At 59.5% G+C, this 115343-nt stretch carries 96 protein-coding genes, 5 tRNA genes and 1 pseudogene (1 of these 102 running past the window's edge); 15 read left to right on the top strand and 87 right to left on the bottom strand.

What is annotated here, in order from left to right; translation table 11 throughout:
• The 36 genes from GT019_RS21005 to GT019_RS20830 all read right to left on the bottom strand — a co-directional run.
• Positions 1-480: the beginning of an ABC transporter ATP-binding protein gene (locus GT019_RS21005; RefSeq protein ID WP_161745158.1), read on the bottom strand. 1323 nt of this gene lie to the left of the window's left edge; 480 of the gene's 1803 nt are visible here — the first part of the coding sequence; the start codon lies at positions 478-480; its stop codon lies off the left edge, out of view.
• Positions 481-493: 13 nt separating this feature from the next.
• Positions 494-1429, bottom strand: a complete 936-nt coding sequence (locus GT019_RS21000) for a phosphoenolpyruvate carboxykinase (ATP) (protein WP_161745157.1) — start codon at positions 1427-1429, stop codon at positions 494-496.
• A gap of 103 nt (positions 1430-1532) precedes the next feature.
• A complete protein-coding gene (locus tag GT019_RS20995; protein ID WP_161745156.1) occupies positions 1533-1673 on the bottom strand; it encodes a paeninodin family lasso peptide in 141 nt (46 codons plus the stop codon).
• 27 nt (positions 1674-1700) lie between these two features.
• Positions 1701-3641 carry an asparagine synthetase B family protein gene (locus GT019_RS20990; RefSeq protein WP_161745155.1) on the bottom strand — a complete coding sequence of 647 codons (1941 nt, stop codon included), beginning with the start codon at positions 3639-3641 and terminating at the stop codon, positions 1701-1703.
• 158 nt (positions 3642-3799) lie between these two features.
• The gene (locus GT019_RS20985; protein ID WP_161745154.1) at positions 3800-4918 is read right to left on the bottom strand and encodes a nucleotidyltransferase domain-containing protein; all 1119 of its coding nucleotides are present in this window, start codon (positions 4916-4918) and stop codon (positions 3800-3802) included.
• Positions 4919-4964: 46 nt separating this feature from the next.
• Positions 4965-5387 (bottom strand): lasso peptide biosynthesis B2 protein, encoded by a 423-nt coding sequence (locus GT019_RS20980; protein ID WP_161745275.1) that lies wholly within the window; start codon positions 5385-5387, stop codon positions 4965-4967.
• 43 nt (positions 5388-5430) lie between these two features.
• Entirely contained in the window at positions 5431-5727 is a 297-nt protein-coding gene (locus GT019_RS20975) for a lasso peptide biosynthesis PqqD family chaperone (RefSeq protein ID WP_161745153.1), read from the bottom strand.
• Entirely contained in the window at positions 5724-6671 is a 948-nt protein-coding gene (locus GT019_RS20970) for an HPr kinase/phosphorylase (protein ID WP_161745152.1), read from the bottom strand. Before GT019_RS20970 ends, GT019_RS20975 begins: the two co-directional genes overlap by 4 nt.
• Positions 6672-6774: 103 nt before the next feature.
• On the bottom strand, positions 6775-6912 hold the full coding sequence (locus GT019_RS20965; RefSeq protein WP_161745151.1) for a paeninodin family lasso peptide: 138 nt from the start codon (positions 6910-6912) through the stop codon (positions 6775-6777).
• Between the two features lie 34 nt (positions 6913-6946).
• Positions 6947-8887 (bottom strand): asparagine synthase-related protein, encoded by a 1941-nt coding sequence (locus GT019_RS20960; protein WP_161745150.1) that lies wholly within the window; start codon positions 8885-8887, stop codon positions 6947-6949.
• Complete coding sequence (locus tag GT019_RS20955; protein WP_161745149.1) at positions 8884-10137, bottom strand: sulfotransferase family protein; 1254 nt, start codon at positions 10135-10137, stop codon at positions 8884-8886. The genes GT019_RS20960 and GT019_RS20955 overlap by 4 nt, the downstream gene beginning before the upstream one ends.
• Before the next feature lie 8 nt (positions 10138-10145).
• Complete coding sequence (locus GT019_RS20950; protein WP_161745148.1) at positions 10146-13082, bottom strand: chitobiase/beta-hexosaminidase C-terminal domain-containing protein; 2937 nt, start codon at positions 13080-13082, stop codon at positions 10146-10148.
• A 22-nt stretch (positions 13083-13104) separates the two neighbouring features.
• A complete protein-coding gene (locus tag GT019_RS20945; RefSeq protein WP_161745147.1) occupies positions 13105-14445 on the bottom strand; it encodes a UDP-glucose dehydrogenase family protein in 1341 nt (446 codons plus the stop codon).
• A 191-nt stretch (positions 14446-14636) separates the two neighbouring features.
• Positions 14637-16004, bottom strand: a complete 1368-nt coding sequence (locus GT019_RS20940) for a sugar phosphate nucleotidyltransferase (RefSeq protein ID WP_161745146.1) — start codon at positions 16002-16004, stop codon at positions 14637-14639.
• 14 nt (positions 16005-16018) lie between these two features.
• Positions 16019-16975, bottom strand: a complete 957-nt coding sequence (locus GT019_RS20935) for a polysaccharide pyruvyl transferase family protein (protein ID WP_161745145.1) — start codon at positions 16973-16975, stop codon at positions 16019-16021.
• Positions 16976-17029: 54 nt separating this feature from the next.
• A complete protein-coding gene (locus GT019_RS32505) occupies positions 17030-17614 on the bottom strand; it encodes an acyltransferase (protein ID WP_328804007.1) in 585 nt (194 codons plus the stop codon).
• 18 nt (positions 17615-17632) lie between these two features.
• Positions 17633-18976 (bottom strand): oligosaccharide flippase family protein, encoded by a 1344-nt coding sequence (locus GT019_RS20925; protein ID WP_161745144.1) that lies wholly within the window; start codon positions 18974-18976, stop codon positions 17633-17635.
• Positions 18977-19007: 31 nt separating this feature from the next.
• Positions 19008-19895 carry a glycosyltransferase gene (locus GT019_RS20920; protein ID WP_161745143.1) on the bottom strand — a complete coding sequence of 296 codons (888 nt, stop codon included), beginning with the start codon at positions 19893-19895 and terminating at the stop codon, positions 19008-19010.
• Entirely contained in the window at positions 19892-20935 is a 1044-nt protein-coding gene (locus GT019_RS20915; RefSeq protein WP_161745142.1) for a glycosyltransferase family 4 protein, read from the bottom strand. The genes GT019_RS20920 and GT019_RS20915 overlap by 4 nt, the downstream gene beginning before the upstream one ends.
• Before the next feature lie 2 nt (positions 20936-20937).
• On the bottom strand, positions 20938-22158 hold the full coding sequence (locus GT019_RS20910) for a glycosyltransferase family 4 protein (RefSeq protein ID WP_161745141.1): 1221 nt from the start codon (positions 22156-22158) through the stop codon (positions 20938-20940).
• A complete protein-coding gene (locus GT019_RS20905) occupies positions 22155-23465 on the bottom strand; it encodes an O-antigen ligase family protein (RefSeq protein WP_161745140.1) in 1311 nt (436 codons plus the stop codon). The genes GT019_RS20910 and GT019_RS20905 overlap by 4 nt, the downstream gene beginning before the upstream one ends.
• Positions 23466-23497: 32 nt before the next feature.
• Positions 23498-24754 carry a glycosyltransferase gene (locus GT019_RS20900; RefSeq protein WP_161745139.1) on the bottom strand — a complete coding sequence of 419 codons (1257 nt, stop codon included), beginning with the start codon at positions 24752-24754 and terminating at the stop codon, positions 23498-23500.
• A 20-nt stretch (positions 24755-24774) separates the two neighbouring features.
• The gene (locus GT019_RS20895; RefSeq protein ID WP_235948870.1) at positions 24775-25437 is read right to left on the bottom strand and encodes a sugar transferase; all 663 of its coding nucleotides are present in this window, start codon (positions 25435-25437) and stop codon (positions 24775-24777) included.
• Between the two features lie 13 nt (positions 25438-25450).
• Positions 25451-26350, bottom strand: a complete 900-nt coding sequence (gene galU, locus GT019_RS20890) for a UTP--glucose-1-phosphate uridylyltransferase GalU (protein WP_161745137.1) — start codon at positions 26348-26350, stop codon at positions 25451-25453.
• A 268-nt stretch (positions 26351-26618) separates the two neighbouring features.
• Positions 26619-27263 (bottom strand): CpsD/CapB family tyrosine-protein kinase, encoded by a 645-nt coding sequence (locus GT019_RS20885; protein WP_161745136.1) that lies wholly within the window; start codon positions 27261-27263, stop codon positions 26619-26621.
• Positions 27244-28002 (bottom strand): YveK family protein, encoded by a 759-nt coding sequence (locus GT019_RS20880; RefSeq protein ID WP_161745135.1) that lies wholly within the window; start codon positions 28000-28002, stop codon positions 27244-27246. Before GT019_RS20880 ends, GT019_RS20885 begins: the two co-directional genes overlap by 20 nt.
• A 254-nt stretch (positions 28003-28256) precedes the next feature.
• Complete coding sequence (locus GT019_RS20875; protein WP_161745134.1) at positions 28257-28925, bottom strand: response regulator; 669 nt, start codon at positions 28923-28925, stop codon at positions 28257-28259.
• 5 nt (positions 28926-28930) lie between these two features.
• Entirely contained in the window at positions 28931-29623 is a 693-nt protein-coding gene (locus GT019_RS20870; protein WP_161745133.1) for a sensor histidine kinase, read from the bottom strand.
• A gap of 682 nt (positions 29624-30305) precedes the next feature.
• Positions 30306-30854 carry an acyltransferase gene (locus GT019_RS20865; protein WP_161745132.1) on the bottom strand — a complete coding sequence of 183 codons (549 nt, stop codon included), beginning with the start codon at positions 30852-30854 and terminating at the stop codon, positions 30306-30308.
• A gap of 314 nt (positions 30855-31168) precedes the next feature.
• Positions 31169-31945 carry a phosphotransferase family protein gene (locus GT019_RS20860; protein WP_161745131.1) on the bottom strand — a complete coding sequence of 259 codons (777 nt, stop codon included), beginning with the start codon at positions 31943-31945 and terminating at the stop codon, positions 31169-31171.
• 22 nt (positions 31946-31967) lie between these two features.
• The gene (gene lplT, locus GT019_RS20855) at positions 31968-33218 is read right to left on the bottom strand and encodes a lysophospholipid transporter LplT (protein WP_161745130.1); all 1251 of its coding nucleotides are present in this window, start codon (positions 33216-33218) and stop codon (positions 31968-31970) included.
• Positions 33219-33400: 182 nt separating this feature from the next.
• Positions 33401-34138 (bottom strand): DUF4247 domain-containing protein, encoded by a 738-nt coding sequence (locus GT019_RS20850; RefSeq protein WP_161745129.1) that lies wholly within the window; start codon positions 34136-34138, stop codon positions 33401-33403.
• Between the two features lie 15 nt (positions 34139-34153).
• Positions 34154-34660 (bottom strand): DUF4178 domain-containing protein, encoded by a 507-nt coding sequence (locus GT019_RS20845; protein ID WP_161745128.1) that lies wholly within the window; start codon positions 34658-34660, stop codon positions 34154-34156.
• 25 nt (positions 34661-34685) lie between these two features.
• Positions 34686-35090 carry a DUF350 domain-containing protein gene (locus GT019_RS20840; RefSeq protein WP_161745127.1) on the bottom strand — a complete coding sequence of 135 codons (405 nt, stop codon included), beginning with the start codon at positions 35088-35090 and terminating at the stop codon, positions 34686-34688.
• A gap of 165 nt (positions 35091-35255) precedes the next feature.
• A complete protein-coding gene (locus GT019_RS20835; RefSeq protein WP_161745126.1) occupies positions 35256-35927 on the bottom strand; it encodes a PspA/IM30 family protein in 672 nt (223 codons plus the stop codon).
• Positions 35928-36255: 328 nt separating this feature from the next.
• Entirely contained in the window at positions 36256-37845 is a 1590-nt protein-coding gene (locus GT019_RS20830) for a phytoene desaturase family protein (protein ID WP_161745125.1), read from the bottom strand.
• A gap of 278 nt (positions 37846-38123) precedes the next feature.
• Here GT019_RS20830 and GT019_RS20825 point away from each other — a divergent pair, with 278 nt between their 5' ends.
• From GT019_RS20825 to GT019_RS20810, 4 genes are all read left to right on the top strand, one after another.
• The gene (locus GT019_RS20825) at positions 38124-38678 is read left to right on the top strand and encodes a hypothetical protein (protein ID WP_161745124.1); all 555 of its coding nucleotides are present in this window, start codon (positions 38124-38126) and stop codon (positions 38676-38678) included.
• A 39-nt stretch (positions 38679-38717) separates the two neighbouring features.
• Positions 38718-38793: transfer RNA gene (locus GT019_RS20820), tRNA-Thr, on the top strand.
• An 11-nt stretch (positions 38794-38804) separates the two neighbouring features.
• Positions 38805-38881: transfer RNA gene (locus tag GT019_RS20815), tRNA-Pro, on the top strand.
• Between the two features lie 193 nt (positions 38882-39074).
• Positions 39075-39989, top strand: a complete 915-nt coding sequence (locus tag GT019_RS20810; RefSeq protein ID WP_161745123.1) for a ribokinase — start codon at positions 39075-39077, stop codon at positions 39987-39989.
• Positions 39990-40314: 325 nt separating this feature from the next.
• Here GT019_RS20810 and GT019_RS20805 read toward each other — a convergent pair whose 3' ends face one another.
• Entirely contained in the window at positions 40315-41715 is a 1401-nt protein-coding gene (locus tag GT019_RS20805) for a HEAT repeat domain-containing protein (RefSeq protein ID WP_161745122.1), read from the bottom strand.
• A gap of 187 nt (positions 41716-41902) precedes the next feature.
• Between GT019_RS20805 and GT019_RS20800 the strand changes: the two genes are divergently transcribed.
• Positions 41903-42748, top strand: a complete 846-nt coding sequence (locus tag GT019_RS20800) for an AraC family transcriptional regulator (RefSeq protein WP_235948816.1) — start codon at positions 41903-41905, stop codon at positions 42746-42748.
• A gap of 387 nt (positions 42749-43135) precedes the next feature.
• Here GT019_RS20800 and GT019_RS20795 read toward each other — a convergent pair whose 3' ends face one another.
• The 4 genes and pseudogenes from GT019_RS20795 to GT019_RS20780 form a co-directional block, all read right to left on the bottom strand.
• Positions 43136-44284 (bottom strand): hypothetical protein, encoded by a 1149-nt coding sequence (locus GT019_RS20795; protein ID WP_161745121.1) that lies wholly within the window; start codon positions 44282-44284, stop codon positions 43136-43138.
• A 159-nt stretch (positions 44285-44443) separates the two neighbouring features.
• Positions 44444-45346: a cation diffusion facilitator family transporter gene (locus GT019_RS20790; RefSeq protein WP_161745120.1), complete on the bottom strand. Its 903-nt coding sequence runs from the start codon at positions 45344-45346 to the stop codon at positions 44444-44446.
• A gap of 148 nt (positions 45347-45494) precedes the next feature.
• A pseudogene (locus GT019_RS20785) lies at positions 45495-45929 on the bottom strand (phytanoyl-CoA dioxygenase family protein); the annotation flags it as partial.
• A gap of 21 nt (positions 45930-45950) precedes the next feature.
• Complete coding sequence (locus GT019_RS20780) at positions 45951-47234, bottom strand: adenylosuccinate synthase (protein WP_161745118.1); 1284 nt, start codon at positions 47232-47234, stop codon at positions 45951-45953.
• 111 nt (positions 47235-47345) lie between these two features.
• Between GT019_RS20780 and GT019_RS20775 the strand changes: the two genes are divergently transcribed.
• The gene (locus tag GT019_RS20775) at positions 47346-48248 is read left to right on the top strand and encodes a LysR family transcriptional regulator (protein ID WP_328804006.1); all 903 of its coding nucleotides are present in this window, start codon (positions 47346-47348) and stop codon (positions 48246-48248) included.
• A gap of 54 nt (positions 48249-48302) precedes the next feature.
• On the opposite strand, the gene GT019_RS20770 is transcribed toward GT019_RS20775, so the two are convergent.
• The 5 genes from GT019_RS20770 to GT019_RS20750 all read right to left on the bottom strand — a co-directional run bounded on the left by GT019_RS20770 (position 48303) and on the right by GT019_RS20750 (position 52553).
• Complete coding sequence (locus tag GT019_RS20770) at positions 48303-48737, bottom strand: DUF1284 domain-containing protein (protein WP_161745116.1); 435 nt, start codon at positions 48735-48737, stop codon at positions 48303-48305.
• Positions 48738-48773: 36 nt separating this feature from the next.
• Entirely contained in the window at positions 48774-49538 is a 765-nt protein-coding gene (locus tag GT019_RS20765; RefSeq protein WP_161745115.1) for a GNAT family N-acetyltransferase, read from the bottom strand.
• A gap of 112 nt (positions 49539-49650) precedes the next feature.
• Entirely contained in the window at positions 49651-50913 is a 1263-nt protein-coding gene (locus tag GT019_RS20760) for an alkaline phosphatase (RefSeq protein WP_161745114.1), read from the bottom strand.
• Between the two features lie 187 nt (positions 50914-51100).
• On the bottom strand, positions 51101-51901 hold the full coding sequence (locus tag GT019_RS20755) for a sugar phosphate isomerase/epimerase family protein (RefSeq protein WP_161745113.1): 801 nt from the start codon (positions 51899-51901) through the stop codon (positions 51101-51103).
• Between the two features lie 58 nt (positions 51902-51959).
• On the bottom strand, positions 51960-52553 hold the full coding sequence (locus GT019_RS20750; RefSeq protein WP_161745112.1) for a hypothetical protein: 594 nt from the start codon (positions 52551-52553) through the stop codon (positions 51960-51962).
• A 350-nt stretch (positions 52554-52903) separates the two neighbouring features.
• On the opposite strand from GT019_RS20750, the gene GT019_RS20745 reads away from it, so the two are divergent.
• From GT019_RS20745 to GT019_RS20735, 3 genes are all read left to right on the top strand, one after another.
• On the top strand, positions 52904-54745 hold the full coding sequence (locus GT019_RS20745; protein ID WP_161745111.1) for a DEAD/DEAH box helicase: 1842 nt from the start codon (positions 52904-52906) through the stop codon (positions 54743-54745).
• The gene (locus GT019_RS20740) at positions 54742-55698 is read left to right on the top strand and encodes a YqhG family protein (RefSeq protein ID WP_161745110.1); all 957 of its coding nucleotides are present in this window, start codon (positions 54742-54744) and stop codon (positions 55696-55698) included. The genes GT019_RS20745 and GT019_RS20740 overlap by 4 nt, the downstream gene beginning before the upstream one ends.
• A gap of 171 nt (positions 55699-55869) precedes the next feature.
• The gene (locus tag GT019_RS20735) at positions 55870-56763 is read left to right on the top strand and encodes a hypothetical protein (protein ID WP_161745109.1); all 894 of its coding nucleotides are present in this window, start codon (positions 55870-55872) and stop codon (positions 56761-56763) included.
• A gap of 11 nt (positions 56764-56774) precedes the next feature.
• Here GT019_RS20735 and GT019_RS20730 read toward each other — a convergent pair whose 3' ends face one another.
• Entirely contained in the window at positions 56775-56957 is a 183-nt protein-coding gene (locus GT019_RS20730) for a YqzE family protein (protein ID WP_161745108.1), read from the bottom strand.
• Positions 56958-57106: 149 nt separating this feature from the next.
• On the opposite strand from GT019_RS20730, the gene GT019_RS20725 reads away from it, so the two are divergent.
• Positions 57107-57880 carry an N-acetylmuramoyl-L-alanine amidase family protein gene (locus GT019_RS20725; RefSeq protein ID WP_161745107.1) on the top strand — a complete coding sequence of 258 codons (774 nt, stop codon included), beginning with the start codon at positions 57107-57109 and terminating at the stop codon, positions 57878-57880.
• On the opposite strand, the gene GT019_RS20720 is transcribed toward GT019_RS20725, so the two are convergent.
• From GT019_RS20720 to GT019_RS20590, 27 genes are all read right to left on the bottom strand, one after another.
• Positions 57848-58678 (bottom strand): divergent polysaccharide deacetylase family protein, encoded by an 831-nt coding sequence (locus GT019_RS20720; RefSeq protein WP_161745106.1) that lies wholly within the window; start codon positions 58676-58678, stop codon positions 57848-57850. The two genes, GT019_RS20725 and GT019_RS20720, sit on opposite strands and share 33 nt — an antisense overlap.
• Before the next feature lie 122 nt (positions 58679-58800).
• A complete protein-coding gene (locus tag GT019_RS20715; RefSeq protein WP_161745105.1) occupies positions 58801-59217 on the bottom strand; it encodes an exosporium protein C in 417 nt (138 codons plus the stop codon).
• A gap of 110 nt (positions 59218-59327) precedes the next feature.
• Positions 59328-59876, bottom strand: coding sequence for an HAD family hydrolase (locus tag GT019_RS20710; RefSeq protein WP_161745104.1), 549 nt, complete (start codon positions 59874-59876; stop codon positions 59328-59330).
• A 40-nt stretch (positions 59877-59916) separates the two neighbouring features.
• The gene (locus GT019_RS20705; protein WP_161745103.1) at positions 59917-62316 is read right to left on the bottom strand and encodes a glycoside hydrolase family 95 protein; all 2400 of its coding nucleotides are present in this window, start codon (positions 62314-62316) and stop codon (positions 59917-59919) included.
• Between the two features lie 82 nt (positions 62317-62398).
• On the bottom strand, positions 62399-64231 hold the full coding sequence (locus GT019_RS20700) for a right-handed parallel beta-helix repeat-containing protein (protein ID WP_235948813.1): 1833 nt from the start codon (positions 64229-64231) through the stop codon (positions 62399-62401).
• Positions 64232-64472: 241 nt separating this feature from the next.
• The gene (locus tag GT019_RS20695) at positions 64473-66155 is read right to left on the bottom strand and encodes an extracellular solute-binding protein (protein ID WP_161745102.1); all 1683 of its coding nucleotides are present in this window, start codon (positions 66153-66155) and stop codon (positions 64473-64475) included.
• A gap of 54 nt (positions 66156-66209) precedes the next feature.
• On the bottom strand, positions 66210-67133 hold the full coding sequence (locus GT019_RS20690; protein WP_161745101.1) for a carbohydrate ABC transporter permease: 924 nt from the start codon (positions 67131-67133) through the stop codon (positions 66210-66212).
• The gene (locus GT019_RS20685; protein WP_161745100.1) at positions 67133-68041 is read right to left on the bottom strand and encodes an ABC transporter permease; all 909 of its coding nucleotides are present in this window, start codon (positions 68039-68041) and stop codon (positions 67133-67135) included. The genes GT019_RS20690 and GT019_RS20685 overlap by 1 nt, the downstream gene beginning before the upstream one ends.
• A 190-nt stretch (positions 68042-68231) precedes the next feature.
• Positions 68232-69647: a response regulator transcription factor gene (locus GT019_RS20680; protein ID WP_161745099.1), complete on the bottom strand. Its 1416-nt coding sequence runs from the start codon at positions 69645-69647 to the stop codon at positions 68232-68234.
• Positions 69640-71442 (bottom strand): sensor histidine kinase, encoded by a 1803-nt coding sequence (locus GT019_RS20675; RefSeq protein ID WP_161745098.1) that lies wholly within the window; start codon positions 71440-71442, stop codon positions 69640-69642. Before GT019_RS20675 ends, GT019_RS20680 begins: the two co-directional genes overlap by 8 nt.
• 201 nt (positions 71443-71643) lie before the next feature.
• Positions 71644-71730 (bottom strand) — tRNA-Leu (locus GT019_RS20670).
• Positions 71731-71890: 160 nt separating this feature from the next.
• Entirely contained in the window at positions 71891-73030 is a 1140-nt protein-coding gene (locus GT019_RS20665) for an efflux RND transporter periplasmic adaptor subunit (RefSeq protein WP_161745097.1), read from the bottom strand.
• Positions 73031-73046: 16 nt separating this feature from the next.
• Complete coding sequence (locus GT019_RS20660; RefSeq protein ID WP_161745096.1) at positions 73047-73925, bottom strand: carbohydrate ABC transporter permease; 879 nt, start codon at positions 73923-73925, stop codon at positions 73047-73049.
• Between the two features lie 12 nt (positions 73926-73937).
• The gene (locus tag GT019_RS20655; protein ID WP_407945096.1) at positions 73938-74828 is read right to left on the bottom strand and encodes a carbohydrate ABC transporter permease; all 891 of its coding nucleotides are present in this window, start codon (positions 74826-74828) and stop codon (positions 73938-73940) included.
• Complete coding sequence (locus tag GT019_RS20650; RefSeq protein WP_161745095.1) at positions 74821-76293, bottom strand: ABC transporter substrate-binding protein; 1473 nt, start codon at positions 76291-76293, stop codon at positions 74821-74823. Before GT019_RS20650 ends, GT019_RS20655 begins: the two co-directional genes overlap by 8 nt.
• Before the next feature lie 206 nt (positions 76294-76499).
• On the bottom strand, positions 76500-77639 hold the full coding sequence (locus tag GT019_RS20645; RefSeq protein ID WP_161745094.1) for a hypothetical protein: 1140 nt from the start codon (positions 77637-77639) through the stop codon (positions 76500-76502).
• A complete protein-coding gene (locus GT019_RS20640) occupies positions 77636-79096 on the bottom strand; it encodes a sensor histidine kinase (RefSeq protein ID WP_161745093.1) in 1461 nt (486 codons plus the stop codon). The genes GT019_RS20645 and GT019_RS20640 overlap by 4 nt, the downstream gene beginning before the upstream one ends.
• 4 nt (positions 79097-79100) lie before the next feature.
• Positions 79101-79799, bottom strand: a complete 699-nt coding sequence (locus GT019_RS20635; RefSeq protein WP_161745092.1) for a response regulator transcription factor — start codon at positions 79797-79799, stop codon at positions 79101-79103.
• A gap of 112 nt (positions 79800-79911) precedes the next feature.
• Complete coding sequence (locus tag GT019_RS20630) at positions 79912-80670, bottom strand: N-acetylmuramoyl-L-alanine amidase family protein (protein WP_161745091.1); 759 nt, start codon at positions 80668-80670, stop codon at positions 79912-79914.
• A gap of 207 nt (positions 80671-80877) precedes the next feature.
• Positions 80878-82065, bottom strand: coding sequence for a cytochrome P450 (locus GT019_RS20625; protein WP_161745090.1), 1188 nt, complete (start codon positions 82063-82065; stop codon positions 80878-80880).
• 257 nt (positions 82066-82322) lie between these two features.
• Positions 82323-82409 (bottom strand) — tRNA-Leu (locus tag GT019_RS20620).
• 124 nt (positions 82410-82533) lie between these two features.
• The gene (locus GT019_RS20615; protein ID WP_161745089.1) at positions 82534-84567 is read right to left on the bottom strand and encodes an MGH1-like glycoside hydrolase domain-containing protein; all 2034 of its coding nucleotides are present in this window, start codon (positions 84565-84567) and stop codon (positions 82534-82536) included.
• Between the two features lie 42 nt (positions 84568-84609).
• Positions 84610-85572 carry a carbohydrate ABC transporter permease gene (locus GT019_RS20610; protein WP_161745088.1) on the bottom strand — a complete coding sequence of 321 codons (963 nt, stop codon included), beginning with the start codon at positions 85570-85572 and terminating at the stop codon, positions 84610-84612.
• A 12-nt stretch (positions 85573-85584) separates the two neighbouring features.
• The gene (locus tag GT019_RS20605; RefSeq protein WP_161745087.1) at positions 85585-86508 is read right to left on the bottom strand and encodes an ABC transporter permease; all 924 of its coding nucleotides are present in this window, start codon (positions 86506-86508) and stop codon (positions 85585-85587) included.
• 81 nt (positions 86509-86589) lie between these two features.
• On the bottom strand, positions 86590-88146 hold the full coding sequence (locus GT019_RS20600; protein WP_161745086.1) for an ABC transporter substrate-binding protein: 1557 nt from the start codon (positions 88144-88146) through the stop codon (positions 86590-86592).
• A gap of 196 nt (positions 88147-88342) precedes the next feature.
• Complete coding sequence (locus GT019_RS20595; protein ID WP_161745085.1) at positions 88343-94192, bottom strand: sugar-binding protein; 5850 nt, start codon at positions 94190-94192, stop codon at positions 88343-88345.
• A gap of 112 nt (positions 94193-94304) precedes the next feature.
• Complete coding sequence (locus GT019_RS20590) at positions 94305-95762, bottom strand: ABC transporter substrate-binding protein (RefSeq protein WP_161745084.1); 1458 nt, start codon at positions 95760-95762, stop codon at positions 94305-94307.
• Positions 95763-95827: 65 nt separating this feature from the next.
• On the opposite strand from GT019_RS20590, the gene GT019_RS20585 reads away from it, so the two are divergent.
• Positions 95828-97678 carry a cache domain-containing sensor histidine kinase gene (locus tag GT019_RS20585; RefSeq protein ID WP_161745083.1) on the top strand — a complete coding sequence of 617 codons (1851 nt, stop codon included), beginning with the start codon at positions 95828-95830 and terminating at the stop codon, positions 97676-97678.
• A complete protein-coding gene (locus GT019_RS20580) occupies positions 97653-99272 on the top strand; it encodes a response regulator (protein ID WP_161745082.1) in 1620 nt (539 codons plus the stop codon). The genes GT019_RS20585 and GT019_RS20580 overlap by 26 nt, the downstream gene beginning before the upstream one ends.
• A gap of 279 nt (positions 99273-99551) precedes the next feature.
• Here the strand turns inward: GT019_RS20580 and GT019_RS20575 are convergent, their stop codons facing one another.
• Positions 99552-100394 carry a phytanoyl-CoA dioxygenase family protein gene (locus tag GT019_RS20575; protein WP_161745081.1) on the bottom strand — a complete coding sequence of 281 codons (843 nt, stop codon included), beginning with the start codon at positions 100392-100394 and terminating at the stop codon, positions 99552-99554.
• Here GT019_RS20575 and GT019_RS20570 point away from each other — a divergent pair.
• Entirely contained in the window at positions 100393-100713 is a 321-nt protein-coding gene (locus tag GT019_RS20570) for a hypothetical protein (protein ID WP_161745080.1), read from the top strand. The genes GT019_RS20575 and GT019_RS20570 overlap by 2 nt on opposite strands.
• On the opposite strand, the gene GT019_RS20565 is transcribed toward GT019_RS20570, so the two are convergent.
• The 10 genes from GT019_RS20565 to GT019_RS20520 all read right to left on the bottom strand — a co-directional run bounded on the left by GT019_RS20565 (position 100638) and on the right by GT019_RS20520 (position 110429).
• Positions 100638-101741, bottom strand: a complete 1104-nt coding sequence (locus GT019_RS20565; RefSeq protein ID WP_161745079.1) for a Gfo/Idh/MocA family protein — start codon at positions 101739-101741, stop codon at positions 100638-100640. The two genes, GT019_RS20570 and GT019_RS20565, sit on opposite strands and share 76 nt — an antisense overlap.
• 61 nt (positions 101742-101802) lie before the next feature.
• Positions 101803-102639, bottom strand: coding sequence for a carbohydrate ABC transporter permease (locus tag GT019_RS20560; protein WP_161745078.1), 837 nt, complete (start codon positions 102637-102639; stop codon positions 101803-101805).
• 21 nt (positions 102640-102660) lie between these two features.
• Complete coding sequence (locus GT019_RS20555) at positions 102661-103542, bottom strand: carbohydrate ABC transporter permease (RefSeq protein ID WP_161745077.1); 882 nt, start codon at positions 103540-103542, stop codon at positions 102661-102663.
• Positions 103543-103576: 34 nt separating this feature from the next.
• A complete protein-coding gene (locus GT019_RS20550) occupies positions 103577-104950 on the bottom strand; it encodes an ABC transporter substrate-binding protein (RefSeq protein ID WP_235948809.1) in 1374 nt (457 codons plus the stop codon).
• 273 nt (positions 104951-105223) lie between these two features.
• Positions 105224-106807, bottom strand: a complete 1584-nt coding sequence (locus tag GT019_RS20545; protein ID WP_161745075.1) for a response regulator — start codon at positions 106805-106807, stop codon at positions 105224-105226.
• Entirely contained in the window at positions 106800-108611 is a 1812-nt protein-coding gene (locus GT019_RS20540) for a sensor histidine kinase (protein WP_161745074.1), read from the bottom strand. Before GT019_RS20540 ends, GT019_RS20545 begins: the two co-directional genes overlap by 8 nt.
• Positions 108612-108869: 258 nt before the next feature.
• Positions 108870-108953: transfer RNA gene (locus GT019_RS20535), tRNA-Leu, on the bottom strand.
• Between the two features lie 146 nt (positions 108954-109099).
• Positions 109100-109309 (bottom strand): hypothetical protein, encoded by a 210-nt coding sequence (locus GT019_RS20530; protein ID WP_161745073.1) that lies wholly within the window; start codon positions 109307-109309, stop codon positions 109100-109102.
• A gap of 148 nt (positions 109310-109457) precedes the next feature.
• Positions 109458-109778: a hypothetical protein gene (locus tag GT019_RS20525; RefSeq protein ID WP_161745072.1), complete on the bottom strand. Its 321-nt coding sequence runs from the start codon at positions 109776-109778 to the stop codon at positions 109458-109460.
• A gap of 78 nt (positions 109779-109856) precedes the next feature.
• The gene (locus tag GT019_RS20520; protein ID WP_161745071.1) at positions 109857-110429 is read right to left on the bottom strand and encodes a xanthine phosphoribosyltransferase; all 573 of its coding nucleotides are present in this window, start codon (positions 110427-110429) and stop codon (positions 109857-109859) included.
• Between the two features lie 189 nt (positions 110430-110618).
• On the opposite strand from GT019_RS20520, the gene GT019_RS20515 reads away from it, so the two are divergent.
• The gene (locus tag GT019_RS20515) at positions 110619-111338 is read left to right on the top strand and encodes a hypothetical protein (protein WP_161745070.1); all 720 of its coding nucleotides are present in this window, start codon (positions 110619-110621) and stop codon (positions 111336-111338) included.
• Here GT019_RS20515 and GT019_RS20510 read toward each other — a convergent pair.
• On the bottom strand, positions 111318-112604 hold the full coding sequence (locus tag GT019_RS20510; RefSeq protein ID WP_161745069.1) for an ArsB/NhaD family transporter: 1287 nt from the start codon (positions 112602-112604) through the stop codon (positions 111318-111320). The genes GT019_RS20515 and GT019_RS20510 overlap by 21 nt on opposite strands.
• A gap of 115 nt (positions 112605-112719) precedes the next feature.
• On the opposite strand from GT019_RS20510, the gene GT019_RS20505 reads away from it, so the two are divergent.
• On the top strand, positions 112720-113763 hold the full coding sequence (locus tag GT019_RS20505) for a YkvI family membrane protein (protein WP_161745068.1): 1044 nt from the start codon (positions 112720-112722) through the stop codon (positions 113761-113763).
• A 154-nt stretch (positions 113764-113917) separates the two neighbouring features.
• Here the strand turns inward: GT019_RS20505 and GT019_RS20500 are convergent.
• On the bottom strand, positions 113918-115343 hold a 1426-nt coding region (locus GT019_RS20500), incomplete at its 5' end, for an ATP-binding protein (protein ID WP_407945095.1).

Genomic DNA, 115343 nt, shown 5'->3' with positions numbered 1-115343 from the left:
CGTCGTAATGAGGCGCAGCGCGAGATACGTGCTCATGCTGACGCGCATCAGCTCGTTCGTCATGACATGTGTGAAATCAGATCTTCTGTTTCTCAGAAAGAATGCCCAATCGGCCTGCAGCAAGCCCTTGTAGATGTCCACGCGCAGGTATCGGATGAAGCCGTGTTGAATTTCCAGGTTCAAATTGGTTTGCTTCCGCTGCATGAGCGCCTGACCCGCAATCAGCAGAATGAAGCCGCCAAGCAGAACAGACAGTCTCGCCCGTTCCGGAACGGCCTGAAGCGGCTCCACCAAATACGAGACGAACGGAATTCCGCTCGTATCCAGGTGAAAAATTCCGATCAAGCCGAGCGCGGGGACAAGCAGGAAAATGCCGATGCCCTCCAGGAAACTAATGAGCGTCATGCCGACCAGATTGACATAAAGTTTAAAGCCGGCAAATTCGCGCAGTTTATTGATATAAATCAGCAGATGCTTCATTTCCGATCTCTCCTTATCCGTGCGACGTCTTCGCCCGTTCATCTACCGCATCCAGAATGCGGTCTACCAAATCGTCAACCGTAAATCCCGCAGTCGGCCTTTGCAATTGGTACATGCGAATGCGATCGACGATCGCTACGGAGGTAGAGAAATGCCATTGCTCCAGCCCCATCCGATGAACCAGGAAAGGGCGGTACGTATGATAGCGGACCTTAGCCAGCCGCTCCAGTCCCTGAAGATGGCGCAGCTCCGCCGCTTCCTTGTCCGACTTCACAAGCTCGAACACCCCTGCCAGAGGGACAGGCTCCGTGCAGAACATGGACGCTACGGGCACCGCGTATTTGGTCTCGTACAGCGGAAGATAGCGATCGGCACGCATCCCGAGCTTGTCTATGCTTTCCTGCCAAAGCTTCTGCTGCGGATAGGCGGGAATGACGAAGGGTGCTTTATCGCGTTTAAGCGTTACGGCAATGACATCATCCGTCAGAAGCGGGAAGCCGCGCTTCAAAAACGCGGCGGCGAGGGTCGATTTGCCCGCGCCGGATTCGCCCACGAATGCATAGGCGCACCCGTTCATGACCACGGCGCTTCCGTGAAGCGGCAGCAGCTTGCGCTGGAACAGCAGCGCGCCCATGCAGCTGCCGAGCAGGTACAGCCGGACGGCGGTTTCGCTGGCACCGGGCGCCGGAGAGAACGCAATTCGGTTTCCTCCCCGTACGCGGTAAATGCCCGTGCCTTCAATATTCAGCATGAATCCGTCGTCGTCGAAGGCATAATAATCGTCGTTGTCGCGTCGCTCTTCCCAGGCTCGAGACAAGTCTTCCTGATTGATATGCACATCCGCTTGTCCGACCGGCTGCGTTTCCCGCAGCAGCTCCGGCAAGGCGAGTTCGCTTGCTATCGTAAGCCCGAAGGCTGTATAGATGTTATGTTCGGCAGCAGGGTTCATTTTTTCACCTTTTTTCCCGTAAAATCAAAATCGGCCATGAAGAGGCCCTTATACGCATTCCTTCGCATAAGGGCCCTGTCGCTCATTCATGATTCATGGACATTTACGATTCGTGCGCATGACCGTTATTGTGGCCTTTGCCGTTTTTATCCGGGAATACCCCGTTCGGCCCGCCCATCGTCATACTGACGTCGAGCACCTCCAACGTCGGCTGCTGCCATTCTTTCGACGTTTGCTTTTCCATTGCTTTCACCTCCTTAATAAAGTAGCGTTAGGAGAATTGCCGCAGAAACCGCCATGCGATCAATGCCCGCATCAACAACCGCGCATCCGGGTCGTAAGCGTACTCGGGCTTGGGGGCATGGCCGATTTTCGCAAGCGATGTCTTGATCTGATCCACGTTCAAGTAATGGGAGGCGACGGGATCCCGGCAAAGCTTCCGCACGTCTTCGGTAAAGAAGCGCCATGACGGGATCATGCGATGTATCCAGTCCGCCCCTTGCACGCCGCGAATACGCTGGTTCAACCGTATCTCATCGGGCAAATACGTTTCGGTCGCCCTTCGGACGAGCGAGCGGTCCATTCCGTCTTGAACGTACTGCTCGATCGGCACGGACAAGCAAAAACGAACGACTCTCGGGTCCGCGGTCGGGTCCCTTTCCCATACGCCGTAACGCAACGAAAACTTGGTCACGGATGTGCCTTGATGGTTAGAAGCGGCCAAATTGCCGAATTGATAGTCTCTCGCCTCGAACTCGTCGAAGGGGAAGCTCTCCAAGCCGACGTCGTGACGGGCGAGCTTATCGAAAACATTCGTGTTTGCCGCAAAATCCGGATGGATGAGATGCGGAGCATCGTTCTTCGACCTCCGGGAATAGAAGGATCGGGTCGCATAGGGAAAGGCTTGTTTGCCAATAGCGGGCAGCAGCCTGGATCTGCCGATGTTCATTCGTCTGCCGTACTGTTTGAGCTCGCGGAATAAATGCACCCAGCGCAGCTTCTTTAACAGCCTGGCGTAGTAATCCATGGCCGGCCCCCAGGAAATGGAATAATTCCCCCTCGCCCCGGTCAAAAGCACCCCTATCCCGTCCTGCTGCGCCCGTTCAAGAATTCCTTTAATCCAGAACGAATTCTCGAAGAATTTATAAGGCGCTTCCAGCAGCCCGATCAAATCGTCGATTTCCCCATATGAATGCCGTCCCTGAAAATCAAGGCCATTGTATGCGATATTGCCTACATGCCTGATCGCGGCCTGAATGTAAGGACGTTCGTCGGCAACCATCCTTCGCGAGGTCCAATCCACGAAATCAGGCGCGGGAACGTAACTGTAGGCATGAAGGGACTTCCCTTCCTTAAGCAAGGGATTCGCGGCAAAGCCGGCGACCGCGCCGGAGTCCAGTCCTCCGCTTAAGCTTGCGCCAACCTTCCGGAATGTCCGAAGCTTCGAGGCGACGGCTTCTTGAAATACGTCGCGGAACGCTTCCACGTATTCGCCGTTTGTTTTCAGCTCCAGACGCTTTCGCGGCGCTTCCAGCGCATCGTACTGCCCCAGCGCCAGCTTACCGTCCTCGATGGCAAGCCAATGTCCCGGAGGGATTTGCCTGATACCGCGGTAGACCGTGCCGCTCACGTCGATGGAATCGAGAATAATGGGAATCGCCAGAAATTCCGCAAACCAGGACTCGTTCAGCGCCTTCTTGACGCCTGAGAGCTCGAACAACGGATTAATCGCCGTGCAAAAGGCGAACTGCCGCTCATGCCGGCTGTAATACAGCGTGCGGCTCCCCAATAAATCGCGGGCTCCGAACAGCCGGCTTTTCTTTTCGTCCCACAGGACGAAGGCGTAATCGCCGATTAAATAGCGCGGAGCATCCTTCTCCCATTTCCGGTACGCCAATACGATCAGCTCGCTGTCCGTCATCGCCTTCCGCCGCTCGGCAGCGACCTGCAGCCGGGAAAACAATTCTTCCCGGTTGTCCAAAATCGCGTCCGCGGTGATGGCCAGCCGGCTGAACCTGTCGTAATAAGGCAAACGCTCATGAACCGATTCCGGGGTAATCCACTGAGCATGGCATCCCAGAAATACAGATCCTTCTTGCCAGGTCCGAATGTCGTCGGCCGGGTATATTTGCAAAGCATGCATAAGACTCTTCGTATCCTCTATCGGCACAGACTCATCGTCGAAACATAGAATGCCTGCAATTGCGCTCATCTTATCCTCCGGTGCATCTTGTCATCAGCCGAGCGGCATCGCGCCATCATGTCCGCCGGCGAAAGTGCCGTCGACATCTTACTTATAATATTTCGAATATTAACGCAATTTTAACGGGGTCGTCCGGGAGAAACCGCGACTTTAGCGGGCGCGGCCCTCTAGGCACCCTGCTTCATCTGCCGCCATAACCACACGAACGGCCGCAAAGGAAAATACAGAAAGTGCAGCGATTTCGGAAGCGGCAGCGCCTCCGTATCCCGAAAGCTCGGGTATAGCTGGCTGATCATGTACACCGACTTTTGCCGGTTCGTCTTCAGGGCGAATAAATAACGCTTGTACGTTTTTTCCAATTCTTTGTAGCCCGGCCCGGGCGTGAACGAAACGATGTCCCGGATGAAATAGAGCGAACGTTCCGCCAGCTCACGCGCATGCCCGCCCGCGAGCATCTGCTTTGCCTCCTGAGGAACCGGGGTATTGAACAGGCTGGATACGAGCATCAGCGCTTGGCCGCCCAGATGCAGGCATTCGTAGCGGCGCATCAGCGGAATAAGCATGCCGTAGTCCAGGCTGCGGCGCATCATCCGGTCGATATCCGCCAGCCAGCGGAGCCGAAACCAGCCGTGGCGGGCGCCGTGCGACACGAGATACATGAAGAGGTCTTCGCTGCCGAGCAGATAGATCTCCTCGCGCGAAAGCGGGCTGCGCCTTCTCCGCGCCCAGAGTTCCTCGAACGGCGGTTCCTTCCCCATGTCGGAATTGAGCCGCCAATGAATTTCCACCTGGATTCTCGTCTGCGGATGCGTGAAGGAGATATGATGCGTCTTCCACTTCCAGTTGAACACGCGCGGAACGTTCGAATCGCTCTCGTAGCCGAGCGCCAGCAGCAGCTTCTCGGCATGCTCGACCTCGCCCGTCGGAATGAGAATGTCCAGGTCCTTGGACGTCCGGAGCGAGAGATCCCCGTACAGATCCTTGGCCAGCACCGGCCCTTTCAAGACCAGCGGGGGGATCCCGCTCTCCCGAAGCGACTTGCATACCCGTTCCATTTCCCCGCTCAAGCGCAGCATTTGAAACATATTTTGCATGAAATCGGATTGAAGGACTTGCAGAACATCGGCAGGAATCAATTCGCCGGCTTTCTGATCGGCATACAGCTTCGGATAGACCCGATGATGCCGGGCCAGCTTCACGAATTGATTCCAATCGATGTTCGGCAGCGATGGGTGAACCGATTGCCCCGCTGGCGTAACGGCGTCCGTCCGCATGAACGCCAACATGATGTGCAGCTCCTCCGGAAATGCGCTTAAATCAAGCGTACAATCGTTATCCATAATCAGCACCTTCCATCCTCTCCGTGCGTTTCACGGTCCCGAAAGCGGCGACCATCGTGAACATCCCCATCTCCTCGGCTCCGGTCACGTAGAACGGACCGCTCCGCAGCCAAGCGTGAGCGACCAGCTTTCCTGCCGGGTCCCTTGCCGTTCCCAAATACAGCGTGCTGCCGATCTGCCGGCGCTCCAGCATTTTTTTGGCGGCGATCGCCCTGACCAGGCACTGGCTTTCCCAGAACGTATGGCGGCTCATGATCCGGACCGCCTGGGTTACCCGACGGATCGCGTGCTCGTCGGCCGGCTCGCGCTCGAACGGCGTTTCCAGCATGCGCCTCCCCAGGGAAGGCGCGATCCGGGAGAACGGCATCGCCTTCATCATGCGCGCCACGCCTAGGTAAATAAGCGCTTCCAGCATGAGACGCTTCTTCTCCCCCGGCAGCGACAGAAACTTCGACAGCTTACCCTTCACCGTTCCGAACCTCGATCAGCGCTTCCTCCTGCAGGTTCTTCAGGAAGGCGGCGACCTGTTCCTCGCAAGCCGAGCGATCGACGTCGTATTCGGAGACCAGCTCGTCGACCAGGCTGCTTACCGGAATCGGCGAGGCGATCAGCTCCCATACTCGGCCTCCGACCGCGCCAAGGTTGAAGTATTTCCCGGAATTCACGGAGAACATGACCTTCTCCCCGTTCATGTCGCTGACGACGCTTCCTGCCGATTGAACGACCTTTTGCCCGCCGTGGATGGTTTTCGTCATTTGTTATCTACCCCTTCTCTTATGATGTGGATGATCGCGGCTGCCAAGCTATTGACCGTGAAGACTTCCGGCGGCCTGCCGAGCTGGTGCATGTCCATCCGTTCGGCAAAGCCCGCCGCCGTCTTGAAGTGCCACGTCTCCAAGCCGAGCCGATGGATGAGCCTGTTCCGGTACGTGTGGACCATCATGACGCGCAGCCGCTCGAGATTCGGCAGCCGGACGACGCTGATCTCGCCCCCGCTTGATCGGAGCAGCTCGAACGCGCCCGCGAGCGGAACCGGCTTCTCGCAAAATCGCGCGGCCACCGGAACGGCGTATTTGGTCGTTTCCCGATAAACCGGGCGATAATTCCCGTCGTTCCGGTTCATGCCGAGCCGATCGAGGCTTTCCTGCCACAGCTTCTGCTGGGGATAAGCGGGCGCAACGACCGCCGTCCCGTCGTTCGCTTGCGTAACCGCAATGACGTCGTCGCTTACGAGTCGATAGCCTCCGCTGACGAACGCGGCCGCCAAGGTCGATTTCCCCGCGCCGGAGTCGCCCAGGAACGCATATGCTTTGCCGTCGATCTCGACCGCGCTTCCATGCAGCGGCAGCACGCCCCGGATCATCAACAACGCGCCCATGCAGGTACCCAGCAAGTACACGCGCACTTTCTCCGGATCCGCTCCCGCAAGCGGGCAAACCGTGATCTTGCGGCCGTCCTCGATGCAATAGAAAGCCGTATCCGGGATCAAAAACAGAAACCGGTTCTCGATGCGCGCAAAATTGCTGCCCGCGTTCTTCAGTACTTCGAGCAAGCCGTCCGGACTGCCCGTCGCGATGGCGACGTCCGCGTCCGCGCCGTTCTCCGACGAAACGGATAAGGGCAGTTCGGGCAGCGGGATGTCGCTCGCTATCCGTAAGCCGAAGGCCTTGTAAATCGTTTGCCGTACGGCAGATATCAATTCGCTTCGCCCCTTTCGTCCGTATAAAAAAAGAAGGTGCCTTATACAATCCGGAAACGGATTGTATAAGGACACATGAATCAAAGCGAGCTTTAACGCGAACCTAGCTCGGGTTGTAGATGTCCATGTCGTCTGTCGTGATGAAGTCGATCACCGTATTGCCTTTGCCGTACATCGTTTCGCTTACGTTCAGCGCCTCCAAAGCAGGAGCCGACCATTCTTTTTTCGCTTGGTTTTCCATGTGTTTTCACCTCCCTTCAAGTGTTTCGCGCGCCTTACGCCATCCGCTTCAGGAACCGGTAAATGATCAGGCTGCGCATCAGCATCCGCATCTCCGGATGGAACGCCTGCTCCGGACGGGGTTCCCCGCCGAGCCGCGAGAGGGCTTCCTTGATCCGGCCGACGTGGAGATAATTCGACGCGACGGGATCGGCGCAAAGCCGGTGCAGCTCGTTCTCCAGCGATCGCCACGCCGGGATGATGCGGTGCACCCAATCCGCGCCCTGAATGCCCCGCACGCGCTGGTTCAGCCTGACCTCGTCGGGCAAATAATGCTTCGTCGCCCGCCGGATCAGCGCCCGGTCCAGGCCGTTGCGCACGTACTGCTCCACCGGCACCGAGAAACAGAACCGCACGACCCTGGGATCGCAGGTCGGGTCGCGCTCCCACGCGCCGTAGCGCAGGGACAGCTTCGTGGCCGACGAGCCGTTCTTGTTGCCGACCGCCAAGCTTTGCAGCTTGTCCTTCCGCAGCTCCAGCGGGTCGGTGATCGCGGAGCCGTTCGCGCCGAGCCGGCTTTCCTGCAGCTTGGCGAACACGTCGGTACGCTTGGCGAAATCGGGATGGATGAGCATGCCCGGAATCTCGCTCCCGGCGTCCGGGGCCGCATGCTTCGCCAGCATGGGGAATGCTTCCTTGCAGATGACGGAGAGCAGCCGCGAGCCGGGGATGCCTTTGTTGGCGCTGTACAGCCGGAGCTCCCGCATGAACTGCAGCCACTTCATCTTCCGGAGAAGCAGCGCGTAATAGTAGACCGCCGGTCCCCACGAGATCGTGAAATTCCCGCGCGCTCCGGTCAGCAGCACGCCCGCTCCCTGCCCGCCGGCCTGCTCGTACATTCCCTTCAGCCAGAAGGAGTTCTCGAAGAACTTATAAGGCGTCTCCAGGATGTCCAGCCAATCGTCCACTTGCGACATCGGGCTGATCCCCTCGAAGTCCAGGTAACGGTCCGTGATGTTCCCCGCGTGGCGGACCGTCGCTTGGATGTACCGGGTCTCGTCGGCGGTCGCGCTCTTCGGCGTCCAATCGGCGAAGTCGCTCGTCGGGACGTAGCTGTACGTATGCAGCGACTTCCCTTCGCCTCGCAGCGCACGGGCCGCGAAGCTGGCGACCGCGCCCGAATCCAGGCCGCCGCTGAGCGTCGCCGCCACATGGCGGTGCGTCCGGAGTCTCGACTTCACCGCTTCCTCGAATACGTCCCGGAACGCTTCCTCGTACTCGCCGTCCGACTTCAGCCGCAGCATCTCCTTCGGCTCGAGCGATCCGTAACCGGACAGCGACATCTTCCCCTCCGAGACGATGAACGTATGCGCCGGCGGCACTTGATGGATGTGCCGGTACGGCGTCGATCCGACGTCCGTGGCTTCGTACATCTCCGGGATGGCCATGAACTCCGCGAGCCATGTCTCGTACAGCTCCTTCGTCACGTCCGGCAGCGCGAACAAGGGCGCCATCGTCGTGCCGAAGGCAAATCGCCGGTCATCGCGATGGTAATACAGACTACGGTACCCGAGCAGGTCCCTGGCGCCGAACAACAGCCGCTGCTTCTCGTCCCAGATGACGAAGGCGAAATCGCCGACCAGACGCTCCGGCGCTTCTCGCCCCCATTTGCGGTAAGCGAGCAGGATCAGCTCGCTGTCGGTCATCCGCTTGCGCAGCGGCGAATGAACCTGCAGCAGCTCGAATAATTCCGCGCGGTTGTCGATGATCGCGTCCGCGGCGATCGCGAGCCCGTGCTCCGGATCGCAGTAGGGCATCCGTTCGCCGACGGACTCCGGCGTGATCCACATCGCGCGGCAGCCGAGGAAGACCGGGCCGTCCGTCCAGCTCTGCACGTCGTCCGCGGCGTATGCCTGCATCGCGTCCATCATCGCTTGACCGTCCTCGAAGCCGGCATGCTGCCCGTCGAACCGGAGCAGTCCGGCAATCGCGCTCATTTCTTGCCTCCGCCGTTGGTCAAGTAGGACGAGGCCAAGGACGAGAGCCGGCTGCCGAAGGGAATGAGCGATTTCAGCCGATTGATCTTGCGGTTCATCGTATCGAGCCGCGATTTTAACTGCCGTTGCTCCATGGCCCCCATCTCCAGCCGCTTCTCGAGCGCCCGGATGGTGATCTGCAGCTGCAGCGTGTCCGGTTGAAGCCGGCTTTCCGCGACCGGCTCGCCGCGTCCCGGCAAGAACAACCTTCTTCCCGGGGCCGGCTTGGAGGTCATCGTATAGCCCTCCTCCCATCCGCGCCCCGCCGCGTCCGTCAGCTGCTTGGCGCGAAGCGCGAGCAGCTCTTCGTCCGGCTCCATGCCGAAGCGCACGCCCGTCAGCTTCTCCGCCTCTTCCAGCTGTTCGGCATAGCCGAGGTCGTGGAAGATCCGCGCCCCGAGCACCCGGACGTACAGCTCGATCTCCCGCTTGTCGAGCACCTCTTTCCAGATGGCGACGGAATCCTGATTGGGCGCCGTATGGTTCGCCACGAACGGATCGCCAACCCCCATGCTGAAATACAGATCCGACTTGGAGGTGTTCATCGCGTTGCCATACGTCTCCATGCCCGCCTCGTAGTCGCGGCCGAGGAACCGGCACACTTCCGCCAGCTGCGTCTTGGGATCGGCCACCAATTTCTCGTAATGCAGCCGATGCGCATAGGGGCTGTCCGTCGAGAAGTAGTCGAAGTACCGGAACAACCCGACGGTGAGATCGGCGATCTTCATGTCGAAGGCCGGATTCCGCAAGCCCTCCGCCAGATCGAAGCCGTTGCCGCCCCTGTGCTTGTCCACCTTCTTGTACGAGGAGAGCACCGCGAGCGGGTTCCGGATGAGCCAGATCCGCTTGGATTCGGGAAACAGCGCGTCCAGGAATTCCAGCAGATAGTAGTACCGGGGAGACTTGTCGATGACCAGCTCCGCGCCTTCGCTGCTTTGCAGCAAGCCGTTGTACACCTGAAGCGCAAATGCCCTGCATGCGTCCTCGAAGGTTTCATGCGGCAGGACGCCATTGTAAAATTGGTTGATGATGCCCGTTCCGCCGTACGCCCTGCGCTGCGGCGCGAGCAGATCGACCAGGCTCATCAAAAACCACATTTCCTGCGTGGCGAACATTTTGCTGTGATTTTGGAGCATCACCGTTGCCAATGAGCTGCCGCTTCTCGGCGTGCAGAGCAAGAAGACCAGATTGTTGCCGTTCGAATCGACCAAAGCACCCTTCACCCTTTGCTAAAATCGTAGTAGAACTTCGCGCGCTCCCCGAGCATCACTTTGTAAATGTCGTAATTCGTGTCCATGATGCCCTGCAGATAGTCTTTGTACGGACGATCCGCCACGTTGACGAGCCCGGAGTTGTAATGCTCTCCCCATTCGCCCTGCCAATAGCGGCCGAGACCGGCTTGATCCACGTAATTGAACAGATGCGCGCCGACGATATAAGGCAGCGTCGCGACGCCCTCCACGTAGTTCCGGTAGCGCATCCCGCGCTGGAATTGATTCGACGCCGAGTTCGGAAGCAGCGGATTCAGCCCCTGCTCCCCCGTGCCGTAACCGAATTCGCTCAGCAGGATCGGCGTGCCGCCGGACGTCTCGTATACATCCTGCAGGAGGTCGGCCTCGATCTTGTACGAATAATAGTTGATGCTGATGACGTCCACGTATTTCCCTTCCGTTTTCGCCAGCGGATCCCGAAACTTCTCGTTATGGAAGGCCGTCGTGATCCAACGGTCCCCGAGCAGCAGGTGGTTGGGGTCGTACTTGCGGTACAGCCGCGAGACGGTCTCGAAAAACGTATCCAGGTAATAGGCGAAGAAATCGTCCATGTCGCGCCAGGACGCCGACGTAATGATCGGCAGCTCGGCTTCGTTCATCTCGTCGAACGAACGGAACTTCGTTTTCCACGCGGCGTTGAACGCCTCGATCGTCCGGTATTCGTCTCTCAGCCGTTCGACCAATTTCCCTTTGATGGCGGCGGAGCTCGCCTTCAGCTTCGGCACGTTGGAATAAAATTTATGGAAATCGTATTCGTTGTCGATGAAGTAGCCGATCAGCATCTTGTCGTCCTTGTGCGGCGTCAGCGCTTTGTCGAACGCACCGTCGATCTTGGCCTCGGCGTTCGGCGCGAAGATGTCGAAGATCGAGATGCCGTCGAGCTTGGCGAAGCTCATGCTGCTGAGCGGAAGCATCCGCACGTAAGGGAACTTGCCCTCTTCGCCGTACTTCTCGGTCGAATAGTTGCCGATGCCGTTAAAGCCCCAGTCTTGCAGCCGCGCGATCGCTTGCGAGTAGACGGCATGCTCGGTCGGGAACACCCCGGTCTTCCGGAATACGTTGGCCATGTAGAAGGAGAAATTGTCCTTCCCGCCGACGAAAGCGCGCTTGTAATCGCCCTCGTACGGAGGAATGAATTCGAATTTCTGCTCCCGTCCCTTGACCATCGTGTACGTCTCGTTGGCCGTGACCCCGTTTACCGCCAGGCTGAAGTAGAGATTTCCTTCCGGCGTCGTCAGGACTTTGCGGTCGCCGAGCTGCTGCACCGCGAAATAGCCCGTCTGCTTCAAGCCGTTCTTCTCCGCGCTGCCGGCGAGTCCGCCGTAGCCGTCCCGATCGGTCGGCGGCGTGAGGCTGCCGTAATAATCGGCGTCTTCCTGGGCGTCGGCGGCCAGCTCCGCGTCGCTCTTCACCTTCCCGGCGAAGTTCGCGTTCTTCATCTGGCCGTACTTGTCGACCAGGATATCGCTGCTTGCGTTCACCGTGAATTTGCCGATCGGGCTCGGCAGCAGGCCGTCCTTGACCGAATACGTTTCCAGGACGTTGTAGCCCGACAGCTCCAGCGGCGTACTGTACGGCAGGAAATCCGCCCCTTTGTTCAACCGGTAATAGATGCGCGCGCCCTGCGTGTCCGTCGACAGGGTCGCCTTGACCTTCGCGTCCTTCTCCGAGGAAACCAGCTTCACCGAAGCCGTGTTCCGGTTGAGCACGACCTTGGACACCTGCGGCGACCAGGAATTGGCCGATCCGACCAGCATGATTTTCAGATATCGCGTCTTCGCCGGCAAGGATGATCCCTCGAACGCGTACGGCTGCCAATTGCTCTCCGCATAACCGGCCGTGCTCGCTTCCGCGGATATTTCCGTGTACCGCTTGCCGTCCGTCGAGGCGAAGAAACGGTGGTTTTCGACCGGAACGCCGGTGAAGAAGCTGCTGTATACCGTGAAGGTATGGATATCGTAATCCGTATGGTACACGACATAACCCGGTCCCATCGCGGATCGCGAGATCCGGCTTCCGTCATTGTCGAAGTAGCCGGGATCGTCCTTGGCGATATACAGGTTGGAACGGCTGTCGACAAGCTTGAAATCGTCGAGCGGATCGACCATGCCGGCAGGCGCCGCATCCGTGGCGGCCGGCGCGTACTGATAAGTGGATACCATGCTCGCCGCCGACTTGCCCGAGCTCGAGTGATTCACGGCGGTCGTCTTCAGCAGCAGCTTGCCGAGCACCGGAATCGGATTGCTGTAATGCTTGCGCGTCAGCGACACCCGGGGATCGGTCCCGTCGGTCGTATAATAGACCGTCTCGCCTTCTTCTCCCCTGATCAGCATCACCATGCGGCCGTAAGGCACCGTGCCCGACGGCACGCTGGCATCGACCATCGAAGGACCGTTCAGCACGACCTTCCCGATCGACGGCGCTTGGTTGATGCCGAGGCCCGGGTACGTGATCTTCAGATACTTCGTGCCGGCCGGCAGCCCCCGCGATTCGTACACGACGGTATTCCCGCCGCTCTCATGGATATCCGGCGTGATCGTCTTGTACGTCTTGCCGTCGCCGGATATCGCGATCATCGGATGGTCGTAATTGCGGCCGGCCGCGTAGTACCCGTAGATCGAGAACGAACGCAAGTAGTTCTTGTCCGGCGTCCGGTAGACCAGATTCTCGCCGGGAACGCCGCTCGGCTTCACGCGCGACGGGTCCAGGACATCGCCGGGCAAGTTTTGCAGCTTGAGCGTGCCCGAATGCTGAAACACCTGGTTCCAATTTTCAAGGGCATCGACTTCGATTTCATAAGAGGGAGGGACGGCATCTCCCAACACCGGCGCAGGAATCAGCGCCAGCACGCCGAATGCAAGCAGGCCCGCTAATTTCTTGTTCACGTTGTGTCTCCTTTTGGACCTGCTAGCCGTTCAGGGCTGACATTTCCTCCTTGATCCCTTGGTTAAGACGAGGACGCCCGATGGAGAAATAAATGAATGCCGTATCTGCCAGGTCCTCCTCCTTGAACACGTTCCGGCCGTCGATCAAGATCGGCTTGCGCAGCAGCGATTGCAGCTGGCCGAGATCCACGCGGACGAATTCTTCCCACTCCGTCAGCAGGCAAAGCGCATCCGCGCCGGTCGCCGCCTCGAGCGCGTCGTCGCACCACATCACGCCGTTGTCGCCGTGCATGGTTTTGAAATTTTGCATGGCGATCGGATCGTACGCCTTCACGCGGGCGCCGCTCCGCACCAGATATTGAATGATCTCCACGGCCGGCGATTCCCGGACGTCGTCTGTATTCGGCTTGAACGCCAAGCCCCAGACGGCAATCGTTTTCCCCGACAGCTCCCCGTCGAAGATCGTTTCCAGCTTGCGGATGACGCTCATCCGCTGATCCTGGTTCACTTCGACGACCGCGCGGAGCAGCTTGAATTCGTAATCCACGTTCCCCGCGATCTGGATAAGCGCCCTCGTGTCCTTCGGGAAGCAGGATCCGCCGTAGCCGATGCCGGCCTTCAGGAACGCGTGCCCGATCCGTTTGTCGTAACCCATGCCTTCCGCGACGCGGGTGACGTCGGCGCCGACCTTCTCGCAGATGTTCGCGATCTCGTTGATGAACGAGATTTTCGTGGCCAGAAAAGCGTTGGACGCGTACTTCAGCATCTCCGCGCTGCGGATGTCCGTCACGACGATCTGGTCCGTCAACGGCTTGTGCAGCTCGGCCATCGTATCGGCCGCCTCTTGCGAATCGGCGCCGATCACGATCCGGTCGGGATGAAGCGTGTCCTGGACGGCCGAGCCTTCCCGGAGGAATTCCGGCAGCGAGATGCTGTCGAACCGCTCGCTCGTCCAGCTCCGGATCAGATTGGCGACCCGTTCGTTCGTGCCGACCGGGACGGTGCTTTTCACCGCGATGATCTTGTACCCGTTCATCGCTTGCGCGATTTCGACGGCCGCCTGGTCGATGTAGGAGAGATTCGCCTCTCCGTTCGGCAGGGACGGCGTGCCGACCGCGATGATGACGATATCCGCCTGTCCGACCGCCTGCCGCAGGTCGCCCGTGAAGCTCAGTCTGCCTGCGGCCGTATTTTTGGCCGACAGCTCCTGTAGGCCGGGTTCGTAGATCGGGATGCCCCCGTTGCGCAAGATCTCGACTTTGGACAAGTCCTTGTCGACGCAGACGACGTGATGGCCGAGCTCCGCATAGCAGATCCCCGACACGAGCCCGACATAACCTGTGCCGATGACTGTGATATTCATAAGTTCACTCCTAAGCGTTTTGCTTGCAAAACGCAGCATCGTAAGCATAAGCTAAGCGTTTTCGGAGAAAACGCAGCATCGTAAGCATAAGCTAAGCGTTTTCGGAGAAAACGCAGCATCGTAAGCATAAGCCAAGCGTTTTGCTTGCAAAACGCAGCATCGTAAGCCTTAACCAAGCGTTTGTTCGATTCCTACACCTTGCACAGTTGAACGATTTCGCTCCACTCGTGCTCGAGCCTGACGATATCCTCTTCGATCAGCTGCGAGCCGGTTTGGACCTCGATGATTTCGATATCCGTCTCCGCCCGGAGGCTGTGCTTGTATTCCCGCGGAATCGTGAGCACCTGGCCTTCCGATATCGTGAACCGGTGTTCGTTGAACACCATTTCCCCGGATCCCGAGATGACCGTCCACACTTCGTCGCGGAGGCTATGGTACTGATAGCTCAAATTCTTGCCGGCGGAGATGAAGATCCGCTTCGTCAGCACTTCCCTGCCGTCCGGGTACTTGATGAAGTCCAGCACGCGGTAGCGGCCCCAGCGTCTCTCCTCGTACATCGGACGCTGGTCGGAATGCTTCATGACTTCCTTGATCATCGGGCTCGACGCTTTATCCGAGACGAGAATGCCGTCCGGGCTCGCCGCCACGATGACGTCGGTGAGGCCCATCAGCGTGATCGGAATATCCAATTCGTTGATGACATGCGTATTCGTCGCGTCATCCGTGATGATGCCTTTGCCGATCAAGCGCGTCTCGATCTCTTCGGTCAGCGTGTTCCAGGTGCCGAGATCCTTCCAAGGCCCGTCGTAACGGACGGCCGCGACCCGGTTCGCCCGCTCCACCACTTCGTAGTCGAAGCTGATCTTCGGAAGCTTGGCGTACCGCTTCAGCATTTCTTCGTACTGAATCGGCAGCTCGCTCGCGATCAGGATGTTGATGATGAAGTCCAGCTTGAAGGCGAACACGCCGCAGTTCCAAAGTGCGTCCTGCCGTATCATGTCTTCCGCTTCTTCCTTGCGGGGCTTCTCGCGGAAGCTTTGCACGCCGAGGAACGGCTGATCGTCGCTTTCTTCTTTGGGAATGATGTAGCCGTACTTCTCCGACGGATACGTCGGCTTGACGCCCATGAGCGCCAGATCCGCGTCGGAGTTGTCGAGCACCTGCTCCAGCTGCTTCAGCGCATGGAAGAACGAGGTTTCCACGTAAGGATCGACCGGCATGACGACGATCGTCTCCCCCAGATTCACGCCCTCGATCGAATACAGGTACGTCGCCGCGAGCGCGATGGCCGGGAACGTGTCCCTGCGCTCCGGTTCCACGATCATGTTGATTTCGCTGCCCAATTGGCTGTAGATCATTTCGACCTGGGGCTTGCTGGTCGCCACGTACGCATGCTGCCGCAAGTCCGCATCCTCAAGCTGTCCCCATACCCGCTGAATCATCGATTCCAACCCGCCGTCGCCGTTTTTGAGGATTTTCAGAAACTGTTTCGAACGGGAGTCGTTCGACAACGGCCACAGCCTTTTTCCCGAGCCACCCGAAAGAAGTACGATTTTCATACGATTCCTCCATTCTATTTTCCCGACGGATCCGCCATTAGTGACGCTGACGTAATGCCTCCGGTCCATGTGCGGTAGTAACTGGCGTTCTTGCCGTACGAGTTATCGAGCAGGATATTCGGCTTATCCATCAGACAAGAGAGGATATGGCCGTGAAGCCTCGACGTCTGCACGGTCTTATAGTTGCTGAACCGGCTGACCGCCTTGTTCACGAGATAATCGGTGTATTTCCCCCAGAACATGCTGAGAGGCAATTTGCCGCTGCCCTTCCGGAGGATCTTGTTGAAGACGCGGATCGATTTGTGCTCGACGCCGTTGAACAGCGTCCCCCAGTCCAAATACTCGCCTTGGCCCGACGCTTCGAGCCGTTCCTGCTCCGCCGTCTTCTCGATATCGGTGCGGAGGAAACAGAGCAGCTCCTTGCCGGGCTGGTTCTTGCTGCGGATCGGCCACAGCTGATGCGCCATGTCCGGGGACAGGTAGACGTTGCAGGTCTTGAACTTGACCTTCGCCATCTCCTGCGACAGCGTGTCGCGGACGTACAGATGCAGGTCCGAGTGCCGGTTGAAGACCGCGGCCGTGCGATCGAATTCGGCATCGCTCTTGTAGAAGATCGTCTGCGGCAGCATCACCACGCGGTGCTTCGGATAGTCGGCCACGATCTTCTCGCGCAGCTTCTGATGCGCCGGATACAAGTCGCCGAAATTCCCGCCGCCGTGCAGCACGATGATATGATCCTTCGGAATGGCCAGCCCGTCCGGGAAGTCCAATACGCTGTACCGCGCCTGGACGCGGATGCCGTTATCCTTGAAGAACGCCTCGGTTCCTTTCATGATGAGCAGATCCCCGCCGTTCCCGTGCACCGGGTAATCGAGGTAATAAATGCTGGAACCGGACGGGATCACGGTCAAAATGTGCCGAAGCCGGTGCTTGAGCTCATCCATCGGATGAGCGAACTGTGCGGTTTTCATCAATCCGTCTCCTTTTCCACTAGGCATTGCTTCTCTCTTTCGGGAATCATCCCGTCATACATGCCATCTGACGTCTTCCCTGACCAGCTTCGCCGGAACGCCGGCGACGAGCGTATAAGGCGCCACGTCCTTCGACACGACCGAACCGGCCGCCACGACGGCGCCTTCGCCGATCGTAACGCCTTTGAGGATGATCGCCTTGTTGCCGATCCACACATGGTCCCCGATGACGGTCGGCTTCGTGTCCGCCGAGCCCTCGATGCGGTGAATGTCGGTGTCCATGATGGCGACGTCCCATGAAATCGCGCAATGGCTGCCGATTTTCACGTGCTTCTTGCAGATGATCTCGGATCTCCGGTTGATGAAGGTATGGTCGCCGATCTCGATGACCGCTTCGCCGGAATCCAAGTAAAAGCCGGTGTCCTTGAACAGCAGGACGTTGTCGCCGATGATGAGCCTGGCATGCTTCGCCTTCGAGACGGTCACGCCGCCGGCTACCCGCAGCAGCTTGCCGCATTGGTCGACCTTCCGTCTGAACAGCGCGCCGAGCAGGATGCGGTAGCCGTATTTCGCATAATCCCTGAAGCTTCGTTTTCTTCGGTTCACGCCAGCCTGTCTGGCTTCAAGCACATTTTTCACATCGATTCATTCCGTTCGTCAGGATTGCACGCTTCTTGCGAACCGCTTGGCCAGGAAGCGCAAATCGTTTTTGTCAAAAAGAATGGCCGCGATTTTCACCTTGAAAACCACCTTCATGGCCGCGATCGTGATCACGATCCGGATGACCGCGCCGAGCAGCAACGCAAACGCGATGCCGTTCAGCCCGTAGAGCGGCGTGAAGACGAAAAACAATCCGACCGTGATGGCGAGCGCGACCGCCTGCCGGATGACGACGAGTCCCGGACGCCCCATGGCGTTGAAGGAGGAAGCGAGAATCCACGATCCTCCGCCGAGGATGCATTCCAGCGAGAGCAGATAGAACGCGTCGCCGGCTTCCAGGAACTGTTCGCCGAACAGGAGACCCAGCAGGAAACGGCCGATGATCATCCCCGGTATGACCGCGGCGCACATGAGCAGGAACGACAAGCGGAACGCCCGGCCGACCGTGGCCAGGATTTTGTCCTTGTCCATGCCCGTCACCTTCGGGAAAATCACGTTCGAGATCGCCATCTGCACGACGTTGAACACCCGGGACAGCGTGTACACGACCGTGTACAACCCGAAATCCTTCGGCCGCAGGAGCGATAAGATGATCAGCTTGTCGCACTGCGAGTACAGCGTGCCGAGCAACTCGACGCCGAACACCCGGCCGCCGTAGCCGAACAGCGACGTGAAGACCACGCGGTCCGCGAACGGCTTGAACCAGCTGAAGGTCAACTCCCGCCGCAGCCGGTACAGCGCCCATACGATCACCATCAGGCTCGTCGCGAAGAAGGCCAGCGAGGCGAACTTCAGATTCAGTTCGCCGATCGCCCACAGCACCAGCAAGCCGACCAGATTGCTCAGCGGCACGTACAGCCGGAGGCCGTTGTACAAGCTGAACTTGTCCATGCTCTGCGTCAGCGCCGCCAGCAGATTGACGGCCAGCAGCATCGGCAGCGTCATCACCGTATACCACCTGGCGATGTCGACTACCTCGTCCGGATAATTCCCGAGCCAGATCGGAAGAAAGATCCAGGCAACGATGCCGACGACCAGGCTGACGGGGATCTGGAACAGGAAGCCGGCCCTGACGTACTCGGTCGCTTTGCCCGCGTTCGTCCTCATGTTGAAGATGAGGGACGTCGGCAGCCCGAAGCTGACGAGGCCCGCGAGCAAGGTCGGCCAGAACAGAATGGCCGAGAACTCGCCCTTGCCTTCCACGCCGAACAGCCGCGCCGTCACGATGGAGGTCAAGGTGCTTAGGATCATAATGAAAAGATTGGCGGCGCTGGTATGGAGAATCGTCTGAAAAGCTCCGCGCCCGGTCAACCTTTTTTTCACGGCTTGTAGACTGATCATAGGTTCGACATCCTTAAACCGCATATTCGCTTCATTGATACATCTTCAGCACGCCGCGGAGCTGTCCGTTGCTGTACGAGAGTTTGCTGATATTGCGGAAAATTTTTCGTTTATCGTACGCGAACAAGACGGTGAGCACCGCGAACAGCGGCAGCTTCACGAGCGACTTCAGGAGAATGCCCGCCTTCTTCTTCGACGAAACCGCGCTGCTGACGCCCTGCCAATAAATGCGCCGCAGCAGCCATTTCCGGCTGATCCGGCTGCGGGGAATCTTGTGCAGCACCGATGCGTGCGGCGTGTAGTAGACCGTATACCGGGCGCGGATGCGCTCGATCAGCTCGGCTTCCTCGCTCGACAGCAGGTTGCTGCCGACCCGGCCGAGATCCTCCCGGAAGGCTTCCATCTTGTCGAAGAGCGATTTGCGGAAAGCCACGTTCGCGCCGAACGGAATGTCCGGCCGCTGCATCTCCACGATGTCGTCCGCGTAATCCAATATCGTGTAGAGCGTCCGGTTCTCCGCCGGCAGCCACTGCGGGGCGCTTCCTTCCCAAGCGGGAATGATCTTGCCGCCGACGCAGCCGATCCGCGGATCGCCGTCGAACAAGGCGACGATGCCGCTGATCCAATCCTCGGAAGCGACGGCGTCGTCGTCGAGGAACAGCACGTACTCGCCGCTCGATCGGCGAATGGCCGAGTTCCGGGCGACGGAGAGGCCGAGCCGCTCTTCGTACACGTAATGGATCGGAATGTCCACCATATGCTGGAACTCCTGCACGACCGATTTGGTGTGATCGGTGGAACGGTTATCGACCACGATCACCTCGAAAGGGCCGGTAAAGCTTTGCTTCATCAGGCTGAGCAGCGCTTCCTTCACGTCCGCTGCCCGATTATGCGTGCAAATCGCCACTGTTGCTTTCATGCGTTCACCTCGTACCGTTTCGTACCGGTATAAATTTGAATCATTTTACCGGCTATCCGGCCCCAATCCAGTTCCCGGAGCTTCGCCGCGATATGCATCTCCGTTTCCTTCGCGTCCATCTCCATGGACAGGCGAAGCGCCTTGAGCAGGCCTTCCGGATCGTCCGGATCATACAAGATCCCGCATCCCTCGGATACGTATTCGCCGAGCGCGCCCAATCGCGGCGCGACGACAGGCTTCTTGTGGGACAACGCCAGGATCGCGCTGCCCGACGTCGTGATTTGCTTGTACGGCAGCACGATCACGTCGGCCGCTTCCAAGTAATCGGCCAGCTCGAGGTCGTCCACGAACTGCGGGTACAGATGGATCGTGCCGTCGTTGACGCGGTCGATGAAACCGAGGTCGTACCCCGCGTCGACATGCCCCGCGACGAGCAATTCGCATCCCCCCTGCCCCAGCTGCGCGTAAGCCTCCACGAGCTGATCGACCCCCTTGTAGGGATTGATTCGGCCGATGAACAGGAACAGGAAGCTGTCCGGAGCAATGCCGAACTGCTTGCGGATGTCCTTGCCCTTGCGGGCATAGGCGTTCACGTAGTGGCCGTGCGGTGTCACCACGAGCTTGCTCGCCGGCACGCCGAACGTCGCGGCGACCTCCGCCTTCACCGACTCGCTCATCACGAACGCTTCGTGACAGACGGTCAAAATATATTTGCGCATCAGCTTGTCCCAGCCCGACTTGCCGGTATGCGGCCAGACGTTATGAACCGTCCAGAACAACCGCATGCCGAAGCATCTGTAGGCCAGCAGCAGCAGGGCGAAGAACAGCGACTTCACGACCGTCAGCGGAAAGGCCGACGCCGTATACGAATTGCTCGGCCAGTGCAGGTGCACGATATCGCCCCTGCGGGGCTTGAACATCGCCTTTTGGTCGTAATGCTCGACCTGCAATCCGTTCTGCTCGATCGAATTGGTCAGCAGCTCGCTGTATTTATTGTGCGGGCTCGTCTTGGGCCACATGTACACGATCGGCTTGCGCATGCTCAGGACCTCCCGTTCGCGGCCGCCAACGCGTAGGCTTGGCTGCCGGATTCCGTGATCCGTCCGTAGAGGTCCAAATGGTTTTCCAGCAGCGAGCCCTTGGTGAACCAGCCGCAATGCTTCAGGCAGTGCTCCTGGACGATTCGCTTCTCGTCGCCGGACATGCCATGGAATGCCGCGATCTTCTCCGCGATCGCCTCCGCGCTGCCCGGCTTGAACAGGAAGTCGTCCGGATTCCAGACCGCGTCGGGAATGCCTCCGACCGCCGAAGCGTACACGGGCGTGCCGACCTGATACGATTCGATGATCACCCGTCCGAACGGCTCCTCCCAGATGGAAGGCACGAACGTGACGTCGACCTTCGCCATGTTGGCGCGGGCTTCCTTCGGCGTGACTTTGCCGGTGAACAGGAAGCGGTCGTCGCCGGCGCACAGCTCGACAAGCTTTTGCCGCATGCCGCCCTCTCCGCAGACGACGACTTGTTCCACCATCTCGCGGGGCAGCGAGCGAACGGCATCGACCAGCTCGCGCACGCCTTTCTCGGGTTCGATTCTTCCGAAGTAGCCGATGCGAAGCGGCTTGCGGTCGAACTCCTTCGGCGCGCCGGCGATCTCGCCATCCACGACGTTCGGTATGACCAGCCGGGCCGCGTTCGGGAACAGCCCCGCGCTCGTATGGCGCTTCAGGATATGCGAGGATATCCCGACGACCGCCGATACCCGCTTGCTGACGCCGAGCGAGCTCCATTGGTACATGCGCGAGAGCATCGGATTGGCGATCGGCGAGCTGACCGGCGAGAGCAGCGAATAGTCCCGCAGCGTATGCACGATCGGCACGCGCGCTTTCGCCGCCGTCCAGATCGCCGCGCCGAACCCGGACAGGTTCTGGGTGTGGATCAGATCCGGATCGATCCGGTCCAGAAGCTTGCGCACGGCCCCAATCTGCACGGGATTGTACAGATCGATGAGCCGGCGGCCCGTTTTCTTGAGCGTGCCGGCATCCTTGCCTTCGCCGATCCAATACAAGTTGTTGTACGGCAGCCGGTGCACGGTCACCCCGTTGATGATCTCGGAATCGATGCCGGCGGCGCGCTTCTGCGCCCCTACCGTTAGCACGTGGACCTCGGCCGCCGCCGTCAGCGTTTCCGCTAGGATTTGCGTCGATATTTCGGCGCCGCCGATGATATGCGGCGTGTACAAACTGTTTACGATAACGATTTTCATGCGATCCGTTTCATTCCCTTCATGCGCTGCTTCTCCATTCCAACCTCCCGCACGGCCGGCAATTCGTCGAAGAAGCCGCCGCGGATGAACCCGATCAACAACCAGAAGTTCACGAAGGAATAGGAATCGAAATTCATGACGAGCGCCACGCACAGCGCAAAAGCGAATTTCGCGTACGGATTCGCGCCTGCGCTTCGCAAGACCGAGGCCATGAATCCGATAAGCAGAATTGCGCCGACCAAACCTTCCTCGGCGAATACCTTTGCCAGCAAGTTCCGCGATGTCGCCATTTCCGGACGGTTGAACACGAGATCGGATACTTCCGAGAATACGAGTCCATCGCTGAAATGCTTGATCAGGAGATCTGCGAAATCCCTGTAATAGAACCCGCCGCCCACGCCGAATATCGGGTGCTGGGCGAATTCGAGAAAACCGATGGCCGGAAAAAAGACGCGGATGAAAAACGAATTGTCCGCCTTGACCATATGGCTGAAATTAAACTGAAAGCGATCCGTGAAATAACCGCTGACATGCAGCGCCTCGAGCAGAAACGGCACGACGAACGCGACGGCGGCGACGCAAACCGCGAGCAGCAGAATCATCTTGCCGCGGTTCTTGTTCGCGATGAGCACGTAGATGAGCAGCGCGGTCAGCAGTACGCTGTACGCGTAAGCCGAGAACGACAGCACCATGAGCACCGCGGTGCCGATCGCGAGCTGCAATTGCCAGCGGTAGCCCCGCTTGTGCAGGAACACCATCAGCAATCCGCCGCTCAGCATGTGGATGGCGGCCCAGGACGGCTCGCCCGACAGCATCTGAATCCTGCCCTTGTACACCTTCTCCGAGAACAGCCCGGTGAAAGCCCCGGAAAACCCGCTGTGAACGAACAGCGCATCCATCAGCTGGAGAAATCCGGCCGCGATCGGCAGAATGAACGCGACCAGCACGCTCTTCGCGATCCAACCGACCAAGGCGGGATCCTCCTTCGACTCCTGCGCGATATAAACCGACGTTCGGTACATCGATAGTCCGAACAGTACCGTGATGACATGCTTGAAGCTGCTCCCCACGTCATCGTAGCCGACGGAGACGACCAAGGAATGCCCGATGCTGTACGTCGCGAAGGCCAGCAAGAAGTAATCGCCCGTCTTGAACCGGTACCCCGTGAACAAGAGCAAAAACGAGGACGCGAACATCGAAAACATCGAAAGCGGACGATAGACCGAAAAGTGGAAATACGGCAAGCTATCGTACGAGAGGACGGCGATCGAGAAAAGAAACAGCCCGATGATGAGGTTGCGAACCATGGATGCTTTGGCTGGGCTTTGCTTGAACGGCGCTATGATAGAATCAGCTCCATGTTTTTGAGAGTCGCGGAGCTGCTGAAGTTGCTCGCCACGTAACGGACCGAATTGCGCGAGACCTTATCGTTCAGCTCGGCGTTGTTCAGCAGCAGCAGCACGTTCCGCACGATCTCCTCGTCCGAATCGCAGACGAACAAGTCCTCTCCATGGTTCGCGTCGATGCCTTCGATCCCGATCTGGTTGGTCACGACCGGAACGCCCCAGGACATCGCCTCGACGATCTTCGTTTTGATGCCCGTTCCGAACAGCATCGGCGCGATCATCAAGGCCGAATCGCCCACGACGCGCTTCACGTCGTCCACTTCCCCGGTCACGACCACGCCCGGATAGGTCTCTTGCAGGCGCAGCACGGCGGCCGTCGGATTTTTCCCGACGATATAGAACGTCGTGTCCGGCGCCTGCCGTTTGATGCTCGGCCATACCCGTTCGCAGAAGTAAGCGACGGCCGAGCTGTTATGCGGGATGTCCATCTTGCCGACGAACACGAGCTTGTTGCGGTCGTAGCGGCGCGGTCCTTTGCCTCTCGTTTGATCCGGTTCGAACTTCATCGGAATGCCGTAGCACGATTCGTGGCGGGTCAGCTTTTGGAAGCTCTCCGCCTCGACCGGCGAAGTGAAGACGAGATGATGGAAGAGCGAGGCCACCCGTCTCTCGTACCGGTCCAGCAGCTTGCTCTCGAAGTTGATCAGCCATTTCTGGATGAACTTCATATCCGCGAGCCGCTTCATGCCGCCGGGCAGCTTGCCCGTGAAGCCGCCGAAGATCGACGGAATGTATTGGAACCATTCGAGCTGCCGCTTGTAGCGCAGCGAGAGCAGGTCGTCATAGCTGAGCACCTTGCTGCCCTGCTCGTCCGACAAGTATTCCGCCACCCGCACCATATCGTACAGGATGAACTCCGGCTTCTCTTCCTTGATCGCGGCTTTGACTTTCCGGTGCGTCTTCCGGGAGTAATAGACGGCGACCTGAAGCGGCCATTTGCGCAGCAGCACCGAATAGACGGCGATGTTGAACAGCTTCTCGGCCAATCCCGGCAGCTCGAGGCTTACGAGCCGGTCGATCTCGCGCGGCCGGTCCTTCAAGTACTTGGCGTCGTCCACGAAGGATAAATTGACCAGCTCGCTATCGGGATAAATCTCCTTCATTTGACGGATGTACTGCAGCAGCATATTTTTCCGTCCGTCCGTGTTCGGAAATGGAAGCCGGTTCGTAATAAACATGATTTTCTTCATTGCAATCCCCGTCCCATCCGTTAAAAAGCATCCTTCGCCCCGACCAGGAGCTTGAATGTTTTGAAAATGATCTTCAGATCCCCCGCAATGCTTCTATTTTGGATATACTTCAAATCCAGCTCGACCATCTGCTCGAAGCTGAGGTTGTTGCGCCCACTTACCTGCCACAGGCCGGTGCAGCCCGACGTGACGGTCAACCGCAGCTTGTCGTACTCCGTATACTCCGCGACTTCCCGCTTGAGCGGCGGTCTCGGACCGACCAGCGACATGTCGCCGATCAACACGTTGATCAACTGAGGCAGCTCGTCGATGCTCGTTTTCCGGATGAATTTGCCCACTTTCGTGATGCGGGGGTCATCCTTCATCTTGAACATCGCGCCTTTGATTTCGTTCTGGGCGAGCAGGTCCTTCAGCTTCTCTTCGGCATTCGATACCATGGAACGGAACTTGAACATGCGGAACGGCTTCTCGTTCTTGCCGATTCTGACCTGGTAGAAGAAGACCGAGCCTTTCGGATCTTCCAGCTTGATGAGCAACGCGACGAGCATGAACAGCGGCAGAAAGAACAGGAGACCCAGCAGAGCGCCCGTAATATCGATCAACCGTTTGACCACGGTATAGGAAACCAGATCGCCGTCCTTCGCCAGCGCGCGCCGGATCGAATCGTAGTCCGAAATCTCCATCACCGCGTCCTGTTCATACCTTTGGGGCATTGTTTTCACTCACTTTCTCGCGTTCGAGTATTCCCTCGAGCTCTTCCATGAGGGTATAGCGAAGCTCGTTGTTGCGCAGCGCGAATTCGATCGTCGTCATGATGAAGCCGAGCTTCTCGCCGACGTCGTAACGGATGCCTTCGAAATCATAGGCATAGACGCCTTGATCTTCGTTCAATCTTTGAATCGCGTCGGTCAATTGGATCTCGCCGCCGGATCCGGTCTCGTGCCTGCCCAAATATTCAAAAATCTCCGGCGTCAGCACGTAGCGGCCCATAATCGCGAGATTCGAAGGCTCCTGCCCTTTGGGCGGCTTCTCCACGAAGCGGTTGACTTTGTAGAGGCGTTCGAATTTCTCGAGCGGGTCCACGATGCCGTAGCGGTCCGTCTGTTCGGGACCGACGGTCTGAACGCCGATGACCGATTTTCCCGTTTGCTCGTATTGCTCGATCAGCTGCCTGGTGCAAGGAGTGTCGGACTGCACGATGTCGTCGCCGAGGAGCACCGCGAACGGTTCGTCGCCGATAAAATTCCGCGCGCACCAAACGGCATGTCCCAGCCCTTTCGGTTCTTTCTGACGGATATAGTGGAGTTCAACGTTGGAGGACTGCTGGACCTTCTTCAGAAGTTCGAGCTTTCCTTTCTCCGCCAACGACTGCTCGAGCTCGAAGGCAATGTCGAAGTGATCCTCGATGGCCCGTTTCCCTTTGCCCGTTACGACGATGATATCCTCGATGCCGGATGCGATGGCTTCTTCGACAATGTACTGAATCGTTGGTTTATCCAGGATCGGAAGCATTTCTTTCGGCATTGCTTTGGTCGCGGGCAGAAATCTTGTACCGAGTCCAGCCGCTGGGATAATCGCTTTTCTCACTTTTGTCATTTGATCTCACCCTATCCGTTTTTATCTGTCTGTCTGTCTGTCTGTCTAATCATGATGCTAAAAATACGAGCTATGTTTTCTCCCTAACGAGTAAACATAGCTCGTACTTTTAGATAACGCATGGAGCAGCGGGCATTCAACCCATCCTCACGTCATACCCTTGACGATGAACGTCTAAGGTCGGCTGACCCACAGCATGACCGAGTGCCTCCGGTGATAGAGGAGCAGGAGACATTTCCTAATAACCGGCGGAATGGGACGTCGACGCTTAACGGTTGACGTTGTTCAACACGGCGCCGATCAGGTTCGCATTGCCGTATTCCAGCGAAGCCTTTGCTTTTAACGCGATTTCGTTTTTCACTTTTCCGGCTTTCATGACCAGCACGACGCCGTCGCTCTTGCTGGCCACGACCAGTCCGTCCGATACGGAATCGATCGATGGCGTGTCGAGAATGACGATGTCGAAGCGTTCCTTCGCCGCTGCCAGCAGCTCCGTCATGGGAATCGATTCCAGTAACTCGGAAGGATTCGCGGGAAGCGGACCGGCCGTGATGACCTGGAGGTTGCCGACGCCCGTCCGCTGAAGGACGTCGTCAAGCTCGCCGTGCTTCGTTAATACCGTGCTTAAACCATGCACGTTGGAGAGGCCGAATATTTCATGCTGGGCAGGCTTGCGCAAATTCGCGTCGATGACCACGACCCGCCTCTTCGTCTGGGCATAGGCGACCGCGATATTGGCCGCGATCGTGCTTTTCCCTTCGCCGGGCAAGGCCGACGTGAACGCGATCGTTTTGACGGCTTCCTCCCGGCTCGAGAACGCGATGTTGGTCCGCAGGCTGCGGTAAGCTTCCGATACCGCCGAAGCCGGATGCGAGTCGGCGATGAGATCCCGTTTAAGAATCGAGCGTGACATTTTTTCCTCCGCCTCCCAGACTCGTCATTTTCGGCTGCGCGCCCTTGTCGGACAAATCGCGCCGTTTCACCTTGGGAATCGCCCCCAGCACGGGAACGCCGAGCAGATCCCGAATTTCTTCTTCGTTCTTGACCGTGTTGTTCAGCTGATCGAGCACGAACGCGATTCCGACGCCGACCATCGCCGAGAGGATGAACGCGACGACGATGTTCGTCGGCGGGTGAGGCGATACTGCCTGCGGGTGCTTCGTCGTGTCGGCCAGGTTGAGCACGGACACGTTGTCCAGCTTCATCAGCGTTTTGATTTCCTGTTGGAATACCGTCGAGACCGCGTTCGCCATTTTGGCCGCCCTCACGTACGAACCGTCTACGGCGGTGATGGACATCACTTGCGTTTCGTTGACGGACTTCACGCTGATCTTGGCGATGAGCTCCTCGGGGCTCGCATGCAAGTCCGGATATCGATCCGCGACTTTCTTCATGATGCGCGGCGTACGGATGATTTCCTTGTACGTTTTGATCACCATGGTGCTTGAACTGATGGATCCGACATCGATGCTCGTGGCGGTCTTTGTCGTGTCCGTTTGCTGATTGTTGACGATCAGTTGGGCGGAGGCCTCAAATTGCGATGGCAGGTAATGGGTCGAGTAGAAGCCGACAGCCGTGCAGCTGACAACAACGAGTAGCGCAATCATCCATAGCCGTTTTCGGATAACACTCCAGTAGCGTAGCAATTCCAAGCTGTTTCCTCCGATACCGATTTCGTTCATGTAAAGATGAACAAAAATATATTTTTTCTGAATATTCTGACTTATAATGACGGTTCTATTGCCTTTTTTCGCTCTCGGCCCCGCTTTTTTCTTGCGATTGCCGGCCTTTCCATTGCCTTACCTTAATTCTATAGCGACCACGCCTTACAAGACTATTACGCGGCAGGATGATTTTATTTCTACTCCGGTCGTATATCCGAGTACTACCTTTGAGCTGCCTTTTGTTACACTTTAGTACCAGTCGGGTCTAGTTTTTCTTCGGATCGCTCCTCGGGCGGCGAATAAGCCGTCATGCCCCGCGACTGCGCGTAGAGGGCAGCCTGCGTACGATCGTTCAGGTTCAATTTCTGGAAAATGCGGCTGACGTGCTTCTTGACCGTGAACTCGCTGATCGTCAGCTTTTTCGCCATGGCGCCGTTCGACAAGCCCTCGCCGAGCGAGATCAATACTTCCCGCTCCTTCGGCGTCAGTTTCTCCAGCGGATCGTCCGCCTCTTTCCGGATCAATACTTCCATCAATCCCTGATCGAAGTATTTACGGCCGCGGTCGACCATCTTGATGGCGAGCAGCAGTTCCTCCGGCATCGAATCCTTCAGGACATACCCGTAGGCGCCGCTCTCTTCCGCACGGCGGACGTCGAACTCCGCCGCGGACGACGTGAGCATGATGAATCGGCACCCGAGGTGGCTGAAATTTTCCACCAACTCGAACCCGGAGCGGTCCCCGAGGCGAATATCGACGATCGCCATGTCCGGCTCCGTCTTCTCGATCAACTTAAGCGCATCGTCAACGGCTTCCGATACCCCGACGATTTCGATTTCTTCTTCGCTTGCAAGAACGGCGATCAATCCTTTGCGGACCAATGGATGATCGTCCACGATAACGACTTTCATGCTTATCACCCGCTTTTCGTATTTTGAGCGGATCCCTCGCCTGCGCCGGCAACGTCGGCCAGCGGCAGCCAGAGCAGAATCCGTGTTCCGCTTCCTTCCTTGCTCTCGATATCAAAGGTGCCTCCGAGCGATACGGCAAGTGCTTGCATATTGCTAAGACCAAAGCCCGCATTGGACTTGTTCATCTTGGATCTAACGTCGAAACCGAACCCGTTGTCCTCGATCGCGAGCTTGACGGCACCTTGCTTCATGGTCAAGTCGACGCTCACGCAGCTGCTCGCGCCATGGCGGATCGCATTGCCCACGCCCTCCAATATGGCTCGGTACAAAGCCTTCTGATGATCGATGGATAACAGGCTGCAGGATTTGGAGGCATGAAACACGATGCTGATGCCATTGAGCTTGGCTTGATTGGCCAAATGCGATTTGACGATCCCGATCCAGGAATCGCTGCCGCCCGTCGTGCTGAGGTTATTGATCGTGGCCCGCAGCTCGCAGGAGGCCGTCGAAGCCGCTTCCTGGATTTCCTTCATCTGCTCCAGCTTTTGCTCCTCGGTCATATCCTTCCAGCCGCATTTGATCGAGTGCATGGCGTAAATGATGCCGAACAAATGCTGGGATACGCGATCATGAAGCTCCTCGGCGATCCGGTTGCGCTCCTCAATAACAAGCCGTTTTGATTCGATCTGAATTGCCATCGCTATCATCACCTTTCTTGCCGCTCATTGAACACAATTGCCAATCGAAGTATCAGCACGCCAGTGACCTTGCCATTGCGAAACCTTCAGTCGCTCCGCGGATAGAATGAGAAAGCCTTAATGTTTTCGCCATATATCCGCAATTTTGGACAACGCTCTATATTCCCAACATACCTTGTTGAAATTGACATGGACATGCTACAGGAGTACTGAATTTATTCCTCGTCCATCCGCACTTTAACAGTGACCTTGGTCTCAATTCGTCCCGATGAATTTTGTCGATCGACCACCTTTTTTCGGAGAATCGACCCTTTCGCGAAGCTGGGGCCGAAAATTGCCGCAATGCTGGATTTGAAAGATATCTGTAAGAGTTGAAAGCGTTTCATTCGAGCGGTTTTTGGATGCAACGGAACGTGTCAGGACCGCAGGCCTCATTACCCATGCGGAACCATGAAATTTCGTAAGCTTGCGGCGGCTTCTTCAGGCATCGGGCAAAGACAATTGAATAACGATGTCACAATTTAGACACACATTTTGGGCCAGGGATCCTCTTTATACAAATATTTCTATTGAATTTTTTGGTATTTTTCCTCTAATCTCCTAAATTTTACTCAAGTAGAAGTATTCGGCATGGTGCTTTTGCGCAACTTGAAGGGGTATCGATGAGATTTCTGAGAAAGATTTACTGCCGGATCCACCCCTCCGGAATGTCGAGCTCGCGGATGATTCTCGCCGGCGTTCCGGCGACGAGCACGTTCTTGGGAACGTCCTTGTTCACGAGGCTGCCGGCGGCGACGACCGCGTTCTCCCCGATCGTGACGCCGGGCAGAATCGTGCAGCGCGTGCCGATCCATACGTTGTTTCCGATGACGATCGGTTTGCTCGCATCCGGACTGTCGTTTGCGTCGAGCTGGTGGTACATGCTGTCGAGGATGCTGGTGCGCGGGCCGATCTTCACGTCGGACCCGATCGAGATGCGCTGCCGGGCCGCGATGCCGACCCCTGCATTAATGAACGTATGATCGCCGATTTCCAGCACGCCGCCCTTTTCCACGGTAAGCTGCGTCGCCCATGGCTTGCCCACGAACCGAACCCGTTTCCCGATTCGCAGCGTCCCTGACCGATTCACGTAAAGCTTCCCTTTGATCCATGGAAGCTCTCGCAGCGAATGTCCTCCTTTCCCGAATCGAATCATCCATTTCAGCCTTCTGAGCGTGTTGACAAGCATCATGCGTTGCCCTCCGAAATTCAGTTTACGTTCCGGCAAGCATTTACCCATGTACGAGGCATATTGAAACATCCGACCCGGCGAACAAGTCGAAGATCCATACGAAAAAAGCCCTTCGCCCTGCCGCCGCGGCAGCAAAACGAAAGACTAATTTAGAATAATTTTATTTAAATTTTAGCCATTCCTTAGAAAACGACGCGCGTAACCGCCCATAATCCATGATTCCAGGTGCAAGAAAGCCGTATACGGGTCTCTCCTAAGCCTCAATATTCGTGCACCTACCGGTTCCGGCTTCACGCCTGCCGTCCTTCGCCGCGTTAGAAAAACGCATAAAGCCCTTCCTCGTAATAACGATATTCCTCGATCGTGAGCCGCAAGCCATCATAGGCTTCATAGAACAACGCCACGTCATGCGCGCGTTCAAACGCATTCGGCTTCGGCCTGATCGCCAGCGCTGCATCGTACCGCGGATCGCCGAAGGCGGCTCCGGACCAATCGATGACGCCGACGACGGCCCGATCGCGAACGAGCACGTTGTCGATCGTGAAGTCGCCGTGGATCAGCGTCGCCTCGATCGGGTCCGGCTTCGAACGTTCCAGTTCAGCCAGCAATTCCGCGCTGCCGTCCACCGCATGATGGGCCAAATTCGATCTCGCCTGCAGCAGCATGCCGTCCAGCCAATCGCCCTGGCGCTTCAATTCCGCCGGGCAAGGCGATTCATGGATTCGCTTGAGCGCGGCGCCGTATTCGTGGATGGCCTGCTCCCGTTTGGATGCGCGATGCTCTGTCGTCAGGAACTCCCGCAAACGCGTTCCTTCTATATAAGACATCACAAGCCAACTGCCGCTGGGCTCCTCGGCATAGCCGATTACGTCCGGGATGGGCAAGCCGGCGGAATGCAGCAGCCGGAGGCTCCGATGCTCCTTCCGCAACCATTCGCGGTACAGCGGATGAACGCATTTCTTCATTATATACATTCCGCTGTCGGTCGTCGCAAGCGCCACGACCGACGTATGTCCCTGGGCCGGCAGCCCGAGTTCCCTGACGTCCCCGATAAGCCGAATGACCGATTCCGGTATATCCGCCAGCTTCATCCTGTCCGCCTCCCGTTCCTGGTTAAGCGTCTTGTTTCCCGGCATGCCCGGCTTGCTCGGAAAATGGCTTGCTTTGATCTGCCCGCTTGCGACGTTCGGCTCCCAGGACATTCGGCAGCTGCGTCGCCAGGAACAAGATGAACGCGAGCAGCACGAGGCCGATGCCGATCACGGAGCCGTTGACGGAGACATCCATCTGGCTGAGCGTCAGATAGATCAACAACCCGCTGACCGTGAGAATGTTTTCGCTGAAGTTTTGAACCGCGATCGTCTTGCCGGAGCCGATCGTCGACTTCCCTTCCTCCTGCAGCATCGTATTCAGCGGAATCACGAAGATGCCGCCGAAGATGCCGATAAGGAACAACAGCACGATGGTCAACCAGAGTTCGTAGGTCATCGTGGCCACCATCACCGATGCGACCATGAACAAGCCGTAATAGAAGGCCCGGTGCAGCTTGCCGGCCGGCACCAGCTTGGGCGTCAGGAACGCGCTCACGACCACGCCGACCGCCGTGATGCCGATCATCATGGACTGCTGGTCCGTATCCGTGATGCCCAGGTTGAGCGGCAGCCAAGCGATCAGCGCGATGCGAAGCACCGCGGCCGTCAGCCAGAACGAGCCGGTGCCGATCAGCGAGAAGCGCGCGCGGGGATTGCGGAACATCGTGCCGAAGTCCCGCAGGAACTGCATCGCTTCCTTGCCGTACCGCAGCTCGGCGTTCCCCGCCCTGGCCGGAATGACGAGCGTCATCAGCAAGGAGAGCACATAGACGCCGAGACAGGTAAGCACCGCCGGAAGATCGGAGTTTTGCGCCAGGAAGCCGCCCGCGACCGTTCCCAGCAGGATGGCCAAAATCGTGGAGCCTTCCACCTTCGCGTTCGCCCGGAGCAGCTCGTCCTCGGTCCGGGTCAGCTCCGTCAGGATGCCGTACTTCCCCGGCGAATACACGACCGCGCCGATGCCGACGAATACGTAACACAGCGCCGGAGGCAGTCCGAACAGCAGCATACCGATGCCGACGGCCTTCAAGGCGTTGCCGAGCAGCAGCACGTTCGATTTCGCTTTCTTGTCGGCGTACGCCCCGACGATCGGCGCCAAGATCACGTATGCCGCCAGGAAAGCGATCTGGATGTAATTGACCGCGATGTCCGGGTTCTCCGCGCCTTGGCGCTTCACCATGCCCACGATCAGAAAAAAGTTCAAATTATCCGCGAATGCGCTCAGAAACTGCGTGAGCACGACCGTATTCAGCGGCGACAACATTCGTTTCATCCCTGTTCCCCTTCCTCTACGCACGACTAACTATCGATTGCAACCTCCCTATCATACCGCAATGCGCATGCCCGATTAAAGTCCGAATTTAGACCCCTCACGCAAAAAAAGACGGCGGACGGAACCGTCGGGTTCCGTCCGCCGTCTCTATTCTTATTGTCACGAACCGTGCGCGCTCAGGCTCATCGTCGCCTGGAAACTCTGCCGAAACCGACCCGCGTCTTCGGCTTCGACGACTTGCGCGGCGTGAGCCAGCCGCCCGATTTTTTGCCGCTGTCCGTGTCCCGGGTAATCTTGCCCTTCGACGGATTGCTCGTCACTCCCCCCGAATCGGAAGGACTGGTCGGCACGGCGTTCTTCGAGCGCTTGAACACCGAGCCCGTGCGCGTCACCGTCATCGGCGGCACGGCTTTCTTCTCTTGGTCCGTCGGCGCATGGTAGCTGCCGCCGGTCGGCTTGTACGTGCCGCGGTCGTCGTAACCGCGATACGCGCCGTGGCCGTAGCGGCCGTTATCGAACAGATTGCCGAGGAAGCTCGCGAGCAGATACCCTTCCAGAAAGCTCGAGCTGTAATTGTTGCGGACGTATTCCTGGGAATCGACTTCGATCAGCGTATCTTCCGGCTTCGCCGTATCCTGCTGCAGATGAATGATGCGGTCGGAGTACACGAGGAACATATGGTCCTTCGCTTCCGTCGATTCCTGCTGCGGTTTATCCGCATCCACGAGCGCCTTCGCGACCTCGGGCACGCTCACCCCGGCGGCGCGGTACACGTACGAGGTTGAGGCCCCGCTGCCGTTCACCGATTCGAGCGGATATTGCTCCTCGATCTTCTGATTGATGCCGCAAGCGGCCAGCAGCGGAAAGACGAGCGTGAAGACAAGAAGTAATTTAAGTAAGTACGAGCTCTTGCTTCGCATCCTTCTCATCCTCCCCTAGTTTCCGCGGAGAACGCGAACATCGGCAGCAAGCACGTCTTCCCCTTCGTACAGCATGAAGCGGCCGTCCTGCCACTCGACCCGCAGCAGCTTCTGGTCGTCCGACTGATACTGCCATACGTATTGCTCGCCGCCCTGCACGAACGGCGTTCTGCCGGCCGCGGTGACGAAGCCGGAATATTGTTCCTCCAAGTGGAACGTCCTGTCGTCCAACTCCAGCTCCGTCGGCACTTCCTCCACGGAATCCAGCCGGCCGTCGATCGGCTCGTAGAGCGCATAAACGGTCCGCTCGCGTTCTTCGATCGTCAGATAGCGAATGGCCGATCCGTCCTGCAGCGTGAGCACGACGAGATTGCGCTTGCGGTTCTGCAGTCTGCCGACTACCTGGTAGGTCACCAAGGATACTTCGCAGACGTCGCCGGGACCGATCGTCAGCAAGCTTTTCTCCACGATCGGCGGCTCGGGTTTAGCGATAATGTTTTTGATGCGCGAAAATATGCCCATGGCGATCGCTCCTTACGATTCTAGTTTACAAGCACGCCCCGATAATGAGCGCTCCCGCCAGATGCAGCGAGCCCGTAAACAGCGCCGGCGCGATCTGGTTCTGCTTCGTGCCTTCGGTGAGGTCCAGTCCCGACATCGCCCGGAGCGCGAATTCGACGAGGCTCTCGATGAGCAGCAGGATCACGAACGATATGGCCGATACGAGCAGCGCTTCCCACAGATCGTCCGATGTCGTGATGGAGCGCGAGAGAATGTAAGCCTGCGCGAGCAGCTTCATGATGAAGCGGGTCGTCACCGCCACGTTCCCTTTCTTGATTTCTTCCAAATCCTTGTACCGGGTAAACAGCGAATCGACCGCCATCAGCACGATCAGCAGCACCGCGCCCGCTCCGGTCCATACAAGAATGCCGAGCATCTCGTCAAGTGTCATTCGTCAAGAGCCTCCATCGTCTAATTTGCCGCAGCGCCGCGCTTCGCAAAGAAAAAACGTCCTTGGGCGGATGGAAGGCAGCGCGCGAAGCTTAGCGGTCCATGCCGGCGGACGTTCGTTCCGATTGCGAACAAGCGGATTGCTTAGTTGTAGTATACTACGCGCTTACTCTTTTTTCTCGTATTGCTTCATCAAAGCGGCCAGTTCGTCGTCGACGGCTTTGTTCGTGCCGAGCGCTTCGAATTCGTCGTCGAGCGACTTGCCTTTGCTGTTCATTTCGTTGCTTGCTTCGGCTTGCGCTTCCGCCTGCAGCATCTTCTCTTCCATCCGCTTCAAGCCGGACATCGCCGTGTCGGAGCTGAAACCCGCCATCGACTTGTTGATGTCGGCTTGCGCTTTGGCCGCTTTGTAACGGGCCACGAGCGTTTCGCGTTTGTTTTTCATTTCCGTCAGCTGGTCGCGCATCTCGCTCAGCTTGCCGCGAAGATTGTCCGCGGACGCTTTGTTGGAGTCGTAGCTGACCTTGTACTCGTCGCGCTTCGTCTCGGCGGCTTTCTTCTCTTCCAGCGCGCGTCTGGCGAGCTCGACGTTTTGCATGGAAGCAGCCGTGTGCGCTTGCTCGCCGCGCTTCTGCACGAGCGCTTCCTGCTCTTCGTACAGCTGCTTGAACCGTTTCTCGATCGCGATTTGCGCGGCTACCGCTTTCTCCGCGTCTTCCAAATCCTCTTGCATGTCGCGGATATATTGGTCCGTCAGTTTGATCGGATCTTCGGCTTTCTCGATCAGGGAGTAGACATTCGACAACGTGAGGTCGCGCAGGCGTTTAAATACGGACATGGTTTCATTTCCTCCTCGATAATGTGCTGTTCGTCAGCGTTTATGCTACCTAATACGACAACGGGCCGGGTTGCGTTTCAAAAAAATTCGCGCGCGTATTAGCGGATTCCGGCCCTGCGGCCTTGCCTGCCCAATTGCGGAACGCGGCGAGTCGGAGCCGCCGGCATCAAGTAGAAGCATACGGCCCTATTATTAAAATCGACATCCTTAATTTAACATACGGGACGGAAACAAGGAAAGAGCCTTTCGCGGCGTCAAACGCCGGAAGAGGCTCTCGTGCGCGCTTCACCCGAGCCGTCGATCAAGCCCGGCAGTCAGCCGAACGGCGTTATCGATCGCGCGACAGCAGCTGCTGCGCCACGATATAACCCGATCCGCCGTTAATCCCGTGTCCCGGCCAAGTGGCGGCGCCAAGCATGTACAGATTCGGAATCTCCGTGCGATGGCTCGGCTGCGAAGGCAGCGGACGGAATAAATAGCTCTGCGCGAAGTCGTGCGATCCGCCGTAAGGGTCGCCAGGACCCGAATTCGGATTGAAGCGGGCGAGGCTGTCCGGGGTAATGACGGATTTGGCGATGATGGCGCCGGGAAGATTCGGGATATGCTTGCCGGCGACGGCGATCACGCGCTCCGCAAACCGTTCGGTCAGCTCCGGCGTCCATGCGCCGTCGCCGACGTCGATCCGACCGGCGGCATCCCCCCGCGGACGGCAAGGAACCTCGAGCACCTGAAGCCGCATGATCGCTTTGCCGGCCGGCGCCCGGGTCGGATCGAAATTGGTCGGGCAATCGACCGTAAAGGTCGGCTTGGCAGGCAGGAGATCGGCCATCCCTTGCGCGATCGCTTGGGTGAAGCCGTCGAGCCCGTCGGTCAGATGGGGCTGGCCGACGCGCGCGAACCGCGCATCCGGCCACTTCGGCGCTTCGCTCAGCGCGAGATGGATCTGTACGCAGCCTCTTCCGTAACGGAATCGCTTTGCTTGGCCGCGAATCTCGGAGCTGACTTGCGTGTCGGCCAAGAGCGACAAGTACAGCTGATCCGGCCCGGTCGAGGCGACGACCGCATGCTTCGCGCGGTATTCCTCGCCTTCCGCCGTGCGCACGCCGACGGCTTTGCCGTGTTGGACGATAATCCGTTCGGCCCGCGCGCCGGTAATGATCGTGCCGCCTTGGTCCTGCACCAGCCGCGACAAAGCCTGCGCGAGCTTCTCGCTCCCGCCTTCGGGAATCGGCATGCCGCCGCCCATGAGCGCCATCGCCGTGAGCGGCACCCAGATGCCGCTGCCGACCTCGTCCGGCGTTCTGCCCAGATGCGTGACCCATGACGCCAGCATGGCGCGCGTGACAGGCGAACGGAAATCGCCCACCGCGTTGCGCGCCGTGGAATACAGGGAAGCGGCGAACGCCGAATAGCCTTTCCCTTCGGAACGATGGTCATGCAGCAGCTTTCGAATAATCTCGGAAGCCCGTTGACCCGACAAGTCCAGATTGAACAGCTCGAACACATCCCCCGCATACGGCGCGAACGACGCGAACAATCGTCCCATCGCCGCGCCGTCTCCCGGCGCCAGACGTTCGGCTTCCGCGGCCAGCTCCTCGCCCGTGCGCGCGAAGACGGCCGTGTCGCCGTTCTCCATCGATACCCCCGTCGGAAGATCCGTGTTCGCGTAATGCAGTCCCCGCGCCTCCAGCGCTTCCCTGAAGTCCGCGTACGCCGGCCCGGTCAGGAACAGCGGGTGGGCCGCGGCGTACACGTCGTGCTTGAAGCCGGGCAGCGTCAGCTCGTCCGTTCGCAAATAGCCCCCCGGCCGGTCGTTCTTCTCCAGCAGGAGGACGCTTCTCGCCGCGCGCGTCAAAAAAGCGGCTGCGATCAATGCGTTATGGCCGCTTCCAATCATGATTACGTCATACTCGTTCAACGGCTATTCCTCCTCCATGTCTATCATCCAAAACCAGTCTATCGCAAGCGGAAAGCGAGGGTTGTCGGATCTTGTACCGAATCCCAAAGATTTCCTTAATAATTGCAATGATGCGTCAGATTGTTGCGGTTTGAGGCAGATCGCGTGTGATAACGGCACTTAATAAATAGATTGAATTATCCTCGTTCCGCGATCGGGCGCGGCGCATGATGAATAATTTCCGACGATGCAAGGTAATACAATGTAGAAACGAATTCTTTCGACCGGGAGGTTCAACGATGGAAAACGCGTTCGTTCAGTCCCAGATCGCCTGCATCCTGGGCGACGGCTGCTTCGTCCACGAAGTTCGGACGGCCAAATCGGGCGACACCGTCATTCTCTATTCGCCGCACGGTCGCTGCGACATCCACGCCCGCATCGTCTATCCGAACGGCGTGGCGACGAAGCGCCACAGGAACGATCTGTCGCTGCATGTCGCTCCGATCGCCGGGACGCAAGTCAAGGCATGGAACCTGCAGTATATCCGCATCCTGGGCGACAAGGTCAACCAGGGGTTCGGATCCATCATGATGAGACAGCTGCTGCTGCTTGCGGAGCGGGAGGGAATTGCCTATATCGAGGGCCGCATGAGGCAGGCCGAGCATCGGGAGCATCTCGAGCGACTGCGGCATTTCTACGCCAAATTCGGCTTCGCCGTCGACGAGCGGTTCAACCTGCGGTGGGACAACGAAAAGCTGCGGGCCGCGCCGCCGCCTTGCGCTTTTGAGCGGAAGCGGTTCTTCCGGTTCTCGCCGTTCCGTAAAGCCGAAAAAAAGGACTTGCATCCTTTTTAAAGGATATGATAAGATACTTTTTGTGTTCAGAACACAGTTGCCGGTGTAGCTCAGCTGGTAGAGCAACTGACTTGTAATCAGTAGGTCGGGGGTTCGACTCCTCTCGCCGGCACCATCTTCGCTTTTCGGGACGTAGCTCAGCTTGGTAGAGCACCTGGTTTGGGACCAGGGGGTCGCATGTTCAAATCGTGTCGTCCCGACCATTTTCACAATCGCGTTCAGATCCTGGACGTTGCATACGATGCATATTACGTTGAAGCGCGGGCAAAGGCCCGCGCTTTTTTAGTTGCGGCGCGGTCCTGTCGGATTGACGACGATTTTTGACGCATGCTATAGTCGGGATGCATAGGATCGGTAACCGTTACCACATTCCCTTACACGCAAAGGATGATAAAGATGACGCAAAAACCGCGAATCGCCGTTGTCGGCAGCTTGAATATGGATCTCGTGATCTCGATGCGGCGCATGCCCCGGATCGGCGAAACGATCCAAGGCGACGACATCCATTACATATCCGGGGGGAAAGGCGCCAACCAGGCGGTCGGCTGCGCCAAGCTCGGCGCGGACGTGCGGATGATCGGAGCGGTCGGCGGAGACGGCTTCGGCGATCAAGTCATGGCGCGGATGAACGCTTTCGGCGTCGCCGTGGATACGGTGTCCGTCCTGAAGGACTCTGCTACGGGGACGGCCACCATCCTGCATGCCGAGAACGACAACAGCATCGTCATCGTGCCCGGCGCCAACGGCATGTGCACGCCGGCGATGATGCAGGCGCACGCGTCCGTCATCGCGGAAGCCGATGCGCTGATCGTCCAGCTCGAGATCCCGCGCCCAGCCGTGGAAGCGGCGCTGCGGATCGCCCGCGAGGCCGGCGTGCGCACGATCGTCAATCCCGCGCCGGCGCTCGCGCTGACGGAGGAACAAATCGCCCTGGGCGATTATTTCACGCCGAACGAGACGGAATTCGAGTTCTATTGCGGGAGCTCCGCCGCGAACGAGGACGAGCTGTTCGCCCAGATGCGGGCTTGGCGGACGAGATTCCCGCACCAGACGCTGATCGTAACCCGCGGCAAGCACGGCATCTCCTGCCTGCCCGCGGACGGCGACGAGATCGTGACGGTCCCCGCTCCCCTCGTGCAGGTCGTCGACACGACCGGCGCCGGCGATTCGTTCAACGCGGCGCTCTGCTACGGCCTCGCGGCGGGCTGGAGCCTGGAAGAGACGCTTCCGCTCGCCGTCAAAGCCGCTTCCCATTCCGTGACGGTCTTCGGCGCGCAGGACGGCATGCCGACGATGGCGGATCTCGCTTAGAACCGCCGGGGCTTGACCAACGCGCCGTCGAATTGGACACCGGAAACAGCCGCAAATAAAAAGGGACGATGCAGCAGCTGCATCGCCCTTTTTCGTTATACCTGTTTCTACGATCGACTAGAGCCTCGCGCGTCCGTATGACCACTCGCTGCTCTATCCGCGCCTCGTTGGCAGATGGAAGGATTCGCGCTTCGCCCGCTTCGGCTTTTCCATGCAGTCTATTCCATGCAGTCTCTCGTTGCGGACAGCCTTTCCTTTTGGCCTGCAGCTGCCGCCATTCATTCATGCATTCTTCACATCGCAGCCTTCCGGCTGCTCCCGCCTATCAGAACGTGCTGGCCGGCGTCGTATCCGAACACCAGCGCGTATTGAACAGCTCGTTCATCAGCACCTCGTGCGCTTCCTTCGTGCCGATGCTGCGCAGCGCTTCCAGCGCATGGCCGCGCACGTAGCGGTTCTCGTCCGCGAGCGAGCGCTCCAGGGCCGGCACGGCATCCGCGGCGGCAGGACCGACGCGTACCAACGACAGGCCGGCCGTGAACTTGACCTGCGTATCCTCGTCCGCCAGCGCCTTGATCAGCGCGGGCACGACGGCGGACGGATTCGCGCTCATGATGCCGAGCGCCTCGACGGCCGTGCGCCGAATCTCGACGGACGGATGATCCAGAAGCGCGGCGACCTGCGGCACGGCGCTTTCCGCCAAGCCGCGCAGCTCGGAGAGCGCGAACGCGGCATTATTGACGGCGATCTCGTCCTCGCTCGCCAACGCTTGCGTCAGCCCCGCCACCGCTTCGGAGCCGGCGGTCGACAATCCGTACGACGCGATGCGCGCGCGCTTCTTGTAGCCGCCGCCCAACGCGTCCAGCAGCACGCGGATGCCTTCCGGCCCGCTTGCAGCCAGATCGTAGGCCGCCGCGAGGGCATCCGGCTCCTTCGATCCCGTCAGGCGCGCCGACAACGCTTCGATCGCTTCGGCATTGCCCGGCTTGGTGTTCGCCCGGGAGGCGATGCGACCCGACATCCAGTTCCATACGTCCTCGGCGATCGCTTCGTGGGCCGACGGTTCGGGACCTTGCACCTGGCGGAAATCCGCCTGCCGGTTATCCCAGGTCGGCGCCGTCGGTGCCTGCGTCCGCATGAATTCGAATTTCAGCATGAAACGCGGCTGACCGAGCAGATTCGGCGTCGAGCGATGCCAAATATCGTAGTGGATCAGCGCGAACGTGCCCGCTTCGCCTTTCGCCGTCGCTTCCTCCGCCATCTCGTCGGAAGCGAAATTCCGGCCGTCCTCGTACTGCGTGCCCGGCAGCACGCCCGTCGGTCCGAGCTCCTGCGGCGTGTCCTGCGGGAAATACATGATCATCGCCCACCACGGATGATGGTTGCGCAGCCTGTCGTAGCCCCAATAGCTGTCCTTATGCCACGCGCCCGGCTTCGGGATGGAATTGTAATGCCCGTGGCGATGCGTGTGGAGCAGATAGTCCGGTCCGAGCACGCTGGTGAGCGCGCCGGTGATGACGGGATGCTCGAATACCCGCTGCAGGTCGCGGATCCGCGGCAAAATGTTGTTGCCCGGGTTGCCTTCCTTGTCGTAAATCTCGTTCAATTGCGTGACGAGGCGTTCATGGAACGCTTTCGGGAAATCCGTTTTCAAGATTAAAAATCCGTTTACGATAAAAGATTTGAGCTGCTCGTCGGTGAGCAGAAGCGGTTGTCGCGTCGTCATTGCCTCATCGTCCTCCTCGGTTGTCTTCTCCTCCCCATTATAGGATCCGGCCGCGCGCATTCAAATGGATAAGGCTAAGAATGAAGGTGCCAAAGTTAAGGTATCCGTTTGCAGCGGCGCCCAAATGGTCTATGATGAAACCATACGCTTTCCATTCCATAGATTCGGTCCGTTAGGAGATCCCCGCATGAGCATGAGCATGAACATGAAACGCGAGCACGGCGCCTTGACCGACCTGCTGCATTCGCTGCAAATCGACCTGCAGATCGCGCGCAAGACGCAAGTGACGCACGAATGGCAGGATTACGATTTCGTCCCCGAATACAATAAGCTCTACTACATCCTGGAAGGCGAAGGCTGGCTGAAATCGGGCGAAACCGAGCTGACGCCGGCGCCGGGCGACCTCTGCCTGCTGCCCGCCTTCGTCAATCAGTCCTACGCGACGCTGAAGAACCGGCCGCCGTTTCTGAAGTACTGGTGCCATTTCACGTCTTCGATCGGACCGTTCGACCTGTTTCAATGGATCGGCGTGCCGCTCTCCATTCCCGTCGCCGACCGCGAGGATATGTCGGCCCTGTTCGACATTCTCGCCAGCTCGTACGGCAATGCCTCCGTCATCGCCAGGCTGCGCGAGAAATCGATCCTGCTCGAGATCATCTCGCGTTACCTCGAACATGTGCCGATTACGATCCTGCAGCATCGCTCCGAGGATTTGAAGCGGATCCAATTCATCCAATCGTATATCGACACCCATATGGAAAGCAGCCTGAAGGTGGAGGACATGGCGAAGGCCGCCCATCTGCATCCGAATTATTTCATCGCGTATTTCAAGAAGCAGTTCGGCGTGCCCCCGCTCAAATACATCAGCCGCAGGCGGGCGGACAAAGCGAAAATCCTGCTCTCCACGACCGCGCTCAGCATCAAGGACATCGCCGATCAGACGGGCTTCAAGGAAACGAACCATTTCGCGAAGTTTTTCCGCAAGGAAACGGGCCAAAGCCCGACGGAATATCGCCTGCTGCACGGCAGTTAACCGGCGTCCTCACTGCAAGAAGCCTAACGGCAACAAGGCGTTCTCCCCGGCGGGCTGCCGAGCGATCGCCTTGATTGTCGTGGACGCCTAATTTGCATGAAGGGTTTGCCGAATGCAGTCCCGTCACCCGGCAATACGAACCGTGACCGGCCGAACGCCGACTCGCGCCAGGCCATACGATCCCCAACCGGCAAGAGTGCCGATTCGGCACTCGCGCCAAACGAAACCGCGGGCGGGCAGCCCGAACATCGGCCCGGCGCTGTGCCAGTAGCCGCGAGCTGGCAGCTTCGCGGCACGCAACGAAAAAACGCCTCTTGACTAGTCAAGAGGCGTTTTGCCGAAATTCACAGCTAAGCCGAACCTTAAATCGGCATCGTGTGTTCGCGCTTATCGGCGGGCGTTGTAGCCGATGAACGTTTTGGAATCGAGGTCGAACACGACCGTGAGCGGTCCGAGCAGCTCGTCTTGGTCGGTTTGGTACGTGACGGCGACCAGCTTGCCGCCTTTATCCTTCACGGCTTGCAGCAATTTCTTCGCTTCGTCCGTCGTAGCCAGCACGCCGGAATCGGCGGCATTCACCACTTCGACGACCGCTTCTTCCTTCTTCGTCTTCACGTGCGACGCTTGGCCTTCGGGAAGCTTGCTCCAGGCCAGCGTCTGGAACTCGGCGATCGCCGCAGGGGCAAGCGAATCCTGTGCCGGTTTATCCGTCAGCGCGACCAGGTAGAACACCAGGCTGATCGGCGGCAGGCTCTTCGTCATCTCCGGACCGTAGTAAGCGACGACCTTCGTGCCGGCTTTCAGGCTTTCCCAATCGATCGACGAGCCTTGCGCGTTCATGAGCTTCGTTTCTTTGCCGGCGTTCAGCACGATCTGCGAAGCAGCGTCGGCGCCGATCGTCACTTGCCAGCCGTCTTCCGTGTGTTTAACCGCCGAGATCGTGTCTTCTTTGACCAGACGCTCCGTGCCGACCGTTACTTTCGCCGCGTGGGATTGTCCCGGGAAGCTCATGGTCATCATCGGACCGTATTCGGCGACGATTTCCGTGCCGGCTTTCAAATCCTTGGCCGCGAACGTTTTGCCGCTGCCGTCCGTCAATTTGGTTTCTTGGTCAACGGTCAGCAGCACCCAGCTGTTCGTGCCTCGGCCGACGACGTCAAGACGGTATGTACCGTTGTCCATCGGCGTTACGCTTTGGATGACGCCGGAGAGCATCATCAGCTGCGCTTCCTGGTCTCCGCTGCCGTCGTTGCCGCCTCCATTGCCCGGATCTCTGGAAACCAGCGAAAGGCTCTTGTCTTTCGCGTTGTATTGTACGTCGAAGCCGAGCGCGTTCGCTTCGCTCTTCGCCGGGAGATACGCTTGGCCGTTGATGAATACCGGCTTCATGGACGTGTTTTGTCCATCGACCGTCACCTTGATGTCGCTGCGCACGAGTCCGTTTACTTTTTGGAACAAACCGGATGCCTCCGCGGCGACCGCCGAGCCCATCAAACCTACAAGCGTTGCCACGATAATGATTTTCTTCTTGTTCATGTTGTTTTTGCCCCTTCCAATCGTCGAGTAGTAGTTGTACTTTCTTACATGTCCTCAGACGGCGACCTCGGGGAAAAGGTTGCAGCACTTTCATTATTCGTCCCGAAGCACTAGATTCCGCATGCAAAAGCCGGCATACTTCATGCCGGCCCGATCCCGCTATTCGTCCGCATACCATGGATTCAGATGCACGAGCACCTCATCCACCTCGGGATGGGCGTCCTGCACTTTTCGTTTGATCTTGCGGATAATGTCATGCCCTTCCTGAATGGTCAGCGTTCCGAGCACCGCGACCCTGGCGTCCACCAGGACATAATGACCGTGCTCGCGCGCGCGGAGGCGATCGATCCGGCGTACTTCCGGCACCTCGCGCAGATGCTCCATGATGTCTTCGACCTTCTCGGGACTGAGGCTCTTGTCCATCAGGACATCGACGGTCTCGCGCGCCATCTCGATGCCGAGCCGCAGGACGAGCACCGAGACGATGACGCCAGCGGCCGGATCGCCGTAGCCGAGCCACTCGATATCGATCCGTTCGCCGAGCCAAGCCAGAAAGATGCCGATCGACGCCGCGAGCGAGGCATAGACATCGGCCAAATGATCGTAAGCCGTCGCCAGCAAGGCTTTGCTGTTGACCGTCATGCTGACGCGCTTCGTATAAATGTACAGCAATTGCTTCACGATCAGCGATACGACGGCGGCGGCGAGCGCGATCAGATGCGCTTCGCCCGGCGGATGGAAGAAGGCCAGAACGGCATGATAGCCCATGTAGAGCGCGGCGAGCACGAGTATGAACGCCACGACGCCCGCGCCCAGCACCTCGGCTTTGCCGTGGCCGTAAGGGTGGTCCTCGTCGGGCGGCTTGCCCGAGAGCCGCATCGAGCTGTACGCGGTCGCGGTGGCGATGATATCGCCGGCGTTATGAATCCCGTCCGCGATCAGGACCTGGCTCTTGAATACGATCCCGACGATGAGCTTGATTCCCGTAAGAAGCACATTGCTGAGCAGAGAGACCCACATAGCAATGACAGACGATCGATTTCCCAAGGCGTCTCTCCTCATCTCCTTCGTTTGCCGGCGCTTTTCTTGCAGAGGAATCTTACCATTCTCGCCCAGGGAAAATCAAATATACTTTTCAATATGCGCAGCGCAAAACAGGCCTCGCCGAATCATCGGCGAAGCCTGCAATCGTCGTCCCGTCCGCCTGCCGCTAAACGTTCAACGCCGCGGCTCGCGCCGCTCGCGCAAGCGCGGGCAGATGACCTTGGTTCTCTTGGATCTGGCGCAAATGGCGCATGCGTTCCGGACCGGCATCGTGCAGCACCGCCTCGCCGTGCAGCTCCTCCACCCAATACGGGGCAAACGTGCCGACGTACTGATGAAGTTCGTCCATATGCTCCTCCGTGTAATGCCGGGAAAAGTTGAGCAGCAGCACCCTGCGGTTATTGCCGCCGTTAAAGGCCGCGTGCTTGAGGTAATTGTTGAAGACCAGCAGATCGCCGGGGCGGATATCGATCGGCACCGCCGGCAGGTCCGTCCGGTCGACGCCCCACTGCGCCGCCATGTCCGGCGCTTGGATGCGCGATTTCAAGATCTCCGTGAACTGGTCGCCGATGAAGTGGCTGCCCGGAATCACCCGCAGCGCTCCCGTGTCCTTGGCCCTGCGTCAAAGGCGTTCGAGCATCTGCTCGCGCCGCGGTCCGATAGAGATCCGCGTGATCGGGACGCCGATTTTACGTTCGGCGAATCGGACGTAAGCCTGCGCCTCGGGCGGCAGCTCCGCGAACGAAGCCGCCGCGGAGATATCGCGCCTCCATCCGGGCAGCACCGTATAGACCGGCGCAGCCGACTCCAGCTCGGCCGTGACCGGAAATGAATCGAGCAGCATGCCGTCGGGCAGCCGATACGCCGTGCAGACCGGGATCTCATCCAAATAACCGAGCACGTCCAGATTCGTAAGCGTCACGGATGACGCGCCCTGCACGCCGCAGCCGTAGCGCGTCGCGACGGTATCCAGCCAGCCGACGCGCCTTGGCCGTCCCGTCGTCGCACCGTACTCCCCGGCATCGCCGCCGCGGCGCCGGAGCGACTCGGCCTGTTCGCCATGCAGCTCCGACACGAACGGACCGGCGCCGACGCAGCTGGAATATGCTTTCACGACCGCGATGACGTCGGCGATGGCCCCGGGCGGCAGCCCCGCGCCGACCGAAGCAAACCCGGCCAACGTCGACGACGAGGTTGAATATGGATAAATCCCATGATCCGGGTCGCGCAGCGCGCCGAGTTGACCCTCGACGAGAATCGCCGCCCCCTCCGCAAGCGCCCGCCGAAGCATGCCGGTCGTATCCGCCGCGTACGGCAGCAGCTTCTTGCCATACGCGGCAAGCTCAGGCAGGAGCGCTTCGACCGCGATCGGCTCGCGGCCGTAGAGGTGGCGGAGCAGGACGTTTTTGGCAGCCAACGATTGCGTCAGGCGGATCCGAAGCCGCTCTTCGTCGTAGAGATCGGCAACCTGCACGCCGAGCTTGGCATGCTTGTCGGTATAGAATGGCGCGATGCCGCATCTCGTCGAACCGAAGGCCGCGTGGCCGAGCCGTTCCTCTTCCAATACGTCGAACAGCCGGTGATACGGCATGACGAGCTGCGTCCGCTCCGAGACGAAGATGTTCGGCTTCGGCACCGCCCGAGCTTCCAGCATCGCAAGTTCCGCCAGGAAAGCCTCGGCATCGAGCGCCGTCCCCGGTCCGATGACGTTGGTTGCATGGGGATAAAAAACGCCGGACGGCAGCATGTGAAGCGAGAATTTCCCCCAGCCGTTCAGAATCGTGTGCCCCGCGTTGCTGCCGCCCTGAAACCGAACCACGTATGAAGCGCGCTCAGCCAGCGCGTCCGTCACTTTCCCTTTGCCCTCGTCTCCCCAATTCGCGCCGACGATCGCCGTTACGGTCATTCCGCATCTCCCCTAATCCTTGTGATTGCGCCGCAAGGCTGATTATAATGGAAGATACATCATTAGAATAATTGATATAACTAATGGCAGCCATAAAAGGAGCTCATGCCCGTGAACGAAATCAACCTGGAATGGTACCGCAGCTTCTATTGGTGCGCGAAGACGGGGAGCTTATCCCGGGCAGCCGACAAGCTGCACATCACGCAGCCGGCTGTCAGCCATACGTTGAAACAGTTGGAGGACATGCTGGGAGGCGCGCTGTTCGTACGCGGAGCGCGAGGCGTACGGCTGACGGCAGAGGGCGAGGTGTTGCTCCGTTACGTGGAGCAGGCGTTCAACTTCGTCGCGGCGGGCGAGCGTAAAATGCTGGAGATGCATCAGCTTGCCTACGGAGAAATCGCGGTCGGGGCTGGGGATTCGCTGTGCAAGCATTATCTGCTGCCGTACCTGGAGCAATACCGCGACCTGTACCCGCAGATCCGCATCCGCGTTACCAACCGCACGACGCCGGAGACGCTGGCTTTATTGAAGGAAGGCGCCATCGATCTCGGCATCGTGAACCTGCCGGCGGAGGATGGAAAGATCGATCTCGCGGCCGGGCGGTCGCAGCAGGATTGCCTGGTCGGCGGTCGACGCTATGACGGCTTGGCCGGGAAGCCGCTCTCGCTGCAGGAACTCGCGCATTATCCGCTGCTCATGCTCGAGAAAGGAACGAGCACGAGACGGCATCTGGATCGCCATGCGGAGAGCTGCGGCACCGCGCTTCAGCCGGAGCTGGAGCTGGGCAGCATGGATCTGCTGGCGGACTTCGCCATACGCGGGTTCGGGCTTGCCTTTGTCGTGCGGGATTATTACGTCAAGGAGCTGGAAACCGGGGAGTTGATCGAGGTTCCGCTTCGCGAGCCGGTACCGCCTCGGGCGGCAGGCATAGCGACGCTGAAAGGCGCTCCCCTGTCGGAGGCGGCCAAAAGGCTGCTAGAGATGCTATCCGTCCCGAATAATGAGGATCGTTGATCTTACGTTGCGATCACTCGGCGCTCCAATATTATTCGCTCGTTCATTCGAGCTTCATAGCGCTTCCGCTTGCGGCAGCGGCGGGAGCCATTCTCCCCGCTTGATCGTGCGTACGCCCGCTTCGCATACGCCATAGGAGCGCCACTGGCAGGTGATGCACAAGTCGTTGATATCCTCGGGCATGACGTGCTTCCGGACCCGTTCGATAACGGCGGTCCATGGCAGCGTAAGTCCGGCCTGAAGCTGCAGCTGCTTCAGCGCGCGCGCGTCGAGTCCGGCGACGGAATCATTTTCGCAATGCGCTTCCTCGCCCTCCGGGAAGCAGGCGCATAGATCGTCGGGCCCCGCGATGATCGTCACTAGCGTGCCCGGCTCGTCCCGCAGCCGGTTGTAGACGTTCGTCATATTGGCCGCGTACGCGGCCGAATACCCCATTCCCCGAAATCCCAGCAAACATAGCAGATGATGGCCTCTCAGCCGAATGTCCATGCGTGAACGTTCTCCTTCCGACGGCATGAATCCCGCTTACCCGCCGCGTTTCTTGACGCGGAACCAGTAGGGATACAGCTCCTCATACGATAGTTTGGCATACAGCCGATTGGCCGGCGCGTTGCTTTGCACGACCTGCAAATAACTGCGCGCGGCCCCGTTCGCCCTCGCCCATTGCAGCATATGCCGGATCAACCGTTCCCCATGCCCTTGATTCCGCTGCGACGGCGCGGTTGCGATATCGTACAAACCGACGTACTCCCCTTCGATAACGGCAAGGCCGCAGGCAGCCGGGACCTTGTCCGCGTAGAGCGTGAAGTACCCGGTCTTCATCGTGATGGCGTGAAGAATCCGCGCGGCCGCGCCTTCTTTGCAAGCCGGTATATCGTTGAAACCGCACATCAAGCCCAGCCAGGAATACGACAACCGATCCTCGCATTCGATCGCGATGCCCGGATCGTATGCTTTAGACCGCAGGAGCGAGTCGAGGTTAGGTAACATCATAACACGCGAAGGCGTGTCCAGCACATAGCCGCGCGCTTCCAACGCAAGATCGAGCCCGTCCGGCGCGAACGGCGTCAGCTTGAATATCGTATCCTGCCCCGCACGGTCGTAGAAGGCTTCGCAGGCATCGATTTTCCGCCTCAGCGATGCTGCCGTCTCCTCCTGCGCGTACAGCGGATGGACGGAGTTCGCCCGCTTGGTATAGCCTTCCGCCAACCGGAGCAGCCAGCCGCCATGCGCGACGGTCTGCTGCGACGGCCAGGCATTCATCGTTAATTCCTCGATCGCAACCGCCATGTGCAAGGCCTCCTCAGTCCATAATTATGTATAAATATACGTTGTATCGCATTAAAATTCAAGAAAAAAAGCTGCCTCCTCGAGAGGAGACAGCTTTTTTTCAGTTGCTTGCTTATTTAGGAAGCTTGATGCCCATGGCTTGCGCCAGGCGGGTGAAGATGCCCGTATTCTCGTAAACGCCCGAGAACAGCTCGGCGCCCGTACCCATGACCGTTACCGGTACGTCAACCGCCGTATGGCCGGAAGTCGTCCAGTCCACGACGAAGTTCATTTTCGAGTTCGCGATGGCGAAAGGTCCGTCTTCTTTGGAGATTTTGTCGCCCGACTCGTCGTTGGCGTCGACTTCTTCGATCGAGAAGCCGCCTGTTTCGTGGTCAGCCAGCACGAGGACGAGCGTATCCGGATGCGCTTTGGCGAAGTTCTTCGCGATGCGCACCGACTTGTCCAGCTCTTGGCCGGCTTTGATCGTCAGTTTGGCGTTGTTGGAGTGCGCCATTTCGTCCGTTGCTTCCTCTTCGACCATCAGGAAGAAACCTTTTTTGTTCGTGGACAGCGTGTCGAGCGCTTTTTTCGTCATGTCAGGCAGGGAAACGACCGGCGCGTAGATGTCGCCTTCGCCTTCCGGACGTTGTTGGAACATTTCTTCGTTCGCGAACAGGCCAAGCAGCTTGCCTTTCGCTTTTTGCATGTCGGCTTTGTTCTTCACGTACGTATAGCCGAGCGATTTCGCTTTGTTGACGAGGTTGCCCTGCGTGCCTTTGCTCTTCTCGGACGGATCTTCGGCAGGCTCGTCCTTGAATCCGCCGGCTTGTCCGGCCGGGTACCAGAAATCTTCGCCGCCGCCGAGCAGGACGTCGACTTTCGTTTTCGTCAAATATTGCAGGGCGATGTCGCTTTGTTTCGCGCGGTCTTCGACGTGGGAAGCGAACGCCGCCGGCGTTGCGTCGGTGATTTGGCTCGTCGTTACGAGACCCGTCGATTTGCCCATTTCTTTGGCGTATTCATAGATCGTTTTTGCGTTTTTCTTGTTGGCGTCCATGCCGATCGCGCCGTTGTACGTTTTCACGCCGCTTGCATAGGCCGTTGCAGCCGCAGCGGAGTCCGTTACGGGAACCGTGGAGCTCGTATGAATCAATCCGAGGTAAGGCATGTCGTCCATCGCCAGTTGGCCGCTTTCGCCGACCGTCGCCAGACGAATCGCGTCGCGTTGAGCCGTGCCCATGCCATCGCCTACGAACAGAATGACGTTCTTCGCTTGTTTCGATGCTGCAGACGCTTCGTTCGTCTTGCCTTGCGCCGCGACAAAACTCGTCACGACGAGAGCCGCTGCCGTAATGCCAATCACAGAAGTCTTCCAGCCAATTGTGGATTTCATGAGTACGCCTCCTATTATCTTTTCTATAGCATCATAGAATTCGAGTATTAAGAGGATGTACGAAACATGTTAAGATCCTGTGAAGCAATTTCCAATTTTGTCGAAATTCTTGAAAACGAACTTTGCTTATCCGTCAAAATGCGATAAAACCCTCCATGTCGCGAGATGCTCCCACTTGCCATGCGGCCTAAGATCCGGCGTTGAGGGGGTACCGTTCCCTTAACCGCCGAACGGACTCACGGAGCGCTTCGCCTGTCTTCACTTCGATCACCGCGGAGATACCGTGCGCTTGCGCGAAATCCAATCGCCGATGGATCGGCACGTCCCCCGAATATAGCGTTTGATGATCCGACTGGGCGCGGCAATCATGCAGATGCATATGCCTGATCCGACCGGCATGCGCGAGCAGCGCGGGCTCTTCCCGGAAGCCGGTCTTGGCGTCGTGACCCGTGTCCCAGGTCAGACAGAAGTTATCGAATGCCGCAAGCCGATCGAGCGCATGACGGATAAAAGGAAGCTGGAAATTGCATGTGTTCTCGATGCACAGCCGAATGCCGCGCCGTTCCGCATGGCGGTACAACGCGCGGTACGAATCCAGCAGCAGCGCGATGAATTCCGTTTCATAGGCGGCATTGATCCACTCCCTGCCGTCCGGCAGCGTAAAATAGATGCCGTTGTTCACGTGCATGTTCAGCGTCCCGATACCTGCCAGGCTGGCCCAATCCATCGCCTCGATGCAGCAGGCCATATGTCCCTGCCGAATCCTCGGTTGAAAGGATGCCAGGTCCAGCTCTTCCGGCAGATGCAGCGTAAACGCGATCCCCGTCTCCTCCGTGATCGCGCGGAGATGCGTAGGGTCCAAGTTCTCCGGGATGCAGATCGGCAAATTCATGTTCAATTCGACGAAATCCAGCTGTAACTCCCGGCACAGCTCCACGTTCTGCTCCAGCCTCTTGAACTCCACCAGCGTCGGCATGCCGAGCTTCATAGGATCACCTCTTCGGTTAACATCGTCTTGCCTGTTGCCCTGCCTGCGCCAAGCTGTCTCAATAGGACACCAGGCCGCCGACCGCGCAAGCCCTGAGCGTCTGGACCGTATCTTCGAGCACCTCGATCACTTCGGCGAAGTCCAACATTTCCAAGGCTTGTCCCTTGGCCTCGTCTTTCATCGCGAAGTCATCGGCCAACTCGTTGACGATAGCGGGCAGATACCGGTAATCGATCTCGTCCATCGCGATCGGCTCCGCTTTCATATCGATCAGCTCCAGCTCGTAATAATCGATCAATCTGCCGTTCAACCGCCGGAAATCCCGATAATACTTCCCTTGCGCGAGTTCCTTCTCCGGCTGAGGCAGCCATCTGATCCTCGGATCGTAAATGCGCGCCGTCCAGATATGATCGGCGATCAAATGATAATAGTAGCCAAAGAAGAACGGCTCGTTCCCCCGCTGCAAGTATTTCGCGCTGAACCCCGCCAAGTTCATATATCGCTTGCCATCGTCGCCTTCGACGACGAAATGCGAAACGCTCTTGGGCGCATGCATGTTTTTATTCACGTCCGGGGCAATGCCGCCAAGCAGAAACTGCTCGCGCGATCCTTGCATTTCCTCCGCAAGCAGGGTCCCTATGCAATAATGCATGACTCTCGATCCCATCGTTCGATCATTCCTCTGTATGGTTTTCGATTTATTTTCCGATTCGGTAGATTACGATTACGATCCACGAACGCGAGCGAATCACGCTCTTATAAATAACTACGAGCACTGTTCGCTTATTCCTGCCTTGGGCGAATCTTTGCGGCTCGCCGGCTAGCCGACCCCCCATTTTCGTTCTCGGGGCCTAGCAATATTTTAGGTCCTTCCGTTGCCATGGGGATGAAAACGCTCCTTTGGCCTGCGCGCCTTATGAATTCCCGAATCAAGGGTCATACTAACCTCATACAGTTTCCGTTCATTCTGCCGGAATCTCACAAGAAAGGAGTTCCGCCCCCATGCATCCGAGTAACGATTCCGCCAATGGCGAACAGCAGCTCTCTTCGAGTCCGAGCGGCGCGGGCGCAGGAACGCCCAAACGCAAGCTTCTTCATCCCGGCGTCGAGCTTCATTTCGACCGCGCCTGGCTGCAGCAGCTGCAGGAACGCGTCGACCGCAACGGTCCTTGGGACGACTGGACCTTGTACCAGCTTGCCGTGGAAGCGGAACAATCCAAGCTGGTGAGCAGCTTCGACGACTTGCAGTGCCTGCGCAGCCTGCCTTCGTTCGAGCCCATGCCGCATCAGATCAGCACCGCCCGCAAAGTACTGCACGAAATGAGCGGCCGGGCGATCCTGGCCGACGAGGTCGGTCTCGGCAAGACGATCGAAGCCGGGCTCGTCCTGAAGGAATACATGGTTCGCGGACTCGTCAAACGCGCGCTCATCCTCGTGCCCGCCTCGCTCGTGCTGCAGTGGGTGCGCGAGCTGAACACCAAGTTCGGCATCTCCGCTTACGCGCAGAAGAAAGACCATTCCTGGGGCTATGACGTCGTCGTCGCCTCCATGGACACGGCGAAGCGCGACCCGCACCGCGACAAGCTCTTGAACCAGGATTACGACATGCTGATCATCGACGAGGCGCATAAGCTGAAGAACAAGAAGACGACCAATTATCAGTTCGTCAACGCGATGCGCAAGAAATACTGCCTGCTGCTGACGGCGACGCCGGTTCAGAACGACCTGGACGAGCTCTTCAACCTGATCACGCTGCTGAAGCCGGGCCAACTCGGCGGCCAGAACGAGTTCGCGGCGAATTTCGTCGTGGACAAGCGGCTGCCGAAGAACGAGGACCAGCTGCAGGAGGCGCTGCAGGCGGTCATGATCCGGAATCGGCGCGGCGACGGCGGCATCCATTTCACGAAGCGGATCGTCAAGAACATCCGGCTGAAGCTGTCGGCCGAAGAGCAGGCGCTCTACGACGCCGTCACCAATTTCGTTCGGGAACGGTTCGACGAGAATCAAGGCGATTGGACGAGCATGCTGTCGCTCGTCACGCTCCAGCGCGAGGTATGCAGCAGCCGCGACGCCGTCTTCCTGACGCTCGTCAACATGTTCAAGAAGACGCCGGAGGACTCGCCGGTTCGCGCGAAGATCTGGCAGCTGGTCGAGGTCATCCGCGGCATTCAAGCCAACACGAAGGCGGAGAAAGCGATGGAGCTCGTCCGCGAAATGAACGACAAGGTCATCATTTTCACGGAATACCGGGCGACGCAGGAATATCTCCTGCAGTACTTCCGTTCCCACAACATGGTGGCCGTTCCGTACAGAGGCGGCATGAACCGCGGCAAGAAGGACTGGATGATGGATCTGTTCCGCGGCCGGGCGCAGGTGCTGATCGCGACGGAAGCCGGCGGCGAAGGCATCAACCTGCAGTTCTGCCACCATATGATCAACTTCGATCTGCCTTGGAATCCCATGCGCGTCGAGCAGCGGATCGGGCGCGTGCACCGGCTCGGGCAGACGAGCGACGTGCACATCTACAACCTGTGCACGATCGGCACGATCGAAGAGCATATCGTCAGCCTGCTGCACGAGAAGATCAATCTGTTCGAGCTCGTCATCGGCGAGCTGGATCATATTCTAGAGCGCTTCGAGAAGAACGAAACGCTCGAGCAGCGCCTTGCCCGGCTGCTGCTGGAAGCGGGGACGAACAAGGACGCGCTCAAAGAAGGCATCGACGAGCTCGGCAGCTCGCTCAGCCGCATCCGGGACGAAGTGGAGCTCGATGAGCCCGTCGATCTCGGAGCGGTCGACGCCGTCCTGAACGCCGTCGGACAAACGATCGAGGTGAGACCATGAACGAGCGCCAAATCCACAAATTCGTCCAACGCTACCTGGAAGCGACGGACTGCCGGATCGTCGAGAAATCGCCCGCGCATTTTCAAGTGAAGCTGTCCCCCCGCGCGGACCGGGATTTGACGAACCGTCCTTATTACTGGAGCTTCGTGGATCGGACCGGCGCCGAGCCGGAGACCATGTCCATGCTGCTGGTCACGGACAAGAACAAATACGACGAGGCCGACGCAGCCGCCAAGCAGAAGCCTCCCGTTCCGCAGAAACCCGCCGCGGGTTCCGCGGGCGCCGCCGGCGAAGCCGCTTTCGGCCGTTCGTTCGGTTACCTGAACAGCACGATTAACCCGAGCGCGCGGATGGCTCGGGAGGATTTGCACTTCGGCGCGCGGCGGCTGGAGCAGCTGTTCCAGTCCGCCAAGCTCGGCGGCAGCTACCTGTGCCTGTTCCAGGAACCGGAGAAGCGCACCAGCCACCCGCTGCATTCGACTGCTTACAGCGCCTGGCTCGGGGTTAATATGAAAGTAGAATTCCTGTGCGACATGAAGCGGGAAGAAATCCATTCCTTCGGCATCTCGCTGGCGACCGGCCAATGCCTGGAGCAGTTCAACGACCGGCTGCTGCAGCACAAGATGACGCCGAAGCTGCCGCCGAACGTCCATACCGCCAAAAATGCGATCACGCTCAACAAAGCCGCTTCCATCGCCGAGGGAATCCTGGAACGCAAGCTGCGCGCGTACGATTACGGATGGGCCGACGCGGCCGCTCGCCGGTTGGAAGAAGAGCTGTCCACGATCCGCCATTACTACGAGCCGTTGATCGAAGGCGCGGAAGAAGAACATCGCCCGCTCATCGCGGAACAATACGAGCGCAGGCAGGACGAGATCCGCTGGCAATACGAGCCGCGGGTCAGCGTTTCGGCGACGAACTGCGGCATCTTCTACCTGCAGGGCATCGGGTAGCGAAATTGCGACAACGACCTCCCTTATTCCGGCAAAAATAGAACGGTGCTCGTCCCGCTTCCCTGACAGGAACCAACAACTTCCCCGCGCGCGCTGCGCTACAATAGCAAGTGTCTGGTTATGTCAGCCCTTCGTCGCCCTATTCTACAGAAACAGCAGGTGATGCCGTTTATGAAAAAATGGACCGCGATTCTTGCCGCGTTGTCGGTGATGCTGATCGTGAGCGCGCCGATGCGCGCGGCTGCGGCTTCCGTGCCGGATGCCGCCCAAACCGCCGATGCGCCGCTGCAGCAGCACGTCCGGACTTGGACGGACGCGTTGTCGAAACAGCCGGCTTTCAGCGCCTGGAACGGCGCGTCCCGCTCCATCTCGCCGCTCGGACCGGGCACGCACGGCTGGCTCGTCACGTTCGCGCATGACGGAAAGCCGGTCGGCTACATGATCGTAAACGCCACGCCGGAAGGCGGCTATCAGCTTGGCGAATACGGCGCCGGCCGGCATCCCGCCTTCGATCCCGATACGATGTACAACGCGCTGATCCGCCAGGGCTTAATCGGCGGATACGACGAAATCGCCAAAAAGCCGCTCCGGCTGGAACGGCTTTACTTCTCCCCGATGCTGGCCGCCTGGAAATGGACGGCCGCGAGCGGAGAAACGTATTATTTGGACGCATGGACGGGCGAAGCGCTGCCGATCGACGAGCAAGCCTGGCTCGAGCAGACGAAACGACCGGTACCGGCCGATTTCGCCGGCACGCCGGAGATCAGCAAACTCACGGCGGCCAAAACGAATCGGACCTTCGATCCGTTCGAACGCCTGCCGTGGCTGACCAACGCCCCGCTCTCGGCAGAGCAGCTGAAGGGCTTGACCGGAATGCTGGACAAGCTGGCACAGGTCCGCTACACCGCCGAGCTGTTCCGATCCACCGTGCTGTACGTGCTGCCCGCGGTCGGCTATCACGACTGGAACGACGGACGGTTGTACGTGGCTTTCGAACAGAGCTTCCCCGGCACGCGGTATATCCCGTTCGAAGCGTTGAGCCGGGAGGGGCATTTCTACAAATAACCGTTCGATCGTCAGTCGCGGGATTTGATCCACTGGGCGAGCGCGAAGCCGCCCAAGCCGAACCATCGCGTCAGCCAAGGCTCCTTAGCGGCTTTGGCTTTTTTGCGGTTTTCTTTGCGCTGCTCCTGGGGCGTCTCCATATAATCCACGACTTTGCCGGTCATGAATTTGATGTAGTCCTCGGTCTTTTCCATGCTTTCGAACGCTCCTCTTCGTTAAGGTATGGGTACGGAACTCCGTTATCCACAGTGTCCCCGCGAATCATTTCTTTCAAACATGCATGAGTTCCCTTGGTCTGTGCCACGCTAAGGATAATCATTTTGGAAATGGAGGAGGGATGACGATGCGCCGCAAGAAGCTTCTTTCGTTTCGCTTGGCCGTGTCGTTGTGCGCCGGCGTTATCCTGCTGTATGGCGGATGCCCGACGGGCACGTCTTATTCGCGCGGTGCCGAACCGGCGGAAGCGAAGGATTCCGCCCCGTCCGCGCAATCGCTGCTGGACAGCCAGCTGCCGACGGATTACAGCCGCGCGCTGCCGACCGCCCAGGTATTGATCGACGTGGGTCACGGAGGCATCGACGGCGGGGCGCATCATGAGGACATTTTGGAGAAGGACATCAACCTCGCCGTCGCCACGAAATTGTACGCCATGCTGCAGTCCGGCGGGGTCCGCGCCATCATGAACCGCAGCGGCGATTACGCGCTGAGCGACGACAACCGGTGGAATCCGTCCGCGTCGCGGCATCGCCGAGACTTGTCCCAGCGCAGCCAGCTGACCAAGGAAATCAACACCCAGATCCTCGTCAGCATCCACGTCAACTGGGCCCCGGACCGCACGGAATACGGACCGCTCGTGCTGCATCAGAACGAAGGCGAAAGCGCGCTGCTTGCCTTCTGCATCCAAGACGCGCTGAACCGCAGGCAAAACACGCGCGGCCTCCCGCGCGTCGGCAAGCCCTTCTACCTGCTCAATGTCGTGAGACAGCCCGCCGTCATCGTGGAAATGGGCTTCATCAGCCACGAAAGCGACCGGGCCATGCTGACCGATCCCCGCAAGCAGGAGGAGATCGCGGCCGCTATCGCCTCAGGGGTGCGGAATTACATCCTTCTCCGCTGAAGGCACGACCATTTCGGACAATTTCACGAACTGCGTATCGCCCTGCATCCGGGGAATGGCGCTCTTGAGCACGGCGGCGGTTAATTTGCCCGGCGGCCCGACATGGCCGATCGTGACGCAGCTATCGTTGTTCTTCAAGTATTCGCGGAGCACGCCAAGCTGCTTCGTGATATGGCTCGTCGAATAAACGTCGTCCAGGAACACTTGATTGGACAAGAGCGGGACGCCAAGTTCGGCCGTCAGCTTGGGCAGCACCGTCTTGTAGGTGGTCCGGCTGTCCAGGAAGAACAGCCCCTTCTCCTTCACGACGGTCAGCACGACGCGCATGACCCGTTCGTCCGCCGTCGCTTTGGAGCCCATATGATTGTTCATGCCAACGGCGTACGGCACGTCCGCGATCGCCGCCTCCACCCGTTTGCGGATCTCGGCATCGCTCATCGCCGTCGTGATGGCGCCGGGGCCGAGCCATTCCGGCTTGCCCCTGACCGGCTCCATCGGCATATGCACGATGACGTCGTCGCCCAGCTTGTGCGCGAGCTCCGCGTCCTGCTTCGTGGTCGGCATGAACGGCATGATGGCCGTCGTGAATTTGACGGGCAGCGCCATCATTTCCGGCGTGCCCGTCATGCCGTTGCCGAAATCGTCGATGACGATGGCGACTTGACGATGGCCTTGAACCGATGTCGGCTTGCCTTCCGGGGCCGCGTTCGATGCCCGTCCCGATAAGGGAAACAAGGTCAAGCACAAAGCGGCGGCAACCGCCGCGCTTCCGATTTTCTTATTGCGTTTCCTGTTCATGTTCGTTCTCCCTCTTTCTGCCGCTTCACGTACATTGTTTGTGGAAAGAGGGAAAATTATGTATAAAGCAAAAAGACGAGCAAGTGAATGCTCGTCTTGTTTGCGACCGATGAAGGAAGCGCTTAGACCGCGAATACGGATGCGCTGAGGCTCATAGGGCCGATGATTTGGCCCGTCGTGCCCGCCGTCAGGTTCTCGACGTAAACGGAATAGCCGTGCGCGCCTGCAGCAACGTTGATGTCGATGACTTGGAACGTGATCAGGCCGTAATGCTCGAAGCCGGATTCCAACCCATGCAAGCCATAATAGATTTCTTGCGTTCCGCGGAATACGCGGAACAGCAGGGACGGCAAGCTGGCCACGCCTTGCGCGCCGAAGGAAGCGATCAGCTGCACGCGGTTGTTGTTGGCGTATTGCGGGAGAACGTAGATGCCAAGCTCCGCGAGGATGATTTTGTTCGGCGTGAGCGGCGCGGTGATCGCGACTTGGTTCGTGGCGACTGCGGGAACGCTGACGTTGTAGTTGATTAATTGTGCCATAATTGAAGTTCAACTCCTTCCCTATCAGATATTTCCATTCTATGAAAACGGAAATGCTCTGGTGTGGACGAGTTGCTATTCAATTTGCGCGATCGGGCGGGATCCGCGATTTAGGCCGACTCCGCTGCCCGAAGTTCCGCTTCCAACCGTTCGGCCAATTCCAGCAGCTCCAAGGGCTCGCGGATGACATGGACCGGACGCTCGCTGTCGTCGGCCGGCTCGTGCGGATACCGCGTCGTCCAGCTGAGGAAGACGCTGGCGATGCCGAGCGCGTTGGCGCCCTTGACGTCCCGGCTCAGGTTGTTGCCGACCATGACGATCCGGCCGAAGTCGGCTTCGCTCAGCTCGAGCGCGCCCGCCGCCGCGCGGAACATGCGCGGGCTCGGCTTGTAGGCCTTGATCGTCTCCGAGTAAATCATCGTCGTGAAATAATCGTAGAGGCCATGCTGCTTGAACACGTTCTTGAACGACTGCGCATCCCCGTCGGCGACGAGCGCCAGCGTGTACCCTCGCTCATGAAGGGTCTTGACCATGTCGGCCGCCCCGGGAATGAGGTCCGCGCTGACGACGATCCCCTCTTCGTCCCGAATTTCCGTCGATTCGTCGACGATCGTATCCCCGCTGTCGAGGAAAAGAATTAATTTTTTATCGCTCATCATTGGTGTTGCTCCTTCTCTCCATGTTGGAATGCGGCGCGGATTAGGCGTTCGGCCGCACCAGATATGTCTCGCCCGCCTTGACGTCGAACGCGATGCAACCTGCCTGCCCGTCCGCGATTGTTACGCTTCGGCCGTCATTGACGACTTCGACCTCGACGCGGGCGCGCAGCGCGCAGCGGCCGTCGCGCAGCGGCATGATCGACGCTTCCGCGAGCTTGCCTTCGCGCCAGCGTATGCCGATCTCGAACCCGCCGCGGGCCCGCAGTCCCCTGACGGAGCCTTCGCGCCAATCGTCCGGCAGCGCGGGCAGCAGGTCCAGGCAGTCCTGGTCCGATTGCAGCAGCATCTCGGCGATGCCGGCCGTGGCGGCGAAGTTGCCGTCGATCTGGAACGGCGGATGCGCGTCGAACAGGTTGGCGTACACGCCGCCCTTCTCGGAATCGGGCGGTTTGTTCTCGCTGACGAGCTGCAGCAAATTCGAGATGAGCTTCAGCGCACGGTTGCCTTCCCCGAAATGCGCCCACAGCCCGATCTTCCAGCCGAGGCTCCAGCCCGTGCCGTCGTCGCCCCTGCGCTCGAGCGACCGTCTCGCGGCAGCGAACAGCTCGGGCGTCGCCCGCTCCGTCAAGCGGCGGCCGGGGTAAACGCCGAACAGATGCGACGGATGACGGTGATGGACGTCCTCTTCCTCGAAATCCCGGAACCACTCCCGCAGCTGGCCGTACTTGCCGATCCCCATCGGCAGCAGGCGCTCGAGCGCTCCTGCCAGCTCCGCGGCGAACGCCTCGTCCGCCTCCAGGCGGCCCGCCGCTTCGATGCAGCTCTCGAACAGCTCGGCGATGAGCGCGAGATCCATCGTCGATGCCATGCTGACGGCTGCCAAGCCTTCGCCGGTACGGAATTTATGCTCGGGCGAGGTCGACGGCGCCGTCACGAGGCGGCCGTCCGCGTCTTCGAACAGCCAATCCAGGCAGAACGACGCCGCTGCCTTCATGATCGGATACGCGCGCTCGCGCAAATAGGCGACATCGCCGCCGAAGGCGAAATGCTCCCACAGGTGCTGCGTCAGCCATACGCCGCCCATCGGCCAGGTGACCCAGATCGGATCGCCGGCGCCGTGATCGCCGACCGGCGAGGTCAGCGCCCAAATATCGGAGTTGTGATGCGCCGTCCAGCCGCGCGCGCCGTAATTGACGCGCGCCGTCTCCGCTCCGTTGACCGCGAGGCTGCCGATGAAATCCAGCAGCGGCTCGTGCAGTTCCGCCAGATTCGTCGTCTCGGCCGGCCAATAGTTCATCTCCGTATTGATGTTGATCGTATAATTGCTGCTCCACGGCGGCCGCGTCGACTCGTTCCAGATGCCCTGCAGATTCGCCGGCTGCGTGCCTTGGCGGGAGCTGGCAATCAGCAGGTAACGGCCATAATTGAACAGCAGCTCCACGAGCGCCGGATCCTTAGCGCCGTATGCCGCGATTCGCTTATCCGTGGCCAACCCGGCCGGGGCCTTCGATGGGCCCAGGTCCAGCGCGACCCGGTCGTAAAAGGGACGGTAATCGGCCGCGTGAAGCCTCTTGGCTGCCTCGTACGGCACGGCAACCGCCGCGTCGAGCGCCTTGGCTGCCGCCTCCGCGGCATCGCGGCCCTGGCTCCCCGGCAGCTTGTCGAAGCCGTTGAAGCTGGTCGCCGCGCTCACGTAGAACGTCACGCTCGTGCTGCCGGCGACATGAAGCCCGTCGCCGTCCGCCGTCAGGCTGCCGTCTTCGAGGACGGCATGCAAATGGCACTCGAAGCGCAGCGCTTCCGTGACGGCTTCGTCGCCGTAGACGAGCGGCCGGCCGCTGCTGCCGTCGTAGCTCGGAATCGCGATCTCCGGGGCGATGCCCCGGAGGACGAACCGCGTTCCGGAAGCCGCCGTGCGGCTGCGCAGCGGACTCTCCAGCCGGGCGCGCACGTCCAGCGCGCCCGGCACGCTGGATTCCAGCCGCACGATCAGCGTCCCGTGCGGATGGGAAGCGAAGATTTCCCGCTTGTAAACCACGTCGCCGATCGTATATTCGACCGCGGACAAGGCGTTCGCCACGTCGAGCTCCCGGACATAGTCCCGGTATACGTCACCGTGCCCGAAGCGCAGCGTCAGGTCGCCGAGCGGCAGGTACGCCTGGCTGTGCGGGCCCATCATCTCCCGGCACATCTGGTCCGCTTCGCGGTACTTTCCTTGCGCGATCAGTTCCCGCACGGCCGGCAGAAGCTCCTTCGACCGCGGATTGTTCCAGTCCCGGGGATGGCCGGACCAGAGCGTATCCTCGTTCAGCGCGATCCGCTCCTTCTCGACGCCGCCGAAGACCATGGCGCCGATCCGGCCGTTGCCGACGGGCAGCGCTTCGGTCCATGCGCGCGCCGGCGCCGCGTATTGCAGCTTCGTCGATGATGCTTGATTCATAGGCTTGCCGCCTCCTCGCGTAATGCCCTCGTTCGTTTCGTCGTCGTGCCGGCGTTCCCTGTCATCCATGAACGCGTCTCGCTTACGCTTCCAGGCGCAGCCCCTGTCCCTCATCCAAACGCAGCTCGCCCGGCGGCATCCGCTCGAGCGAGACGACGCCGGCCGGCGTTCCTGCCGCGTCGATGCGGTTGCCGGCGATCACCGCCTCGCTGCATGCGATGAGCCGGATGAGATTGCTGCCGGCCGTCGGCGTTCCTTCGCCGGATGTATCGCTGCCGGCGTTACCCTCAGGGGATGCCGGAACGATCGTATTGCCGGCGAAGCGGATTCCCCTTACGCTCTTCGCGTCCAGCGCGGCGGCCAGGGTTGTCTCGATCACGTTGTCTTCGATCGCGATCCCGGCATGCACCGGCAAGCCGGCGTCGACCTCGCGGTTCTCCGGCGCGATATAGACGACGGGATGATCGGCGTCCCCGCATGCGAGAAACCGGTTGCGGCGTATCGTCATATCGCGCACCGGACCGGATTCGAACCAGTTCTCCGCTTCGTCGCACACGAACACGCCGCTCATCGTCATGCCGTCGAAAACGTTGTCCTCGATGACGATCTTCCGGCGGGTCGACGCCAGAACGCCGCGCGTCGAGATACGCGCGAAATAATTGCGCCGCACGTGCAGCTCCGGCGTCCAGGTCACGTTCTCGACCGCATCGCCGGCCGTGACGCCGGACGGCAAATCATCCGCTAACGTAACCAGCCATTCCCGCGGGCTAATTGCCTCGGCGGCGCGCACCTTGCCCGTTCCGTACGCCTGCAGCGATGCGCTCCTTACGAACGCCACCTCGTCGCCGGGGAAAAACGCCTCGAAGCCGTACGTCTGCGGATGCATGAAGCGCAGTCGCACTTGATTCGCCGCCGGCGCCTCGACGATCCGCAGATACGTGCCGTGCGCGTTGACCGCGTCGTCGTGACCGCCGATGAATCGGCTGTCTTCGATCTCGACCATGCCGCGGCAGCCGGATAGATGAATGAAATCCGCGAAGGCCGTTACCGTCCGTCCCGTCTCGGGGCGCGGCGAGAAGTCCAGCTCCGCGAAGCGAAGATGCTCGCTGTACTGACAGACGATGCCCAGGCCGTGCATGAAATGAATGCCGGACTTGAGCAACCGAACGTTGCGGCTTTTGTAAATAAACGCGCCCACCTGATCGCGAATGCCGTCGCGCACCTGCAGCACCCGGCCTACGGGTTGAAGCGGCGTCCCGGCGTCAAAGAAGAAGCGAAGACGGTTCGGGGCAAGCTCCTCGACCCGAGCGGCCTGCTCGCCCAAATTATCGATCCGCCAGGTTCGGTTGCTCGCCGGGTCGAATGCCTGCATCGGACCCGCGTTGAAGCGCCAGCCGTCGCCGATCCAGTATACCCTGCCGTCCTGCAGCTCGTAACGGGAATCGGGATGCACCTCGGCATCGAACCATTCGCCGCCGTTTGCCGAGATCGTCATTTCCGCCACCGTCGGAAGGGCATAATCCAGATGCAGGTTGCGGATCTCGATATCGTCGCAGCCGTCCAGCGCGAGCATCGTCATGCGGCCGTGGATCAGGAACAACGACCCGTTTCCTTCGAGCGTCAGCTGCGCCGCATCCTTCAGCAGGATGGCGATCGTCTTCGTCACGTCGGGGTTTTCTTCTTCGCTTGCGGTATTGGTAATAAAGTACTTCTCCCGCGCGGCCTCGTCCGGGTACAAATCGTAACGCCCCTGCGGACAGTCCAGCACGACCGGCCCGGATATCCGCGCGGCGGCTTCGATCGCGCGGCGCATGGCCGGCAGCGCATCGCGCCCCGTACCGGGCTCCGCGCCGTAATCCGTTAACAGGATGCGAACGGCCGCATCCGGAACATGGTGATCGGAATTCATTGTCATCCTCCTGTCTCCTGTCTGCTGTCTGCTGTCTCCTAATGCGCAAAGCGGCAGGTTAAGCGCTTAACCTACCATACAACGAATCCGCTCCCTCTTCAATACGGCGGGACGAATTTAACCCGCTGTCGCAGCTCGCTGCGGCGGTTAATGCCAATCGCGGCCCATCGCCCGAATGCCGGCCGTGGAACGCAAAAAGAAAAAGACTCCGCCCGAAGACCGCGCAGAGCCTTTCCCCTTTCGTGCGTTATTTGCCCAGCTTCGCCATTTCCGCCGTTACTTCGGTGATGGCGGCCTGCAGTCCTTTGCCGTCGTAGCCTTTTTGCGCGTCGTGCAGCATTTTCACCGGATCGTCTTTGCCAAGTACGATGCGGGTGAAGTCTTCGTCGAAGTTGATCGTCGACAGCTTATCCTTCGCCGGCGTGGACATCGAGAAGATATCGAATGCCGTAGGGATCGGCTTGGCGTTGTCCATCTGCCACTTGAGCTCGTTCTGAATAAACTCGACTACATTGTCGCCCAATGCGGCACGGTTAGCCGCGCTGTCCTCAAGCGTGCTTGCGTTGCGCCATGCGGCCAACTGCGAGACGATGTCGAACGACGGATATTCTTTATTAAGCGCGACGTAGGCGTCGCCTTCCTTCGGACGGGTAATCGTGATCGCGCCGCTCGCGTCCTTCGTGTAATCCTTGCCTTCGATGCCGTAGTCGAACATCTCTTTCGCTTCCGGCGACAGCAGCCAGTCGTAAATGCTCAGGATGCGGGACATTTTCGCGTCGTCCACTTCCGCGTTGATCATCGTCTCGGACCAGAACGACTGCGTCGTATGACGGTAGATCGTGCCGTCCGCCGCCGGCCACAGATGAAGGATCTTCACGTTGTCGAAGAAGTTTTTGCCCGGATTCGCTTTCTCCCACTCCGCCTTGACGCCCGCGGAGCCGCTGACGGAATTGGATGCGAACGCCAGCGCGCCGGCTTTGCCTTGATAGAATTTCTGGTTCGCTTCGCCGGCCTTCTCGACCGCGAAGTCCGGATCCAGTCCGCCGTCCGCGTACAGCTGACGCGCTTGAACCATGACTTGATCCATCTGCTTGGAAGCATAATACGGAATCCATTTGCCGTCTTCCTGCAGCCAGCTGGAGTTGTCGAACTGCGGGAAGGTCGGCATGAAGACCCCTTTGAAATAACCGAGCGTATTCATGGCGATGCCCGTCGTATCGTTCTTGCCGTTGCCGTCGGGATCTTTATCTGCGAACGCTTTCATCATCGCGTCGAATTCGTCGAAGCTCTTCGGATCCTGCAAGCCGAGCTTATCCATCCAGTCCTTGCGGACGAAGATGGCGCGGTCGACGGCCCACATATCCGTATTCGGGTATGTCATCCGCGGGATGGCGTACAGCTTGCCGTCGCGGTATACGCCCTGAACGTCCGGCGCTTTGGCGACCTTTTCGAGGTTCGGATAGGCGCTCAGATCTTCGGGAAGCGCATGGACGAGACCTTGCGAGACCCATTGATTATACGTGGCCGGGTTGTCGTTCACGATGCTGTTGGTGATGATGTCGGGCAGTTGGCCGGCCGCGGACCAGACTTGGTTTTTCTCTTTGTAGTTGTCCCAACCGATGTCCACGGGTTTGAGCGTGACGTTGAAATCCTTCTCGATCTTCTGCACCAGCTCGTCGTGCTGCTGGAAGCCGACGCCGATGCCCCACCAGGAGAGGGAGATATCCAGATGATCCTTGTATGGATCATCCGTTGCGGCCGGCGTGTTCGCTGCCGCGCTGTTTCCGGCGCCGTTATCCGCCGCCGGCGCATTGTTCGCGCCGTCGTTCGCGGTATTGCCCGCGTCGTTCGAATTGCCGCAACCGGATACGACAACGATGAGCGCCGCTGCGAGGAGACTGTTCAAGCCAATCCGTTTTGCTCTGTTCATCTTCGATTATCCCCTTGTCTGATATGATTTTATAATAAAAGCTTGTCGCTCTTACTATCCCTTGATGGAACCGATCATAACGCCTTTGGAAAAATATTTTTGCAGGAACGGGTACAAGCAGGCGATCGGCAGCGTGCTGACGACGAGTACCGCCATCTTGAGCATTTCCGGCTGCAGGTCGCTGTTCTGCACGCTGACGCTCGTCGTGATGCTCGAGAGCACCTGCGCGTAGTTGGTCAGCAGCTCTCTTAGCAGCGCTTGCAGCGGCAGCAGGTTGACATTGGTCATGAAGAGCACCCCGTACCACCATTCGTTCCAGCGGTCCACCGCGTAGAACAGCGTGATCGTGGCGATCATCGGCATGGAGATGGGAACGACAACCTTATACAATACTTGAAGATCGTTGGCGCCGTCAATCTTGGCCGACTCCTCCAAAGCGACCGGAAGCGTGCGGAAGAACGCGATGCAGATGATCAAATAAAAGGTGTTGACGGCGACCGGAAGCACCATGACGAACAAATTGTTGATCAAATGAAAGTTCTTCATCGTCAGGTAGAACGGAATCAGTCCGCCGTTGAAGAACATCGTGAAGACGATGCCCCCCATGACGATCTTCCGCCCCGGAAAGCCGGTCTTCGACAGCACGTAAGAGCCGGTCACCGTGACGAGCATATTGACCGCGGTCCCGACCCCCGTAACGAAGATCGTGACCAGCAGCGCTTTCAAGAAACGCGGCTCATGGATGATGTACGTGTACGCCGAGAAGTCGAACACGGTCGGAATCAGGTACACCATTTGCTTCGATACCGCCACCGTGTTGCTGAACGACATCAGCACGACGTTGTAGAACGGCAGCAGCGTCGCCAGCGTCAACAGGATCAGAATGGCGTGGATGACCACGTCCGCGGCATGAATCTTGCGGCGCCGCCCCGGCGTTTGCCGGATCGGCGCGCTTGCTGTTTTCGCAGCGCTTTGCATTATACGAGTCCCTCCCCGCCCAGACGTTTTACGATGAAGTTGGCCAGATACAGCAGCGAGAAATTCAGTACGGCTTTGAACAATCCGACCGCCGTCGTCACCCCGAAGCCCAGGCCGTCCGAGAACGCCGACCGGTAAGTGTACGTATCGATGATGTCGCCGGTCGAGTAAACGCCCGGATTGTACAGGTTGAAAATCTGATCGAAGCCGCCGTTCATCGCGTTGCCGACGGCCAGGATGAGCATGATCGCCGCCGTGCCGCGAATCGAAGGCCAGGTGACCGATTTCAGCTGCTGGAAACGGCCCGCGCCGTCGACGTAAGCGGCTTCGTACAGCTCAGGGTTAATGCCGGCGATCGCCGCGAGATAGATGATCGCGCTCCAGCCGACTTCCTTCCAAATGTTCGAGATGAACACGATCGCCCGGAAGAGACCGGGGTCGGTCAGGAACGTCACCTTATGGAAGCCCAGCGAGGCGATGATTTGGTTCAACACGCCGGCGTTGCCGAGGAAATTGAACATGATGCCGCTGATGATGACCCAAGAAATGAAGTGCGGAAACGTATACACGGTTTGGTAAAACTTCTTCATCTTCTCCCGCGCCACTTCGTTGATGAGCAGCGCCAGGATGATCGCGATCGGAAATTCGAACGCCAGCCGCCCGCAGCTGATGTAGAGCGTGTTCCAGAACGCGCGCCAGAAGTCGCTTTGCGCCACCAGATCCTTGAAATTGTCCATGCCGACCCACGGCCCGCTCAGAATGCCCCCGTGGTACTTGAACTCCTTGAACGCCAGCAGAACGCCGTACATCGGCACATACTGGAACAAGACGTAAAAAAGCACGGTAGGAAGGAGAAGCAGGTATAAATAGCGGTGTTTGAACAGATCCTTCCCTAAGGTTCTTCCCATGATGCACCTCCTCGTAAGCGTTACCAACTCGATGCATTCATTATCCCCCCATCCGCGCGCTTCGGGTATGCACGGGATTTATCGAATGTAACCGCTTATCGCGTCCGAACATAAAAATAGAAAACCTTCGCGCGAAGGTTTTCTAAAAATAGTCCATAGGAAAGCTAAAAATAATCCATTGTCTGCGCTTTCAAGGCCGTTCGCCGCGGTATTGCGTCGGCGTTTTGCCCGTCATCTTCTTGAATAGCCGGGTAAAATAAAAATAGTCCTGGTAACCGATCTTCTCGGCGATCTCCTGAATCGTATCGTCGTCTTCGTTCAGCAGCTCCTGGGCGTGCTGGATCCGCAGCCTGGCGATATAGCCCGTCAGCGTCTCGCCGACTTCCTTGCGGAAGAGCTGGCTGATGTAGCTCGGGTTCATGTAGAACTGCTCCGACAAGCCCTGCAGCGACAGTTCCTGGCGGAAGTGCTGCGTGACGTACTGCAGGATGCTGTTGAAATTGCGGTTCTTCGTCTCGATCGAAAGCGCCGGCTCGGCGGGACTCATGTTCCGGGCGACAAGCGCCTCCAGGGCGGCCAGCATGTCGAACGCGTCGCGGTACGAGCGGATCAACTGCTCGTAGCCGTACAGCGTCTCCTCCGTCTGCCCCAGCTTGAACAGGAACGAGACCGTCATGTTGTACACCTGGAACGCATGGCGAATCGAGAGCGCGCGGCTGCCGAACAGCTCCGCGATTCCTTTGAACGCCTGCCGGATCGCCGGCCCGGACTTTCCGGAGATCGCCTCGCTCATGTCCGCCAAGCAGCGGTTCAGCTCCTCTTGCCGGAAGGTTTGGGCCGCGTATACCCCGCAGTCGCGCGTCACGAAGAACTGATGCGCGAGCGCGTCCGCGGCATCGATCCCGGTCCGGACCTCGCCGAGATCCTTAATCGCGCCGGCAATGCCGATGCCGGACAGGCCCGGCGGGAATCGCTCCCGCCACTCCGCCTCGAGCGCGCTCGCCTCCGCCGCGCGAAGCAGGTAAACGGACTTCGAGGCGCCGGTCTTCAATCTTACGAACGGCCCTTTCGCATGCAGGTCGCCCGGACCTACCGCGACGACGGGCACGATGCCGTCGACGGTCCAGTCGCCGAAGCCGGCGCGTTCCAGCTCTTCCAGCAGTTTCAGGCGGCTAGCCTCGCCGGGTTCTTCCAGGAAATGCAGCAGCGACGACGCCGGCGCGGGCTTGGCCGCGGCGAGCATTTTGTCCAGCTTGAGCAGCACGCCGGATATTTCCATTTCGTCGAACGGCTTCAGGCAGTACGCGATCGCGCCGTACGAGATCGCTTTCTGCGCATAGGCGAACTCGGCATAGCCGCTGACGACGACGAAGAGGATGGGATGCTCCAGATTCCGCCCCCGTTGAATCAATTCGAGCCCGCTCATCTCCGGCATCCGGATGTCGGTAAAAACGACGTCCGGCTTCAGCTCCTTCATCGACGCCAGCGCATCCGCTCCGTTGTACGCCTGTCCGACGATCTCGAAGCCATGGCGCTCCCAGTCGACCAAATCCTTCAGGCTTTCCACGACCCAGCTCTCGTCATCGACGATCAAAGCCTTATGCATCCTGCTCGCTCCTTCCGTGAATCGTCATCTCGATCGTCGTTCCCCTATCCGCCTTGCTCTCGATTCGCAGACCGCTGCCCGCGCCGAACATCAATTGAATCCGGTTATGCACGTTGACGAGTCCGATGCTCTTCTGCTCGCCCGGCTCCTGCAGGCCCGATACCGGAGCCGCGATCGTCCGCTGCAGCTCCTCGAGCACCTCGTGCGCGATGCCCATGCCGTTGTCCTCGATCCGGACGACGAGCGCGCCTTCGCCGCCGACGCGTCCTCTGATCCACAGCTCGCCTTGGCGCAGCGTCGGCTCGAAGCCGTGATAGACGGCATTTTCCACGAGCGGCTGGAGGATCATCTTCGGAACGCGGTAAGCAAGCGCTTCGTCCGACAGCTCGTAATGGACGGAGAAGCGGTCCGCGAACCGGATCTGCTGAATCCGAACGTACGCTTCGATCATCCGGATCTCCTCGCTCAGCGGCACCTCGCTCGAGCCTTTGATGCTGTAGCGGAAAATGCTCGACAGCGCGCGGGTCATCGTCTTGATCCGGTCCTGCCCTTCCACGACGGCAATGCCCGTAATCGCTTCCAGCGTGTTGTACAGAAAATGCGGATTGATCTGGCTGCGCAAGAACGCCAGCTCGGATTTCTTCTTCTCCAGCTCGATGCCGTACAGCCGCGTATTCGTATCCAGCAGGCTCAGCGTCAGCCGGTCGATCTCGTCGAGCATGCTGTTCAGCTCGGTCGCCACGATGCTGATCTCCATATAGCCGTGCAGGGCGATCCGCTTCTTGAATTTGAGCAGGTCCCCGCGCCTGATCGTCGTGATGAAGAAGATCAATCGCTTGAGCGGACGCAGGATATTGTTGATGATGAACATGAACGGCACGGCCAGCACCAGCAGCGCGATGCCGAGGATGATCAGCTCCTGCCTGCGGATATCGAGCAAATCCCGCAGCAGCTCGTTCTCGGGCACCATGCTCAGGATCGTGCCGTCGATGTCGGGCAAGGCCTCCGTTTCGACCACGTAGCTGCGGTTCTTCCACTGGATGATCCGGTTGCTGGCATTCGTCGAGCCGTACTGAATGCCCTTGAAATCGCTTCCAGTTTGCACGGACGAATTGCTGGCGATGACCTGGTTCGAACGGTCCAGCAAATAAATCTGCGTACCGGTTTCCTGCGACGTATAATCCTGTTCGCTGACGACCGCGGCGGCGTCGACGATAAAGAACGCCGTGCCGATGTTGCGGTTGAACAGTTCGCCCTGCTGGCTGTAGGTGATCGTGGTCGCGAAGACCAGCTTCTTGTCGGGTCCGTACAGCTTCGGGTCGAACTGCAGCATCCCCGCGTAATAGCCGTTCACCTTGCTGTTCGCCAGCTGCTTGCGAAGCGGGATCACGTACCGGTTGCCGCCGTAGAGGTCGATCCAGGTGCCGTTGTTGCCCGAGATGATGATGTCCTCGATGCCTTCCTTCAGTTCTTTCTGGCCGCTCATGTACTTGTTCAGCTTCGTGAACTTGTCGTACCGGACGAGCTTGTCCGTCTCGACGAGATAATCCTGCACGTCCTGGTTATACGAGATGTCCTGCATGATCCGATAGATGACGTCGTGATTGGAGGCGACGTTCTTCTTGATCTCCGAGACGGTCTGCTTGACGTACTCTTCGTGGCTGCGGGTGATCATGCCGGACATCATCGCGTACGTATGCAGAATGACGACCAGGATCACGATAATCGTGCAGGCCGCCAGAATGAACAATTGCGAACGAATGGATAATCTTCTCAGGAAAGCCATCGCGCTCATTCCCGTCTGCCTAATGTCGAATTGCCTATGGCCTATTATTACTGCTTTCGACAGGGATAGTCAATCGCGGGGCGAAAAGCGCAGCGTTCGCGCACCGGCATCTCCGAGTGCATCCGTCCGGCGGCGGCTTGACGAGCGCTGCTGTCAGGCAAACATAAAAAAGAAGCCCTGCACGAGCAGGGCTTCTTGAATTTGTATGGTTGGTGCGGTCGAGAGGACTCGAACCTCCACGGCTGTTACACCACTAGAACCTGAATCTAGCGCGTCTGCCAATTCCGCCACGACCGCACATCCGGCAGATGTCGCTTCCTTCTTCTCAGAAGCGGCGAAAATTAATATACCACGAATGAAAGTACGAAGTCAACACTTATTCAGCAAATTTCTCCAAAGCGAATGCGAGCGGCATTGTGAGCCTTGTCAGGTCACGCGATACATGGCGCCCGGCGCATTACCGGCGGACGCGCACGCCATCCATGATGAAGTCGCTGCTATTGACGATGATCTCCTGCTGCTCGAACAGTCCCTCGCTGACCGCCGTCACGTACTCGTTCGCGTCGACTGCTTTTACCGGCGTTTCGACGGCGTAATAAGCGTTGCCGAGCGGCCCTTCTTCGGCTCTCAGCGTGAAGACGTACGTTCCTTCGGCATTCTTGTGGACCGCCTCGTTCGGCACGAGAATGAGTTGGTCGCCGCCGGTCTCGGACAGCTTCACCTTCGCCCGCTCGCCTCCGCGAAGGCCGTCGTCCTTGAACGCGACGGTCAGCTTGTACGACGAGCCGACAGCCGCCCCGGAACCGGTCTCGTCGCCGTCTGCCGGATCCCCGCCGCCCGCAGCGACCTCCTCGATCGCCGATATCGTGCCCGTGAGCTTCCGGTCGTCCGCCTCCAGCAGGGTGATTTGATCCAGCGTATCGCCGATATGGAGCAAGGCCGCCGTATCGCCCGGCACGAGGAGCTGAAGCCGGTACCCTTTGACCGCGTTAGACAAGGTGACGTCCGGCAAGCCGCCCGAGTCGAGGCCGGCCGCCGCGTTGACCGCCGTGACGACGCCATCGAACGGCGCCGCGATCTGCCTGCTTTCGGCAATGGTTTTCTGCAGGTGCTGAATATGCTCCTGCTGGCTCGCGATGTCGAGCTTGGCCGTTTCGATCGCGTTGGCCGCGGCCACCTTCGCCGAAGCGCTGTCCCCGCCTGCGGCTTCGATATAATCGGTCTCCAGCTGATGCATCGACAGATTGAGCTTCTTCAGGGACGCCTGCTGATCGGCCAGCTCCAGCATCGCGTCCGCGTCGTCGTATTGCACGAGCGGCTGGCCTGCGTGCACCTGATCCCCCTGCTTGACGAGCACCTTCGCGACTTTCCAGCCCGCCGGATTCGAGAGATTCCTCGTCTCGCCCGGCTGTATCGCGGCGCTGCCTTCGAAGTCATGCGCGAGCGTGCCCGCGGACGGGACCGCCGTGTAGACCTTCGGCAACGACAACGCGCGCAGCGAATTGCCGGCCAGCGTGCATCCGGCCAGCAGCACGAGGAACGCGCCCGCGATGAGCCGAATCTTGCGTTTTCTGGATCGGGACGTCTGTTCTTCCATGACGATCACTCCTGAGTTATCCTTTGATGCCCGATTGTTGAATGCCTTCGACGAAGTAGGACTCCGCGTAAAGGAACAGCAGCACCATCGGGGCCATGTACAGCGCGGAAGCGGCAAAGCCGATGCCCCGCGCCGATTGATTGATCTGCGCCAAGTAAAGCGATAACGGCTGCTTCGCCGCATCCTGCAGGAAAATGAGCGGCTGCTCGATCATATTCCAGTAATCGACGAACAAAAGGATGGTCAATGCCGCCAATCCCGGCTTCGCCAGCGGCAGCATGATGCGCGCGAAGATCGTCCATTGCCCGGCTCCGTCGATCTTGGCGGCTTCGGAGTAGGCGTACGGAATATGCGACATGAACTGCCGCATCATGAACACCCCGAATGCCCCGAAGATGCCGGGCAGGATGATCGCGGACGCATGATTCATGAGCCCGAGCTTGTCGATGACGAGATAGTTCGGCACGAGCGTGACCTGGAACGGCATGAGCATGGTCATCAGATAGACCAGGAACAGCTTGTCCCGTCCGAAGAAACGCAGCTTGGCGAAAGCGTAGGCAGCCAGCGAAGCGACGATCGTCTGCCCGACGACGATCGGCACGACGAGCGCGGCCGAATTCCAGAACATGCTGAGAAACTTCGGACTCAGCACCAGCACCTGCGCGTACTGCTTGAAGGACAGCCAGTCCGGCAGAATCTTCAAATTGACGAATGCGTCCTTGCCGCCCGCCGCGGCATCGACCATCTTCCCGAGCAGGTCGTAATTGCGGCCGATCTCCTCCTCCGTCATCAGCGAATTCGTGAACGTCAGCAGGATCGGGATCAGCGTGGCGACGGCGACCGCGCCGATCGCGAGCGACAGGATCAGCCTTGGAAGCCAGGATATTTTCTTCATGATAACCCCCCGCTACTCCACGTTATCCCGGAACCGGCGTTCGACGCCGAGCAGTCCCGATACCAGCAGCACGATGCACCCGACCATGATCGTGGCGGCGGCCGTCAGCTTCTGGATATCGAGCGTGAAGAACATGTTGTTCATGTAATGCTGCAGCATGTACAGCCTGTCGTATGGGTAGTCCCCGGCGAGCAGGTACGTCTCCCGGAATACTTTGAACGAATTGATGATCGAGATCAGCACGACGAAGAACATCGTCGGCGTCAGATACACCATCGTAATATGGCGAAACTGGTGCAGCCGCCCGGCTCCCTCGATGGCGGCCGTTTCGTAATAATCCCTCGGAATCGATTGGAGGCCGGCCAGGAACAGAATCATGTTGTAGCCGATGTTTTTCCAGATGTACATGACCACGATGATGCTCATCGACCAGTTCGATTGCATCCAGTCGATCCGCGCCAGATGAAAGCGATGCAGCAACGCGTTCAGCGTGCCGTTCCAATCGAAGAAGATCTGCCATACCATGACGATGGACGCGACGGGCACCACCAGCGGCATCATGATCGACGTCCGCAGCCAGTCGCGCATGTAGAGCGGCCGGTTCAACAGCATGGCGAGCAGCAGCGACAGCGCGATGAGCAGCGGAACGCCGATCCCCGCGAAAAGCATCGTATTGGACGCCGCCTTGCGGAAGGAGCCGCTGCGAAACAGCTCCATGTAATTGGCGAAGCCGACGAACTTGCCGCCCAGCGCGCCGTCCGTCAGGGACTCGTAGATCCCGAGCAGGAACGGGATGAAATAAAAGACCGCGAACCCGACGAGGCTCGGCGCGAGGAACCAGATCGCCTTGAACCCGTCCCCTCGGTGCGGACGCAGCGTCCGAAGCCGCATGCCGCTACTCATGGAGAAGCGTCGTCGCTTTGTTCTGGATCAGCTCCGCGACGTCCTCCGCGGATTTCTGCCCGGCGAAGTACGCCTTCGAATCCGTCACGACCATTTGCCAGAGCTTGTCGGACTTGGATTCCCCGACCGGGTGAACCGCTCCGTTCACATAGCCGCTCAATCCGTCCAGCATCGCGTCGTCCACCTGGAAGGTCGCTCCTTGCAGCGGCCCCTCCGCGTTGCCTTTGATCGCGCCCATGTCCTTCACCGCTTGGATCTGCTTGGCGTACGCGGCCTTGTTGATCGGGAATCCCGTCGTGTTCAGCGGTGCCTGGATATCCGCCGACATCAAATATTCGATGAAGTCCCAGGCTTCCGGTTTCACCTTGGAGTTCGCGTTGATCGCGACGTTCCGGTAGGTTTGAAAATACCCGCCGGCCGCCGTATCCTGCGCGTGGGGCTTGGCATACAGCTTCACGTGTTCGCCCAGGTTCTTGTTCGCCAGCTTCACGCCGAGGCTGTAGCCCTGCATCGATTCCAGGTAATCCTTCGGCGAATTGATCTGGATGCTTTGAAAATACGCGTTCACCCCGCGCCCCGTCTTGGAGACGACGCCGTCGTCGAACAGTGCTTCGACTTGTTTCATGAGCCCGGTAAAGGATGCCGAATCGAAATGCGCCTGATGCGCGGCGTCATCGATGAACAAGGCACGATTGTCGCCGACCATCTCGCCGAGCAGGTACTCGGGGCCTTCGTACGATAACGCCGACGGCAACGCGCCCTTCGCGACCATTTCCTCGGCCGTCTTGGCGAAATCGCTCCAGGACCATGTCAGATCGTCGAACTTCGCGCCGGTGCTTGCGATCGCGTCGACGTCCCCCGCGAAGCCCCGCAGGAAGAAAGTGAGCGGCATGCTGTACAAACCTCCGCCGATCCTGACGTTGTCCAGGATATTCGCGAAATACTCGTCTTCATGGAAGTCCGAATCCTGTTCCATGAACGTGCTCAGATCCGCCAGCAGCTTATGCCGCACGTAGTTGTCGGTCGGAAGCAGATCCATCGCGAGAAGGTCGGGGCCTTTGCCGGCCAGCATTGCCGCATTCGTGGCGGTCAAGTATTTGTCGATGTCCGCGTCGAGCGTCTCGTTCTTGTAGATGCCTTCCTCGAGCTTGATCTCGATATTCGGATGCAGCGCCTCGTATTTCTTGATCGCATCCTCGAATCTGTCGTCCTGCCAGAAGCTCGAGAAGACGATCGTCTTCTTGCCGCCGGCATCCGGCGCATCGCCTGCCGCAGCGCCCTTCGTGCCGCCGGCGTTCGACCCCGTGCCCGCTCCGGATGCGGTTCCGCTGCCGCCGGCATTTTGCGCGGGCGTGCCGCCGTTCGCGCCTGCATTTTGTCCGCCGTTCGCGTTTTCGCCGCTGCAGGCCGTCAACGCGATCGCGAGCACGCAGCTCGCGGCGATGCCTATTCCGTATGTTTTCATTCGCGCTATCTCCTTCGTAATCGGCTTCGGAACGGTACCGTCCCGACTTGCTCCTTTCGACTATAAAGAAGACATGTCTCCAAAACTTCATCCGCTTGTGAACAAATTGTCTCCAAACCAAAAACGGCGGACCGGACGACAAATCGTCCGGTCCGCCGTTCGCGGGCAAGCCATGCGGGAAGGACCGGCCCGCTTCGCCGGTCCTCCTAGCGGAATTCGATTATAAACGGTTGATTCGCCGCTTCGGGCGCGGCCGAAGACGGCATGCTTTGCTCCTCGGATCGCGCGTATTGCTTCCAGCCTTCGATCAGCAGCGCATCGTTGCCGGGACTCCAATGCATCTGCAGCGGGACGATCCCTTGATAAACGACGTTGCGGTACAGGACGTTGTTGCCCTGCAGTTTGCCTGCGTAGATCGTATCCTTCTCGTTCTGGGTATAGGCGATCACTTTCCGGTCCGAAGAGATGCGGAAGCTGCCGACCTTCTCCAGCAAGACGGAGAGCTCCCCGTTGCGCCGGTCGTACTCGAACAAGGTGCCGTCTCCGCCAAGGAACGCGAATTGATCGTTCGTGACCCAGACGGCCTGTTCCGCCCCGCTCGGATGATCGTATTGGACGCGATATCCGCTCCCTTCGCGCTTCGCGAGCATGACCGTATCCTCGGTTTGAATCAGCGCGCCGCCGGCATCGTCCGACAAGACGACCGACTGCGCGTAGCCCGACGAACGCAGCGTCCCGGCCAGCGGGTAGGTCTTGACCGTTCCCGCCTGCGTATCGTACGCCGCGATGTTCGTTTGGCCCCTTGCCGAGCCCGCGACAAGGAACGATACGTAGCGGCTGTTGCCCGACCACTTCAGGCTGCGGGAGTACAGCTTCCACGACATGCCGTCGGGCGCGGCCGCGGATTTGCTCGTTCCGTCCGCCACCGATATATCTTCCAGAAAGTTGCCGCTTCTGTCCTTGCCGATGCCCGATATCGATCTCCCGTCCGGCGACAGCTCGAATATGTCGGTATTGATGTCCACGCTCCGCAGCTGTTCGGCCTTGTCGTACGGGGCGGACAAGCGCTCCAATTGAAGGGACGTGTCCAGCGAAGGAGCGCTGCCCCGGGATAATCCGAGCACCGCCTCCGGGCCGGTCCAGCCGAGCAATTGCCCGTTCGGCGCGGGCAAGCGGTAGATCGTTTTGACTTGGAAAGGCTGCCCGTTCGCGCCGCTCATGCGATCGTCCGCCGTGCCGGGGATGACGATCGTCTCGGAGCGCGGGCTGCCCGTGCATCCCGACATCAGGACGAGCAGCGCCGCCAAGGCCGCCGGCAGAAAGGCCATGCGCCGAATATTCGTCATGTTCGCTCCGATCCCGCGGCCGGAAGCTCCGCGCTTACGCTTGTCCATCCGTCTTGGCTCGTCATGCGGATCGTCCCGCCGTGATCGTCGACGATCGATTTCACGATGCTGAGTCCGAGGCCGACGCTGCCTTCTTCTTTGAACCTGCGGTCCGCCGAATAGAAGGGCTCGAACACGTTGGCCAGCTGCTCCGGGGCCAGCTCGGGTCCCTGATTGGCGAATGCGAACCGAACCGTCCCGCGGTCGGAGGCCGCCTCGGCCCGAACGGAAATCTCCGATCGGGGGGAGCTGTATTTGATCGCGTTGTCGAGCAGGTTAATGAATAGCTGCCGAAGCCGGTCCGGCTGGCCGAGCACGTACAGTCCGTCCGCCGCGTCCAGCGCGATGCGTTTCTTGTAGCGCTGCGCCCGGATCGCCATCGCGTCGCAGACGTCGCGCAGGATGCCGCCCGTCTCGACGAGCCCGACGTCCCCGCGTCCGGCGTTCCGCTGCGACATCTCCAGCAGATTCAGCACCATGCCGTGCAGCCGCCGGCTTTCCTCCACGATATGATTCATGCCCTTCTCGAAAAAAGCCCGGTCGCTCTCGCCGTTCTCCCGGATGATCTCGGCATAGCCGAGAATCGAGGTGAGCGGCGTCTTGAGCTCATGGGTCACGTTGTCGAAAAATCGTTTCTCCTGCTCGTTCAGCTCCTTCAACCGGTCCCGATCGCGGGCGATGGTCGCGATCTGGCTGCTGATGCGGCGGATCATGTCGCCGAAGTTGGAAGCGAGCCGCCCGATCTCGTCCTTGCGCCGGATGCCGATGCGCACGTTCAGATTGCCCGCGATCACCTCCGTGGAGGCCCGCGTCAGCTTGACGATCGGAATCGTGATATGCCGCGACAGCATGTAGGAGAACAGGAAGGCCGCCGCGAATATCGTCAGCGCGACGTAGAAGATGAGGTTCTGGATGCGTCCGCTCTGCTCGTACAAGGGGGAGAAATCCTTGGCGAACCGCAGAATGCCCACTTTGACCCCGTCGATGACGACGGGGTACGAATACAGCACGGAGCCGGCGCTTCCCTCGTACGTCACGGTATAGGCGGTCTTGCCGCTCAGCGCTTGCTTGAGATCGTCGGTGTTGCTTCCGGCGAACACCTGGCGGTCGGACGAATAGAGCAGGATGCCGTCGACGGTATAGGCGCTGACGTCGCTGGAGGTGGCGTGGTGCAGGTCGTCCACCATTTCCTCGGCCATCTGCCCGAAATAGAGATCGTTGTTCGTGAAGTGATTAATAAGGAAGGCTTGGCGAACGTAGACGTTGCTGTTGTTTTTCAATCCGATCAGATCGGAGGTGATGATCTTCTGGTTGCTCGTCCGGATGACTTCCTTGAGGGTTACGTTGAGCACGAGAAAGGACAGGCAGAAGATCAGGAAGAAGCCGACGACGAACTTGGCCCGAATCGTCCGGAACATCGCGTCAATCCGCCCGGCGCTCGAACTTGTAGCCGATCCCGAACACGGTCGTGATCAGGTCGGCGGCATCGAGCTTCTTGCGCAGGCGCTGGATATGCGTGTCGACGGTGCGCGTATCGCCGGGAAAATCGTAGCCCCATACGAAATCGAGCAGCTCCGAGCGCGTGAAGATTTTGCCGCGGTGCCCGAACAGCGTCGTGAGCAGATCGAACTCCTTCGGCGTCAGCTCGACCGGCTCGCCGTTCTTCGTCACGAGCCGCTCGTCCGGCTCGATGACGATATTCCGGAAGCGCAAGGCCGCCTTCCCCGCCGCTTCCTCGACGTTCTGGTTCGCCTGCGCCAGCCGCCTCAGAATCGTGCGGATCCGCGCGACGACCTCCCGCAGGTCGAACGGCTTCGTGATATAATCGTCCGCGCCGAACTCCAGGCCCAGGATCTTATCCGTGATGTCGGACCTTGCGGTGATCATGAGAATCGGGATGTTGTAGTTCGCGGTCACCTTCTTGCAGATATCCAGGCCGCTCTGGTCGGGCAGCATCCAGTCCAGCAGCAGCATGTCCGGCTGGAACCGGTCCAGCTCGGCGAGACCCTCGGCGCCGTTCGCCGCCGTCCGCGTCAGAAAGCCTTCCTTGTTCAGCCCGTAAGCGAGCAGATCGGCGATCGCTTCTTCGTCTTCGATAATGAGGATTTTCGTTTTATCCATGCCGTGCTCCAATCTGATTCATCGCCTTGGAGGAAATGAAGCTTCTATCAACGCTAGCAAGCCTGTTTCGGCGAGCGGCTGTGAAACGGCGCCCGCGCGTACCGGCGGGCATTCATTGCCCGGAGACTGCGCCTGCCGGGGAATCGGCGCCCGTTCCGGAAGCCTGCAAGAAGGATTTCAAGCCGTCCACGATCGCTTGCGCCGCCTTCATCTGTCCGTCCTCGCTCAGCATGACGGATTCCTCGCCGGGATTCGTGATATAGCCGGGCTCGACCAGGACCGCCGGCATCTCGCTTAAGGCAAGCACCTTCAGCTGCTCCTCTTTCACGCCGCGGTCGGGAAAGCCCAAGGCCGCCACCACCTGCTGATGAATGGCCATCGCGAGCGGCATGCCGCTCGCATACTTATAGTACGTCTCCGTTCCCCCGACGCTCGGATCCTCGAACGCGTTGTCGTGGATCGATAGCAGCGCGTCCGCATGCCAGTCGTTTGCCATCGCCGCGCGATCCGCCAACTCCACGAACGTATCGTCCGAGCGAGTCAGCCTAGGTGCGAAAGCGGGGTCGCTCTTGAGCAAATCATAAATTTTCATGGCGAGGGATAGATTGCTGTCCTTCTCCCATTGGCCGCTGCTCCCCTCGGAGCCCGGATCCTTGCCGCCGTGCCCGGGGTCGATGACGACGCGGTACACGTTGTCCGGCGGATCGTCGCCATCCGCCACGGTCATGCTGCCGGACGGGCCGCCCTCAAGCGGTCTCGGATCCTCCGCATGATGGCGCAGCAGCGAAGCCAGCGAACCGCCGATCACGAATAACAAGATGACCGTTATCGCCAATCGGACCGGTCTTCTCAATCTCCTGCGTCTCTTCATGTTGTCCTCCCGACGGATGATCGTTGCTGTTCGTCTCTTAGTTATAACGCTCGAATGTCATCGGAAAGTTGACAAGTTGTCAACAAATTGTCTCCAACCGCGCGGAAATCATTGTCAGTCGGGACCGGATAACGCAATAAGCCCTTCCGGAAGGAAGGGCGAGCTCGGAATCGGCAGCCGGTACGGCATGCCAATTCCCCGCGGCGATCATGATCGGAACGCGACCGGGAAGCTCTTGACGCCGAACACGAACGAACTCGCGATCGGCGTCAGCGTCCGGTCGGGCGCCGCCGCGAGCGCCTCGGCATGACGGAGCAGCGCTCCCAGGGCATGCTTGGCTTCCAGCCGGGCAAGCGGCGCCCCGAGGCAGAAATGAATGCCGAAGCCGAAGCTCAGATGAGGGTTCGGCTTGCGTCCGAGCAGAAACGAATCGGGGTCATGGAATTTCCCCGGATCGCGATTGGCCGCGCCAACCCAGGCAATGATCTGTTCGCCCGCCTTGACCGTCGAGGACCCGATCGCCGTGTCCTGCTTCGCGACGCGGCCGATGGCCACGACCGGCGGGTAAAACCGCAGCGTTTCTTCGACGAATTCGGGAACGAGGTCAAGGTTCCGTCTCAGCTCCCGCTGCAAGTCGGGCTGTTCGGTCAGGAGGCGCACGCCGTTCGTGATCAGATTGGTCGTCGTCTCGTTCCCGGCCACCATCAGCAGGACGCAGAAGCTGATCAATTCCCGGGGAGTCAGCCGCTCTCCGTCGATTTCGGCCATCAGCAGCAGCGAGATCAGATCGTCCTGCGGTCGCTTCGCCCGAAGCTCCAGCAAGGACGTGAAGTACGCGGACAGCTCCGATATCGCCTGCTGCCGCCGCTCCATCACGCCGCGAAACGCCTCCTCGGTATCGTTCTGCGCGCTTTCGACGAGCACGTCGGACCATCGTTTGAAGCGGTCGCGGTCTTCCTGGGGGGCGCCGAGCAACTCGGCAATGATGATGACTGGCAAAGGCGTCGCGTAATCATGGACGATATCCATGCCGCTGCCGTCCGCATGCGCCAGCAAATCATGGACGATGGATTCGATTCGCGGGGTGAATTCCTGGATCGCGCGCGGCGTGAACGCTTTGTTGACCAGATCGCGAAGCTGGGTATGCCTGGGCGGATCCGAGAATAACACGCTTTCTCCCGCGCTCGCGCCGCGGGCGGACGAGAAATGGCCGTGGTCCTTCAGCACCTGGTGGACGTCCTCGTAAGCGAAAACCTCCCAACATCCGCGAACGGCATCGTAACGGACCGGCGATTCTTCCCGCAGACGCGACAGGATCCCGAACGGGAGCAGACGCTTCTCCGTCGTGTCGAGCTCCGGCATAACCAGCATATTGGCGTATTTGACGTTATTCATCCGAGTTCCTCCTTCAGTTGACAAGGCAAGCATCCCAGGCGGCGACGTCATTGCCTTTCGATTGCAGTATCTCCTGTAGTATCTCCGGATAAAGGAAATCTAGCGTCTCGCGTCCGAATTTTCCGGTCGCAACGATGCGGTTGCCGCCGTGCGGCGCCGGCTTGCCCGAGCTTCCGGGATAATCGGCAGGGTCGGCGCTTCGACGACGACAAAAAAAGAAGCCCTGCCGTAAGCGGGGCTTCTTGGATGTGTGAAGTTGGTGCGGTCGAGAGGACTCGAACCTCCACGGCTGTTACACCACTAGAACCTGAATCTAGCGCGTCTGCCAATTCCGCCACGACCGCATCTGGCAGATGTCGTTTCTCGTATATCGGAAGCAACGTTTATTAAAATACCATGAAGCTGGCGCCGATGTCAACATTTTCTTCACAAATAATTGCGAACGACGTCGTCGTCTCCCGACCGATACTACACGGCCGCCGCTTGCCCGATCGTCCGGAGCTCCGGAACGCCGCTGTAGATTTCGCTGCCGTCGCGCACAATCCGGCAATGCCCCGGCGCCATGTGGACGTCGTAGAGATGTCCGCGGAAGTCATAGCCGATGAGCGAGACTCGCCCTTCCTCGGGCGGCTGCGGATGAATGTGCAGGCTGCCGTCCAGCTGCGGACGGATGCCGGCCATGCCGAAGATAATCGCCTGGGAGCCGGCCATGCCGGAGATGTTATTGGCCCGCTTGTGCGCGGGAACGGCCGGCCGATCGCAATAATGCTCCTGCGGCACGTACGGCAGTCGGGCGCCGATCCACAGATGGCGCTTCAGGACGTCCCAAGCCAGCTCCGGCCGGCCGATCTCCCACAGCGTCTGCGCCAGTATCGGTCCTTCGCCGCCGAAGCTGCCTCCGCCCGACCAGTCGGGATCGTTCAACTCGTAGTGAAGCTCATCCTCCGCGGATATGCTGGATACGCCGAACTGCCCGAGAAACGCCCCGTCGCGCAAATGCGATAACAGCGCGCGCTCCATCTCGGGCGTGCAAGCCCCCATCCGCAGCGCGTCGTAAGCCTGGATCGAATACACGATCTCCCGGTGCCCCCCGGGGTACAGGCTGCGGAACCATTTCGCCTCGTCGTCCCACAAGTCTTCCCGGATCGCGCGGCGAATGCGCGCGGACTTGCCGCGCCAGCCCTCCGCCTCCTCCAGGCCGAGATGCGCCGCCAATTCCGCCAGCCTGTCGTAGCACCAGGCGCGTTCCGCGTTCGGACTCGCGACCACGTGCTCGTAGCCGCTGCCGCGCATCTCCAGCAGATGATGATGATTGCCGTAATCGAGCAGCTCGCCCCGGCGAAGCAGCCTCTCCTCGTCGATCTCCAGCACGCGTCGCAGCACCGGGTAAAGCTCGGCGATCACGCCATGCTGGCTGAAGAGCGACCAGGCAAAATGAAAGAATGCCCACAAGCTGTAGGAATACGCGAACGGCTCGTAGCCCGTGCCGTCAGGGGCGAAACAAATATGCCGATCGATCCCGCCTTCTTCCATAAAACGCAGGTACTGCAGCGAGCCTTCGCTGCCCAGCAGCATCGTCAAGGTTTGACCCACGTAACCCGCCGCATCCCACGGGTAATTGTTGATGCCGCCTCCGTCGATGCCGGAGGTGACCGGAAACGGTCGGATTTTGAACTCCGGATGGTCCCACAGACAGATCAAGCCGCTGATCAGCGACCGGCGATAATACGCCTCGAGTCCCGGAATATCGGTCTCCAGCCGCGGCATGGCCGTTTCCGAACGGGCGATAAGTCCTCTCCAGCGTTCTTCCGTCTCCTTCGCCCAGTCGGCCAAACTATTCGGCAAGGGGGACTCCCTGCCGGCATCGGTCAGGACGACCGCGATGCGAAACGCGTATTCCTGTCCCGGCGACATAATGGCGGAAAGCCGGTCATGATAGACGGAGATCCGCACGGCTTCGTTCTCCCAGACGGATTCGTCGCCTAGACGCTTCGGAATCGTTCCGCCTACCGGAGGGCTGAAATTCCATGCGCCTAACGGCACCTTGCGGACGCTCCCCGGCTCAAGCCGCGGCATGATTTCCAGTGCGACGCTTCTGTCGCAGCGGTTCGTAACCCGCACTGCGAGCACGAAGCCGGCCTTGCCGGTTAACGGCACGAGTTCGCTAATTACGCCCAGCGACACAAGTCCCTCTTCCTTCAGCCAATGATACGTTCCGCGGCGAACGATGCGGTCGGGTCGCCACACCGCCCCCGCGAACAGGAGACCGCAGTCCCGTTTGCCCAAATTGCCGGTATCCTCGACTTTGTGGCCGTCAGCTACCAAGTCCAAACCAAATTGCAGCTCGCCCGCCGCATAGGGCGGCGAGTAGCAGCCTTTGACACCCGTCACCGTGCCGTACTGGGGTGCCGTGACGCTGTACAAGCTGCTCACCGCGATATGATTGGGCGGAGCCGTGCTTTTGCGCAGATCAAGCGCGTAATTATCCAACGGGTCGTTCACGTGAGGCTGCCTCCTTATTCTTGTCCGGCATGCGCCGGCTCGTCAGCCTTTGACGGCTCCGACGGTCAAGCCTTTGACGAAATATTTCTGCAAAAACGGATAGACGAACACGATGGGCCCGATGCCGACGATCGCCATCGCCATCCGGACCGTCTCGGTCGGAATCGCCGCCGAGGCCGTGCCGGCAACGGAAGCGTCGACCAAGCCGGAACTCAAATATTGAATGTTGTAGATGGTCTTGTACATGAGGTATTGCAGGCTCACCAGATGGTTGTCGCTGATGAACACCGAGCTCGTGAACCAATCGTTCCAATAGGCCAGCGTCTGAAACAAGCCGATGGACGCCATGACCGGCAAGGATAGCGGCAGGACGATTCGGGCGAAAATCCGGAATTCCCCGGCCCCGTCGATCTTGGCCGATTCGATCAGCGACACCGGTATCGTGTTCGCGAAGAAGGTACGCATGATGATGACATTGAACGGCATTACCAGATGCGGAACAATGAGCGCGAGCAGCGTATTGTTAAGGCCTGCCGCATTATAGACGAGATACCACGGGACGAGCCCGCCGCTGAAGAGCATCGTGAAGAATACGGCAAAGGCAATGACGTTGCGGTAAGGCATGTCTCTGCGGGAGAGCGGAAATGCGAGCAGCGAGGTCAGCAGCAGGCTCCCGATCGTGCCGATTACCGTGACCAGAATCGAGACGCCGTACCCGCGGAAGATCTGCGTCGCGTCTTCGAACAAATAGCGGTACGCGTACACCGAGAATTCCCTTGGAATAATATTGTAGCCATGAGTCACGATCGCCTGCTCGTCCGTGAGCGATACCGCGATGACAAGCAGCACCGGATACAGGCATGCCAAGCTAAGCAGCATGAAGACGGCGACTAGAAGCCCGTTCGCCCAGCCCGTTAAGCTATTGCTTGAATATTCCTTCTTCACCGCGCGTTTTTTTTCCGCAGGACGGCCGCCCGAGACCTGAGCGTCGGCGTGAGCATTCATTTCGGTTCCCTCCTAAAACAGCGCGTTTTCGCGGCTTGACTTGCGCAAGATGAAATTGGTCAGCAGCACGAGCACGAACCCGACCACCGATTGATAAAGGGAAGCGGCTGCCGACATCCCTACATTGCCGGTGACAAGCAGCGAGCGGTAGGTGAAGGTATCAATAACGTTTGTCGTCGGGTAAAGCACGCCCGTATTGAGCGGCACTTGATAAAACAAGCCGAAATCCGCATTGAAGATGCGGCCGATTTGCAAGATAACCATCACGATGATGACCGGGACGATCAACGGGATCGTGATTTTCCGAATCTGCTGCCATTTGGAGGCTCCGTCGATAACGGCTGCCTCGTAATATTCCTGATCGATTCCGATGATGGCGGCCAAATAAAGGACCATCCCGTAGCCGACATTTTTCCAAAGGTTAACGAGCGGTAGAATGACCGTCCAGTACTTAGGTTCGGTATACCACGAGATTTCATGGAACCCGAGCGGCTCCAAAATGACTTTGTTGATATAGCCGTATCCGCCGAGGAAGGCGTAGGCGAGATAGCTGACGGCGACGAAAGACAAGAAATAAGGGAAAAGCAAGCTGCTTTGAAAAAACCTCGCCAGTTTCCGGCTTCGCAATTCGTTCAGCGCGATGGCCAGAAGTATGGCTCCGACCGTGTTAAGGACGATAAACAATCCATTATAAAGCAGGGTATTGCGGGTCGCGATCAAGGCATCTTCCGTTTGGAACAAAAACTTGAAATTATCCAACCCTTCCCAGGGACTTCCCAGGATGCCGCCCTCGAAATTGTAGTTCTTGAAGGCGACGATGCCGCCGAACATCGGGATATAGTTATTGAACACCAGTACCGCTGCCGGCAAAATCAGCATCAGGAACAAGGCGCGGTATTTCACGAGGTTGAATAGCAAGCCAGCGCGACGGTTCATGAGCTCCGCTCCTTTCACGATCAATTGAAGAGGCCGGCAATCGTATACATGCCGGCCTCGCTATTCGCCTGCAGGTATTGCTTACTTGCCGCTTAGGAAAGCATCGACTTGCTTTTGTTTCTCGGCAATGACTTTATCCAGTCCGGCTTGCTTCATCTTGGCGATAAAGTCGGGCAGATCCTTGTCGGGATCCATGACGCCGGTGCTGAGGCCGTCGATGAACGAGTTGAAGATGTTGTTGATGGCCGCTTCTTCGTTCTTGACCGGTTCGGCGTTATAGCTGAAGCCGACGATCGGCGATGGCTTCGCCGAGGCATTGAACGCCTTGTACGCTTCCCATTTTTGCGGATCCTCGTTATCCCACAGATAGTTGAGGAATTGGTTGCCGAACATGTAGTTGTTGCCTGGCGTGTAACCGCTTTGGCCGGCTTGAACGCCGTCCGGCAGCTTGATGACCGTATCGCTTGCTTTCGCGAAATGCTTGCCTTCCACGCCGTTTACGAGCGTGTTCAGCAGCTTGGCGTCCGTATGCAGCAGGTTGATCAGCATCATGGCGCGCTCCGGATTTTTGGAGGTCCGGGAGATGGCCGTCATGGCGCCGTTCAGATCGCCGCTTGTCGTATAAGGCTCCGTCATGACGACTTGCACCATCGGATGGCCCCATTGCTGGCTGAGCACCTTGTCTTTGCCCGGCGTGAGCTGCTGCCATTGCGCGAAGACCGTGCCTGCTTTGTTGCCGGGAGCGGCGTCTTTTTGAGTGGCCGGATCCTTCTGGAAATAGCCTTTGCCATTCCAGTCCTTCATCAGCTTCAGCATTTGCAGCATTTCGGGCGATTCCCACTGGTCGACGACCGTCGTGCCGCCATCCTTCTTGATCGCGCCGGGTACGGCGCCGATTTGCTCGAACGGGATGAGGGTGACGTTGTTTTTACCGCCCCAGAACGGCGTCACGTTCGGCTCTTTCTCTTTGATGACCTGCAGCATCGGCTCCAGGTCCTCGTACGTCTTGATCGTGCTGATATCGAAGCTGTACTTGTCCACGAGGTCTTTGTTCAGCACGATGCCGAATTCGCTGGCCATTTCTTTCTCTACCGGCACCGCGTAGTTCTTGCCGTCGATCGCCGTGCCCGTCAGCAGCTCCGGATTCATCTGCGCTTTCGTTTCCGGGGCGTATTGGTCGATCAGGGAAGTGACGTCGAGGAAGGCGCCCTTGGCGACATTGCCGCTGAAATTATCCCAGCCGGCCGTGAACAAGAGGTCGAACGGCTCTCCGGAGGCGACCATCAGGTTGATTTTCTGGGCCCAGTTGCCCCAGTCGACCGCGTTGATTTTGACGGTGGCGTTGATTTTGTCCTTGAGCTCCTTGTTCATTTCTTCTTCGACCGCGGCTACGTCCTTCTGCTCGGTGCCCGGATAGTAGATCGACAGCTCTACCGGATCCAGGGCCGGTTTCTCGTCCGCGGGCGCCGCGTTCTCCGTTTGCGCCGCATTCGCGTTCGTGTTCGCGGTCTCCGGCTCCGCCGCGTTAGTCGCGTTCGCGCCGTTCCCGTCGTTCGAATTTCCGCAGCCCGTCAGCGCGAGCGAAGAAACGAACGCGACGGTGAGAAGCGTGGTGGCGATTTTGGATTTGCGTTGCATGTAAAACCCTCCTTTGTTTGTGTAAGCGGTAACGATGTCCCGTAACAGTTCCCATTGTAGACGCTTTCGCTCCCGGGCTGAATCAAATTATCTACGGCGGCCTTCAAAATTCTATCGGATATGCAAGGGCAAGGATGCTTCCGCGACGGGAAAGGAGCAATCCCCCCGAAACGCGGGACTGCTCCTAGGCTTGGTCTTATAGGAAATAAGCGGCCAGCGCGGCGAAATCCGCCGTGTCGATGATGCCGTCGCCGTTCATGTCGGCGTCTCGGTAGGTCTCGTCCCAGCCGGCATCCGTTAAGGTTTTGCCGTAATAACCGGCCGCGATGCCGAGATCGCCGGCGCTGATCTTGCCGTCCGCGTTCATATCGCCGGTCTGGATGGCCGATTGCGCGAACGTTTGGACGGCAGCTTGCAGCGTCAGGACGGCTTGATTCACTTGCGCCTGCGTTGCCGCGGCATCGTTCGCGGATGATTGGGCGGCAGCAATCGCCGCCTGCAAAATCGCTTTGGAGCCCGTTCGGTGCTGTCCTGCATGCGAGCCCTCCACAGCGGCGTTCAGCGCAGCCTGCGCCTGCGCGATCGCCTCGGACAACGCCGTTTTGTCGACGATCGCGATCTCGACGTTATGCGCCGCGTTCTCCAGCTGCGTTTCCTCCCCGCCGACCGTGGAGACGACGTTGTTCGTTATTGAAAACGCCGAAGATACGGCTGTGTCCGGTGTCTTCGCCTTGAGCGTGAATTGAAGGATATCGCCGTCCTCGTTCACGGCATTCGCGGTACCGGCAGCGGCCAGAATCACGTGCACCGTGCCCGGGACGGCCGACTGTCCGGCAATCGCGAACCCGGGTTTCGATTCGTTGACCGAGACGAATTCGAACAGGGCAGGGTTGTATTGAAGCTTCAGGTCCTCCGCCGCGATGCTGCCCTGCAGGTCGGACACCCCGTAATGAAGCACGTAGGTCTGACCCGCCGAAACGGAAGACGCGCCCGACAAGACCGCGGAAGCCGAGATCGGACCTTCCGCCGGAGTCGCATCGGCGGCGTACGCGAACGCGACTTTGTTGATCGTGCTCGTCCAGTTGTCGCACGCCGGATCCCCGTAAGGGAACACGATCTTCAGGTAGCGGATCCCGCTCGCCAGATCGTCCCCGGTCAAGCCGATCGTGTCGTAACCGGACGCATTGCTGAGAATTTGCGAATGAACGGGCAGCTCGGTAAAACTCTGTCCGTCCGCGGAACCGTAAAGCGTGAATTTGACCGTCTTCGGCAGACTCGTCCAGTTCGTCACGTTGACGTTATAGGACCGGATATCGCCGTCCGGCGACTTGTAGATGACGTACTCCGGTTCCAGGCTGTCGTCGTTCGAATGAATGATCCGGTCGCCGTCGCCGGCGTACTTCTCCAGCTGCCCGCCGAAGGCATTGACGATATGGCCCGATTTGCCGATCAGCTTGGACAAGTCGGCCGCTTCGTCCGTGAAGGTCGAGACCTCTCCGTCATCCGGCGGCGTCGTGGCGCCGAAGTACTTGAAGCCGACGTTCATCAGCTGCTCTTTCCAGTTCTCCAGGCCCGGGAATTCAATCTTCAGGTATTTGGTTCCCGCCGGCAGTCCGCTCGCGGTATTGCTGAATACCGCATAACCGTTCGCTCCGCCCGTCAGCTTGGAAGCCGCCGTGATTTTCGTGAAATTCGCGCCGTCCGCCGAGCCGTAGAAGGCGAATTGCGGCGTGCCCGAGAACAGGCCGGTCGTAATGTCGAAGGAATAGATGTCTCCCTCCGGCGAACGGTAAACGACGTATTCCGGCGTTGTCGGATTATCGATATTGTGCGCGATACGTGTAGCATCGCCAGAGAAATTCTCCGGATGGCCGGAGGCGTTGACGATCAGATTCGATTTGGCGTACAGCTTGCTCAAATTCGCATTGTCATCCGTGAACAAAGAGAGTCCGTCCGGATCTGGCGTTTCATCGTCCGGCAGCGCGAGACTCAGGTTATGGTTCAACAGGTTTCCGAAGCCGGAGGTGTCCCGCCAGTTATCGCCGGTTCCGTTCCATAAGATCTGGCTTTCGCGATTGCCGGCGTTGCCGCCGTCGTCGTCGTTATTGCCGATATCGAAGCCGAGCGTAATATCGCGGGCCGGATCGATGCCGAGGGACGCCCACGGAATAGCCAGCTCGACCGTATAACCGCCGGCGATGTCCTTCTGCGCATATTGTACGTTGGCCAAATTGCCGATCATGGACAGCTGCGTATCATGCCAGCCAAGCGTCAGCTGATGGTCATACGAATCGTATGCGGCGCCTTGATTATGGTCGGCGTCGAGGTAAACCTCCACCGAATCGTCCTGATAGGTTTGCGCGCCGGCCGTATCGTTGCGCAGATCGGCATCCAGCACTTCAATGCCGACGTACAAATTCTGCGTGTCGCCGAGCGTTCCGAAGCTGACGCCGTTATTGGACGTACCGGTAATCGCCTTGGTTACGTCGTTGTTCAGCGACCAGGACGGCTCGTTAAGCGCCCCGTCGACCGTCAGCGCGCCGGAAGGCTCCACTGCGGCAGCCGCGTTCTTGCCGTCGTTCAAATACAAGCTGCCGAAGGCGGCCGTGCTGCGCCAATTGTCCGCGTTGCCTCGCCACATCAGCTGGCTTTGACGCAATCCGCCGTTGCCGCCGTCGTCGTCGTTATAAGCCGCGTCGAAGCCGATCACCGCATTGTCGGCAGGGGGCTGAATGCCGATCCCGCTCCACGGAATGGCCATTTCGACCGTAAATCCGCCGTCGATATCCTTCTGCGCGAAGGTGATGCCGGGTATGTCTCCGCCGACCGACAGCTGGTCATCATGCCAGCCGAGCGTAATTTGATGATCGTCCGTGCCGAACACGGAGCTGCGCGCGTTGTCCCCGTCCAGGTAGATTTCGATCGAATCGTCCTGATAGGTCAAGGCGCCGGCCGTATCGTTGACCAGATTGGCGTCCAGCACCTTCATCGCGACGAACAACTTGTCGTCGTTCCACATCGAGCCGAACGTGACGTTGTTGTCGGATGCGCCGGTGATCATCTTCTCCACCCGGTTGTTGACCGACCAGCCGGGTTCGGACAGCTCCCCGTCGATCGTCGGCTCGGCCGCCGCCCGGTCCGAGACCGCGACGCCCGGCGCCAACGATCCGTCCTCGACGGGATCGGCGGTCACGATGACGACAGACTGCGATTCGTTGCCTGCCGGATCCTTCGCCGTGACCGTAATCGTATTCTCGCCCTTGGTCACGCGGACCACGGCCGTAAACGTGCGGTCAGGCTTCAGGGTCGCCGTCGTTCCGTTGACGCTGATGACGGCATCCTCGTTGACGCTGCCGTTCAACACGTAGCTGGTACCCGAGGTCGAGCCTTCGGAAGGCACGGTCAGCACCGGCGGGTTCGGATCGTACACGACCCGCACCGACGCGGGCACGGCGGTTTGGTTCAGCAGATTGGACGCCGTGACGGCGATCGCATTCTCGCCTTGGCTCAAGTTCAAGACCGTGCTGAACGCAAGCGGAGCCGCGTTGCCGCCGTCATCGCCGCCGTCCGAGCCGTCGTCCTGGCTGCCGGTCGATACGATCTTCAAATCGTCGATATACGGATCGTAATAAGCCGTATGATTGCTTTCGAAGCCGATTGCCTTGACGCTGCTCCATTGCACGGGCAGCGAGGTTGCCTCGCCTGTCGCTGCGTTGAAGCGTTGCGCCGCGTCGAAATCGGACAAAGGAATGGTCGCCTGCGTCCACTTGGCCCCGTAATCCGCGGCGGCAATGTAGCTCGAGAGCGGCAGCCTCGCCTCGACCGCCGTTCCGCCGTTATCCGAGATCAGCACGGCGGAGAAGCTGTCCACCTTGCTCTTCGTATACACCTGGAATTGGAGCGCCGCGGTGTCCTTGACCGCGGCATAATCCTCCGCTGCCGCTTGATTCCCCGAATTCAGGAAATTCAAGCCGACGCGGGCAAAGCCGGCCGTTAATTTCAACCGGAGCGAGCGCTCCCCTTCGGCCGGCGCGAATACCGATCGGCTGTCCCACACGACCTGCGCGTTCGTCGTAAAGCCGCCTTGCGCGCTGGTCAACCCCGCTCCCGACGAGACGTAGTTATCGTTCAGGATCTGCCGGATGACGTCGCCCGCCTGGCCGCCGCCTTCATCCGGCGTTCCCACTTGGATCGTCTCCTGCTTGACCGTTTCGCCGCCGGCCGTCTGCTTCACGGTCACCGCCGCGCTGCCGTTCGTCCGGCCCGAGACGGCGTAATCCCCTTGCTTGACGTACTGCAGTCCGCTCTGGTCCAAGGTCAGCCCCAAGTACGACGGATCGTACCTGACGAACAACGTCACGGGCTCGCCTTCGTTGCCGGCTCCATCCTTCGCCACGGCCGTGATCGTATTATCCCCGGGCCCAAGCGCGACGGTCGTGCTGAAGCTGTTATCGCCCGCGACCGGCACGGCTTGTCCGTTGATCAGCAGCGTGCCTGCTTCATCCAGATGCCCCGACACCGTGAATTGCGAGTCTCTCACGGCATAGGCCGCATCCTTGACGGACGTGCTGCCGGACTGATCGAACACGATATGCGGCGGCGCCGCGTCCTCGTCGGACGTGACGACGACGGACACGCTCCTGGCCGGCAGCACGACCGCGGAAGCCTTGCCGCCTTGAATGTTGCGGGAAGCCGCCAGCTGCATGTCCTGGCCTTTCGCGACGTCGGCGGTCAGCTGGTACACGTTGGCCGTCGTCCCGGTCAGGCCGTTCACGTTCACGGTTTTCGCGGCGTTCGTCGGATTGACCAGCAGCGCGGTCGTTTGGCTGCCGTTCACGAACGCGACCGCGTCCATCCATACCGCGTCCGTCGTCGTCAAGCCGGAGGCCGGATCCGCGCTGACTCGTCTGACGGTCGAGCCGACGGGAACGTTCTTGAACAAATTGCTGAGCACGTAGAACGCTTTCGACTTGGTCACGGTATAGCCGTCGCCGTCAAGCAGCACCTCGCCGACGTCGGTCGGGTGCCTGCCGTTCGCCCAGCCCAGCCACCAGAACCAATAATTGTCCTTGATGAGCGCCATGTCGCCCGCCAGGCGCTGGGCGGCGTTGATCGCCATGTCCATCTCCGAGACGCCGGCGATGAGCGTGCTGTACTCGGTCTGCCACAGGTCCTTGTCCGGCACCTGATCGAGCGCGGCGCGATAGTTCTTGTACACGTCGTTGTTGTCGAAGCCCTTGGCGAAATAACTATGCGAGGCCAGCCCACCGATCGCCGCGTTCAGCTCCGGGTCGCTGCGGAGCGCGGAGAAATCTTCGCCGAGCAGCAGCTCGTTCTCATGATAAGCTGCGCCTTCCGGACCGAGAATCTCCACGGCGTTCAGCCCGGCGGCGTCGAGCTTGGCGCGCAGCAGCTTGGCGACGCGCTGGTACTGCGTGCCGTTGTCTCCGCCCCAGTAGCACCACTCGCTGACGATTTGCGACAACGGTTCGTTCTGGAAGCTGAGCGCCTTGGGCACGCTCGCGCCGTGAGCCGCCAGCCACTGAATCGATTTGACGAGGTAGTCCGCGTAAGCCGTCTCCTTGTCGGTGCGGAGCCTCACGTGCTCCGAGCCCGTCCATCCATTAACGGTCGGCAGCGTCTTCATCCCGATCGGCGGGGACCAGACCGACACGATGTAATCGTGCATCCCTCTCGTCTCGCCGGCATGGACGATTCCGTAAATTTCCTGCATTTTGGCGTCGATCAGATTGCCGTCCCCGTCTCCGGCCACGGCCGGAATCATGACCCGGAACATCGAGGCGCCCAGATCCTCGAACAAGGCTTGCTGCGCCCCCGTCTTGTCGGTAAAATCCCGGTTCCAGTCCGCGCGGTTCCAGGAAGGGAATATGCCCCAGCCCTTCACCGTCTGCTGGTCGACGCCCGACACGGTGACGTCGTACGCCGGCGCGGCCTCCGCTCCCGCCGGCTTGGCGGGCAGGCCGGAACACGCGATCAGCGCCGCAAGCGCGACGCCGATCGTTCTTCGCAACTTCAACGATCTCATTAACCAATCTCCTCCTCTGCGTTATCACCTCCAAGTGTATACGCTTACAAGCGTAAGCTACATCAAATTATCTATTGCGGACTTCAATTTTCTATCGAGTTTCCGGCCTTTCCTATCCTTCGTCCGCGTCCTGCTTCACCGACCGCAGCGGATGCCTCGGATCGAAAGCCGGGTAGACGTAGTCGTTCAGGTTCACGACCGGATTCAGATAGACGGCGTCGTGCAGCGAACGGTTATACTGCGCAGACAGCTCCGCCAGCGCATCCTTGGGATCGCGAAGCCCCTGCAGGATATCCCGGTACGCCTTCATCCGCGCGGCATCTCCGAGGTTGCTCGGCGTGAACTGCGCCTGCTCGTTTTTCAAGATGAATTCAGGCTCCTGCGGATAAATCGACTCCTCGTTCGTCGGCAAGAATTGCCGCATGCTCGGCAGCTCCGGCCGGTAGCGCTCGTCGTTCGCCACGTCCGAGCGCGCGGGAATGAGGTCGCTCTGCTTGTAAAGTTCCCCGAGATAGCCGCTCGACAGCAGATATTGCCACAGCTCGACCGCCGCCTCCTTATGCGTCGTGTACGCATTGACGGCATAGGGCGGCTCGGGCTCGATCATCAGCGCGCCCTTTCCCTTGTCTGCCTCGTCGAACAGCGGCGGCATCGCGATTCCCCATTCGAACGAACCCGGCCGCATGCGCTCGAGCGCCGCGATGTCGCGGCTCGACACGATCATCATTCCGATATTCCCCTCCGCGAATTGCGTCAGCGCCGTATCGGTCTTCAGCGACATCTCGCCGGGAAACAGCCCGCCCTCCCGCTTCATGTCGAGCACCGTTCGAAACCAAGGCAAATAGACGGAAAAGTCGTACTTTCCTTTGGCATAATCGTAATAATACGCGCCGCTGTACGTGCCCGCCATCTCGAGCGGCTGCTGAAAGCCGGCCTCGTCCTCGCTCGCCGGCAGCGCGAAGCCGTATTTGCGATACCCGGTGCCCGCCTTGGATATCCCGACGGCGCAGCGCTTCAATTCCGCCAGCGCCGCCGGCGGCTTGTCCGGGTCGCAGCCGGCCCCCGCCAGCAAATTCTTGTTATAGATGAGCCTCACCGTCAGCATGCCGGAGGGGATCGCATAGTAATGATCGTTGAGCTTCGTATAATCGGCCGCCCATCCGGGGAATGCCCGGCGCACGTCGTCCGGCGCCGCTTCCGACAGGTCGAGCAGCCAGTTTTTGTAGATGTAGCTGGTGAGCCAGCCGGTGCCGATCTGGAAGACGTCCGGCCCTTCGCCCGAGGTCATGAGCATGTTCAGCGATTCGTCGTACGTGTCGCGCGGCAGAAGGAGAAGCTTGGCCGGCGCGTCCGGATGATCCGTGTTGAATGCCGCGATCAAGCGTTCGATGTCCTGCGTTTCGGCGGTATCCTGCAAGGCGAAAGTAAGCGTCTCCCGCTCCTCCGCCCCGGCGGCGGCCTCGGAAGCCGCCGGCTGCGGATGGCCGTCGCGGCCGCAGCCGGCGGCCGCGACGAGGACCAAGCCCGCGATCAGAAGCCGCGCTTTGCCAAAATGGGCGCTTTTCATCATTTTCTAATCCCCTTATAATGGTGTGTAACCGTTATCATCAAATCGTGGAAAGGAGCGGCGTTCCCATGCTCACGCTCCGTAAAGCATACGGCTTGCTTCCGTTCAACCGGGTAAGCCTCAAATACCGGCTGCTGCTCTATTTTCTGCTGCTCGTCATCCTGCCGACGTCGATCATCTCCGTGACGATCTACAACGAGTCGTACCAGACCATCACGGAGAACATCAATGCCTCGGTCCAGAAGAACCTGGCGATGATGGAAACGGTGCTCGTCAAGAAATTCGACGAAATGGACGGCGTGGCCAATTCCATCTACCTCAATCCCGACATGCTGGACATGCTGTCCGCCGAGCGTCCGTCCGATCAAGTCGGGTTCGTGAACGAGCTGGCGAATCTGAACAAAATTCTCGATATCTACGCGCAGCCCGAAGGTCCGGCCAAGCAGTTCGTCCCGAAGCTGTACATGCTGGACCGGCCCGAATACGTGCAATACAATTTCTCGCGCAACGTGTCGACGATCAGCGAGATCGAGAAGGAGCCTTGGTACGTCGCCCTGCCGCCGAAAGCCCGCTATTCGATCGTCGGCCTGCAGGCGGATGCGGCGGCCGGCGGCACGTCCTACACGATCAAACTCGCCAAGCGGCTCTTCGGCCTGCGAAACATGACGATTCCTTACGTCGGCCTGCTCACGATCGATGCCGATATCAACGACTTCAACAGCATGCTCGTCCAGCTCAAGCCTTCCGAGAACAGCTCCATTTTCATCGTCGACAGCAAGGCGAACGTGATCGTGAGCCCCGACCTCGATCTTCTCGGGCGCAGCTTGGCGGGAGAAGCCTATATGCCGAAGCTGTTGAGGCAGCCGGAGACGGTCGGCTCGTTCGACGAACGCATCGGCGGCCGGTCCGAGCTCGTCTCCTTCCGGCGCATCGACAACCTCGACTGGACCGTCGTCTCCGTGTCGCCGATCGGCGATCTCAACGGCAAGCTCGTGTCCTTCCGGCGGGCGATGTACGCGGTGCTCGCGCTGTGCATGGTGCTCGCCTTCGCCATCGCGCTGCTGCTCTCGAACAACATCACGAAGCCGATCCGCAAATTCATCAAGACGATGTCGTATGCCCAGGAAGGCAATTTCGACATCCAGGTCCAATACCGGCGGAAGGACGAATTCACGTACCTGTTCAGCCAATACAATAAGATGATAATGCAGATCAAAGAGTTGATCAACAAGCTGTACGTCAGCGAGGTCAAGAAGAAAGAAGCGGAGCTCAAGGCGCTGCAGTCGCAGATCAATCCGCACTTCCTGTACAATACGCTCGATTCCATCAATTGGATCGCGCTGCGCCACGACGTGCCCGACATCAGCGATATGGTCACGAGCCTGTCGGATTTCTTCCGGTACAGCCTCAGCAAAGGCCGCAGCATCATCCCGATCGAGGACGAGCTGCGCCAGGTCGAGAGCTACCTGTCGATCCACCGGTTCCGGTTCAAGGACAAGCTGGACTACGCGCTCCAGGTGGAGCCGGAAGTATACGGACACTTGACGGTCAAGCTGATCCTGCAGCCGCTCGTCGAAAACGCGATCCTGCACGGCATCGAGAAACGCCACGGCAAAGGCTTCATCGAGATCGACGCGCGCAAACTCGGGGACCGGATCGTCATCGATATCGCCGACAACGGCGTCGGCGCCGACGCGAACGCCTTGAATGCCATGCTGGCCGGCGCGGAAGGCGCGAACGGCGCGAACGACTCGTTCGGCACGCGCAACGTGAACGAGCGGCTCAAGCAGGTATTCGGCGAGCAGGCGGGCATACGCTACCGCAGCAGAGAAGGCCCCGGCATGCTCGTGACCGTGACGATGCCGGCCGTGACAACATGGGAGGAGAATGAAGATGCTCAAGATGATCATCGCGGATGATGAATACAACGTCCGGGAAGGGCTCAAGGAGGTCGTGCGCTGGAACGAGCTCGGCATAGAAGTGATCGCGGACGCCGCGGACGGCCTGGAAACGTTCGAGCTGTGCCGGACGCTGCGGCCCGATATCCTGCTGACGGACATACGCATGCCGATGATGGACGGCCTGGAAGCCGCGCTCAAGCTGAAGGAAGCCGGCGATCCCGTGCGGGTCATCATCATCAGCGGAGCCGAGGATTTCGGCTATGCCAAGACGGCGCTCAGCCTGAACGCGGACGGCTATATCCTGAAGCCGATCAAGATCGCCGAGCTGCAGGAGATCGTCCGGAAGGTCGTCGCCTCCATCGCCTCGGAGCGCAGCCGCGAGGCGCAGACCGTGCAGCTGCGGCGGCAGCTGCACGAGAACCTGCCGGTGCTGCGCGAGAAGTTTCTCGCCCAGCTCGTCATGGGCATGCTCGCGAACGAAGACGACGCGCGGAACAAGCTGGCGGCCTACGGGCTTCCGCTCGAGGGCGATGGCGGCTGGACGGCGGCGGTGATGCAGATCGACGAATACGAGAAGGCGATCGAGCGTTACAGCGACGCTCGCAAGCAGCTGCTCGGCTTCTCCGTGAACAACGTGCTGGACGAGATCGTCTCGCGCGGCGGGAACGGCCTCGCCTTCATCATGAACGAGAACGAGCATGTCGTCTTGTTCCGGCAGCGGGACCCGGAAGCCCCCGGCCCGGCCGACCTCTGCCGGGAGATGTCGGACAGCGTCCGCTCGTTCCTGAAGCTGTCCGTTTCCTTCGGCATCGGCAATCCGGTGCGCAGCGCGGTCGAGCTGTACGGCTCCTACCGGGAAGCGCTCGCGGCGATCAAATTCAAATTTTACACGGGGAAAAATTCGGTGCTGTTCATCGGGGATTTCCAGATCGACGCGGACGAGCTGGAATTTCCGAAGCTGTTCGACGCCGAAACCGGGCTGATCCGCCATATGAAGCTGGGCGGCACGGCCGAGGCCGAAGATGCCGTGCGGTTCATCTTCGACGCGCTGTGCGACAACCGCCGCCTGCCGATCGGTTACGTGCAGAGCGTCTGCGTCGAGCTCATCAACATGGCCGACAAGGCGATCCTCGAGGTGGACGAGAACATCCGGGATATCGTTCCCGGCTACTCCTCGATCTACCTCGACATCTACGACAAGCGCGAGGCGACCGAGCTCCGCGACGCGATGCTCGATCTGTTCGGCGAGCTCGCCGGGTACTTCGCCCGCAAGCATACCCAGAAGAACGGCCGGACGATCCAGAAGATCAAATCGATCATCGAGCGCTCCTACATGGAAAACATCACCGTCTCGAGGCTGTCGGAGCAGGTCTACCTGTCGCCGAACTACATCAGCTTGATCTTCAAGCAGGAGACCGGGGAAAGCGTCACCGAGTACGTGACGAAGGTACGGATGGAAGCCGCGAAGGAATTGCTGAAATCGCCGGACTTGAAAATTCTCGAGGTCGCCGAGATGGTCGGCTTCGAGAACGCCACGTATTTCAGCACCGTCTTCAAGAAACATGCCGGCATGCATCCGCAGAAATACCGCGCGCTGTTTCACGGGGACTAAGCCCTTCTTGATCGGGTTCCTTACGATTCGCATGGCCGCCGATAACGAAAAAACCCTTCCGCGGAAGGGTTGATCGAAGAAAGCATGCGTATCGAAGCGGAAGAGCGGAAAAGAACGCAATCGACGGTTCTTTACGTCGTCGGCTAGCGTAACCGTTTGCGCGCCGATAGGACAGGCGAGGCGGGTAACATTCATCTCCCTGCGCCGTCTGAAGCAACCGAGGTGCACAGCGATATGCAGCTAGCCAAGATCGGCTCGCGTCTAATGCCCGGTTGCCGGTCAGTGGGACGGCGCGGTCGCCGGGAAGCCGATTTTCTCCATCCGCAGCAGTCTGCGGGCGCGCTCCGAAAGCGAATCGTACGTTTCCCGCGGGATGTGGATGCTGCCCGCGCGGGGAGCGTTCGGCGCAGGGGCATAAATCATCGCGATGTTCGGGCGGGGACGGTCCGAGCGGTTCGGCGTGCCGCGATGCCACATCCGGTCGTCGCGGATCATGATCGAGCCGGCGGGCATGAGCGCTTTGACGGCATGCATATGCTCGGCCAGCTTGGTTTTGCTATAAGACTTGGGGCCGTAGCGGTAGTCCGGCAGCAGATGCGTCCCGCCCGGCCAGATCTCCATCGGGCCGTTCTCTTCGGTCGTGTCGACCAGCGGGAAATTGACGACCAGATTGGAGATCGGCAGGTTGAAGGCGCAGCGGTCGCCGAAGTGAGAGCCCGTGTCGGCGTGCACCGGCTGGCTGTTGCGTCCCCCGGGCAGCGACGTATTGGTCGCCAAATAATGCAGCACGCAGTCCTCGCCCAAGAGCCGATCGAGCACCGCCGTAACGAACGGATGCGCGATGATCGATTCGTCGATGAACGGCATCTCGAACGGCAGGTACAGCCGAATATGATTCGTCCCGTCGTTGAACCCGTTGCCCGGATTGTATACTTCCTCGTAATGCGCCTCGAGATAAGGCTCCAGAATTTCAAGATAACGCCGATGGATCCGTTCGATCATCTCCTGCGGCAGCACCTTTTCGAAGATGACGTAGCCGTTGACCTCGATCAGATTGGCGGCCAGCTCGATCGTCTCCGGCAGCAATCTGCCGCTGTCCAGCTCGGATGGACTGATTTGCATGGGTATCCCAACCTCCGTTGAATCGTATTCGTGGAACGAAAGGAAAGACGGCCGCCATTCGGTTTCGCCGCAGGCGCCGGAGCCGTACCGCGGCAAGTCCGCCGCTCACCAGCGTGAACGGTCGGTCATGGCGGCCCATACGGCACCGGCTCTGGAGCGCCACGGCAAGTCTGCCGCTTTCCGGCGGAACCGGTCACGGCAGCCCGGATGGGCCGGCGACGGCGCGCCGCTCGCGCAGCCGACCTACAGCTCGGACAGCGCGAGCGGCTCGAAGGTCGTGCGCAGCTCCTGGGTTATCCCGGTCTCCGCCGCCCGATAGCCGGATTCGATGATCTCGATGACATGGCGCGCATGCTCGGCATTGGCAACGGACGGGATATCCTCCCTCACCCATCGGACCAGCTGCATGATGTCCTCGTAGACATGCGCTTCTCGCAATTCGGCGTGCTCGCCCGATACATGCGGCAACCGGTCGTCCTCCAGCTTCAACGGCTCGTCGCCGAATTTCGAGCCGACGAGCGCCCCTTTGGTGCCGTAGATGCTCGGCGCCCACTCCGTCGCGGCGCCGGCGATCGTCGAGTAGACGACGGCATGGACCGCCTGGCCGAAATCAAGCAATAGAATCGTCGAATCGTCCATCTCCGTCTCGATTCGCTCCTGCCCGAACCAATGTTCCGGGATGCCGATGCCCGAGAGCGCCGTCACGCGCTTGGCCGGGCCGAGAATGCCCGTCAGCTCGTGGAGCGGGTAGACGGTCGCGTCGTAGATCGGCCCGCCGCCCGGCTTGCGGAAGTACCAGCCGGGGTTGACGTTGCTCAGCACGTCGCTGCCCGTGCGCACGTCTTCGTTCAAATGGTAAGCGCCATCGCCCATCGTCGTCCCGGTAATCGCCCAGGCCAGCTGGCCCAGCGCGCCTTCCAGATAAAGCTTGCGCTTGCGGCGGGACGCCTGGTTGATCATCATGCCCGGCGAGGCCACGAGACGCACGTTCGCGGCGGCGGCGCGGCGGATCAGATCGTCGGCATCCGCCGTCGTCGTCGTCATCGTCTTGTTGAAGTGGACATGCTTGCCGGCTTCGATCGCCATGACGCCCTGCTCGTAATGCAGTCCGATCGGACTGCAGATCGTCACGATATCCACGCTCGGATCGCGCAGCAGCTCCTCGTAGCTCTCGTAGCCCGCAGCGGCCCCGTATCTGGCCGCCGCGGCTTCCGCCCTGCCCGGGACGGGATCGCATACCGCCGCAAGCTTGACCTTCCCCGCCGTATCCGGCAGCCGGAGATGCGCCATCAGACGCGTCGCGATGGCTCCCGCCCCCACGACGCCGATACCAAGTGGATTGCTCATCCTCTCGTCACTTCCTTCGTTTAGTCCGCGATAAGCGGTTCGATATCCATCCGCCTGCCCTTTACCCTTTGACGGCCGAGCCGACCGTCAGCGCCCGTTCGACCTGATCGCTGAAGAACAAGAACATGACGACCATCGGCAGGCTGGCGATCGTCATGACGGCGCCCATCCCGCCCCAATCGGTGCTGTACTGGCCTTGGAAGAACAGCAGGCCGAGCGGCAGCGTCTTCATCGCTTCGTCGGAGATCAAGATATAGGCGAGCAGGAACTCGTTCCATGCGCCCAGAAATTGAAAGATCGCGATCGTCGCGACCGCCGGCCGCACGATCGGCACGATGATGCGGAAGAACGTCCTGTAGATGCTCGCCCCGTCCATGCACGCCGACTCCTCCAGCTCCACGGGAATGGTTCGCATGAAGCCGTAGAAAATCAGCGAGGAGAACGGCAGGCCGAAGGCGATGTAGGGCACGATCAGCGCCCCGTACGTGTTCGTCAGGTGGAAGTTTTTGACCAGTATGGCAAGCGGGATCATGATGACCTGCAGCGGGATGAACATCCCGATGATCATGTAGATGCGCGCGGCTTCCCGCAACCGCCACTCCATTCTCGCCACCGTGTACGCGAACATGACCGACAGGAGCAGGATGCCGCAGGTGCTGATCGCCGAGACGACCAGCGAATTGACGAAATAGCGGGGAACGTTGAACTGTTCCCAGGCGTGGACGTAATTCTCGAAATGCATGTGCAGCGGGATGCCGAACGGATTCGTGACGAAGATCTGGTCGTTGTTCTTGAGCGAATACGTGATCATCCAGAAGAGCGGATAGACGGAGACGATAAAATAAATCCATAACAAGCCCTGCAGCAGGATGGAACCGGGTTTTATTCTGGTCAGCATGAGTGTGCCGTCTGCCCCCTTCTAATAGGTCATGCGTTCCTGACGGAACAACCGGTTGATGATGACGGTGGCAAGCAGGCTGATGGCGACCAGGAAAACGGATACCGCGCAGGCGTAGCCATATTCGAATTCGCTGAAGGCGTACCGGTAAATCATGTACGTCAGCGTGAAGTTCGTCGTCCCCGGTCCGCCGCTCGTCATGATGAGCATCTGGACGAACGCGCCGATGCCTCCCGTAATGGCGACGATCAGACAGAATTTGAACGTCTCCGCCATGAGCGGAATCGTGATTCTGCGATGCGCGCCCCACTTCGTGCAGCCGTCGATGATCGCGGCCTCCACGTATTGCTCGGGTATCGATTTGATGCCGGCGTAGAGCAGGCTGAACTGATACCCCATGAACTGCCACGCGTTGACGAAGGCGATCGCGATGATCGAGACCGCGGGCGAGGTCAGCCAGTTTTGCCGGTACGGGATGCCGACCAGCTCGAACAAGCGGTTGACCAGCCCGTTGGTCGGATCGTAGATGGCGATCCACAGCTGGCAGACGACGGTAACGGACAGCACGACCGGGATGAAATAGCCGACCTTGAGCACCTTGCGCCCTTTGATCTTTATATCCGCGCAGACCAGGGCCAGGATCGTGCCCAGCCCGATCTGGAAGACGACGAGCACGAGCGCGAAAATCCCGCCGTTGCGAAGCGACGTGGCGAGCAGCGGATCGCGGAACAGCTCGGCGTAGTTGCTCAGCCCGTTAAAGGTACCCGCGCCGATGCCGTCCCATTCGAAGAAGCTGCGGTACAGGCTCTGTACCACCGGATAGGAGACGACGAGCGAGTACAGCAGCAGCGCCGGCAAGGCAAAAGCGGCAATCGCCCATTTGTTGCCAAAATAATGTCTCATCGTTGCTCATTCCAATCCATGGGTTAGTCCCTCGTTACTTGTTTTCGCTCGCCAGCACGCGGTTCATGTTTTTATCGAAGTCCGCGTCGCTGAAGCCTTTGACGATCAGGTTCTGCGTGTTATCGTCGAGAGCGGTGTTGATCTTGACGTTCTCGTTCAGCTTGGCGAAGCTCTTGACGTTCGGCAGCGTCTCGTCGATCAGGCGCTGCATCATGGCCGGCGGCTTGGCGACGACCGGCTTGTCGATCTTCACCGACACGATCGGGTTGCCGAGCTGCGTATACTTGAATTCCGCGTATTTGCGCGCCAGGAACGCGGCGACTTCGATCGCGGTTTCCTTGTTCTTGCTCGTCGGGGAGACGGAGAAACCGCCGGGCTCGCCCGAGCCGTCCATGTTGAACTTGCTCGCTTCGTAGGTCGCCTCGTCCTTCGCCGGCCAGTACATCCAATCGACGTCCGCGCCGAGGTTCTTATCCGCGCTGTATATTTCCCATTGGCCGTTGACGAGCATCGCCGCCTTGCCGGTATAGAACATCGACGACGCCTGGTCATAGTTCGTGTTGGTCGCATTCGGATCGAACAGGCCCGCATCCTTCAGATCGTTGAACTGCTTCGCGGCCAGCTCGAACGCGTCGGGCAGCTCCTTGCCGGTCAGCGCCGCGTAGCCCTGCGGCTCTTCTCTTGTCAGCAGCCCTTTGAAGAAGGAATTGCCGATCCATTTCTCCTTGGAGAAGATCGCCAGCGGCACGATGCCCTTGGCCTTGAATTTCTGGATCGCGTCCTTCCATTGATCGTACGTCTTGATCGGCGCCTCCACGCCCGCATCGGCGAAGATCTTCTTGTTGTAATACAGGATCTGGAACTCGATGCCGGCAAACGGATAGGAGTACACATGGCCGTCCGGCGTGATCATGACCGGCTCGTTGCCGGGATTCAGGTCGCTCTTGAACTGCGCTGTCGGCGCCGCGTCGTCGAGCAGCTCGATGTTTTTCGATGCCGCAAACGCTTTCATCGTCTTGTAATCGGCCTGGAAAATATCCGGCATGTTGCCCGAAGCGGCATACGTGCGCAGCTTCTGTCCGTCGTCCTGCATCGAAGGATCGAGCACCAGCTCGACGTTCGGCATCTCCTTCTTCAGCTCGGCTACGGCATAGTCGTACGGCTTCTTCGTGTCGTCGTCGAAATAAGCGGCGTAAATGCGCAGCTTGACCGGCTCTTTCGTTGCCGGGGCCGATGCCCCGTCGTCGTTGGTTGCCGATTCGGTCGGCTCGGGCGCAGTCGCCGCATTGTCCGGCGCAGTCGCCGCATTGTTCGCGTTGTTCGCGTTTCCGCCGCCGCTGCTGCAGGCGGACAGGATCAGCAGCGCCGCCGCCGTCGAAGCGAATACCGTGAAGCGTTGATTTCTCAATACATTCCCCTTCTTTCTCCGTGAAAAGCGAATTGTGCCGGGAGACTGTGGTTGCAAGCGATTACATCGGCTAGCTCCCATTATAAATTTTCGGCGCTTCCGAAGAGAATGTCATAACCGGGCCATATCCGCGCAAAACGGGCCAACGTCATTCGCGGCTTGGCCCGGCGTCGCTGCGGTTCGCCGAGCCTTCGCCGCCGGATGGCGCGGACGTTTGGCAAGATAAGCGCATCTGGCGCCGCATCCGATCGCGAATGCCGGACGTGCTCGGATTCAAGGCCGTTTCCGGTTCTCGTATTCGGTCGGCGAGACGCCGAAGTGCTTCTTGAACCATTTGCTGAAATAGCCGGCCTCGCTGTAGCCGACCTGCTCCGCGATCACGGTCAGCTTCAGCTCCCCCCTGCCGATCAGCTCCTTCGCGCGTTGAATCCGCACGTAGGTTAAATAATCGGACACCGGCATGCCTCCTTCGCGCCTGAAGATTTTGCGCAAATAGCTGGAATCGATGTACAGCGCGCCGGCGATCGTCTCGACCGTCAGAGCCGGATCCGCGAAGCGCTCGTGGATGAGCTCCTTCGCCGCTTCGTACAGCTTGACGGACTTCGAAGCGCGATGGCCGAAGCTCGCCTCCATGACCCGCCGGTACAGCTCGGTCATCCACTCCCTGCACTGCCCGATGGTCGACAACTGCCGCAGCTCGCGGTACGGCGCGAAGTCCGGGCCCAGCACTTCGCCGATGACGACGCCCGATTCGATGGCGAACGACAAGATCAGCGACACCAGTCCCATCAGTCCGGTCAGCGCGTTATCGACCGTCGTCGGCGCTTTGCCGAGATCGGCGAACGCTTGATCGAGCCGGATCTCGACGCCGTCCCGATCCTTCATCCGCAGGCAGTAGATCAAATTTTCCTGCAGCTTCACGGAAAAGAATTCAAACCGTTCCGGGCTTTCGCCGAGCCGTTCGAACCAAATGACGCCGCCCTGGCCCGACGTCAGCTTGCCGCGAATCGCTGATAACGCTTCGCGATAGGAGGTTCGCAGCGCCATGAAATCACGCGTCACGCGTCCGATCCCGACGGTGACCGTGAATTTGAAATGCCGCTCGACCATCTGCCCGAGCCGCGCGAAGGGCTGCCCGTCGAACTCCGCGCCGTCCGCGGCGTCGTCGAAGGCGACGATCGAGACCGTCCGTCCGTCGGCATCGCGAAACAGATGATGCGCGCCGCGAACGGTCAAGAGATCGCGAAGCAGATTGTCCAGCGTATGCTTCCACAGCGACTGCTCGGCGGCATCGCCGATGGCGTGCAGGTGATCGATCTCCGTGACGGCCACGAGATAACAGCCCGGCGATTCCGGGATGCGGAACCGGGACATGGCGGCTTCGACGTCCTCCCGCTTCATATCCGCGTCCCGGCTGATCAGCTTCAGCAGGAAGCTCTCGCGCAGCAGGTCGAACTGCATGCCGGCCCGCTCCGCGTGCGCCGCCTCCATGAAGCTCTTCACCTTGCCGAGGGTCACCTCGAATTCTTCCTCGTCGAAGGGCTTGAGCAAGTAATCCTTCACGCCCATGCGGATCGCTCTGCGGGCGTATTCGAACTCGTTGTGGCCGGTCACGAGCACGATCGAGATGTCCGGATAGAGCTGCTTCAGCTGCTCGGACAATGCCAGCCCGTCCATGAAGGGCATGTTGATATCGACCAAGGCGATATCCAGCCGGTGCGCCTGCGCCAGCTCCAGCGCCTCCAGGCCGTGACGGGCTTCGCACGCGACGGTCATGCCGAGCGCCGCCCAGTTGAATTTGGTCCGCAAATATTCCCGAAACAGCGGCTCGTCGTCCACGATCATGACGTTATGCATGCCAATCCCTCCTTTGCCTCTCCAGCGGCAGCCGGATGCGAACCTCGGTGCCGCGACCCTCCGCGCTGCTGATCGTCACGCCATACTCTTCGCCGAAATACAGCCGGATCCGTTCATGCACGCTGTAGATTCCGAACGAGACGGGCTGCTCGCCGCCGCCGGATTCCCGCTGCCATATCGCGCTCAGCTTGCTCTCCGTCATGCCGATGCCGTCGTCGCTGACGACGATCGTCACCGTCTGCTCGTCGCGGAATCCGCCGATCCGCAGCGTGCCGGGACTCCCCTTCACCTTCAGCCCGTGGTAGATCGCGTTTTCCGCAAGCGGCTGGATCGACAGCTTGGGAATCATCGCCCGCAGCACGTCCGGCGGCAGCTCGACGCGGAAGTCGAACACGTCCGGATAGCGGGTATGCTGAACGGTCAGATAATCGCGGGCATTCTTGATCTCCTCGCCGAGCGTGATCATCTCGCTGCCCTTGCTGAGCGCGACGCGATAGAAGTCGGCAAGCGACTTCGTCGTGTCGCGCGCCTCGCGGCTGCGGCCCATGTCGTTCAGCAGGTAGATCAGATCGAGCGTATTGTACAGAAAATGCGGCTTGATCTGGGCATGAATCAGCGCCAGCTCGTACTCCTTCTTCCTCCGCTGCTCCTCCTCCACCCGCTGGAGCAGCTCCTTCATGCGCGAGATCATCGAATTGAACACGGATGCCAGCAGGCCGATCTCGTCCGCCGAGTCGTTTCGCGCCGACGCCGCCAGGTCGACCTCCTTCACCCGCCGCATCGCCTTCGCCAACTGCTGCAGCGGACCGACGATCACGCGCGAGAGCAGGCCGGCGCCGATCAGCGCGAACACCAGGCAGATCGCGCCGATGAGGACCGTCATCCGGATATTTTTGCGAATATCCGCCGTAATCGCCGCCTGCGGCACGATATTGACCAGCTTCCACCCGAGCTTCTCGTACGTCGCGCTCGTAACGAGATTCTCGCCCGACCTGGTGCGCAGCATATCCGAGAACGACGGCTTCGACTGAATCAAGCCGCGCAGTCGCTCATCCCGCATCGGCTGCAGAAGCTCCGATTTATCGGGCGAGGAGACGACCGTTCCTTGACGGTCGACTATCATGAAATGCTCGCTGCCGCTTGCGCCCATTTTGTCGTAGACGGCGGAAATCGCGCTCTCCTTGATGTTGACGACGAGGATGCCGAGCGAGCGGCCGTACTTCAGATCGATGATCTGCTTGCCGATCGACAGCACCGGCACGTTCGGATCGGTGACGAGATAGTCCCGCCGCTGCATCGGAAACCAGTTGTTGACGCCGTAGCTCGGCATTTCGTCGATCTTCGCGATCAGCCCGCTGTCGAAGACCTTGCGGTCCCCGTCCCTGGCGGGGAAATACGACGTATACAGCTGTCCGCGCGCATCGATGAAAGCGGCGGAATCGATATCGGGAAAATTAAGCAGATCGACGCTGAACTGCGCCTGCATTTGAATGCGCAGCTGGTTCTCTTGAAACGGCGTCAGGGGAGCGGGGAAATTCTCGTAGATATGGTTGAAGTCCTCCATCATCGTATTGGCGCTGCTTTCCGCGTTGCGGATCATCGAATCGATTCTGGTCAGGATCAAGGTCGATTCGTCCCGCACGTTTTCCTTCGTCATGGCGATCAGCGAATTGGTGAACAAGTGGCTGGTGAAGTAGCCCAGCGCGAACAGCGGAATCAGGATGAGCGGTATGTAGACCGCGATGATTTTGTTGCGGATCAGCAAACGGCGAAAAGGGAGCGCCAGCAGCGACCACAGCTTCATTCTCGTATCTCCTCCCTGCGACAGCGATCGTTTTCGGTGAAGGGCGAGCGGCGGACAGCGCTTACATAACGAACGCTTCGTGTCTGTGTTGTCGTGCTGAAATCGTTACCAGATTGGAGCAAAACGGGAAACGGGACTAGCCGGGAATGCCGAACATGGGGGGAGGATGCCTGCCTGAATCGCAAGCGCGGCAGAGATCAAAAAAAGCCCCCTACCTGCTGGAATATGCAGATCGGAAGCTTGTTGTTGATGAAGATATGCGGTCGAGAGGACTCGAACCTCCACGGCTGTTACACCACTAGAACCTGAATCTAGCGCGTCTGCCAATTCCGCCACGACCGCATCTGGCAGATCGACCGCGGCTATGCCGCAATCACGTTTTTTATAGTAGCATCCGGCCGCCATCTAAGTCAAGACAAGCCGCAAAGTTCAAATTTTCAAACAATAGCGTCCGATCGCGCGAACCGAATCGATCGGTCCCGCGGCCGTCAGACCTCGCTCCGCGGCACGGTGACCGGCTCATAGACGTAGCTGCGGCTTAGTTTCACCACTTTGCGGCTCCGTTTGCGGATCACGACGCTTTCCGCGTCCCAGGCGACGACGATGCCGAGCACGTCGTTCGTTTCGATGTTGTCGCGGACGACGCGCAGCGGCGTGCCTTCGATCCGGTAACGATCCAGTTGTTCTTCCGTAATCATGCGTCTTCCCGCCCTTTGCTTTCTAAATGCCAACCTTGCGTCGACTGCCGAATCCGCATTCCGCGCGCAACCCGGCTCGCCCCCGCATGTTCAAAGAACCTCAATCCCGCGGCTTGCGCAGGCATTGAGGTTCCCGTTCGTTTCCGATTTAGCTGACGTGTTCCTTGGAATCGTTCGTTTCGTACCATTCGTCCAGCACGCGCGAAGACATCACGCGGCTTGTAATGTATTCCGACTGTTTCTCCGTGAATTGGCCCTTCCAGTCAATCTCGATCTCTTCCGACAGTTTGACGATCGTCAAAAGCTCCGACCAAGCGACGTAGCGCTTATACCAGAAAAACTGGGGATGTTCGATCATATAAGGATACAAGTCATCGAACTCCGTATGCTTACAATCGAGCGCACGTTCAAAATGGTTTTTCGCGTCCGACAACTTGGTTAATAAATACTCAGCTGATAGATTAGCCATATTTTGTGCCTCCCCCATCCGTACTTATGAACATTATAAGTCAAAACGCGAGTCTCGAAAAGATGCTGATTATGGAACCTAGGTTTCGAAGCGGATTTTGCCGCCCTCGAGCGAGGCGATTCGGGCAAGCGATTCCACGCGGATACCCTGCTCGCGGATCGTGCGCGCGCCGGCCTGGAACGATTTCTCCACGACGATGCCGAGACCGGCCAGCTTCGCGCCGGAGCGGTCGATGATTTTGATCAAGCCCCGCGCCGCATCCCCGTTGGCGATGATATCGTCGATGAAGAGCACCGTATCCTGCTCCGTCAGGAATTGGCGGGAAACCATGATGTCCGTTACGATGCCTTTGGTAAACGAAGGGACGCGCTCGGAATACGAATCCGGATCGGCGATCAGCGTCTTCTTGCGGCGCGCGAACACCAGCGGGACGTTCAGCGCCATGGCGGTCGTGAACGCGACCGGAATGCCGGACGATTCGACGGTGATGACTTTCGTGATTGGCGTCTCGGCGAACAGGCGCGCGAATTCCTTGCCCATCTCCAGCGTTAACTGCGGATCGACCTGATGATTGAGCAGCGCATCCAGCTTCAGCACATCTTGATTAATAATCGTCGCTTCGCGCAGAATGCGTTCTTTTAACAGTTCCATTCGCGTTCCCTCCACCAAAAATCTTTTTCCGTTAAAGTTACCATATGGCAGGGGATTCACGCAACCGATGAGGGTTAAAAATACCGCGAGTCGCGCGGCCCGCTGCAACTTTTTTCCATCTGTTGCGTCTATTACATAACAAAGTCCTTACAAAATCATTCCACTGCCTAAGCAGGAGGTTATCCCGTCATGAAATCGCTTCAGGCCAAACAAGCCGCGATCGCGGCTGCTGCCGTGCTGCTGGCCATCGCCGTTACGGGCTGCGAGCTGGACTATGCCGGTCCGGCCGGTCTCGATGCCGCCGCCGGCGATGCCGCCGCGCAAGCGCATCATCCTGACGTCCGATCGGACAGCCCTCAGAAAACCTACGATACCGAAGACGGCTCCGTCGTCCCGGTGACGGACAACCTCCCGGACGCCGGGATTAACGCCGCGAACTCCGACGCCACCGCGGAATCCTCGGGCGGCAAACCCGGTAAATCCTCCCCGCCGGCGGGCAAAGCCGAGGATGCTTGGCATGCCGAGACGCCGAAGCTGCTCGGTGTCGGAATCGGCGACGCACGCGCGTCGGCCGTCAAGAAGCTCGGCAAGCCGAACGACACCTACGCGCTCGACGACGAGGACGGCAAATTGACGGTCGAGGAATACGCGGCCTTCGCGCTCGGCTACACCGCCGCCGGCGCGGTAAAGTTCGTGGAAGTGTTCGACAAGACGGCGGCTGCCGGCTTGGGCGGACTTCGCATCGGCGATAACGAAGCGGACGCCGTCAAGAAGCTGGGCAAACCGGACACGCATACGTCCAGCGTGCTTGCTTACAAAGCGAAGGGCGCATTGCTGAAGCTCGATCTCGACCCGCGAAACAGCCGGATTCTCTCGATCAAGCTCTTCTCAGCCGACGACCAGCCATAAGGTCAGCAAAGCGCAAAACAAGATCGGCAGCGTAAGCGCCAGTCCGTATTTGGCATATTCCCGCCATGACATGTCGATGCCGCCTTTCCGCAGCAGCTGCAGCCAAAGCAGCGTCGCAAGGGAACCGATCGGCGTCAGCTTGGCCCCTACCGAGGTGCCGAGCAGACTGGCGTACGGCAAGTAATGCGGACCTCCGGATTCCTGAATGGCCAGCGAAGACACCAGCACGGCCGGTAAATTGTTGACCCCCGCGCTCAGCAGCGAGAACAAGGCCCCCGATCCGAGAATGCCCGCGAACGAACCGCTGTCCGTCATCGGCTCCAGCGCGCGCGGAAACCAAGCAACGGCGCCATGCAGGTACAAGCTGTACACGATCAGGTTCATCGACAACGCGAACACGACGATGGACCAAGGCGTTCGCCGAATGGTCGCGCGAATGTTCCCCATCCCCGAAGCCATGCTAGCCGCCCACTGAACGGCCGCTCCGCCGAGCGCGATGAACGCCACCGAAAGCCCCAGCCTCCCCGAGAATAAATAACCCGCCATCATGAAGCCGACGATGAGCCACGACAGCCTGAACAGCTTCCGGTCCGAGATCGCCGAAGCCGGCTCCGGAAAGGCATGCGGCGCTTCAAGCCGATTTTCCTCCGAACGAATGTTTCTCCCGAAGTAGCCGGCAGTGACCGCGATCGTGGCCGCGATGGCCGCGAGTCCCGGGAGCAGCATCGTGCGCGCGTAATCCTCGAACGTCAGGTCGAAGAAATCCGCCGTCAATATATTCGTCAAATTGCTCATCATGAGCGGCGCGCTCGCCGTATCCGCCATCAAGCCGACGCCGAGCAGGAACGCGATCTTCGCCTTGCGCGTCAGCTGCAGCAGCGCCGTGACCTCCAGCACGATCGGAATCATGATCAGAATCGTGCCGTCGTTATTGAAGAAGACCGTGATGCCCGCCGCGAGCGCGCATAAGCCGATCAACAGCCGCAGCTGCCGGTCGTGAAACCGCCGCACGATATGGAGCGCCGCCCAGCGGAAGAAGCCGTTCGCATCCAGAATTGACGTAAACAGCATGATGCCGATGAGCGAGAAGGTGGCATCCCAGACGAAATGCCAGATGTAGGCCGCATCGCCCGGCTCCAGCAGGCCCGCGGCGAACAGCAGCGCCGCCCCGACCAAGGCGGTCAGCGCTTCGTGAAGCCCTTTCGGCTTCCAGATGATCAGCGCAAGCGAAACCGTAAAGACGCCGATGGCCAAAACCATAGCCATAAGATAAGATCAACTGCTTTCGTCGGATAATGGATATGGATAATAGTCATGCCTGTCCCCGCTCGGACATACCTTTAGAAGAGGCCGTCCACGAAAGGCAGGTAATGAATGGAAGATGAAACGGATCAATACAGTCATGCAAATCGCATTTACGTATATGGGAACGGTCGTCGGCGCGGGGTTCGCGACGGGGCAGGAGATCCTGCAGTTTTTTACCCGCTTCGGCGTGATGGGCGCGTTGACGATTCTGCTGGCCACGATCATGTTCGTCTGGCTCGGCACGAAGATGATGCTGATCTCGAACGACGTGAAAGCCAAATCGTACGAGGATGTCAATCAGGTGCTGTTCGGCGAACGGTTCGGGCGCTGGATCAGCCATTTCATGCAAATTATTCTGTTCGGCGTGTGCGCGGTCATGCTCGCCGGGGCTGGCGCGATCTTCTCGGAAAACTGGAATATCTCGTATCAATCCGGGCTGCTGCTGACGATCGCCGGCTGCTTCCTTCTGCTCCGCAAGGGCATGAACGCGATCCTCACCGTCAATTCGATCGTCGTGCCGGTCATGCTGCTGTTCACGGTGCTCATCATCATCGACACGGTCCATACGCCTGGGTCTGCCCGCTGGATGGTGCTCTCGAGCGATTTCTCGCCGTTCGCGGTGTGGGCTTCCCCGTTTCTGTACGCCGCCTTTAACCTGGCCATGGCGCAGGCCGTTCTCGTGCCGCTCGGCGGCGAGATCGAGGACCGCAAGGCGATCGTCTATGGCTCGTGGGTCGGCGGCATCGGCATCGGCTTCATGCTGATCGCCGGCCATATCGCGCTGTCTGTATACATGCCCGGCATCCAGCAGTTCGCCATCCCGATGGGCGGAATCGCCCGCGAGCTCGGGCACGGCATCCAGTGGATCTATATTTTTCTGATCTTCGCCGAAATCTTCACGACGCTCATCGCGGACATTTACGGGCTTACGCTGCAGCTGCAGAAGCGCGTGAAGCTGTCCCGCACGCTGCTCACGACTCTCACGCTCGGCGCCTGCTATATCGCGAGCCAGATCGGCTTCGGCCCCCTGCTCTCCACGCTCTATCCGATCTTCGGCTTGATCAGCCTCGGATGGCTGATTCTGCTCATTCGCCACAAGTCCCCTATCCGCAGCCGATAAGACGCTTGCTCGGCAGCGGATCTTGAGCCGGAGCGATTTCATGCCGGCGGATGCCGAGCCGGGCAGTTTTCTTGCAATAACGCCCGGGATTGTCCGAGTTGAACGGAATTATCCATGCAAACGACAGAAGCAAGAATGTAACTTCATGCAGCCATCAGCCGGAAAGCCGGACCAGCCGCGCGCCCGGAACGCGCTCCAGCAGCAAATCCTTCGTATGGGCATGGCAGGTGAAGAACACGATCTGCCGGCGTTCCGCCAGCTCCTTCAGCACGCCTGCCGCCGCTTGAAGCCGGCCATAGTCGAAATTGACGAACGGATCGTCGAGCAGCAGCGGAAGCGAATGCGCGGCGGCGGCCTCGTCAGCAAGCGCGAAGCGCATCGCCAGATAGAGCTGCTCCGCCGTTCCCCGGCTCAGAAAACCGCTCTCCACGATGCGGCCGTCCTGCGTTTCCAGCGCGATCCTCCGCTCGCCTTCCGGCATGGAGATCCGTTTGTACCTTCCTTCGGACAGCAGGCCCATCAGCCTCGACGCTTCGCGCAGCACGCCGGGCTGGCGCTGTTCCTCCATGATCCGCTTCGTCCGCTTGATCATCGTCAAGCCGATCGACAGCACCGCGTACCTGTCGATCAGCTCCTCCAGGGCGGCGGCGGTTTGTTCGCGTTCGCCGATCAGGCGCTGCCTGTCCCCGTCGCGGAGCAGCTGCTCCAACCGCTGCCGCTTTCGCCCGAGCTGCTCCAACAAGCCGGCTCGCGCCTGTTCGGCCTGCGTCCATTCCCGCTGCGCGTCCGCAAGCTTACCGGTCAAAGCGGCCTCGTCCATGTCGTCGTACCAGCTCTCCAGCCGGGCCTGATCCGTCTCCGACAACCCCGCGCCCAACAGCGCATTCAGCCGGAACAGCTCCTGCTCGATCTCCGCCGACCGTTCCGATCGTTCCAGCGCGTTCAACCAGGCCAATTCGCCGTCCGCCTTGCCCGCCGCGAACCACGTCTCCTGCCGCGCCGTCAGCTCCGACAGCGCAGCATCGAGCCTGCTTCTGCGTATGGCGACCTCGCCCTGCTTCTTCTGCAGCTCTTCCCGCTCCGCGCGCACGGCAGCCTGTCTGTCGGCTTCCGCCTGCAGCAGCCGCAGCGCGGCAACGGCGTCGCCGCCGGCGCGGAACGCGGGCTCGGGACACGCGTCCGCAAGCGCGTCGACCGATCGCTCGAACTCGGCGATGCCGCTTCGCAGCCGCGCGGCCTTGTCCGCCGCGCGGTCCCGCGCTTGGACGCGAAGCTGCGCCTGCTCGGCGAGATCGAGCGTCTCCATGGCCGCTTCCGGCGACAGCGCGGGCGGAAGCGTCCGCTCCGTCAGCCAGTCGCGCCAGCCGGCCGCGACGGCGTCGGCCGCTTGCGCCGCGATCTCCGCCGCGGCGCCGGCGGTTTGTTCCTGCGCGCGCAGGCGGTCATGCGCGCGCGCCAGTTCCCCGCGGCGCGCGGCAAGGCTCGCCTGCGCGCGGAGCTCGTCCTGGCGCGCGTCGATCGCGGCGCGCAGCCGCGCGAGCAGCTCCGCCGGGCCGGCGGCGACAGGCGCTGCTCCGCGC

It is taken from the genome of Paenibacillus glycinis (assembly GCF_009909185.1).
GTDB lineage: Bacteria > Bacillota > Bacilli > Paenibacillales > Paenibacillaceae > Paenibacillus_Z > Paenibacillus_Z glycinis.
The sequence above is the reverse complement of the archived record's forward strand: the minus strand, read 5'-3'. Positions and strand labels throughout refer to the sequence as shown.

What these genes read in the sequence shown, in the direction of transcription:
- GT019_RS21000 (WP_161745157.1), bottom strand. Translation starts at nt 1,429, where the DNA reads ATGAACCCTGCTGCCGAACATAACATCTATACAGCCTTCGGGCTTACG.
- GT019_RS20995 (WP_161745156.1), bottom strand. Translation starts at nt 1,673, where the DNA reads ATGGAAAAGCAAACGTCGAAAGAATGGCAGCAGCCGACGTTGGAGGTG.
- GT019_RS20990 (WP_161745155.1), bottom strand. Translation starts at nt 3,641, where the DNA reads ATGAGCGCAATTGCAGGCATTCTATGTTTCGACGATGAGTCTGTGCCG.
- GT019_RS20985 (WP_161745154.1), bottom strand. Translation starts at nt 4,918, where the DNA reads ATGTTGGCGTTCATGCGGACGGACGCCGTTACGCCAGCGGGGCAATCG.
- GT019_RS20980 (WP_161745275.1), bottom strand. Translation starts at nt 5,387, where the DNA reads ATGCTGGAAGCGCTTATTTACCTAGGCGTGGCGCGCATGATGAAGGCG.
- GT019_RS20975 (WP_161745153.1), bottom strand. Translation starts at nt 5,727, where the DNA reads ATGACGAAAACCATCCACGGCGGGCAAAAGGTCGTTCAATCGGCAGGA.
- GT019_RS20965 (WP_161745151.1), bottom strand. Translation starts at nt 6,912, where the DNA reads ATGGAAAACCAAGCGAAAAAAGAATGGTCGGCTCCTGCTTTGGAGGCG.
- GT019_RS20960 (WP_161745150.1), bottom strand. Translation starts at nt 8,887, where the DNA reads ATGAGCGCGATTGCCGGACTGCTCCGGTTCGACGGGCAGCATGCCGGC.
- GT019_RS20945 (WP_161745147.1), bottom strand. Translation starts at nt 14,445, where the DNA reads ATGAATATCACAGTCATCGGCACAGGTTATGTCGGGCTCGTGTCGGGG.
- GT019_RS20940 (WP_161745146.1), bottom strand. Translation starts at nt 16,004, where the DNA reads ATGAAAATCGTACTTCTTTCGGGTGGCTCGGGAAAAAGGCTGTGGCCG.
- GT019_RS20935 (WP_161745145.1), bottom strand. Translation starts at nt 16,975, where the DNA reads ATGAAAACCGCACAGTTCGCTCATCCGATGGATGAGCTCAAGCACCGG.
- GT019_RS20925 (WP_161745144.1), bottom strand. Translation starts at nt 18,976, where the DNA reads ATGATCAGTCTACAAGCCGTGAAAAAAAGGTTGACCGGGCGCGGAGCT.
- GT019_RS20920 (WP_161745143.1), bottom strand. Translation starts at nt 19,895, where the DNA reads ATGAAAGCAACAGTGGCGATTTGCACGCATAATCGGGCAGCGGACGTG.
- GT019_RS20915 (WP_161745142.1), bottom strand. Translation starts at nt 20,935, where the DNA reads ATGCGCAAGCCGATCGTGTACATGTGGCCCAAGACGAGCCCGCACAAT.
- GT019_RS20910 (WP_161745141.1), bottom strand. Translation starts at nt 22,158, where the DNA reads ATGAAAATCGTTATCGTAAACAGTTTGTACACGCCGCATATCATCGGC.
- GT019_RS20905 (WP_161745140.1), bottom strand. Translation starts at nt 23,465, where the DNA reads ATGGTTCGCAACCTCATCATCGGGCTGTTTCTTTTCTCGATCGCCGTC.
- GT019_RS20900 (WP_161745139.1), bottom strand. Translation starts at nt 24,754, where the DNA reads ATGAAGAAAATCATGTTTATTACGAACCGGCTTCCATTTCCGAACACG.
- GT019_RS20895 (WP_235948870.1), bottom strand. Translation starts at nt 25,437, where the DNA reads ATGGAGATTTCGGACTACGATTCGATCCGGCGCGCGCTGGCGAAGGAC.
- galU (WP_161745137.1), bottom strand. Translation starts at nt 26,350, where the DNA reads ATGACAAAAGTGAGAAAAGCGATTATCCCAGCGGCTGGACTCGGTACA.
- GT019_RS20885 (WP_161745136.1), bottom strand. Translation starts at nt 27,263, where the DNA reads ATGTCACGCTCGATTCTTAAACGGGATCTCATCGCCGACTCGCATCCG.
- GT019_RS20875 (WP_161745134.1), bottom strand. Translation starts at nt 28,925, where the DNA reads ATGAAAGTCGTTATCGTGGACGATCATCCATTGGTCCGCAAAGGATTG.
- GT019_RS20870 (WP_161745133.1), bottom strand. Translation starts at nt 29,623, where the DNA reads ATGGCAATTCAGATCGAATCAAAACGGCTTGTTATTGAGGAGCGCAAC.
- GT019_RS20865 (WP_161745132.1), bottom strand. Translation starts at nt 30,854, where the DNA reads ATGATGCTTGTCAACACGCTCAGAAGGCTGAAATGGATGATTCGATTC.
- GT019_RS20860 (WP_161745131.1), bottom strand. Translation starts at nt 31,945, where the DNA reads ATGAAGCTGGCGGATATACCGGAATCGGTCATTCGGCTTATCGGGGAC.
- lplT (WP_161745130.1), bottom strand. Translation starts at nt 33,218, where the DNA reads ATGAAACGAATGTTGTCGCCGCTGAATACGGTCGTGCTCACGCAGTTT.
- GT019_RS20850 (WP_161745129.1), bottom strand. Translation starts at nt 34,138, where the DNA reads ATGCGAAGCAAGAGCTCGTACTTACTTAAATTACTTCTTGTCTTCACG.
- GT019_RS20845 (WP_161745128.1), bottom strand. Translation starts at nt 34,660, where the DNA reads ATGGGCATATTTTCGCGCATCAAAAACATTATCGCTAAACCCGAGCCG.
- GT019_RS20840 (WP_161745127.1), bottom strand. Translation starts at nt 35,090, where the DNA reads ATGACACTTGACGAGATGCTCGGCATTCTTGTATGGACCGGAGCGGGC.
- GT019_RS20835 (WP_161745126.1), bottom strand. Translation starts at nt 35,927, where the DNA reads ATGTCCGTATTTAAACGCCTGCGCGACCTCACGTTGTCGAATGTCTAC.
- GT019_RS20825 (WP_161745124.1), top strand. Translation starts at nt 38,124, where the DNA reads ATGGAAAACGCGTTCGTTCAGTCCCAGATCGCCTGCATCCTGGGCGAC.
- GT019_RS20810 (WP_161745123.1), top strand. Translation starts at nt 39,075, where the DNA reads ATGACGCAAAAACCGCGAATCGCCGTTGTCGGCAGCTTGAATATGGAT.
- GT019_RS20805 (WP_161745122.1), bottom strand. Translation starts at nt 41,715, where the DNA reads ATGACGACGCGACAACCGCTTCTGCTCACCGACGAGCAGCTCAAATCT.
- GT019_RS20800 (WP_235948816.1), top strand. Translation starts at nt 41,903, where the DNA reads ATGAGCATGAGCATGAACATGAAACGCGAGCACGGCGCCTTGACCGAC.
- GT019_RS20795 (WP_161745121.1), bottom strand. Translation starts at nt 44,284, where the DNA reads ATGAACAAGAAGAAAATCATTATCGTGGCAACGCTTGTAGGTTTGATG.
- GT019_RS20790 (WP_161745120.1), bottom strand. Translation starts at nt 45,346, where the DNA reads ATGAGGAGAGACGCCTTGGGAAATCGATCGTCTGTCATTGCTATGTGG.
- GT019_RS20780 (WP_161745118.1), bottom strand. Translation starts at nt 47,234, where the DNA reads ATGACCGTAACGGCGATCGTCGGCGCGAATTGGGGAGACGAGGGCAAA.
- GT019_RS20770 (WP_161745116.1), bottom strand. Translation starts at nt 48,737, where the DNA reads ATGGACATTCGGCTGAGAGGCCATCATCTGCTATGTTTGCTGGGATTT.
- GT019_RS20765 (WP_161745115.1), bottom strand. Translation starts at nt 49,538, where the DNA reads ATGGCGGTTGCGATCGAGGAATTAACGATGAATGCCTGGCCGTCGCAG.
- GT019_RS20760 (WP_161745114.1), bottom strand. Translation starts at nt 50,913, where the DNA reads ATGAAATCCACAATTGGCTGGAAGACTTCTGTGATTGGCATTACGGCA.
- GT019_RS20755 (WP_161745113.1), bottom strand. Translation starts at nt 51,901, where the DNA reads ATGAAGCTCGGCATGCCGACGCTGGTGGAGTTCAAGAGGCTGGAGCAG.
- GT019_RS20750 (WP_161745112.1), bottom strand. Translation starts at nt 52,553, where the DNA reads ATGCATTATTGCATAGGGACCCTGCTTGCGGAGGAAATGCAAGGATCG.
- GT019_RS20745 (WP_161745111.1), top strand. Translation starts at nt 52,904, where the DNA reads ATGCATCCGAGTAACGATTCCGCCAATGGCGAACAGCAGCTCTCTTCG.
- GT019_RS20740 (WP_161745110.1), top strand. Translation starts at nt 54,742, where the DNA reads ATGAACGAGCGCCAAATCCACAAATTCGTCCAACGCTACCTGGAAGCG.
- GT019_RS20735 (WP_161745109.1), top strand. Translation starts at nt 55,870, where the DNA reads ATGAAAAAATGGACCGCGATTCTTGCCGCGTTGTCGGTGATGCTGATC.
- GT019_RS20730 (WP_161745108.1), bottom strand. Translation starts at nt 56,957, where the DNA reads ATGGAAAAGACCGAGGACTACATCAAATTCATGACCGGCAAAGTCGTG.
- GT019_RS20725 (WP_161745107.1), top strand. Translation starts at nt 57,107, where the DNA reads ATGCGCCGCAAGAAGCTTCTTTCGTTTCGCTTGGCCGTGTCGTTGTGC.
- GT019_RS20720 (WP_161745106.1), bottom strand. Translation starts at nt 58,678, where the DNA reads ATGAACAGGAAACGCAATAAGAAAATCGGAAGCGCGGCGGTTGCCGCC.
- GT019_RS20715 (WP_161745105.1), bottom strand. Translation starts at nt 59,217, where the DNA reads ATGGCACAATTAATCAACTACAACGTCAGCGTTCCCGCAGTCGCCACG.
- GT019_RS20710 (WP_161745104.1), bottom strand. Translation starts at nt 59,876, where the DNA reads ATGATGAGCGATAAAAAATTAATTCTTTTCCTCGACAGCGGGGATACG.
- GT019_RS20705 (WP_161745103.1), bottom strand. Translation starts at nt 62,316, where the DNA reads ATGAATCAAGCATCATCGACGAAGCTGCAATACGCGGCGCCGGCGCGC.
- GT019_RS20700 (WP_235948813.1), bottom strand. Translation starts at nt 64,231, where the DNA reads ATGACAATGAATTCCGATCACCATGTTCCGGATGCGGCCGTTCGCATC.
- GT019_RS20695 (WP_161745102.1), bottom strand. Translation starts at nt 66,155, where the DNA reads ATGAACAGAGCAAAACGGATTGGCTTGAACAGTCTCCTCGCAGCGGCG.
- GT019_RS20690 (WP_161745101.1), bottom strand. Translation starts at nt 67,133, where the DNA reads ATGCAAAGCGCTGCGAAAACAGCAAGCGCGCCGATCCGGCAAACGCCG.
- GT019_RS20685 (WP_161745100.1), bottom strand. Translation starts at nt 68,041, where the DNA reads ATGGGAAGAACCTTAGGGAAGGATCTGTTCAAACACCGCTATTTATAC.
- GT019_RS20680 (WP_161745099.1), bottom strand. Translation starts at nt 69,647, where the DNA reads ATGCATAAGGCTTTGATCGTCGATGACGAGAGCTGGGTCGTGGAAAGC.
- GT019_RS20675 (WP_161745098.1), bottom strand. Translation starts at nt 71,442, where the DNA reads ATGAGCGCGATGGCTTTCCTGAGAAGATTATCCATTCGTTCGCAATTG.
- GT019_RS20665 (WP_161745097.1), bottom strand. Translation starts at nt 73,030, where the DNA reads ATGGAAGAACAGACGTCCCGATCCAGAAAACGCAAGATTCGGCTCATC.
- GT019_RS20660 (WP_161745096.1), bottom strand. Translation starts at nt 73,925, where the DNA reads ATGAAGAAAATATCCTGGCTTCCAAGGCTGATCCTGTCGCTCGCGATC.
- GT019_RS20655 (WP_407945096.1), bottom strand. Translation starts at nt 74,828, where the DNA reads ATGAGTAGCGGCATGCGGCTTCGGACGCTGCGTCCGCACCGAGGGGAC.
- GT019_RS20650 (WP_161745095.1), bottom strand. Translation starts at nt 76,293, where the DNA reads ATGAAAACATACGGAATAGGCATCGCCGCGAGCTGCGTGCTCGCGATC.
- GT019_RS20645 (WP_161745094.1), bottom strand. Translation starts at nt 77,639, where the DNA reads ATGACGAATATTCGGCGCATGGCCTTTCTGCCGGCGGCCTTGGCGGCG.
- GT019_RS20640 (WP_161745093.1), bottom strand. Translation starts at nt 79,096, where the DNA reads ATGTTCCGGACGATTCGGGCCAAGTTCGTCGTCGGCTTCTTCCTGATC.
- GT019_RS20635 (WP_161745092.1), bottom strand. Translation starts at nt 79,799, where the DNA reads ATGGATAAAACGAAAATCCTCATTATCGAAGACGAAGAAGCGATCGCC.
- GT019_RS20630 (WP_161745091.1), bottom strand. Translation starts at nt 80,670, where the DNA reads ATGAAGAGACGCAGGAGATTGAGAAGACCGGTCCGATTGGCGATAACG.
- GT019_RS20625 (WP_161745090.1), bottom strand. Translation starts at nt 82,065, where the DNA reads ATGAATAACGTCAAATACGCCAATATGCTGGTTATGCCGGAGCTCGAC.
- GT019_RS20610 (WP_161745088.1), bottom strand. Translation starts at nt 85,572, where the DNA reads ATGAATGCTCACGCCGACGCTCAGGTCTCGGGCGGCCGTCCTGCGGAA.
- GT019_RS20605 (WP_161745087.1), bottom strand. Translation starts at nt 86,508, where the DNA reads ATGAACCGTCGCGCTGGCTTGCTATTCAACCTCGTGAAATACCGCGCC.
- GT019_RS20600 (WP_161745086.1), bottom strand. Translation starts at nt 88,146, where the DNA reads ATGCAACGCAAATCCAAAATCGCCACCACGCTTCTCACCGTCGCGTTC.
- GT019_RS20595 (WP_161745085.1), bottom strand. Translation starts at nt 94,192, where the DNA reads ATGAGATCGTTGAAGTTGCGAAGAACGATCGGCGTCGCGCTTGCGGCG.
- GT019_RS20590 (WP_161745084.1), bottom strand. Translation starts at nt 95,762, where the DNA reads ATGATGAAAAGCGCCCATTTTGGCAAAGCGCGGCTTCTGATCGCGGGC.
- GT019_RS20585 (WP_161745083.1), top strand. Translation starts at nt 95,828, where the DNA reads ATGCTCACGCTCCGTAAAGCATACGGCTTGCTTCCGTTCAACCGGGTA.
- GT019_RS20580 (WP_161745082.1), top strand. Translation starts at nt 97,653, where the DNA reads ATGCTCAAGATGATCATCGCGGATGATGAATACAACGTCCGGGAAGGG.
- GT019_RS20570 (WP_161745080.1), top strand. Translation starts at nt 100,393, where the DNA reads ATGGGTATCCCAACCTCCGTTGAATCGTATTCGTGGAACGAAAGGAAA.
- GT019_RS20575 (WP_161745081.1), bottom strand. Translation starts at nt 100,394, where the DNA reads ATGCAAATCAGTCCATCCGAGCTGGACAGCGGCAGATTGCTGCCGGAG.
- GT019_RS20565 (WP_161745079.1), bottom strand. Translation starts at nt 101,741, where the DNA reads ATGAGCAATCCACTTGGTATCGGCGTCGTGGGGGCGGGAGCCATCGCG.
- GT019_RS20560 (WP_161745078.1), bottom strand. Translation starts at nt 102,639, where the DNA reads ATGCTGACCAGAATAAAACCCGGTTCCATCCTGCTGCAGGGCTTGTTA.
- GT019_RS20555 (WP_161745077.1), bottom strand. Translation starts at nt 103,542, where the DNA reads ATGAGACATTATTTTGGCAACAAATGGGCGATTGCCGCTTTTGCCTTG.
- GT019_RS20545 (WP_161745075.1), bottom strand. Translation starts at nt 106,807, where the DNA reads ATGCATAACGTCATGATCGTGGACGACGAGCCGCTGTTTCGGGAATAT.
- GT019_RS20540 (WP_161745074.1), bottom strand. Translation starts at nt 108,611, where the DNA reads ATGAAGCTGTGGTCGCTGCTGGCGCTCCCTTTTCGCCGTTTGCTGATC.
- GT019_RS20530 (WP_161745073.1), bottom strand. Translation starts at nt 109,309, where the DNA reads ATGATTACGGAAGAACAACTGGATCGTTACCGGATCGAAGGCACGCCG.
- GT019_RS20525 (WP_161745072.1), bottom strand. Translation starts at nt 109,778, where the DNA reads ATGGCTAATCTATCAGCTGAGTATTTATTAACCAAGTTGTCGGACGCG.
- GT019_RS20520 (WP_161745071.1), bottom strand. Translation starts at nt 110,429, where the DNA reads ATGGAACTGTTAAAAGAACGCATTCTGCGCGAAGCGACGATTATTAAT.
- GT019_RS20515 (WP_161745070.1), top strand. Translation starts at nt 110,619, where the DNA reads ATGAAATCGCTTCAGGCCAAACAAGCCGCGATCGCGGCTGCTGCCGTG.
- GT019_RS20510 (WP_161745069.1), bottom strand. Translation starts at nt 112,604, where the DNA reads ATGGCTATGGTTTTGGCCATCGGCGTCTTTACGGTTTCGCTTGCGCTG.
- GT019_RS20505 (WP_161745068.1), top strand. Translation starts at nt 112,720, where the DNA reads ATGAAACGGATCAATACAGTCATGCAAATCGCATTTACGTATATGGGA.